This window comes from Ruegeria sp. CDSA077, assembly GCF_059612265.1.
Window position 1 is genome coordinate 57,231 of the sequence record NZ_JBXWQG010000005.1, and the last position, 113,686, is coordinate 170,916.

General features: G+C 56.7%; 113 protein-coding genes and 3 pseudogenes (2 of these 116 only partly in view). 70 read left to right on the forward strand and 46 right to left on the reverse strand.

Going from position 1 to position 113,686, the window contains the following annotated elements; genetic code table 11:
* On the reverse strand, positions 1-345 hold the beginning of the coding sequence (locus AC2FLE_RS12185; protein ID WP_496697320.1) for a PLP-dependent cysteine synthase family protein. Its footprint begins 702 nt before the window's first position; only the first 345 of its 1,047 coding nucleotides appear in the window; it begins with the start codon at positions 343-345; its stop codon lies off the left edge, out of view.
* A gap of 131 nt (positions 346-476) precedes the next feature.
* Here AC2FLE_RS12185 and AC2FLE_RS12190 point away from each other — a divergent pair, with 131 nt between their 5' ends.
* Entirely contained in the window at positions 477-2,012 is a 1,536-nt protein-coding gene (locus AC2FLE_RS12190; protein WP_496697321.1) for a winged helix-turn-helix domain-containing protein, read from the forward strand.
* Between the two features lie 233 nt (positions 2,013-2,245).
* On the opposite strand, the gene AC2FLE_RS12195 is transcribed toward AC2FLE_RS12190, so the two are convergent.
* Positions 2,246-2,956 carry a DUF599 domain-containing protein gene (locus tag AC2FLE_RS12195; protein WP_496697322.1) on the reverse strand — a complete coding sequence of 237 codons (711 nt, stop codon included), beginning with the start codon at positions 2,954-2,956 and terminating at the stop codon, positions 2,246-2,248.
* An 82-nt stretch (positions 2,957-3,038) separates the two neighbouring features.
* On the opposite strand from AC2FLE_RS12195, the gene AC2FLE_RS12200 reads away from it, so the two are divergent.
* The 6 genes from AC2FLE_RS12200 (at position 3,039) to AC2FLE_RS12225 (ending at position 9,246) form a co-directional block, all read left to right on the forward strand.
* A complete protein-coding gene (locus AC2FLE_RS12200; protein ID WP_496697324.1) occupies positions 3,039-4,487 on the forward strand; it encodes an FAD-linked oxidase C-terminal domain-containing protein in 1,449 nt (482 codons plus the stop codon).
* Between the two features lie 21 nt (positions 4,488-4,508).
* The gene (locus AC2FLE_RS12205; protein WP_496697326.1) at positions 4,509-5,609 is read left to right on the forward strand and encodes an FAD-binding protein; all 1,101 of its coding nucleotides are present in this window, start codon (positions 4,509-4,511) and stop codon (positions 5,607-5,609) included.
* Positions 5,610-5,613: 4 nt separating this feature from the next.
* Positions 5,614-6,936, forward strand: a complete 1,323-nt coding sequence (gene glcF / locus AC2FLE_RS12210; protein ID WP_496697328.1) for a glycolate oxidase subunit GlcF — start codon at positions 5,614-5,616, stop codon at positions 6,934-6,936.
* A 116-nt stretch (positions 6,937-7,052) separates the two neighbouring features.
* Positions 7,053-7,844, forward strand: a complete 792-nt coding sequence (locus tag AC2FLE_RS12215) for a trypsin-like serine peptidase (RefSeq protein ID WP_281973552.1) — start codon at positions 7,053-7,055, stop codon at positions 7,842-7,844.
* A gap of 47 nt (positions 7,845-7,891) precedes the next feature.
* Positions 7,892-8,656: a trypsin-like serine peptidase gene (locus tag AC2FLE_RS12220; RefSeq protein WP_496697330.1), complete on the forward strand. Its 765-nt coding sequence runs from the start codon at positions 7,892-7,894 to the stop codon at positions 8,654-8,656.
* A gap of 122 nt (positions 8,657-8,778) precedes the next feature.
* Entirely contained in the window at positions 8,779-9,246 is a 468-nt protein-coding gene (locus AC2FLE_RS12225) for an Hsp20 family protein (RefSeq protein WP_142638359.1), read from the forward strand.
* A gap of 122 nt (positions 9,247-9,368) precedes the next feature.
* On the opposite strand, the gene AC2FLE_RS12230 is transcribed toward AC2FLE_RS12225, so the two are convergent.
* A complete protein-coding gene (locus AC2FLE_RS12230; RefSeq protein ID WP_496697332.1) occupies positions 9,369-10,844 on the reverse strand; it encodes an NAD-dependent succinate-semialdehyde dehydrogenase in 1,476 nt (491 codons plus the stop codon).
* Positions 10,845-11,102: 258 nt separating this feature from the next.
* Between AC2FLE_RS12230 and AC2FLE_RS12235 the strand changes: the two genes are divergently transcribed.
* From AC2FLE_RS12235 to AC2FLE_RS12275, 9 genes are read left to right on the forward strand one after another with little or no spacing between them, the layout of a single operon-like run.
* The gene (locus AC2FLE_RS12235; protein ID WP_271950875.1) at positions 11,103-12,182 is read left to right on the forward strand and encodes a coiled-coil domain-containing protein; all 1,080 of its coding nucleotides are present in this window, start codon (positions 11,103-11,105) and stop codon (positions 12,180-12,182) included.
* Positions 12,183-12,184: 2 nt separating this feature from the next.
* On the forward strand, positions 12,185-12,382 hold the full coding sequence (locus AC2FLE_RS12240) for a hypothetical protein (protein WP_281973554.1): 198 nt from the start codon (positions 12,185-12,187) through the stop codon (positions 12,380-12,382).
* On the forward strand, positions 12,375-12,647 hold the full coding sequence (locus AC2FLE_RS12245; RefSeq protein WP_496697335.1) for a hypothetical protein: 273 nt from the start codon (positions 12,375-12,377) through the stop codon (positions 12,645-12,647). The genes AC2FLE_RS12240 and AC2FLE_RS12245 overlap by 8 nt, the downstream gene beginning before the upstream one ends.
* Entirely contained in the window at positions 12,640-13,764 is a 1,125-nt protein-coding gene (locus AC2FLE_RS12250; RefSeq protein WP_496697337.1) for a hypothetical protein, read from the forward strand. Before AC2FLE_RS12245 ends, AC2FLE_RS12250 begins: the two co-directional genes overlap by 8 nt.
* Before the next feature lie 22 nt (positions 13,765-13,786).
* A complete protein-coding gene (locus tag AC2FLE_RS12255) occupies positions 13,787-15,718 on the forward strand; it encodes an AAA family ATPase (RefSeq protein ID WP_496697339.1) in 1,932 nt (643 codons plus the stop codon).
* Positions 15,715-16,083: a hypothetical protein gene (locus tag AC2FLE_RS12260; protein WP_496697341.1), complete on the forward strand. Its 369-nt coding sequence runs from the start codon at positions 15,715-15,717 to the stop codon at positions 16,081-16,083. The genes AC2FLE_RS12255 and AC2FLE_RS12260 overlap by 4 nt, the downstream gene beginning before the upstream one ends.
* A 55-nt stretch (positions 16,084-16,138) precedes the next feature.
* The gene (locus AC2FLE_RS12265; protein ID WP_496697343.1) at positions 16,139-17,476 is read left to right on the forward strand and encodes a DUF6638 family protein; all 1,338 of its coding nucleotides are present in this window, start codon (positions 16,139-16,141) and stop codon (positions 17,474-17,476) included.
* Between the two features lies 1 nt (position 17,477).
* A complete protein-coding gene (locus AC2FLE_RS12270; RefSeq protein WP_142638342.1) occupies positions 17,478-17,744 on the forward strand; it encodes a hypothetical protein in 267 nt (88 codons plus the stop codon).
* 10 nt (positions 17,745-17,754) lie between these two features.
* Positions 17,755-18,399, forward strand: a complete 645-nt coding sequence (locus AC2FLE_RS12275; protein ID WP_496689870.1) for a DUF1523 family protein — start codon at positions 17,755-17,757, stop codon at positions 18,397-18,399.
* Positions 18,400-18,451: 52 nt separating this feature from the next.
* On the opposite strand, the gene AC2FLE_RS12280 is transcribed toward AC2FLE_RS12275, so the two are convergent.
* From AC2FLE_RS12280 to AC2FLE_RS12305, 6 genes are all read right to left on the reverse strand, one after another.
* Entirely contained in the window at positions 18,452-19,546 is a 1,095-nt protein-coding gene (locus AC2FLE_RS12280) for a flagellar basal body P-ring protein FlgI (RefSeq protein ID WP_496697345.1), read from the reverse strand.
* Complete coding sequence (locus AC2FLE_RS12285) at positions 19,543-20,553, reverse strand: flagellin (protein ID WP_496697346.1); 1,011 nt, start codon at positions 20,551-20,553, stop codon at positions 19,543-19,545. The genes AC2FLE_RS12280 and AC2FLE_RS12285 overlap by 4 nt, the downstream gene beginning before the upstream one ends.
* Positions 20,553-22,004 (reverse strand): flagellar hook-associated protein FlgK, encoded by a 1,452-nt coding sequence (gene flgK, locus AC2FLE_RS12290; protein ID WP_496697347.1) that lies wholly within the window; start codon positions 22,002-22,004, stop codon positions 20,553-20,555. The genes AC2FLE_RS12285 and flgK overlap by 1 nt, the downstream gene beginning before the upstream one ends.
* Positions 22,005-22,037: 33 nt before the next feature.
* Positions 22,038-23,333: a flagellar hook protein FlgE gene (locus tag AC2FLE_RS12295; protein ID WP_271950842.1), complete on the reverse strand. Its 1,296-nt coding sequence runs from the start codon at positions 23,331-23,333 to the stop codon at positions 22,038-22,040.
* 98 nt (positions 23,334-23,431) lie between these two features.
* The gene (locus AC2FLE_RS12300; RefSeq protein WP_496697349.1) at positions 23,432-24,271 is read right to left on the reverse strand and encodes a flagellar motor protein MotB; all 840 of its coding nucleotides are present in this window, start codon (positions 24,269-24,271) and stop codon (positions 23,432-23,434) included.
* An 85-nt stretch (positions 24,272-24,356) separates the two neighbouring features.
* Positions 24,357-25,694 carry a FliI/YscN family ATPase gene (locus tag AC2FLE_RS12305; RefSeq protein ID WP_496697351.1) on the reverse strand — a complete coding sequence of 446 codons (1,338 nt, stop codon included), beginning with the start codon at positions 25,692-25,694 and terminating at the stop codon, positions 24,357-24,359.
* Positions 25,695-25,781: 87 nt separating this feature from the next.
* Between AC2FLE_RS12305 and AC2FLE_RS12310 the strand changes: the two genes are divergently transcribed.
* The 9 genes from AC2FLE_RS12310 to AC2FLE_RS12350 are packed head-to-tail and all read left to right on the forward strand — an operon-like array spanning position 25,782 to position 30,332.
* Positions 25,782-26,168, forward strand: coding sequence for a FlgB family protein (locus tag AC2FLE_RS12310; RefSeq protein WP_496697352.1), 387 nt, complete (start codon positions 25,782-25,784; stop codon positions 26,166-26,168).
* A gap of 13 nt (positions 26,169-26,181) precedes the next feature.
* Positions 26,182-26,568 (forward strand): flagellar basal body rod protein FlgC, encoded by a 387-nt coding sequence (gene flgC / locus AC2FLE_RS12315; protein WP_496697353.1) that lies wholly within the window; start codon positions 26,182-26,184, stop codon positions 26,566-26,568.
* An 11-nt stretch (positions 26,569-26,579) separates the two neighbouring features.
* Positions 26,580-26,870, forward strand: coding sequence for a flagellar hook-basal body complex protein FliE (gene fliE, locus AC2FLE_RS12320; protein ID WP_142638325.1), 291 nt, complete (start codon positions 26,580-26,582; stop codon positions 26,868-26,870).
* 3 nt (positions 26,871-26,873) lie between these two features.
* Positions 26,874-27,146 (forward strand): flagellar biosynthetic protein FliQ, encoded by a 273-nt coding sequence (locus AC2FLE_RS12325; RefSeq protein ID WP_496697355.1) that lies wholly within the window; start codon positions 26,874-26,876, stop codon positions 27,144-27,146.
* Positions 27,146-27,856: a flagellar hook-basal body complex protein gene (locus tag AC2FLE_RS12330; protein ID WP_271950829.1), complete on the forward strand. Its 711-nt coding sequence runs from the start codon at positions 27,146-27,148 to the stop codon at positions 27,854-27,856. Before AC2FLE_RS12325 ends, AC2FLE_RS12330 begins: the two co-directional genes overlap by 1 nt.
* 21 nt (positions 27,857-27,877) lie before the next feature.
* A complete protein-coding gene (gene flgG, locus AC2FLE_RS12335) occupies positions 27,878-28,663 on the forward strand; it encodes a flagellar basal-body rod protein FlgG (RefSeq protein WP_142638319.1) in 786 nt (261 codons plus the stop codon).
* Complete coding sequence (flgA, locus tag AC2FLE_RS12340; RefSeq protein WP_496697358.1) at positions 28,663-29,079, forward strand: flagellar basal body P-ring formation chaperone FlgA; 417 nt, start codon at positions 28,663-28,665, stop codon at positions 29,077-29,079. The genes flgG and flgA overlap by 1 nt, the downstream gene beginning before the upstream one ends.
* A complete protein-coding gene (gene flgH / locus AC2FLE_RS12345; protein WP_496697360.1) occupies positions 29,079-29,810 on the forward strand; it encodes a flagellar basal body L-ring protein FlgH in 732 nt (243 codons plus the stop codon). The genes flgA and flgH overlap by 1 nt, the downstream gene beginning before the upstream one ends.
* A gap of 12 nt (positions 29,811-29,822) precedes the next feature.
* Positions 29,823-30,332, forward strand: coding sequence for a flagellar basal body-associated protein FliL (locus tag AC2FLE_RS12350; RefSeq protein WP_496697362.1), 510 nt, complete (start codon positions 29,823-29,825; stop codon positions 30,330-30,332).
* A gap of 17 nt (positions 30,333-30,349) precedes the next feature.
* Here the strand turns inward: AC2FLE_RS12350 and AC2FLE_RS12355 are convergent, their stop codons facing one another.
* The 7 genes from AC2FLE_RS12355 to AC2FLE_RS12385 form a co-directional block, all read right to left on the reverse strand.
* Entirely contained in the window at positions 30,350-30,736 is a 387-nt protein-coding gene (locus AC2FLE_RS12355) for a hypothetical protein (protein WP_496697364.1), read from the reverse strand.
* The gene (flhB, locus tag AC2FLE_RS12360; RefSeq protein WP_496697365.1) at positions 30,736-31,821 is read right to left on the reverse strand and encodes a flagellar type III secretion system protein FlhB; all 1,086 of its coding nucleotides are present in this window, start codon (positions 31,819-31,821) and stop codon (positions 30,736-30,738) included. The genes AC2FLE_RS12355 and flhB overlap by 1 nt, the downstream gene beginning before the upstream one ends.
* The gene (locus AC2FLE_RS12365) at positions 31,818-32,591 is read right to left on the reverse strand and encodes a flagellar biosynthetic protein FliR (RefSeq protein WP_496697366.1); all 774 of its coding nucleotides are present in this window, start codon (positions 32,589-32,591) and stop codon (positions 31,818-31,820) included. Before AC2FLE_RS12365 ends, flhB begins: the two co-directional genes overlap by 4 nt.
* A complete protein-coding gene (gene flhA / locus AC2FLE_RS12370; protein ID WP_496697489.1) occupies positions 32,588-34,615 on the reverse strand; it encodes a flagellar biosynthesis protein FlhA in 2,028 nt (675 codons plus the stop codon). The genes AC2FLE_RS12365 and flhA overlap by 4 nt, the downstream gene beginning before the upstream one ends.
* A gap of 69 nt (positions 34,616-34,684) precedes the next feature.
* A complete protein-coding gene (locus tag AC2FLE_RS12375; protein ID WP_496697368.1) occupies positions 34,685-35,383 on the reverse strand; it encodes a lytic transglycosylase domain-containing protein in 699 nt (232 codons plus the stop codon).
* A 73-nt stretch (positions 35,384-35,456) separates the two neighbouring features.
* Positions 35,457-35,885, reverse strand: coding sequence for an Lrp/AsnC family transcriptional regulator (locus AC2FLE_RS12380; protein WP_142638301.1), 429 nt, complete (start codon positions 35,883-35,885; stop codon positions 35,457-35,459).
* Positions 35,886-35,940: 55 nt separating this feature from the next.
* Positions 35,941-37,260 carry an MFS transporter gene (locus AC2FLE_RS12385; RefSeq protein ID WP_496697370.1) on the reverse strand — a complete coding sequence of 440 codons (1,320 nt, stop codon included), beginning with the start codon at positions 37,258-37,260 and terminating at the stop codon, positions 35,941-35,943.
* Positions 37,261-37,421: 161 nt separating this feature from the next.
* Here AC2FLE_RS12385 and AC2FLE_RS12390 point away from each other — a divergent pair, with 161 nt between their 5' ends.
* The 7 genes from AC2FLE_RS12390 (at position 37,422) to AC2FLE_RS12420 (ending at position 42,206) form a co-directional block, all read left to right on the forward strand.
* Positions 37,422-38,036, forward strand: coding sequence for a ribonuclease D (locus AC2FLE_RS12390; protein ID WP_496697372.1), 615 nt, complete (start codon positions 37,422-37,424; stop codon positions 38,034-38,036).
* A complete protein-coding gene (locus tag AC2FLE_RS12395) occupies positions 38,033-39,001 on the forward strand; it encodes a KpsF/GutQ family sugar-phosphate isomerase (protein ID WP_281973575.1) in 969 nt (322 codons plus the stop codon). Before AC2FLE_RS12390 ends, AC2FLE_RS12395 begins: the two co-directional genes overlap by 4 nt.
* Before the next feature lie 11 nt (positions 39,002-39,012).
* Positions 39,013-39,612, forward strand: a complete 600-nt coding sequence (locus AC2FLE_RS12400; protein ID WP_496697374.1) for an LPS export ABC transporter periplasmic protein LptC — start codon at positions 39,013-39,015, stop codon at positions 39,610-39,612.
* Positions 39,613-39,654: 42 nt separating this feature from the next.
* On the forward strand, positions 39,655-40,107 hold the full coding sequence (locus AC2FLE_RS12405) for an LptA/OstA family protein (protein ID WP_142638458.1): 453 nt from the start codon (positions 39,655-39,657) through the stop codon (positions 40,105-40,107).
* Entirely contained in the window at positions 40,107-40,865 is a 759-nt protein-coding gene (gene lptB / locus AC2FLE_RS12410) for an LPS export ABC transporter ATP-binding protein (protein ID WP_142638291.1), read from the forward strand. Before AC2FLE_RS12405 ends, lptB begins: the two co-directional genes overlap by 1 nt.
* A gap of 252 nt (positions 40,866-41,117) precedes the next feature.
* On the forward strand, positions 41,118-41,681 hold the full coding sequence (gene hpf / locus AC2FLE_RS12415; protein ID WP_271950796.1) for a ribosome hibernation-promoting factor, HPF/YfiA family: 564 nt from the start codon (positions 41,118-41,120) through the stop codon (positions 41,679-41,681).
* Positions 41,682-41,741: 60 nt separating this feature from the next.
* Positions 41,742-42,206 (forward strand): PTS sugar transporter subunit IIA, encoded by a 465-nt coding sequence (locus AC2FLE_RS12420; RefSeq protein ID WP_142638287.1) that lies wholly within the window; start codon positions 41,742-41,744, stop codon positions 42,204-42,206.
* A 50-nt stretch (positions 42,207-42,256) separates the two neighbouring features.
* Here the strand turns inward: AC2FLE_RS12420 and dalA are convergent, their stop codons facing one another.
* A complete protein-coding gene (gene dalA, locus AC2FLE_RS12425; protein WP_496697377.1) occupies positions 42,257-42,772 on the reverse strand; it encodes a divisome-associated lipoprotein DalA in 516 nt (171 codons plus the stop codon).
* A gap of 168 nt (positions 42,773-42,940) precedes the next feature.
* Here dalA and AC2FLE_RS12430 point away from each other — a divergent pair, with 168 nt between their 5' ends.
* Together AC2FLE_RS12430 and AC2FLE_RS12435 are read left to right on the forward strand one after the other, a co-directional pair.
* Positions 42,941-43,540: a L,D-transpeptidase gene (locus AC2FLE_RS12430; RefSeq protein WP_496697379.1), complete on the forward strand. Its 600-nt coding sequence runs from the start codon at positions 42,941-42,943 to the stop codon at positions 43,538-43,540.
* A 139-nt stretch (positions 43,541-43,679) separates the two neighbouring features.
* Complete coding sequence (locus tag AC2FLE_RS12435; protein ID WP_142638281.1) at positions 43,680-43,862, forward strand: hypothetical protein; 183 nt, start codon at positions 43,680-43,682, stop codon at positions 43,860-43,862.
* Positions 43,863-43,937: 75 nt separating this feature from the next.
* On the opposite strand, the gene hemH is transcribed toward AC2FLE_RS12435, so the two are convergent.
* Complete coding sequence (gene hemH / locus AC2FLE_RS12440) at positions 43,938-44,987, reverse strand: ferrochelatase (RefSeq protein ID WP_496697381.1); 1,050 nt, start codon at positions 44,985-44,987, stop codon at positions 43,938-43,940.
* A gap of 57 nt (positions 44,988-45,044) precedes the next feature.
* The gene (locus AC2FLE_RS12445; RefSeq protein ID WP_496697383.1) at positions 45,045-45,875 is read right to left on the reverse strand and encodes a methyltransferase domain-containing protein; all 831 of its coding nucleotides are present in this window, start codon (positions 45,873-45,875) and stop codon (positions 45,045-45,047) included.
* Between the two features lie 16 nt (positions 45,876-45,891).
* Between AC2FLE_RS12445 and AC2FLE_RS12450 the strand changes: the two genes are divergently transcribed.
* Genes AC2FLE_RS12450 through AC2FLE_RS12465 form a run of 4 tightly spaced genes read left to right on the forward strand, consistent with a single transcriptional unit; the run spans position 45,892 to position 48,201 of the window.
* On the forward strand, positions 45,892-46,620 hold the full coding sequence (locus AC2FLE_RS12450) for a ComF family protein (protein WP_496697385.1): 729 nt from the start codon (positions 45,892-45,894) through the stop codon (positions 46,618-46,620).
* A 37-nt stretch (positions 46,621-46,657) separates the two neighbouring features.
* Positions 46,658-46,915, forward strand: a complete 258-nt coding sequence (grxC, locus tag AC2FLE_RS12455) for a glutaredoxin 3 (protein ID WP_142638273.1) — start codon at positions 46,658-46,660, stop codon at positions 46,913-46,915.
* A complete protein-coding gene (locus AC2FLE_RS12460) occupies positions 46,915-47,745 on the forward strand; it encodes a carbon-nitrogen hydrolase family protein (protein WP_496697387.1) in 831 nt (276 codons plus the stop codon). The genes grxC and AC2FLE_RS12460 overlap by 1 nt, the downstream gene beginning before the upstream one ends.
* A gap of 15 nt (positions 47,746-47,760) precedes the next feature.
* On the forward strand, positions 47,761-48,201 hold the full coding sequence (locus AC2FLE_RS12465) for a MarR family winged helix-turn-helix transcriptional regulator (RefSeq protein ID WP_142638269.1): 441 nt from the start codon (positions 47,761-47,763) through the stop codon (positions 48,199-48,201).
* A 396-nt stretch (positions 48,202-48,597) separates the two neighbouring features.
* Here AC2FLE_RS12465 and ubiG read toward each other — a convergent pair whose 3' ends face one another.
* The gene (gene ubiG / locus AC2FLE_RS12470) at positions 48,598-49,344 is read right to left on the reverse strand and encodes a bifunctional 2-polyprenyl-6-hydroxyphenol methylase/3-demethylubiquinol 3-O-methyltransferase UbiG (RefSeq protein WP_496697389.1); all 747 of its coding nucleotides are present in this window, start codon (positions 49,342-49,344) and stop codon (positions 48,598-48,600) included.
* A gap of 48 nt (positions 49,345-49,392) precedes the next feature.
* Between ubiG and pip the strand changes: the two genes are divergently transcribed.
* From pip to AC2FLE_RS12535, 13 genes are all read left to right on the forward strand, one after another.
* Positions 49,393-50,370 carry a prolyl aminopeptidase gene (pip, locus tag AC2FLE_RS12475; protein ID WP_496697391.1) on the forward strand — a complete coding sequence of 326 codons (978 nt, stop codon included), beginning with the start codon at positions 49,393-49,395 and terminating at the stop codon, positions 50,368-50,370.
* The gene (locus AC2FLE_RS12480; protein ID WP_496697393.1) at positions 50,367-51,188 is read left to right on the forward strand and encodes an ABC transporter substrate-binding protein; all 822 of its coding nucleotides are present in this window, start codon (positions 50,367-50,369) and stop codon (positions 51,186-51,188) included. The genes pip and AC2FLE_RS12480 overlap by 4 nt, the downstream gene beginning before the upstream one ends.
* A 161-nt stretch (positions 51,189-51,349) precedes the next feature.
* Complete coding sequence (gene rimP, locus AC2FLE_RS12485) at positions 51,350-51,940, forward strand: ribosome maturation factor RimP (RefSeq protein ID WP_496697395.1); 591 nt, start codon at positions 51,350-51,352, stop codon at positions 51,938-51,940.
* On the forward strand, positions 51,940-53,553 hold the full coding sequence (gene nusA, locus AC2FLE_RS12490; protein WP_271950779.1) for a transcription termination factor NusA: 1,614 nt from the start codon (positions 51,940-51,942) through the stop codon (positions 53,551-53,553). The genes rimP and nusA overlap by 1 nt, the downstream gene beginning before the upstream one ends.
* A gap of 22 nt (positions 53,554-53,575) precedes the next feature.
* Positions 53,576-54,199 (forward strand): RNA-binding protein, encoded by a 624-nt coding sequence (locus AC2FLE_RS12495; protein ID WP_496697396.1) that lies wholly within the window; start codon positions 53,576-53,578, stop codon positions 54,197-54,199.
* 8 nt (positions 54,200-54,207) lie between these two features.
* Complete coding sequence (infB, locus tag AC2FLE_RS12500; RefSeq protein WP_496692727.1) at positions 54,208-56,685, forward strand: translation initiation factor IF-2; 2,478 nt, start codon at positions 54,208-54,210, stop codon at positions 56,683-56,685.
* A gap of 1,331 nt (positions 56,686-58,016) precedes the next feature.
* Positions 58,017-58,742, forward strand: a complete 726-nt coding sequence (locus tag AC2FLE_RS12505; protein ID WP_496697398.1) for an ester cyclase — start codon at positions 58,017-58,019, stop codon at positions 58,740-58,742.
* Between the two features lie 123 nt (positions 58,743-58,865).
* Entirely contained in the window at positions 58,866-60,104 is a 1,239-nt protein-coding gene (locus AC2FLE_RS12510) for an ABC transporter substrate-binding protein (RefSeq protein WP_496697400.1), read from the forward strand.
* 60 nt (positions 60,105-60,164) lie between these two features.
* Positions 60,165-61,193 (forward strand): carbohydrate ABC transporter permease, encoded by a 1,029-nt coding sequence (locus AC2FLE_RS12515; protein WP_281973841.1) that lies wholly within the window; start codon positions 60,165-60,167, stop codon positions 61,191-61,193.
* Positions 61,193-62,074 carry a carbohydrate ABC transporter permease gene (locus AC2FLE_RS12520; RefSeq protein ID WP_496697402.1) on the forward strand — a complete coding sequence of 294 codons (882 nt, stop codon included), beginning with the start codon at positions 61,193-61,195 and terminating at the stop codon, positions 62,072-62,074. Before AC2FLE_RS12515 ends, AC2FLE_RS12520 begins: the two co-directional genes overlap by 1 nt.
* Before the next feature lie 139 nt (positions 62,075-62,213).
* On the forward strand, positions 62,214-63,215 hold the full coding sequence (locus tag AC2FLE_RS12525; RefSeq protein ID WP_496697404.1) for a nuclear transport factor 2 family protein: 1,002 nt from the start codon (positions 62,214-62,216) through the stop codon (positions 63,213-63,215).
* On the forward strand, positions 63,212-64,363 hold the full coding sequence (locus tag AC2FLE_RS12530; protein WP_496697406.1) for a nuclear transport factor 2 family protein: 1,152 nt from the start codon (positions 63,212-63,214) through the stop codon (positions 64,361-64,363). Before AC2FLE_RS12525 ends, AC2FLE_RS12530 begins: the two co-directional genes overlap by 4 nt.
* Positions 64,356-65,351, forward strand: a complete 996-nt coding sequence (locus tag AC2FLE_RS12535; RefSeq protein ID WP_496697408.1) for a nuclear transport factor 2 family protein — start codon at positions 64,356-64,358, stop codon at positions 65,349-65,351. Before AC2FLE_RS12530 ends, AC2FLE_RS12535 begins: the two co-directional genes overlap by 8 nt.
* Here AC2FLE_RS12535 and AC2FLE_RS12540 read toward each other — a convergent pair whose 3' ends face one another.
* A complete protein-coding gene (locus tag AC2FLE_RS12540; protein WP_281973846.1) occupies positions 65,352-66,377 on the reverse strand; it encodes a LacI family DNA-binding transcriptional regulator in 1,026 nt (341 codons plus the stop codon).
* A 530-nt stretch (positions 66,378-66,907) separates the two neighbouring features.
* Here AC2FLE_RS12540 and AC2FLE_RS12545 point away from each other — a divergent pair.
* The 3 genes from AC2FLE_RS12545 to AC2FLE_RS12555 all read left to right on the forward strand — a co-directional run bounded on the left by AC2FLE_RS12545 (position 66,908) and on the right by AC2FLE_RS12555 (position 69,121).
* The gene (locus AC2FLE_RS12545; RefSeq protein WP_496697411.1) at positions 66,908-67,486 is read left to right on the forward strand and encodes a tyrosine-type recombinase/integrase; all 579 of its coding nucleotides are present in this window, start codon (positions 66,908-66,910) and stop codon (positions 67,484-67,486) included.
* Between the two features lie 562 nt (positions 67,487-68,048).
* On the forward strand, positions 68,049-68,414 hold the full coding sequence (locus AC2FLE_RS12550; protein WP_299893248.1) for a MerR family transcriptional regulator: 366 nt from the start codon (positions 68,049-68,051) through the stop codon (positions 68,412-68,414).
* Positions 68,411-69,121: a transporter substrate-binding domain-containing protein gene (locus AC2FLE_RS12555; RefSeq protein ID WP_299893246.1), complete on the forward strand. Its 711-nt coding sequence runs from the start codon at positions 68,411-68,413 to the stop codon at positions 69,119-69,121. The genes AC2FLE_RS12550 and AC2FLE_RS12555 overlap by 4 nt, the downstream gene beginning before the upstream one ends.
* A gap of 464 nt (positions 69,122-69,585) precedes the next feature.
* Here the strand turns inward: AC2FLE_RS12555 and AC2FLE_RS12560 are convergent, their stop codons facing one another.
* The 4 genes and pseudogenes from AC2FLE_RS12560 to AC2FLE_RS12575 all read right to left on the reverse strand — a co-directional run.
* Positions 69,586-70,182, reverse strand: coding sequence for a hypothetical protein (locus tag AC2FLE_RS12560; protein WP_496697414.1), 597 nt, complete (start codon positions 70,180-70,182; stop codon positions 69,586-69,588).
* Complete coding sequence (locus AC2FLE_RS12565; RefSeq protein WP_496697416.1) at positions 70,175-70,726, reverse strand: hypothetical protein; 552 nt, start codon at positions 70,724-70,726, stop codon at positions 70,175-70,177. The genes AC2FLE_RS12560 and AC2FLE_RS12565 overlap by 8 nt, the downstream gene beginning before the upstream one ends.
* Before the next feature lie 229 nt (positions 70,727-70,955).
* Positions 70,956-71,915, reverse strand: a complete 960-nt coding sequence (locus AC2FLE_RS12570) for an IS110 family RNA-guided transposase (RefSeq protein WP_496697418.1) — start codon at positions 71,913-71,915, stop codon at positions 70,956-70,958.
* Between the two features lie 200 nt (positions 71,916-72,115).
* Positions 72,116-72,646 (reverse strand): annotated as a pseudogene (locus AC2FLE_RS12575) (transposase); the annotation flags it as partial.
* A gap of 94 nt (positions 72,647-72,740) precedes the next feature.
* Here AC2FLE_RS12575 and AC2FLE_RS12580 point away from each other — a divergent pair.
* The 6 genes and pseudogenes from AC2FLE_RS12580 to AC2FLE_RS12605 all read left to right on the forward strand — a co-directional run bounded on the left by AC2FLE_RS12580 (position 72,741) and on the right by AC2FLE_RS12605 (position 80,625).
* On the forward strand, positions 72,741-73,235 hold the full coding sequence (locus AC2FLE_RS12580) for a hypothetical protein (RefSeq protein ID WP_496697493.1): 495 nt from the start codon (positions 72,741-72,743) through the stop codon (positions 73,233-73,235).
* Between the two features lie 132 nt (positions 73,236-73,367).
* Positions 73,368-73,478: pseudogene (locus AC2FLE_RS12585) on the forward strand (transposase); the annotation flags it as partial.
* Between the two features lie 419 nt (positions 73,479-73,897).
* Complete coding sequence (locus tag AC2FLE_RS12590) at positions 73,898-75,880, forward strand: heparinase II/III domain-containing protein (RefSeq protein ID WP_496697419.1); 1,983 nt, start codon at positions 73,898-73,900, stop codon at positions 75,878-75,880.
* Between the two features lie 125 nt (positions 75,881-76,005).
* The gene (locus AC2FLE_RS12595) at positions 76,006-78,807 is read left to right on the forward strand and encodes a xanthine dehydrogenase family protein molybdopterin-binding subunit (RefSeq protein WP_496697420.1); all 2,802 of its coding nucleotides are present in this window, start codon (positions 76,006-76,008) and stop codon (positions 78,805-78,807) included.
* Between the two features lies 1 nt (position 78,808).
* Positions 78,809-79,327: a (2Fe-2S)-binding protein gene (locus tag AC2FLE_RS12600; protein ID WP_496697422.1), complete on the forward strand. Its 519-nt coding sequence runs from the start codon at positions 78,809-78,811 to the stop codon at positions 79,325-79,327.
* Positions 79,328-79,329: 2 nt separating this feature from the next.
* A complete protein-coding gene (locus tag AC2FLE_RS12605) occupies positions 79,330-80,625 on the forward strand; it encodes a c-type cytochrome (protein ID WP_496697424.1) in 1,296 nt (431 codons plus the stop codon).
* A 9-nt stretch (positions 80,626-80,634) separates the two neighbouring features.
* Here the strand turns inward: AC2FLE_RS12605 and AC2FLE_RS12610 are convergent, their stop codons facing one another.
* The 4 genes from AC2FLE_RS12610 to AC2FLE_RS12625 all read right to left on the reverse strand — a co-directional run bounded on the left by AC2FLE_RS12610 (position 80,635) and on the right by AC2FLE_RS12625 (position 86,407).
* Positions 80,635-83,751 carry an efflux RND transporter permease subunit gene (locus AC2FLE_RS12610; protein WP_496697426.1) on the reverse strand — a complete coding sequence of 1,039 codons (3,117 nt, stop codon included), beginning with the start codon at positions 83,749-83,751 and terminating at the stop codon, positions 80,635-80,637.
* An 8-nt stretch (positions 83,752-83,759) separates the two neighbouring features.
* On the reverse strand, positions 83,760-84,860 hold the full coding sequence (locus tag AC2FLE_RS12615; RefSeq protein WP_496697427.1) for an efflux RND transporter periplasmic adaptor subunit: 1,101 nt from the start codon (positions 84,858-84,860) through the stop codon (positions 83,760-83,762).
* Positions 84,861-85,087: 227 nt separating this feature from the next.
* A complete protein-coding gene (locus tag AC2FLE_RS12620; protein ID WP_496697429.1) occupies positions 85,088-85,615 on the reverse strand; it encodes a hypothetical protein in 528 nt (175 codons plus the stop codon).
* A gap of 219 nt (positions 85,616-85,834) precedes the next feature.
* Positions 85,835-86,407 carry a hypothetical protein gene (locus AC2FLE_RS12625; RefSeq protein WP_299893242.1) on the reverse strand — a complete coding sequence of 191 codons (573 nt, stop codon included), beginning with the start codon at positions 86,405-86,407 and terminating at the stop codon, positions 85,835-85,837.
* A gap of 468 nt (positions 86,408-86,875) precedes the next feature.
* Here AC2FLE_RS12625 and AC2FLE_RS12630 point away from each other — a divergent pair, with 468 nt between their 5' ends.
* Complete coding sequence (locus AC2FLE_RS12630) at positions 86,876-87,349, forward strand: hypothetical protein (protein ID WP_496697431.1); 474 nt, start codon at positions 86,876-86,878, stop codon at positions 87,347-87,349.
* Between the two features lie 93 nt (positions 87,350-87,442).
* On the opposite strand, the pseudogene AC2FLE_RS12635 reads toward AC2FLE_RS12630, so the two are convergent.
* The 6 genes and pseudogenes from AC2FLE_RS12635 to AC2FLE_RS12660 form a co-directional block, all read right to left on the reverse strand.
* A pseudogene (locus AC2FLE_RS12635) lies at positions 87,443-87,712 on the reverse strand (integrase core domain-containing protein); the annotation flags it as partial.
* A gap of 708 nt (positions 87,713-88,420) precedes the next feature.
* Positions 88,421-88,996, reverse strand: coding sequence for a dihydrofolate reductase family protein (locus AC2FLE_RS12640; protein ID WP_496697433.1), 576 nt, complete (start codon positions 88,994-88,996; stop codon positions 88,421-88,423).
* 12 nt (positions 88,997-89,008) lie between these two features.
* A complete protein-coding gene (locus tag AC2FLE_RS12645; protein WP_496697435.1) occupies positions 89,009-89,500 on the reverse strand; it encodes an SRPBCC family protein in 492 nt (163 codons plus the stop codon).
* Positions 89,493-89,831 carry an ArsR/SmtB family transcription factor gene (locus tag AC2FLE_RS12650; RefSeq protein WP_496697437.1) on the reverse strand — a complete coding sequence of 113 codons (339 nt, stop codon included), beginning with the start codon at positions 89,829-89,831 and terminating at the stop codon, positions 89,493-89,495. Before AC2FLE_RS12650 ends, AC2FLE_RS12645 begins: the two co-directional genes overlap by 8 nt.
* A gap of 428 nt (positions 89,832-90,259) precedes the next feature.
* Positions 90,260-92,677 carry a DNA topoisomerase (ATP-hydrolyzing) subunit B gene (gene gyrB / locus AC2FLE_RS12655; RefSeq protein ID WP_271950736.1) on the reverse strand — a complete coding sequence of 806 codons (2,418 nt, stop codon included), beginning with the start codon at positions 92,675-92,677 and terminating at the stop codon, positions 90,260-90,262.
* Between the two features lie 101 nt (positions 92,678-92,778).
* Positions 92,779-93,351 carry a TetR/AcrR family transcriptional regulator gene (locus tag AC2FLE_RS12660; RefSeq protein WP_496697438.1) on the reverse strand — a complete coding sequence of 191 codons (573 nt, stop codon included), beginning with the start codon at positions 93,349-93,351 and terminating at the stop codon, positions 92,779-92,781.
* Between the two features lie 99 nt (positions 93,352-93,450).
* Between AC2FLE_RS12660 and AC2FLE_RS12665 the strand changes: the two genes are divergently transcribed.
* On the forward strand, positions 93,451-94,017 hold the full coding sequence (locus tag AC2FLE_RS12665) for a carboxymuconolactone decarboxylase family protein (protein WP_271950739.1): 567 nt from the start codon (positions 93,451-93,453) through the stop codon (positions 94,015-94,017).
* Here AC2FLE_RS12665 and recF read toward each other — a convergent pair.
* From recF to mutM, 6 genes are all read right to left on the reverse strand, one after another.
* Entirely contained in the window at positions 94,014-95,108 is a 1,095-nt protein-coding gene (recF, locus tag AC2FLE_RS12670) for a DNA replication/repair protein RecF (RefSeq protein ID WP_496697440.1), read from the reverse strand. The two genes, AC2FLE_RS12665 and recF, sit on opposite strands and share 4 nt — an antisense overlap.
* A 39-nt stretch (positions 95,109-95,147) precedes the next feature.
* Complete coding sequence (dnaN, locus tag AC2FLE_RS12675) at positions 95,148-96,269, reverse strand: DNA polymerase III subunit beta (RefSeq protein ID WP_271950744.1); 1,122 nt, start codon at positions 96,267-96,269, stop codon at positions 95,148-95,150.
* 227 nt (positions 96,270-96,496) lie between these two features.
* Positions 96,497-97,882, reverse strand: a complete 1,386-nt coding sequence (gene dnaA / locus AC2FLE_RS12680) for a chromosomal replication initiator protein DnaA (RefSeq protein WP_142638224.1) — start codon at positions 97,880-97,882, stop codon at positions 96,497-96,499.
* 549 nt (positions 97,883-98,431) lie between these two features.
* Positions 98,432-98,695: a 30S ribosomal protein S20 gene (rpsT, locus tag AC2FLE_RS12685; RefSeq protein ID WP_281973595.1), complete on the reverse strand. Its 264-nt coding sequence runs from the start codon at positions 98,693-98,695 to the stop codon at positions 98,432-98,434.
* 227 nt (positions 98,696-98,922) lie between these two features.
* The gene (gene acuK, locus AC2FLE_RS12690; protein WP_142638228.1) at positions 98,923-99,699 is read right to left on the reverse strand and encodes an acryloyl-CoA hydratase; all 777 of its coding nucleotides are present in this window, start codon (positions 99,697-99,699) and stop codon (positions 98,923-98,925) included.
* Between the two features lie 65 nt (positions 99,700-99,764).
* Complete coding sequence (gene mutM / locus AC2FLE_RS12695) at positions 99,765-100,616, reverse strand: bifunctional DNA-formamidopyrimidine glycosylase/DNA-(apurinic or apyrimidinic site) lyase (RefSeq protein ID WP_496689846.1); 852 nt, start codon at positions 100,614-100,616, stop codon at positions 99,765-99,767.
* An 86-nt stretch (positions 100,617-100,702) separates the two neighbouring features.
* On the opposite strand from mutM, the gene ubiE reads away from it, so the two are divergent.
* Positions 100,703-101,455 (forward strand): bifunctional demethylmenaquinone methyltransferase/2-methoxy-6-polyprenyl-1,4-benzoquinol methylase UbiE, encoded by a 753-nt coding sequence (ubiE, locus tag AC2FLE_RS12700; protein WP_142638232.1) that lies wholly within the window; start codon positions 100,703-100,705, stop codon positions 101,453-101,455.
* Complete coding sequence (ubiB, locus tag AC2FLE_RS12705; protein WP_282022492.1) at positions 101,455-102,984, forward strand: 2-polyprenylphenol 6-hydroxylase; 1,530 nt, start codon at positions 101,455-101,457, stop codon at positions 102,982-102,984. The genes ubiE and ubiB overlap by 1 nt, the downstream gene beginning before the upstream one ends.
* Before the next feature lie 97 nt (positions 102,985-103,081).
* Here the strand turns inward: ubiB and AC2FLE_RS12710 are convergent, their stop codons facing one another.
* Positions 103,082-104,257, reverse strand: a complete 1,176-nt coding sequence (locus AC2FLE_RS12710; protein ID WP_496697442.1) for an acetyl-CoA C-acyltransferase family protein — start codon at positions 104,255-104,257, stop codon at positions 103,082-103,084.
* A gap of 118 nt (positions 104,258-104,375) precedes the next feature.
* Between AC2FLE_RS12710 and AC2FLE_RS12715 the strand changes: the two genes are divergently transcribed.
* The 5 genes from AC2FLE_RS12715 (at position 104,376) to AC2FLE_RS12735 (ending at position 109,053) form a co-directional block, all read left to right on the forward strand.
* Entirely contained in the window at positions 104,376-104,939 is a 564-nt protein-coding gene (locus AC2FLE_RS12715; protein ID WP_271950762.1) for a helix-turn-helix domain-containing protein, read from the forward strand.
* Between the two features lie 110 nt (positions 104,940-105,049).
* Entirely contained in the window at positions 105,050-106,234 is a 1,185-nt protein-coding gene (locus AC2FLE_RS12720; RefSeq protein ID WP_496697444.1) for a glycine C-acetyltransferase, read from the forward strand.
* A gap of 14 nt (positions 106,235-106,248) precedes the next feature.
* Positions 106,249-107,277, forward strand: coding sequence for an L-threonine 3-dehydrogenase (gene tdh / locus AC2FLE_RS12725; protein ID WP_496697491.1), 1,029 nt, complete (start codon positions 106,249-106,251; stop codon positions 107,275-107,277).
* Positions 107,278-107,340: 63 nt separating this feature from the next.
* On the forward strand, positions 107,341-108,222 hold the full coding sequence (locus AC2FLE_RS12730; RefSeq protein WP_142638241.1) for a tryptophan 2,3-dioxygenase: 882 nt from the start codon (positions 107,341-107,343) through the stop codon (positions 108,220-108,222).
* Positions 108,223-108,225: 3 nt separating this feature from the next.
* Positions 108,226-109,053: an alpha/beta hydrolase gene (locus tag AC2FLE_RS12735; protein WP_142638243.1), complete on the forward strand. Its 828-nt coding sequence runs from the start codon at positions 108,226-108,228 to the stop codon at positions 109,051-109,053.
* 300 nt (positions 109,054-109,353) lie between these two features.
* Here the strand turns inward: AC2FLE_RS12735 and AC2FLE_RS12740 are convergent, their stop codons facing one another.
* The 4 genes from AC2FLE_RS12740 to AC2FLE_RS12755 form a co-directional block, all read right to left on the reverse strand.
* Positions 109,354-110,133, reverse strand: a complete 780-nt coding sequence (locus tag AC2FLE_RS12740) for an IclR family transcriptional regulator (RefSeq protein ID WP_496697447.1) — start codon at positions 110,131-110,133, stop codon at positions 109,354-109,356.
* A gap of 11 nt (positions 110,134-110,144) precedes the next feature.
* Positions 110,145-111,503: a TRAP transporter large permease gene (locus AC2FLE_RS12745; protein WP_496697449.1), complete on the reverse strand. Its 1,359-nt coding sequence runs from the start codon at positions 111,501-111,503 to the stop codon at positions 110,145-110,147.
* Entirely contained in the window at positions 111,503-112,168 is a 666-nt protein-coding gene (locus AC2FLE_RS12750) for a TRAP transporter small permease (protein WP_496689853.1), read from the reverse strand. The genes AC2FLE_RS12745 and AC2FLE_RS12750 overlap by 1 nt, the downstream gene beginning before the upstream one ends.
* A gap of 65 nt (positions 112,169-112,233) precedes the next feature.
* Positions 112,234-113,472, reverse strand: coding sequence for a TRAP transporter substrate-binding protein (locus AC2FLE_RS12755; protein WP_496697451.1), 1,239 nt, complete (start codon positions 113,470-113,472; stop codon positions 112,234-112,236).
* A gap of 109 nt (positions 113,473-113,581) precedes the next feature.
* Here AC2FLE_RS12755 and AC2FLE_RS12760 point away from each other — a divergent pair, with 109 nt between their 5' ends.
* Positions 113,582-113,686 carry the start of a GMC family oxidoreductase gene (locus tag AC2FLE_RS12760; RefSeq protein ID WP_496697453.1) on the forward strand. Its footprint extends 1,491 nt past the window's final position, so the window shows 105 of its 1,596 coding nt (coding positions 1-105); the start codon lies at positions 113,582-113,584; its stop codon lies beyond the right edge, outside the window.

Genomic DNA, 113,686 nt, shown 5'->3' on the forward strand with positions numbered 1-113,686 from the left:
CGGTGTCAGCACCACTTTCGCCCCCAACACCCGCATGAGGCGCCTCCGCTCGACGGAAAAACTGTCCGCCATTACGATCACCAATGGATAGCCCTTTGCAGCACACACCATCGCCAGACCAATCCCGGTGTTGCCGCTGGTTGCCTCAACAACCGTTTGGCCTGGTTTTAGCGCCCCGCTTTTCTCGGCTTCTTCGATAATGCTAAGCGCTAACCTGTCTTTGACAGATGCTGCGGGATTGAAAAACTCGGCTTTGACAAAAAGCTCTACGTGATCGGGTGCCAAATTGTTGATCCGGACTACCGGCGTTTGTCCGATTGTTTCGTTGATATTTGCGTAAATCACTTTCCTAGCCCCTCTTTGAATGGATGATGCTCTGCATTAATGTACTGACTTTGCCCGATGGTTCGCGCACAAGCTTGCAGACAGCTTGTAGAAATGGTGTAGAATACCGCGACTTCTGATAGATTTCTTTCATGAAATTCTGTTTTGGCAATTTCGAGCTGGACCACGCTGCCGCTGAATTGCGGTATTCGGACGGTCAAGGCGTTCATCTTGAACGGCAGGTTTTCCTGTTGCTGAGCTTATTGGTCCAAAACGGCTCGCGCGTGACGACATTGGACGAAATTGTCACCAAAATCTGGAATGGCGCTCCAATTTCAGATGCCGCTATTGCAAGCCGTATCCGATCTGCCCGTGCCGCTTTGGGGGATGACGGGAAAACGCAAAGCATCATCCGCACGATCCGGGGACAGGGCTTTCGGTTCGAATTGCCGGTGACCAAAAAGGTCGACGCAAACCTCGCAGAGACGCTGATCATCAATGAAGGGGTCGCTCCATCCATTGCCGTGTTGCCGTTTCAGGCCTTTGGAGAAACAGATAAGGCTGGGGTGATCGCTCCGGCCCTTGCACATGAATTGATTGTGTCGTTGTCGCTGACAAAGTGGGTGACAGTCATTGCGCGCGCCTCAAGTTTCCAACTCGGTAGCGTTGCAAACACGCAAAGTGTGCGCGAGCAGCTAGATGTAAGATATGTGCTGTCGGGTAGCGTCGAGATTAGCGGACCAAATCTGACCGTGTCGCCGGTGCTTGCTGCTGCGGATTCTGGACAAGTGATCTGGGCTGATCGCTACACTGGCCTGATTGATGACATTTTTTCTATCAAGGCCGATGTCACCAATTCTGTAGTAGCGGCGGTCGAACTCCATGTTCCGCGCCATCAGGCCGCCGAGGCCCGACGGCAGGATATTGAATCCCTCGACGCCTGGAGCTTTTTCCACCTTGGACTAAACCACATTTATCGGTTCACCCAAGAAGACAACGCTTTGTCTGCCAGATATTTCAAAGAAGCTCTTGCCCGTGCGCCCAATTTTGCACGTGCCCATGCCGGGCTTTCTTTCGTTTCTTTCCAGAAGGCGTTTACCGGTTTCGGCGCTGATCGCGGTGTTGCCGCTCAGGATGCCTTATCTGCTGCTGAACGGGCAATGGAACAGGCCCCCGATGACCCGTTTTCCAATTTTGTGCTTGGGCGGAGTTATTGGATTCAGCAAGATTTGGATACTGCGGTGCATTACTTGCAACAGGCTGTTTCGCTAAATCCAAATTATGCGCAGGGTCACTACTCGCTCGGTCTAGTGCAAGCGTTGAACGGCGTCAGTGATAACATTGACCAACGTGCAGATCTGGCGACGCGTCTCAGCCCGCTAGACCCGTTGCTCTATGGAATGCACGGCATGAAAGCATGGGCACGGATCAACAGTTGCCAATGGGAAGAGGCCGCGCATTGGGGGGATCTGTCTGCACGCACACCCGGCGCGCATTTCCTCATCGATATGTTAGCGGCTATGGCCCATCAGGCGAATGGAAACATAGAAGACGGCCGTAGATTTGCTGATTGCGCCCGCAAGCGTCGCCCGGACGCGTCACTAGATCATTTTTTCGCGGCCTTCCCCCTTCCTAAGGGTGAGGCAAGAAACACAACACGTGCAGCGCTTACAGCGTTAGGATTCTAGGATTACGTCAGATATCAGCGCCGTGATTGGTTTTGGTGGGCGACCAAAAAGTAATGAGCGCCGTTACCAACGATAACTAGTCATTGGATTGAGGCGCAGCAATCGGCATTTTGGGCTCAAATCAGCAATTCATTGTGCGTTGATTAAAAAGTTCGTTTCGACCCACACGAAAACCAGCTCGTAACAAGGAAGAACTAAAGGCGACGCAGTAACGCCACAGCCATGGCATTAGATCACGACGGCGTATTGTCTGCCTGTGCCAGTAGGATCGCGCGGGATTGCGAGGCGAATTCGCGTCGGTAAAGCAGGCCTGCAGTGATAACTGTGCCGACGATCAACGCGAGTGGCCCCAGAAACCATGCAAGCAAGGCCAGTGCGAAATAGGTAGAGCGCAGCCCGCGGTTAAAGCTGCGGGCGGCGGTGACACAGATCTCGGCCGATTGCGTGGCGCGGGGATAGGCGATGGGATTTTCGGGCTCATTCGGGACCGCGGCCATCAGTACCGCGCAATAGCCGAACAGACGATGCGCCCAGACATATTTCAGAAAGGCATTGGCCAGCAGCAGCACGACGGCGAGTATCTTGATCTCCCACACCAGGGCTGGAAAGCTGCCGATGGCCAGATCACTGGCGACACCGGCCAGACGCTCGGTATTGCCCAGCAGGGCCAGTCCCCCACCGATGGCAATCATCGTGGTCGAGGCAAAGAAGGTACTGCCTTGCCGCATCGTGGCCACGACCTGCGCGTCAAACATCCTTGGCTGGCGTGTGACCATCTCGCGCATCCAGTCGCGGCGATACTCATCCATCATCAAGGCCACTGACCGCTTCTTTGGCGACGGGTTTTCGATCATCCACCCAAGGCACAGCCAGGCCCCCATCATCAGCGTTATGGCGGCAAAATCCAAAGGGGCAAACAGAGCGGCGCGGTCAATCCAGGTCATGGCCGTGACAGTACTTCCGGAAGTCGGAACTTGCCATACTGACAAATTGGTAATATTATTTTACCAAACCAAGGAGCCTGCCATGGAAATGCCAAAGCCAAGCCCTGATGTCTTGCGTCGCAAAGATGCGGTGGTGGCGCGCCTGTCGGGGGTTCTGCCGGACGACGCGATCATTCATGACCCGGCCGAGACACGCGCCTATGAATGCGATGCTTTGACCGCCTATAGATGCCCGCCGATGCTGGCGGTTTTGCCTTCGACCACGCAGCAGGTCTCGGATATCTTGCGCATTTGCCATGACGAAGGCGTGCCGGTGGTGCCGCGCGGTGCAGGTACGTCGCTGGCCGGGGGGGCGCTGCCAACAGCTGATTGCGTCATACTGGGCGTGGCCCGGATGAACGACGTGCTGGAGGTTGATTATGACAACCGATTCATCAAGGTCCAGACCGGGCGCACCAACCTGAGCGTCACCGGCGCGGTCGAGGAAGAGGATTTCTTTTATGCCCCCGATCCGTCGTCGCAACTGGCTTGTGCGATTGCGGGCAATATCGCGATGAATTCCGGCGGGGCGCATTGCCTGAAATACGGGGTGACCACGAACAACCTGCTGGGTGTGACCCTGGTGATGATGGATGGCAGCGTCGTCGAAATCGGTGGCGCGAATCTGGACGCGGCGGGTCTTGACCTGCTGGGGGTGATCTGCGGGTCCGAAGGGCAACTGGGCGTTGTCACCGAAGCGACCCTGCGCATCCTGCGCAAGCCCGAAGGCGCACGGCCCGTCCTGATGGGGTTTGATGACAATGAAATCGCAGGCCAATGCGTTTCGGACATCATCAAGTCCGGTATCTTGCCTGTTGCGATTGAGTTCATGGATCGCCTGTGCATTCAGGCCTGCGAAAACTTTGCACATGCCGGGTATCCAGAATGCGAAGCATTGTTGATTGTCGAGGTCGAAGGCTCGGAGGCCGAGATCGACAGCCAGCTGGCCAAGATTGTCGAGATTGCAAAACGCCACAATCCGGTCGAGCTGCGCGAGAGCCAGTCGGCGGATGAAAGCGCCCGGATCTGGTTGGGCCGCAAATCGGCCTTTGGCGCCATGGGGCAGATGAACGACTATATGTGTCTGGACGGGACCATCCCGGTATCGGCGCTGCCCGCCGTATTGCGCCGGATTGGTGAGCTGAGCGATGAGTTCGGCCTGCCGGTTGGAAATGTATTCCATGCCGGCGACGGGAACATGCACCCTTTGATCCTGTTTGATGCCAACAAACCCGGCGACCTCGAAAAATGTGAGGCGTTCGGGGCGGAAATCCTGAAACTTTGTGTGGATGAGGGCGGTTGCCTGACCGGCGAGCACGGTGTGGGAATCGAAAAGCGCGATCTGATGCATCATCAATATGCCCCTGCCGATCTTGAGGCGCAGATGGCGGTTAAAGATGTGTTCGATCCAGGATGGTTGCTGAACCCCGCCAAAGTGTTCCCGCTGGACGCCTCCGAATCCCGTCGCGACCCGAAAATGGCTTCAAAATAGGCTCTAACAAAGAGAAATATGATGAAACCCACGTCAGAAACTGAACTGGCCCAGATGGTGGTCGGGTTGACAGGCGCCGTGCGTATCGCCGGCGGTGGCACCCGTGGTATCGCGGGGCCTGACGAAGTGATTGAGACCGGCAGGCTGACCGGCATCACACTGTATGAACCCGGTGCCCTGACGCTGGTTGCGCAGGCCGGGACATCGTTGGCCGAGGTTGAGGCCGCATTAGACGCCGAGGGCCAGCAACTGGCATTTGAACCGATGGACCACCGCGGCTTGCTGGACACCGAAGGCGAGCCGACAATCGGCGGTGTGGTTGCTGCTAACATTTCCGGGCCACGCCGAATTCAGGCGGGAGCATGCCGCGATTTCTTGCTGGGGGTACGATATGTTAATGGCGCCGGGCAGGTGATCAAAAATGGCGGTCGGGTGATGAAGAATGTCACCGGCTATGATCTGGTCAAGCTGATGTGCGGGTCCTGGGGGACTTTGGGCGTGCTGACCGAAGTATCGCTGAAAGTCCTGCCCAAGCCGGACCACACAGCAACCCTGTCAGTGACCGTATCTGATGCAGATGCAGCGATAAAAACGCTGTCCGCAGCGCTTAGATCTCCGTTCGAGGTCACTGGCGCAGCTTATGACCCGGAAGGCGAAAAGGCCTTAATTAGAGTCGAAGGTTTTGCCGATTCCGTCGCTTACAGAACCGAGAGGCTGACATCCGAACTGTCTGGGTTCGGCCAGATCGCAAATGTCGATGAACCGGCAACGCTGTGGACGGCGATCCGCGATGTTCACGCGTTCCGGGGCAAGACTGGCGACGTGTGGCGTCTGTCTGTCACGCCCGGTGACGCCCCGATGATCGCGGCGCGGGCCGAGGCTGAACAGGTGCTCTACGACTGGGGCGGGGGTCTGATCTGGCTGCGCCTTCCTGCGGGAACCGATTTGCGGGCGCGTCTTGGCACCTTCTCGGGTCATGCAACCCTTGTGCGCGGCGATGCGGAAACGGTCAAGCGGCTGGGCCGGTTCCAGCCTGAGAGTGTAGCTATACAGGCTCTAATAAAAGGCATTCGGGCGAAATTTGACCCCCGAGGGCTGTTTAACCCGGGGCTGATGGGGTAGGGTAATGCAGACAGATTTCACCGAAAAACAGTTGCAGGATCCGGCGATCCAGCGATCGAACCAGATCCTGCGCAGCTGTGTTCATTGCGGCTTTTGTACTGCCACCTGCCCGACCTATCAGGTGCTGGGGGATGAGCTCGACAGCCCGCGCGGACGGATCTACCTGATCAAGGACATGCTTGAGAATGAGCGTGTCCCGGATGAAAAAACCGTCAAACATATCGACCGCTGTCTGTCCTGTCTGGCCTGCATGACCACTTGTCCGTCGGGCGTTCATTACATGCATCTGGTCGATCACGCGCGGGTGTATATTGAGCAGAATTACAAACGCCCCCTGACCGATCGTCTTTTGCGTTGGGTTCTGGCGCAGATTCTGCCCTATCCGATGCGGTTTCGCTGGGCCCTGATCGGGGCCAAGCTGGGCCGTCCCTTCCGGTTTCTGATGCCGGATGCGCGGCTGCGGGCGATGCTGGAGATGGCACCAAAACAAATCCCTCCGGTCAGCCGCAACGATGACCCGCAACGCTTTGCCCCTAATGGAGCGTCGAAAAAGCGCGTGGCGCTGATGACAGGCTGCGCCCAAAAGGCGCTGAACACGGATATCAACGACGCCACGATTCGCCTGCTGACCCGGCTGGGCTGCGAAGTCGTTGTGGCCAAAGGCGCGGGATGCTGTGGTGCGCTGACCCATCACATGGGCAAGGTGGCTGACAGCCACAAAGCGGCGGCGGCCAATATACAGGCCTGGACCAGAGAGATCGATAGCCAGGGGCTGGATGCCATCGTCATCAACACCTCGGGTTGTGGTACGACCGTCAAGGATTACGGGCACATGTTCCGAAACGAGGCTTTGGCGGCAGATGCCGCGCGGGTTTCGGCGATTGCCATGGATATCAGCGAATTGCTGGTGCAGCTGGACCTGCCCGGAGGCCAGCACAAGGGCATGACCGTCGCCTATCATGCCGCTTGTTCTTTGCAGCATGGGCAAAAGATCAAAAACCATCCCAAAGATCTGTTGAAGAATGCGGGTTTCACCGTGTTAGAGCCTTCAGACAGCCATCTGTGCTGTGGCAGTGCCGGGACCTATAACCTGATGCAGCCCGAAATCTCGGGTCAGTTAAAGCAACGCAAGGTTCGGACGCTTGAGGCTAAGAACCCCGATGTTATCGCTGCAGGCAATATTGGTTGCATGATGCAGATCGGTTCGGCCACGCAGATACCTATTTTGCATACGGTCGAGCTGTTGGATTGGTCCACAGGCGGGCCGTTGCCGCGTGCGATGCAGCAGGGTCATGAGGTGGGAACGGCCGTGCCGATCCTGCGTTAGCTACCTGATGCAGGGCTGCATCAGATAGAACGGGAAACGTGCCATACTGTCGATGCCCTATTTTCGCCGTACCTGACAGCTATGAACATATGCCGAAAGCAACGCCGGAGAACCGCTTGAGAAACTGGATCAAGGCTTTGGCGCTGGCACTCATACCGATGGCTGCAACGGCGCAGGATAGCGGGCTGAAAAGTCTGGACACCACCGATGCCGGGCGGGCCTGGATGGCTGTCGGGCGCTTGAATATTGACGGCGAAGCATTCTGCACCGCGACGCTGATTGCGCAGAACCAGGTGCTGACGGCAGCGCATTGCCTTTATGATAAGGCCACAGGCCAACGTATTGACCTGTCTAAGGTCGAGTTTCTTGCCGCCTGGCGTCTGGGTCGGGCATCTGCCTATCGTGCGGCGCGCAGGGCGGTGATTCACCCCGATTACTTTTACGACGACGAAACCCCGACCAACCGGATCGGTAGCGATATTGCGCTGATCGAGCTATGGCAGCCAATCCGCAGTACCTCGGTCATTCCATTTGATACCGGCGATCGGCCCGTTCGCGGACAGGAAGTTGGGGTTGTGTCCTATGCGAAGGACCGCGCCGAGGCGCCATCATTGCAGGAGGTCTGCTCGGTCGTGACCGGCGTTTCCGAGGTTCTTGTCCTGTCCTGTGATGTCGAGTTTGGATCCTCCGGCGCCCCGGTATTTGCGTTCGAGGGCGAAAGACCACGGATCGTCTCGGTCGTGGCGGCCAAGGCGGAATTCAATGGCGAGCCTGTGGCCATAGGTACCGCAGTCGAGGTTTCGCTGCCTTTGCTGCGGAGTGAACTGTCCGCCGGGCGCGGATTCAGCGGCTCGGAAACCGGCGATTCGGCAAGCCGTCATATTGGCGCCAGGTTCGTCCGGCCATGATGCGATTTTGGGCAAGCCTGTTTTTATGCCTGGCTATGATGACAACGATGTCCCAGGCGCAAAGTGCAAAACGCAAACTCACCGACCGCGATGACCTATATGGCTGGGAGGCCGTCGGCCGCCTGGATATCGGCGCCGAGGGGTTTTGTACGGGTACGTTGATCGCACAGGATCTGGTACTGACCGCGGCCCATTGCGCCTTGGACAAAAGAACCGGTCAACCCTATGGGCCGGGGCAGGTAACCTTTCGGGCAGGGCTAAGCGACGGAACTGCGTTGGCAGATCGCAAGGTGGTGCAGATCGCGGCACATCCGGATTACACACGTTTCGCTCAACTGTCGCCCGATGCCGTGCGCGTTGATGTCGCGTTGATGCGGCTGGATCAACCGATCCCCTATTCCGTGGCCGATCCCTTTGCGTTGCATAACGGGCGCGTGGCGGGGGATGAGGTCAGTCTTGCATCGTATGGTCGGGGCCGATCGAATGCGATTACGCGGGAACGGTCCTGTAAAATCCTGCAGCGCTATCAGGGCCTGATCACATTCAACTGCGACATTACCTTTGGGTCCTCGGGTTCGGCCCTGTTGGCGCGAAACGGTCCGCGCTGGCAAATACTTTCAGTAGTCTCTGCAGTTGGTACGGATGGTCGGCAGAAAGTGGGATTCGGTATGGAATTGCAGGAAATTGTGGCCGATCTGAAGGCGACTCTGCGCCGGGATGCCCCTAAACCAAAGGCGACAATAAAGCGATTGCAGGTGGGATCAGGCAAGTCGGATACCGGTGCGAAATTCATCAGCTCCGGAGGGGGTTGAACTCGGCCAGAACGTTTCCCATGTCAAATGTATCGGGTCGCCGCAAACGGGGCCTGAGACAATCGAACGCCCGTCCGATCGGAGGGCATTACGTTCATCGCTCAAACATGAGGATACGACATATGCGTACATTTGACTTTGCACCGCTGCACCGCGCCACCGTAGGTTTTGACCAGATCGCTGACATGATGGATCGCGTTCTGACCAATGATGTGGCTCAACCCAGCTATCCGCCCTACAACATCGAAAAAACCGATGTCGACACCTATCGTATCTCGGTTGCTGTTGCCGGTTTTTCCGAGGCCGATCTTTCGGTCGAAGTGAAAGAGAATTCGTTGGTCGTTGCCGGTAAGAAAACTGCGGAAGACAAAGATCGCAGCTATCTGCACCGCGGCATCGCCACCCGCGCGTTCGAGCGCCGTTTTGCCCTTGCCGACCACGTTCGTGTCACCGGTGCCAGCCATGAGAACGGCATGCTGAATATCGATCTCAAGCGCGAGGTGCCCGAAGCCCTGAAAGCCCGCCGGATCGAGATTTCGTCCAGCAAGGCCATCGAAAAGGATGTGGTTGACGCCAAAGCCGTAAACTGAGGTAGTCAGTCACCACGCCGCGGTAATCGTTCCTCTCTGGATTTCCGCACCATGCGCCCCGCGTTCCTCCAGACGCGGGGCGTTGCCTTTACGGCCAGCTGTACAGCGAAGGTTTGGGCGGATCAGACCGACAGGCAGATGTATTTCATCTCCAGATAGTCTTCCATGCCATGATGGCTGCCTTCGCGGCCCAAGCCGGATTGTTTGACGCCGCCGAACGGGCCTAACTCGGTTGAGATGATGCCGGTGTTCACACCAACGATCCCGTATTCCAACGCTTCGGCCACTTTGTAAACGCGGCTGAGATCTTTGGCATAGAAATACGAGGCCAGACCAAAGATCGTGTCATTGGCCATGGCGATCACGTCGTCTTCATCCTCGAACTTGAACAGCGGTGCCAGCGGGCCAAAGGTTTCGTCCTGCGCCACCAGCATGTCCTGCGTCACACCGGTGACAATGGTCGGCTCAAAGAAGGTGCCGCCCAGATCGTGCGGCAGGCCACCGGTCAGGATTTGGCCGCCTTTGTCGGTTACGTCTTTGATGTGTTCTTGCACCTTGGCAACGGCGTCATCATTGATCAGCGGTCCGGTGGTGATGCCTTCGTTCAGGCCGTCGCCGACGTTCAGAGCCTCGACCGCGGCCTTCAACTTGGCAGCAAACGCGTCATAGACACCGGCCTGCACATAGATGCGGTTGGCGCAGACACAGGTCTGGCCGTTATTGCGGAACTTGCACATCATCGCGCCTTCGACGGCGGCATCCAGATCGGCATCGTCAAACACGATGAACGGCGCGTTGCCGCCCAGCTCCATCGAGCATTTCATCACTTGTTCCGAGGCCTGCCGCAGCAGGATGCGCCCCACCTCGGTCGAGCCGGTAAAGGTCAGCTTGCGCACGCCGGGGTTCTCGCAGAACTCCTTGCCGATCTCGCTGGCGCGGGATGAGGGCACGACGTTGAATACACCAGCCGGAATGCCCGCCTGTTCGGCCAATGCGCCCAGAACCAGCGCGGACAAGGGAGTCTCGGCGGCAGGGCGGGCGACAAAGGCACACCCGGCGGCCAGCGCTGGCCCGGCCTTACGGGTGATCATCGCGTTGGGAAAGTTCCACGGCGTGATCGAGGCCGCAACGCCGATGGGCTGTTTCAGCACCATGATGCGTTTGTCGCGCTGATGACCTGGAATAGTCTCGCCATAGATGCGCTTGGCCTCTTCGCCGAAAAACTCGATGAACGAGGCACCATAGCCGATCTCACCCACGGCTTCGGCCAGCGGCTTGCCCTGTTCGGCGGTCAGAATCTTGCCCAGATCCTCGGCGTTTTCCATCATCAGATCGTACCAGCGGCGCAGGATCACGGCGCGTTCCTTGCCGGTCAGCTTGGCCCATTCCTTTTGCGCGGCCTCAGCCTGAGCGATGGCACCTGCAACCTGTGCACGGCTCAGATCGGCGACCTCGGCGATCACATCGCCCCGCGCTGGGTTGGTGACGGAAAACGTCCCATTGTCACCCTCGACCCACTGGCCGCCGATATAGGCCTTGGTCACCAGCAGATCGGGGTTTTTCAGAATGGATTTCAGGTCGGTCGTAGTATCCAGCATGGGTCGGACTCCGGCAGAAAAGGGTTTGCGCGCACCCAAACAGGTGGCGTCGCATTTGTCTATGTCCACTCGGCGGGCAGGATCAATCCAGATTTGATCAAATTCATCGTTGCAGAGTGCAGATATCTCGCCTGCGTGGCCTATCTTTTTCGATGCGAAATTGTAAAAGTCTCGGTGATTTGAGGGCTCAAGGGGATGTAAATGAACATAACATTCCCTATCTTATTGGGTAAATAAAGAAAACAGGGGACAGCAGAGATGTCGAACCAGCAATTCGAAGCGTTGATTGAAGAAACACAGACGAAAGTGCGCGAAAGCCAGTCGCAGATCCAAGGGCTGACCTCGCGGATTGAGGCGGCGCGGGCCAAGATCGGTACGGCCGAGGCGGATATCGATATCGAGAACGCCACTTTGGAAGATGTGCACGCCCATACCGAAGTCATGAACGCCAATATCGCCGAGCTGATCATGGGTCTGGATGACGTCACCAGCGCATTCTCTAAGGATTTTGACGAGATGCGCTCAAAATCCGGGTGGGAGACGTTTGTTGGCATCTTCTCGAAGGGTAAATCTGAATCGATGCGGCAGGAGCGTATGCGCACCGCCAGTATCGACGACAAGCTGCAGGACCTGATCGCCAAATCTGACGTGATCGTGAAACTGCTGGAAGGGCAGCTGTCGGTGCTGGAAGAGCAGCGCGTGAAGGTTGAAAACAACCTGACCGGCACGCTGGACGACCGTGAGGCCACCGTGGCCGAGTTAGAAGCGCTGCGGGCTGAGATTCAGGGCATGGACCCGACGATCATCACGCTGGAGAACAAGATCAGCGTCGAACAAGACGCCGCCGCGCGCACCCAGTTGGAGACCGAACTGGCTGAGCTGAACAAGCAATACAACGCCAAGGTTCAGGAAGAGCAGGTCAAGCTGGCCAAAAGCCAAACGCTTGAGCGCTATATCGAAAAGGGCAAGACCTGGGTCGATTCCCTGCAGAACCAGGCGGCGACGCAGATGGTGCTGATCAACAAGCTGCAGACAGACACGCAACAGCGCGTGGTGCTGTATGACGCCCTGACCAAATCGCTGAAAACCGCGCAGCAGCAGGACGTGGCCCACCGCATCAACGAGATCGGCGTGCAGACCGACCAAGAGGCGCAAACCGCCATGGCCTCGATCGGCACCGCGACCAACCAGAAAATGGCCGACATGCTCGAGGCGCATGAGGACCACATGGTCTTTGCCCGCGACGTGCTGGAGAAAAAGGCCAAGGCGGATGAACGCTTTGCCCGCCGGTTTGCGTCGATTGTCGAGAAGCATGATAAGAATTTGTATGGGGGTTGATCTTGGAACTGCTGGAGTTTTTTACATTTCTGGTGGCTCCAGAGAACTGGTTTTGGTGGATCGTTCTCGGCAGTTTCTGGCTTGTGTTCTCAGTGATGTACGCCGTTCTAGGCGGACCGTTTGGATGGGTGGCCGTCGTTCTTGTGGTCGCCAGCCTTTCTCATTCGGCTCATCGTTTGTGGAACGGAACCGTTGACTGAACAAATTCAACAAAGACCCAAGGTCGTCGGCTTCAGAATACTCTGGTTCGGTATAGCGATGATTTTTTGGCCTATTTTGGCGGCGTTTTTGTCTGGGCTTTTGTTTGCACAGGGCAGCTTTGGAATGTTCATAGCTCGTGTTTCCTACCATTTGGCGTTTTTGCTGGGCACTCCCAGTATGCTGGCGGGCGTCGTGGCCGTAATGTGGGCTCTCGTTCTATTAAGAAATCAGAAGCGTCAATCGCAGGCAAACGTGAATGAGTGACCTTAACCCCACCCAAGACCACGTCGGCCTGGCCGACACTTTCGCCTCGCGCCGCTATTTCCGCAAATTCGAGGTGATCACCGTTCACCTCCTGCGCGTGGCCGCGACGATGGAGGCTGAGGGCGCGATCTCGAAACAAGAGGTGCGGATTGTGTCGCGCTATCTCTCGGGGCTGCTCTACACCTTCCGTGCGCTGTCCATGAAATACCTGCTGGTAGGGCGCGATACGGGGCGGTTCTTTGGCAGCCTCGCCATGGACAAGCGCGACAGCGGGTTTCCGGTGGCGGCTGAGTTGCTGACCATGGCCAATGACGCGCAGCAGGCGCAGGTGCATCTTGCGAATATGCCGTCCGAGGATGAGCTGAAAACCGATATGGTTCGCACCATCATCAGCGACCGGGAGATCCCGACCAAGCTGCAATTCGCGCTGTCCCAAAGGCTCTATTACGAGGAATTGCTGAGGGGTGAGCTGTTCTGGGCCCGTAATGATCCCGAATGTCACTGGATTGGCAATGAGGGCGAACGGCGCAGGTTCCTGATCCACTGGGCCGTCTATGACAGCCAAATAAACCTGCCGGTCATCTACCTGATGGAGTTGGAGGATTCGGGGCGCACGGCCCTGCCCAAAGATCAACGCCGCTGGCCCGAAGTGCAGGCGCATCTGATGGCACAATCCTTGGGTGGGTTGAAACTGGTGACCATTGCCAAAGGCTTTGATCAGGATTTCGACGACCTGCATCCCAAACACCTGCGCCGCATTCATGTGGGGCCAATGTATTCCTCGGCCTTTACCGAGCAATCCGGCCCGCTGCGGCAGGTGCTGGAGGATGCGAAATCCCCTGCGGGTCAGGATTGGGCCTTGGCCTGGACCACTGAAGCGCTGCGAAGCGAGGATGTGATTCAGGAACGCTCAGGCTGGTTCGGGACCGTAGACCGCGAGGTCTTTGCGCTGGACCCATTCGGCGGGCAGGGGGCCGAGACGGGGGCGACGCAAACCGAGCGCTCGATCATTCTGCCCCAGCGCCCGTTCCAGGTACTGGCCGAGCGCAACCCGCCGGGTTTTGCCGACGTGCGCAAGTTCGTCGTCAGCAAGACCGGGCAGGTGTTGAGATATTGAAGACAGTAAAGGCGATTTTGAGATGAGTTTGACGTCAGACCAGATGGAATTGCGCGAAGACGATATTCGCAAGCACTACACCGCGGCCACCGCCTTGCTGAACGGGTTCGAGCACGCGCCGCGGATTGCCAAAGCGGTTGAGGCCGCGGTTGAGAGGTCGCCGGGCGTCTCCACAGGTCGGCGGTTTCGGTCCACCACGCCAGGTTTGGTGACACGGCGGACCGTGCGGGCCGACGGGGTGCATCTGGTGGAACGGATCGAGGCGTCAGATGACGGCGATACGCTGGTTTCACCCCCGCAGGCCACCACACAACAGGCCATTCGCCGCGCGATCGCCATCGCTCTGGCGGTGTCTGAAGCCTATGCCGAACAGACCCCGCTGGCTGATCTCAAACGCGCCAATCTGGCCGGAGACCTGCCTGCAGCGCGAAAAACTGAGTTTTCGGAACTGCTGACGGCCGAGGCGCTGATCACCTCGCACAGTTTCGGCAATGCACTGGCCTATTTGATGTCCTCACATCTGGGCGAGACCACAGTTGATGTCGGGGAAATCGAAGAAGTTCTGACCGACAATGGCCAGCTCGCCCTGCACGGCGCGCTGTGGGAGCTGGACCAAACCCTCGCCAAACACGCGCCCGATGATGCGCATTTGATCGCGGCCACCAGCGCCTATGCCGAGCAGCTGATGGACAAGGCCGCCCTGCGCGCGCAATCCGCAGGACACCTGGCCCCGTTCCAGAACGCCGCCTGGCATATTGAGGCCGACGATCTGACCATTCGGGGTTTTGAGCCGGCGTCAAAAGCGAAATCCACCACCCTCACCATGACGTTCAAAAAACCGAACGAGGTGGTTGGCAACCATATCGCCAAATATCAGGCGATGAAGCTGGCCAAGATGGTGATGGCCTATGATTTCGACCGCCGCCTGAACCCGTTTGCCGAGCTTGGCGGGTTCATCTTTACCTTCATGGGTGACGGCAAACCGGGCACTGGTAAAACCACCCTGATCCAGATGATGGCCGGGCTGATCAACGATTACTGCCAGAACGCGGGCTACCCGTTCCGCTATCAGAACCTGAGCACCGACAATATCGACAGCTATCAGGGCAAATCCGGCCAGAACGCCAAGGCCTTTATCAACACGATCATCGACCCCTCGGTCATCGGTTTTGGCACCATCGACGACATCGACCAGCTGGCGGGCAAACGCGGCGACCGGCAGTCGTCAGCCGGGCAGCTGGAAATCACCGCCGTGCTGATGGAGAGCTTTGCGGGCGCCAATACCGTTGTGCGCGGCAACTGCACCTTTGGCATGTTCTCGAACTACCCCGAGAATGTGGACGACGCCCTGCGTCAGCGGGCCGGCGCGCGGTTCCTGGTGGACGGGCCGCAAACGCGTGAGGACTACATCGACATCCTGCACCTGCTGATGGGCCGCAACCACGACATCCCGCTGGGCGAGCACGAAGCCTATGCCGCGCAGGAAATCAAAAAGGCCGTCGCCGCCAGTTTCGAAAGCCATTCCCGCCCGCATGAGGATGCTCTGCTGCAGGTCTATGACCGGGTTCAGGGACAGATCGGCCAGATGGATACGATTGCCAAGATGGGGGCGTATCTGAAGGCGATCCAACAGGCGGACGAGCGCTTTACCGGCCGCGCGATCAAGAACATCACCGACGCGGTCAAGGTCCGCGCGATGGACTTTGAGTTGCCCGACGAATGGATGGAAAACCCCGACCTGTTCCTGTTCCGCGACTACGACACCAAGAAGGCGATGATCGAGGATCTGCGCCAGCCGATCACGGTGGAAATGGTGATCCAAGAGATCAACCGCTACGCCGACAGCGAGTTCCGCTATGCCGATAAGAGCGACGAGGTCGCCATCGAAAACGCCGTCCGAGAGATGGGCCGGATGGAAGAGGCCAAGCGGCGGTATCTGGAGGGGAAGGTGTGAGCTTTTGGAGCTTTTTCTTACCCTACTTCGTTGCTTTATTAGTACTTTCTCTATTGAGCTATATTTGCGTGTCTCTCTTTTGGCTCAAGCCGCTCGAAAGACTACATATTCTTTTGGCATTGGTAGTCGATGTCGTGATCACGATCTCGCTAATGTCTGTATTGACGGTTATCGCTCTTCTTTATGCAACGGGTTTCGCTGTCTCGGAAACTTGTGGCGACCCCCTCACAAGCGGCTTACCTTGTCCGATTCTGGAAAAATTCGGTTGGTCCGTTTGGGCGATACTTATTTGGATTCCAGTGACTTTTTTTGGTTTGGTACGAAGGCTTAAAGTGGCTTTCGTTGAAAACAGCGCTGCATCATGATGGATTTCTATCTGTCATCAATCGAATGGTTGCCAACTGAACAAAGGCTCGCTTCATGATCCGCCTCATCGAAAAAGGCCTGATGTTTGGCAATCTCGTCCACATCTCCAGCCCGGCTCTGGTCGAGCGGTATAACCGCGCGTTGCAGCATCTGGCGGGCAAGACCACGGAACTGACGGATTTCCATGTCGATATCTCCGGCTACTCGCCAGAGGTGGGGATTGAGCTGGAGGACGAGCTCTACCTCAACCCCAACGGGGTCAACCGGCAGTTCATTCTGCTGACGACCGAGCAGAAACGCGCGCCTTTGCTGAACGTCAAATTCTCGACCTCGCGCGATATTCTGCGGGAATTTATCGAGATGAACGAGGCGCAGCTGTTTGCCCTGACCGCCACCGATGCGGTGGCCGGAGAGCTGGTGAACTCGGTCATCAAACTCAGCACCCCGCGTGACCTGTTCAACATCCAGAAGATCGAGATTGAGGCGGACACTGCTGGCGGCACCCTACGCAAGGCTCAGCAACTGGCGGGCATGGTTGAGCAGTTCAAAACGGAAGAGGATGCCTGGTTCGACGACGTGCTGATCGCCAAGATGATTGAGACGGCCAAGGAAACCGGCGACGTCACCCGCAACCCGGTCCACCTGCGCCACACTGCCTTTGAACAGCGTAATTTCTGGACCGCGCATTTCGGCGGGCTGTATCTGTTTCCAGACATGGATCACCCGGCGGCGATCTGCATGGGCGAAAAGCCCGACGATCTGAACATCAAATACACGTTTGACCCGTCGCAGCGGAACCAGATCGCCAAGTTTCTGGACTATAACGACCTGGTCGAACCCATCGTCAAGGCGCGCGGCGTGGATGCTGCTGCGATCCTGCAGCAAAAGATGGACTTCCTGACCGTCGACGCGGCCGCTGATGCCGGGGTCGATCTGACTGGCCTGAACCGCAGTGATATGCGTCGGCTGGCGCGCACCCACGCGGATCGGTTGCCAGAGGCCTATCATGGGCTGGCGCAGCTATTGCGTTGGGCGACGGATGGCGGGCGGTGGCCCCGGATCACCTCGGATCATTCGGCGTATTTCTATACGCTACGGGCCGCCGATACGCCGAACCGTGATCTGGTGAACATGCTGCTGGCCGAATTGGCCCCACTGGACCCGCGCCAGATGTTCATCTGCCACAAAGAGCTGTTCTATAGCACCTACAAATCCTGGTCCGAGGCCAAGAAGGCCTATGTTGCTGATTTCCTCGCGCGTGAGTATCAGGTGGACAAGGCGGGTGCCCGCGCTGCCCTGTTCGGACATGAGCCGGATATGAGCGGTCGAGACAGGATCAGCGAAACTGTTATCGCCCGCGTTGGGCCCTGGGGCGCATTAGGAAAGGATTGAAATGTTCGGAGCGATGCGCCTGTTTCTGATCCTGCTGGTCATCCAGACCGTGGCCTATTTTGCCCTATCGCTGTATTCACGCAGTGTGCGTCGCCGCAGGCTAGAGCATTGGTGGGACGAAAAGGGCAAAACCGGAGACAAGGCAGCCTTTGTCGCACGGGGGCTGCACGTCTATGACAATTCGTTCCGGCGCAAATTGATCCTGGGTGTCTATGTTGTGCCTTGGGTAGCGATCGGGTCGCTGATCTACATTGTGAACTACATGTGAGAGGTAAAGCATGGCCTATTTGAAATGGGCATTCATTCTGATTTTCTGGGGAACGGTCGCCGTAATCCTTCAGTATTCTCTGCCGCAACGGGATGTGGTTCGGATCGTCAACACCTATGAAGAACGGCAGGACCTGAACGACTGGACCCGGATCTTCTGGTCCGAGCCCGATGATCAGTCGGCCAGTCTGTCGAACCGGGATGTACAGTTCATTCAGGCCGTACGTGCCAATGGCAAACCGATTGTGTATCGCAACGAAGATACCAGCTGGGGTTGGCCGCCCTATTTCAAATTCGACACTGCCAATTTGTATACCGAAGCCAATGACGCGATCTCGGACAAAAACGACCCGGACTGGGTTGCCGTGACGCATTATGGCTGGCGGAATGAGTTCATGTCGATCTTTCCCAACGCTGTCTTTATCAAACATGTCGATGGTCCGGATGCGCGTCTGATCCCTTGGTTCAACATCGTCTTCCTGACGGTCTTCTTTGCGATTGTCTGGGCAATCTGGGTGCGCTGGCGCAGGTTCCGCCAGGCGCGGATCGATCCGATGATCGAGAGTGTCGAGGATGGGTTGTATGCAACCGGCGACGCCATCGGTGAGCATCGCAACCGATTCCGCAAATGGTTGGACAGTTGGAAATCAAAGTGACGTGAATTCCCGGCGGGTCTTGGGGCTGTGCGCCTACCGCCGGGATAGCCCTTCATCGAACGATGAACTCGGCGTGTAATGCTCCGGCCGCTTTGATCGTTTTCAGGATGTCGATCATGTCGCGGGGTGAGACACCCAAAGCGTTTAGCCCTGCGACGACTTCGGACAAGGTCGTGGCCTCGGGAATTTCCGCCAAACCGGTGCCTTCCTCTTCTTCGATACCGGCTACGGTACGCGGAACCACGACGGTTTCGCCTCGTGCGAACGGGTTTGGCTGAACCGCGATAGGGGCCTCTTCGACCGTCAGTGTCAGGTTGCCCTGCGAGACTGCCACGCGTGAGATCCGCACTTCCTGACCCATGACAATCGTGCCCGAACGCTGATCGACTACTACTCGCGCCTTTGTTTCTGGCTCTACTAGGATATTTTCAATGCGCCCAAGCGCATGCGCGGTCGAGATCGCCTGTGTCGCTGCAATATTCAGTTCGACCGTCCCGGAATCGCGCATGATCGCTACGGCTCGGTTGAATTCGGTATTGATTGCCTGCTCGATCCGACCGGCGGTTGTGAAATCCGGTTCACGCAGGGCCAGGCGCATTTGGGTCAGATCGGAAAGCTCAAAGTCGATTTCACGTTCGACCCGTGCCCCGGAGGGGATCACGCCGGATGTCGGAACCCCTTGAGTGACCGAAGCCGCATCGCCTTCGGCAACGGCGCCACCGGCAAGGACCGTCCCCTGCGCCACCGCATAGATCTGACCATCTGCCGCATTCAGCGGTGTCATGATAAGCGTCCCGCCCAGCAAGCTTTTGGAATCGCCGATTGCCGAAACGGTGACGTCGATCTGTCCACCAACCCGCGAAAAGGGGGGTAGGCTGGCCGTCACAAGAACAGCGGCGACGTTCTTGGGGCGAAAATCCTCACCATTCACGTTCACACCAAGCCGTTCCAGAATATTGGACATGATCTCTTCGGTGAACGGAGAATTCCTGAGCCCATCGCCGGTTCCATTCAATCCGACCACAAGACCATAGCCAACAAGGTCATTGCCGCGTACCCCGTCAAAATCGACAAGGTCCTTCAAGCGGACTGCCCCGGCAAAAGACAGGCTCGGAAGCAGGATCAGGAGAATGGCAAGTAATCTCATCTCAGGAAATTCACCAACGATAGGTTCGCGTTGCGAACGGTGACAGAATACAGGCTTTCCAATTGAAATTGGACAGTCTGCAGTTGCGCTGCGGTTTGATACGGGTCCGCGGCGATCAGAGAGTTTCGGCTGTAATCCAGGCTGGTACGCGCCGCCGCGTTGCGCGTGGCGGCTTGTTCAATCCGGGCCTCCGCCGAACCAACATCCGCCCGCAGGTTCACTGTGCCGTCCTGCGTATTGGCAAGCTCGACCCCCAGCTGGGTGAATAGGGACGTACGCAGATCATTGGGCAGTCCCAGATTATCGTCCGAAACCAGAGCGGCGACGGCGATGTCCCGCAACGCGGCTTTGAGCGTCGGATCGGTCGCAGTGATCGGAATAGAGACACTTTCATTCTCCGAAATGCTCATCGGTGCCAGAGTTGTGTCTGCACCCTGATAGATAACCGCATCGAAACCCGCAGGATCATTGAACCAGTCTTCCGCAGCTTGTGTGATGTCCGTGAGTGTTGTCAGCCCCGTCAACTCAGCCTCTAACGCGGTCAACAAGGTATCCGCAGATGCCAGAGGCGACACATCAGTATCCACGCCGGAAAACAGGCTTCGGCCACCCGCACGGGTGTTCAATGCCGACATGACCGTATCCAGCTCATTTCTGGCCTGGACAGAGGCATGCTCATGCGTGACCGCCTGATTGGAGGTCCCATATGCCAGTAAGGATGACGTCAGGCGCCCCACCGCGTCGTTGACCGTCGTCAGGCTAAGCTGCATGGCGTCGGTGAACAGACCGGCTTCGGCTGTGGCTACCTGAAAGGCATCCAGGCGCGACAGGTTGCGATCCATATCCAGAAGATAGGAATAATCCCCGTCCAGATGGCCGGAGACATCCTGCACTTTGCCTGAAGACATCTCATAAGACAGGGTTTCGATCTGATTTTTGATATCAGTCGCCCGCGATTTCAGGGTCAATCCGCGCGCGAGGTCGCCCATAGAGGTTACATTCATCATCACAGCCTCAACAACGTGTCCATAAGTTCATCGACGACCGAAACCAGTCTGGCATTTGCCGCATAGGCCTGTTCGATTTGCATCAGCCGCTGCAGCTCTTGGTCGGTATCGACGCCCTGTTCGGCCTCAATGGCCGTCATTTCCAGATTGGAGCTGTTTGCAAACACCCGCCGCCCGTCGGCCACATGGGCGTCCGAGCCAACCCGTGACAACAGCGCCTCGGAGATGTCGGCGGCGCGCATGTTTCCGGCCCCGAAAACCGAGCCTGCAACAGGGCGCTCGTCGTTCAGAATTGAGCTGAAGGCGCGCAGTTGGCTGGCATCTCCGGCGCTGCCGGGTGTGGCCGCACCCAGCCCGGCCCGTAGTTTCCAGCTGTCTCCTCCGGCGTCCGGGTCAACGATTGCATTCAGACTGATGCGAGAGGCCAATCCCGTCACCGATGCCGGATCAAACCGGCTGCCATCATCGGTGAAAACGCCCGGATCAGTGGCCAGCGCGGTCGGATCCAGCCCCGGCGTTTCGAACCTTTCGATAAGATCGCGCGCAACAGCATCCAGATCGACCTGAGCCTCAACCGCGATTTCATCCCGAATCTGGAATTGGGCCATCAAGGCACCGCCGCGAATTTGGGCAAAATCGCCACTGGTGCGGACAGGCTTTCCGTTCAGCTCAAGCCCGGACAACAACCCGTTAGCCAGGGTCATATGGGGCTTGGTGTCGCCGGTTGTCGAAAAGGAGAACTCGGCCGCAGTGTTTTCCAGCAATATCAAGCCGCCATCAGAATAAAGCGAGACTTGATCATTGTCCCTTTGAATCACATTTACAGGAACCAGTTCGTTGACCTGATCAATCAGGACCTGTCGTTGATCCAGTAGCCCACCAATATCGGCGCCGGAATACTTAATGGCCGGGATCTTGGCATTCAGCTCTTCGATGTCCTTCAGAGTCTGATTCAGGGTATCGACCTGTTTGCCAATGGTCCGGTCAGCTTCGGACCGCATCTGCCGTAACTCTTCCGATGCTGCGTTCAGACCGCGTGCCAGATCCTGAGCCGTGCGCGCGACCTGGTCCAGTCGTTCACTGGAATCCGGCAGGCTTGCCGCTGTTAACAGGCTGCTGTCGAAATCAGCCAGCCGAACCGAAAGCGATGCGGGATCATCGGCGGACCCTACCAAAGATTCCAACCTTGTGTGAAAGTCCGAAATGGCGGTGTGAAAGGCCAGATCGGCATCCGTGGCCCGACGGTTGGACATGAGGACGGGATCCTGATGACGAATGACACCTACGGTACGCACGCCGTGACCGGAAATCGTGTTGGTTGCCAGTTCCAGAGACCTGCGCGCGTAGCCGGGCGTCAATGCGTTTGCGATATTTTCGGACACAACCGCCGCACCGCGACTGGCGGCGGTCAGGCCGCCCAACGCGTTGTTCAATGCTGTGGACATATTCATTCTGCAGGTCCCTTTCCTGAATCAAAACCCTGATCAGCGTTTGATATTGGTTGTTTCCTGAAGCATCTCATCCACCGTTTGGATAACCTTTGCGCTGGAAGAGTAAGCCCGCTGTGTCTGGATCATCGAGGTCAGCTCGGTCGCCACATCGGTAGTGGATTCTTCTCGTGCGAAAGAAACCAGGTCGCCGGTTGGCCCGTCCCCCGCATTCCATAGAAAGAACGTCCCGCTTTCCCTGGATGGTGCATAGGTCTGACTGTCCAGCGCGGTCAGTCCATTTGGGTTCGGAACATCCGCCAATGGGATCTGGTACATGCGTCGGCTGACGCCGGTATCGTAGAACGCATAAACATACCCGTTTTCGTCAACCTGAACGCTGGTCATGGTGCCGACCGCCGAACCGTCGCGCGTGATCGAAACTGGTGCAAATGTATCGGACAGTTGCGTGATTCCGTCGGCATCCCCGATTTCCCCTATATTGATCTCCATTGGGCCGCCGGCCACGTTCACCACAACGCTGCCGGTTGCTGGGTCATATGCACCGCCGGTGACCGCAGTTACGCTGGCCAGCGTGCCACCCGCAGTTCGGCTATCGGTGAAGGTCAGGGTGTATTCACCGATAATGGTGCCGCCCGAGGCTGAATCGCGCATGATCATCGTCCATTCGTTACTGCTGCCGGTGGCCGGCACTGTAGGGACGAGTTCGATATCAACGCTTTCGGATTTTCCCAGATTGTCGAAATATTCAACGGACAAGGGTTGCATGTCGCCAGGGGAACCCGCATCCGTAGCGGTCGCGGGCAGGTTCATGCGCAGATTCATCTGCGTCGTGGGCGCGCCTGACAGTTGATTAACACTGAGCTGAATGGGTTCAAGCGCAGCTGGAGTGTCACGCGGAACCGCAGGGATGGTTCCATCCGCATTCGCACGCCAACCCAGCAGAACAAGCCCTGATTCGGTGACCAGATATCCTTCTTCATTGGTGCGGAACGACCCTGTCGTGGTCAGCAACATCTCATTCGAACCGGCCGCGATCTGAGAACTTGGTCGTACAGGCATCATGCCGCGCCCACGCACCGCAAGGTCGGTGGAGTTGTTGGTTGTCACCAGCGAACCGCGCTGGTCGATCAGGCGTTGGCTGGTGGTGCGAACGCCCCCAGCGGAATAGCTGCCGCCCTGGCCGGAGGTGACCATAGAATGGAAATCAGTTTCCACCCGTTTATACCCGAAGGTTGACGAATTCGCGATATTGTCCGAGATCGTCGCCAGCCGGTTTGCGTTGGCCTTCAATGCGGCCACGCCAGCGTTCAGCGAAGAGGAAATTGTCATTGGCACGCCCTTCTGTTGCGTCAAATCTTGATGCAACAGCTAACGCGCTGGGCCTTAACAGCGCGCTAACAGGTAAAATGCCGTCTATCCTTTTATTCTCAGGTGCCGCGCAGAAAGATGATCTCGATCCTGTTGTTGCGTGCGGCCATCGGGTTTTCATCCGACAATTTTCGGTCGGCATGGCCGGTTACGCGGTCCAACCTGAGCGGCGCAACACCCTTGTCTTGCAGCATTTGGCGGACTTGCTGAGCGCGCGAGGTAGACAAATCCCAGGCCGGGTTTTTGGCCAGAACCACCGGCGAGGAACCGACATGCCCTCCGACCGCCATGTCATTTGTCACCAGATCAGAGGATCGGGCCACCAACAATGTCAGAGCACGCAGCATATTGGTTGGTTGGTTCGTCCCTGATTCGAACAGAGGTTGATCCTTGGTGGCAAAGAGTTCGACCACCAGACCCTCATCCGTCACGCGGGTGACGATATGTTTGAGGACCTTGTCGGACACCATGCTTTCGCCGGTTCGCCCCATAAGCTCTGATTCCAGTGAGGAAAAGTCTTCGACCGTTTCTTTTCCGCCGCCGTCCGAGCTGACGCCAACCGATCCACGCGCTTGTCGCGCGGGCGTCGGGCTGCGTTTGCTGGCGCCGGTCCCGTCCATGACCAGAGTTTCCTCAGAGAACATGTTATTGCCGCCAAAGGCCCCATCGCCGCCACCCGAAACCGGGTTTATGGGAATGGTCGGCGAGAAATAATCCGCAAGCCCTTTGCGTTGTTGTTCCGTTGTTGCATTCAGCAGCCACATCAACATGAAGAACGCCATCATGGCTGTGACAAAATCGGCATATGCGACTTTCCACGCGCCACCATGGTGACCATCGCCACCTGACACACGTTTCTTCTTGATGATGATTGGCGCCACATTGGATTGCGCACCCATCTCCACCACCTTTTTATCACCCAGTTACAGGGGTAGCCGGGCAGGTCTTAAGGTGGGCTTAACACTTAAAACTGTCTTGAATTCCTCACTGCGGTAATGCTGCCCCGGCACGGCGCAGAATCAGTTGCAGGTGGTTGAAACTGTTGCTGATTCCGTCCGGCTCGGCCTTGCCGAAAAAGGCATCAAGCTCGTCATGAACCCGGACTGCCTGATCCAATAACGGGTCTGCCCCCTCGGCATAAAGCCCGGCTTTGATCATAACCTCGGATTGCTCGTAACTACCAACCAGCCTGCGGGTTTCCGAGATCATCCGGTTTTCCGCCTCGGAGGCAGCTCCCGGCAGGCTGCGTGAAACTGACCGGCTAAGGTCAATGGCGGGGAAACGGCCGCGCTCGGCGATTTCGCGGCTCAGGACGATATGCCCGTCCAGAACGCCACGCAGAATGTCCGCTATCGGTTCATCCATGTCCGAGCCCGCAACCAGAACGCTGAAAACTGCTGTGATATCACCCTGATCAGCCGTGCCCGGCCCGGTTCGTTCGCAAAGACCAGCGATCAAGGGCGTGACCGAAGGTGGGAACCCGCGCAAAGTGGGGGCCTCACCCATCGCAACAGCGATTTCGCGGTGCGCCTCGGCAAAGCGGGTGACCGAGTCAGCCAGAAACAGGACGTTCAGCCCCTGATCCCGCAGGAATTCCGCGACTGAAAGTGCCGACCATGCACAGCGCCTGCGGGCCAGCGCAGACTGATCCGAGGTTGCCGCCACAACCACAGATCGTGCCAACCCCTTGGATCCAAGCGCATGTTCAACGAACTCATTGACTTCACGACCCCGTTCGCCGACCAGAGCGACCACAACCGCGTCTGCCTGCATCGACCGCGCCAGCGTGGCCAACAGGGTCGACTTGCCGACCCCTGACCCGGCGAACAGGCCGATACGCTGCCCCTGCACCACAGGCAACATGGTGTTCATGATGCTCAGCCCGGTTTCCATCCGCGCGCCAAGCGGTTTGCGGGCAACGGCAGGTGGAGGGCTTTGCAGGATGTCTCGTTCCTGAGTGCCCGACAGCAACGGCTTGCCGTCCAGCGGTTTGCCGAAGGGATCAATGACCCGGCCCAGCCAGTGCAGTCCGGGGGAAAATGCCGGTGTCTGATTTAGAATCACCCGATCACCCAAGCAAACCCCATCGGGTGCAGCGGCGGGTAACATGTGGATCAGATCCGATTCGACATGCAGAACTTCACCCGCCAGATCAGGGCCGCTGCGCCGCCGCAGGGTCAGGTTGTCGCCGATGCGGGCAACGTACTCCAACCCCTCTATTTCTATGACGCCGCGCCCAACACTGGCCACGCGGCCCATATGGCGCATGGCAGACAGACGGTCGAATTCGCATTTCAGAAGCATCGGGTCGAGATTGGTCATCGTGGGTTCTCCAACGGGTTTCTGAAAACGGTTTCTAAAGGAATCGGGGTTAAGCCTTGATTGAAATTGATCGAGGGAGAAGCCCCGATGTTCTCTGACCTGAACGTCTTTAAGACAGCGTACGCAATGGCAACCCATGCCGGGCAACGGCAGTCTGTCATTGCGCGAAACATGGCAAATGCGGATACGCCGGGTTATCAGCCCCGCGATATCGAGACCTTTCAGATAGCTTTCGAAAATTCCGGGCGTGAGGTTGCGATGACCGCCACGCGGGCCGGGCATCTGAACGGCGCCGCCGCAGCCCAACCCTGGGCCGAGTTCGATGCCGCGCCCTCGGGCGATCCCAACGGAAATGGTGTTTCTCTTGAGGAAGAAATGCTCAAAGCGGTCGAGGTCAAGCGTCAACATGATCGCGCGCTGGCGATCTATAAATCCTCGATTGGCATGCTGCGCACCAGCCTTGGTCGCGGGTGAGGAGGGCTGAGAGATGAGCGATTTTTCCCATTCCCTTTCCGCCTCGGCCAGCGCCCTGCGCGCGCAGGCGGCCCGTTTGCGGCACGTCTCCGAAAACATCTCGAATGCGGATACGCCGGGATATCGGCGCAAAACCGTGCCGTTTGAAGCGGTCAGCAAAGACGGCGCGCAAATGGTCGAGACCGGGCGCGTTAAGCTTGATCGCCGCGACCTGGCCCGCATCTATGACCCGGGCCACGCTTTGGCCGATGAGACCGGCCATTATCGCGGGTCCAACGTTGATCTGATGATCGAAATCGCTGACGCGCGCGAAGCGCAGCGCAGCTACGAAGCCAATCTCAAGATGTTCGACCAGACACGACAAATGTCGTCGAGCCTTATGGAACTTCTCAGAAAATAAAGGACACCAGAATGGATATCCGATCCCTGACCGCCGCGCAGAGCTATGCCGTAGCGCGGCCCGCTACGCAGCCCGACCCCGACCTTGCCGGAATGGCACAGGGGTTGCGCTCAACCTTTCAGGACTTTGCCGCAACATTGAAACAGTCCGAGCAGATGTCCGGCGCGGCGATGACCGGCCAAGCCGATCCGCACGCGCTGGTTCAGGCGTTGGCGCAGACCGAACTGGCCGTCGAAACCGCCGTCATCGTGCGCAACAAAGTGGTCGAGGCCTATCAGGAAATCCTGCGGATGCCGGTCTGATCGATGCTCAGCGAAGGTCTCTATTATGACATCGTCCGCCAGGCATTGTGGGTTGCGGTGATCACATCCGTCCCGATCCTGGCGGTGGCACTGGTCTCGGGTCTGGTTGTGGGTCTGTTCCAGGCGCTGACCTCGGTGCAGGAAATGACGCTGACCTTCGTGCCAAAGCTGGTCGCCATCGTGATCGTTTTCTGGATTTCGATGGGGTTCATGACCCAGACGCTGGTGACGTTCTTCACCTCAACCCTCATCCCACTGATCGCCGGAGGCCGCTGATGGATACCTCATATACCACCTTGTCCCGCCAATCGGGGCTGATGAATGAAATGCGGTTGGTGGCGAATAATATCGCCAATGCCAATACCACGGGCTACCGCCAGCAGGGCTTGGTGTTTTCCGAGTTCGTGAAAGCCTCGCCGGGCAATCCGTCCTTGTCCATGGCGCGGGCAGAGGCACGCAATACCTCGTTGCAACAAGGCGTTCTGACCGAAACCGGCGGGCAATTTGATTTCGCCATCGAAGGCGACGGGTTTTTCATGATCGAAACCCCCAGCGGCAACCGGCTGACACGGGCGGGTGCGTTTTCACCCAGTGCCGAGGGTGATCTGGTTACCATGGATGGGTACCGGGTTCTGGACAGCAACGGCGCCCCTGTTTTCATTCCGCCGGATGCCGCGTCGATTGATGTCGGCAGCGACGGCACGCTTAGTATCGAAGGGCAAGTTCTGGGACAGATCGGCGTCTACCGCGTTGCTGATCCCACGAGCCTGGTGCGCGAGGGCAGCACGCAATTTCGGTCAGATGCAGCGATTGAACCCGTGGAGGAGCCGGTCATTGTGCACCGATTCCTCGAAGGATCGAACGTGAACGCGATCGAACAGGTCACCCGGATGATCGAAATCCAGCGCGCTTATGAGTTGGGGCAGAGCTTTCTTGAAACCGAAGACGAACGTGTGCGTGGGGCGCTTAAGGCGCTGATGCGCTGATTTGATAACGGAGGAATTGATATGCGGGCACTGAAAATCGCAGCGACAGGCATGACCGCTCAGCAGATGCGGGTTGAGACGATCTCGAACAACCTGGCGAATATGAATACCACAGGCTACAACGCGCGCCGCGCCGAGTTTGCAGACCTGCACTATCAACAAATGGCGCGCGCTGGGACGGTGAATGCCAATGACGGCACCGTCTTGCCCACAGGTATACAACTGGGTCTGGGGGTGCGCCCGGCTGCGGTCACCGTGCAGCTGGCACAGGGTGCGTTGGCGGCCACTGGCAGCGATTTGGATGTCGCAATCGAAGGGCGCGGCTATCTTGAGGTGACGTTGCCCAGCGGTCAGTCTGGCTTTACCCGTGACGGCAGCCTGAAACGCTCGGCCGAAGGGTTGATCGTCACTTCAGATGGCTTCGCTGTCGCGCCAGAGATCACAATCCCAGACGATGCAAGGTCGATCTCGATCAATGCATCGGGTGAGGTTTACGCCTATTTCGATGATACCGCCGAAGGACAGTTGCTGGGTGAATTCACCCTGGCCAGTTTTTCCAATGCCAAGGGGCTGGAGGCGATCGGCAGCAACCTGTTCAAAGAAACCGAAGCCTCGGGCGCGCCTGTCATCGGCACTCCGGGTGAGGGTGGGATGGGCACCCTGCGGCAGGGATATCTCGAGGACAGCTCGGTCGATGCGGTGCGCGAAGTCACTGAACTGATCGAGGCCCAGCGGGGGTATGAGATGAACGCCAAAGTCATCTCGGCCGTCGATCAGATGATGGGCGCTACAACGCAGGTACGGTGATGCGTGCCCTGTTCATAGCGCTGATGACGATCAGCCCGCTTTGCGCCCTGGCTGAAATTGTGGTGCCGATCCGGACCATCCGCGCCAAAGAGGTGATCTCGGCTGCCGATCTTGAGATCAAAGATCAGGTTGTCCCTGGAGCGGTTACAAACCCCGATGATCTGATCGGTCAGGAAACGCGCATCGCGCTCTACCCCGGACGTCCGGTGCGCGCTGCCGATGTTGGACCGCCCGCATTGGTGGACCGCAATGATCTGGTGGTTCTGGTCTTTGACCGCCAGCCCCTTTCGATCACAGCCGAGGGCCGTGCCCTTGGGCGTGGGGCTGTCGGTGATCGTATTCGCGTCATGAATCTGTCGTCCCGCACTACCGTCGTTGGCTTTATCCGACCAGACGGTCAAATCGAGGTAAAATGATGTCCGGAAAACTAAAATTGTTGATGATGGCAAGTCTGGCTCTGACCGCCTGCGGCCGCATAGATCATTTGGGAAAGCCACCAAGTTTCACACCCGCGGACGAATCTGCTGAACATGTCGCCATGCTGTGGCCGGGTTTACCGTTGCACACGCAGCCGCAACGCAATGTGGATCGGTCATCGCTGTGGAGCGGGGGGCAGCAATCGCTTTTGGGTGATCAGCGCGCGATCAAAAAGGGCGATATCCTGACAGTTGTGATCGAGCTGGACGAGAAAGCCGAGATTTCCAACGATACGAACCGCTCGCGCAGCGGGTCCGAAAGCCTTGAGGTTCCCGACCTGTTCGGCCTGCCGCAGCGCGCATTGGAACGGCTGCCCGATGGGGCGACGCTGGACGAAGCTGTCGGGATCGACTCATCCTCGGTCAGTAAAGGCAAGGGCTCGGTCAAGCGTAAGGAAAAGCTGACACTCAGAGTCGCCGCAACCGTCATCGACGCCTTGCCGAATGGTGTGTTGGCCATATCGGGCTCGCAGGAGCTGCGCGTGAATTTCGAACTCCGAGAGCTATTGGTCACGGGATATGTGAGGCCACAGGATATCTCGCGGAAAAATGAAATCACCTATGACAAGATTGCTTCGGCGCGCGTATCTTATGGTGGCCGCGGTCAGATCATGGATGTGCAGCAGCCCCGTTACGGCCAGCAGGTCCTTGATACAGTTTTGCCGTTCTGAGGTCGTATAACAATGAAAAATCTAATTCCTATATTGTTTCTGCTTGTTGGCCTAGGCGGTGGAATTGGTGCGGGAATTGCCATGTCTCCTTCTGAAAAAACCAAAGATGGTGACATGGATAAATCCGCTGCCGCCGAACCCAAGAAAGCCAAGGAGAAGGCCACTAAGACCAAGTCGGACAAAAAGGATACGTCCAGCAAGTATGAATATCTGAAGATGACGAAACAGTTTGTGATCCCGGTCGTGAAGTCCGACCGGATTGCCGCATTAGTCACAATGTCGCTGAGCCTGGAAACCAAACCCGGCGTTGCTGAAACGATTTATGAGTTTGAGCCAAAGTTGAGGGATGGGTTTCTGCAGGTTCTGTTCGATCACGCAAATACCGGTGGTTTCAACGGCAACTTTACGGAATCCGACAATCTGGATTTGGTCCGAAAGGCTTTGCTGCAGGTCGCCAAGAAGGATTTGGGTGATGACGTGCTGCAAGTCCTGATCATGAGTGTTAACCGTCAGGATACTTGAAGCCTGTTTCGGCCCGCTTATTGCCGCGATCGCTTTTTCATAAGCATGTCTCGGCGGGCCTTTTGTTCTTCTTCAATCAGCTGTCCTAGGGCCTGTTTGCGTCCGAACGCTTTCCGCAAGGCATGCATCTTGGTTAGCTTTTGCGCTCGGACGCGCGCGAGGTCTGTATTGAGTTTTCGTCGGGTTGCCTCTTCCCATCCACGCCACAGAACATCAGTGCCGGTGACCTGATATCCATCAGCTTGACCGCTGTTTTGTCGGGTCTGCTGAAGCTGTGCATCCAATCGACTCAGTTTTTGCAAAATCTCGGCCTCGGCTTCGACATATGGGCGCAAGGTCTGTTGCTCTTTTTGGAAGGTCGCGTCGGATAAACGCTCCAGATCGGCAAGTCCGGTAAACCGCATCAGATTTTGTCCTTCGCACGTTTGCGCATGGCTTCAGCAAAGCGAATGGCCGCTGCGACCGGGCGATAGTGTTCGGGGGCGATCTCATTCCCGATTTCGACGGTCGCATGGAGCGCCCGCGCGGTGGGGGGATCCGAGTGGATCGGAACCCCGGCCTCGGCCGCCGAGGCGCGGATGGCGGCTGCAATCTGGTCGACGCCTTTCGCCACGCAGATCGGTGCCGACCCGGCCGTCCGCTGCCATTTGAGAGCAACCGCATAATGGGTCGGGTTCACGATGACCACATCCGCGGTTGGGACATCGGCCATCATCTGATTTGTCGCAATTTCCTGCGCGCGCTGGCGGCGCTGTTGTTTGACATGCGGGTCGCCTTCGGCGTCTTTGGTCTCGTCCTGAATTTCTTTGCGGGACATCCGGTTTTTGCGCATATGTTCGGAGTATTGCCACATATAGTCGACGACTCCGATGGCCAGTGCGATGGTGACGACGATGAAGAGGAACCGGAATAAAAGATTCATCATCAAGACGATCGACGATTGCGGCGGCGCAGCGCTGGCGGTCAGAATCTCGGGCAGGTTGGCGCGCAGAAACATTAACAGGCAGACGCAGTAAATCAGCAGCTTCGCAAAGCTTTTGGCAAATTCGAACAGACCGCCGCGCCCGAATTTGTTCTTGGCGTTGGAGAGGATCGAAATTCGAGACAGCTTGGGCTGCAGCTTGCTGGGGGCAAAAACCAGGGCCTTTTGGGCGATCAGGCTTAGCAAAACCGCAGTGGCGGGAAGAACAAATATCGTTGCCATTGAGATTGCGGCCTTGCCCAGCATCCCACCCACCAGGCCGTCGGCCGGGCCAGCCGTCAACATGGTGCTGATCTTATCGGATTGGTCGATCAGGACGACAAACAAGGTGCCCAGATGCTGAACGCCCATTTGGCCTGCAAAAAGCAAACCGATCAGCAGCCCGACATAAGCGGCGACAACAGACAGGTCGTTTGATTTGGCGACCTCACCCTTTTCCCGTGCTTTCAGAAGCTTTTGCGGCGTCGGGTCGTATGACTTGTCGCTGTCGTCGTCTGATGCACTCATCTCGGATCTCTCAGCGGGTTCTGCATGAAGTCAAACAGGGCATCGGACCAGACCGACAGGATCAGAGGCGCACCGGCGAACAGCAGGAACAGCCCCGCAAATGTGATGGCCGGGGCGCCGACAAATGCCACCATCAGCTGTGGCATGGCGCGGTTGATGACACCAAGCGCAAGGTTGTAGATCAAAGAGGCAATCACAAAAGGCATCGCCAGGGCGAATGCCAGGCTGAAACTGTACGAGACCCGTTCCACGCCCCATTGGGACAAATCCGGAGCTGCGGGCATGGCGCCGGTGGGAAACAGATCGTAGCTGTGGATCAAGAACTCTGCCAAACGGATGTGCAGGCCAAGTAGTACAGCAAGGGCCAACCCGGCCAGCGTCAGCAGATAGCCCATGGCCGGAACCGGATCAGCCGCTGCCCCGCCCAGAATTTGCGAGAGTGACGTTGCCTGTGCGGCGATGGACCCTGCCGTCTGCAGGGTCAGAACAAAGATGCGCAGCGCCATCCCCAGCGCCATTCCGACAAGAATTTCGGTGGTGATCAGCTGGACCATGGACAGGAATTCGGGATTGAATTCCTTTGTCGGCACTGCCGGTGCCACGATCAACGTAAAGGCAACGGCAGTGCCAAGTTTGACACGGGTGGGGATGCTGCGTTCTCCGAATGCAGGCATCAAGGATACCATTGCCGAAACGCGCAGGAAAACACCGAAGAAATGCCAGGCCCCAGAGCCCAGGTGCGGCAAGAGTTCGGGTGGGAGGGCGATCATGCGGGTACCGTGCCTACAAGTGCGGGCCGCGCCTCGAGCCCGATTTCCTCAAATGACAAAACCGGATTGGACACGCCGCGCGCATGCATGATCGTACGCAGCAGCCTGCGGCGCCGGGTCGAGGTCACGACCGCAGGAAAGATACCATGGTCGGCGGAATGCGAGACACTGTCCACCACGCCGTCCGCAAGCTTGTTGAACAGGTTCGGCGGCAGGGCGACATCCAGCCCGGCATTGGGCGCATCGACCTGATAGGTGGCAAATGTGTCTTCCCATTCCGGTGCCAGCTGGATCAGCGGGATCGACCCGTCTTCGCGTTTCATGTCGGCCACAAGCTGGAACCCAAGCCGCTGTCGCACCAGTTCGCAAATCCCTTCGGGTTGCGTGGTGGTCAGGCGCGCCTCGGCGATGCTTTCGAGGATAAGCGCCAGATTGCGGATCGAAACCCGTTCGTCCAGCAACAGGCGCAGGACTGCGTGAAGTGTGTCGATTGGAACCTTGTCGGGGATCAACTCGTCCAGCATTTTCCGGTTTGCCTCGGCCCGGACCGGGTCGCTGAGCCGGGCCATTTCTGATAGCAGCCTGCGTAGCGCCTTCAGCGTCAACAGACGCGAGAAGTTCTGTTTGATGATTTCCAGCAGATGTGTTGCCAGTATTTCCGGGGGCGAGACAATCGTCGCGCCGCTCATAGCTGCGGCCTCTTGATCTTTGGGCAGGATCCAACGCGCAGGGGCACCATAGACGGGTTCGGTGACATCCCTGCCCTCGGGCAAAAGATCGTGCCCGTCCTGAACCAGCGCCAGAATCAGATCGGGGTTCAGGGCACCACGGGCCTGTTCCACCCCATGTACCTTGATGACATATGTCCCCATCGGTAGCTCGGCCCGATCGGTCAGACGGATATCGGGCAGGATCAATCCAAAGGTCGAGGCGACATAGGTCCGCATATTCGCAATGCGTGCATCCAGTCCGGTGCCCTGGTTCAGGACCATGCTGACCAGATCCGGTGCGAATTCCAGGTGAACATCATCGAGGTCGAGAATATCGCCAATCGCTTGTGACACCGCTGTGTCCGTCTCATCCGTCGCAGTTTGAACCTGGGTCTCTTGCTTTTGCTGTTTTCGGTGCACCGCATAGGCGGCATAGCCCAAAACGCAGGCCCCCAGAATAAAGGGCAGAAATGGCAGGCCGGGAACCAGCGCGAAAAGCACCATCAACCCGGCAACAGTGCCAAGGGCGGCCGGGTGGCGCCCCAGTTGCGATAAGATGGCGGTGTCAGTTGCGCCCTGTGTTCCACCACGCGCCAGAAGCAAAGCGGAGGCAATCGAGATGATCACAGCCGGTATCTGCGAGACCAAACCATCGCCAACCGTCAGGATGGCGTAGGTTTCGAACGCCGATGACACCGGCATCCCATGCACGATCACGCCCATGACCAGACCCATGACCAGATTCAGCAGGGTGATCAAAAGCCCGGCAACCGCGTCGCCTTTGACAAATTTCGACGCCCCGTCGAGCGAGCCGAAAAAGGTGGTTTCCTGTTGTTCCCGTTCGCGCCGCTCCTTGGCCTCTTGATGGTCGATCGCGCCCGCGGACATATCACTGTCGATGGCCAACTGTTTCCCGGGCATCCCATCCAGGGCAAATCGCGCACCAACTTCGGCCATGCGGGCCGCGCCTTTGTTGATGACCATAAAGTTCACGATCAACAGGACGCCGAACACGACAAGGCCCAGGAATATGCTACCGCCCATGACGAAGCTTGCGAATCCCTCGATCACATCGCCGGCGGCATTGGGGCCGGTATGCCCCTGACCGATAATCAGCTTGGTCGATGAGACGTTCAACGACAGCCGGAGCATCAAAGACCCCAGAAGGATGGTCGGGAAGGAAGAGAAATCCAGCGGCCGCTCGATAAACAGGGTCAGCGTGAAAATCAGGATCGCCAGGGCGAAGGACGTGGCCAATCCGACATCCAGAACCCAGGACGGCATGGGCAGGATCATCATCACGATGACGGTCATCAACGCAAGCGCCAGCAATACAGTCGGAGAAAACAGGGAGCGGACGTCAAGTCTGGGCACGTAATTCTCCTAGTTGAAGGCGATGAAGGCTGTTTGGGTGTCCGCAGCTGGCATCAAAGAGCCCATCGCACTCGTCGGAAACTGGGTGATTTGCAGCGGGAACAGCGGTGCGGCGGGTTGTGTGAAGGGATCACGCGACATGCGGGTAGTTTGCACCGCCGTGCCCGGGTCAAGCTGAGCATGAACAATCTGGTAGCGGCTGGAATAGGTCTTGGCCAAAGCCGGGGTTCGCGAGTGATAGGCCCCCGCCGCTGCCGGCCACGACCCAAGTTCGGAATATAGTTGTTTCAGAAACCGGGCCGCGTAATTGGCGTTTGTCTCGGGATCGAACATGGCATCAATCGACTGAAAGGCCTGCCCGTGCCAGCGATAGTTGATTTGAAAGCACCCGATATCGAAGCTGCGTTTTCCGGCTTGGAAAATATCCGCGACATAGGCATTAGCCTCCTGCTCAGATTGGAACCAATGGCCGCGCCCTTCGACATTGATTGCCCATGGCCAAGGCTCAAGTCGGCCTTTGATCGCGCGGCCAGTTTCAACCCGCGTTATGGCACGCAAAACATCAAGCGGTATGTCTTGGGCGAGGGCCGCGCGGCGGGCGGCCTGATCACATGTCTGAGACATCCGGGCCTCCGCGCCCGCAAAGCTCTGACGCGCTGCCAGAAGCAACGCAACACATGCTATGACAATGAATAGGCGATTTGGCATTCTGCCGGTCCGGGATTCTGATCAATCCGGGCCACGCTAGCCTTGCCTTGGTTTACAGAGGGTTATCAGTCAATCAGATTCGATCAATCCGCCGGCCAAAAACAACGCTCGTATTGGTGCGCAGAACACCGGGGATTCGTGCCAGATCATCAACGAGAATATCCAGATCCTCGATCCTTGGCGCGTCGGCGGTCAACAGCAGGTCAAAGTCACCGTTGATCGAAAGACAGAGTTTAACCTCGGGATAGGCCTCGAGCCGCTTGATGATGCGGGTGGTTTCCTTCTGTTGGACCTCGAGCAGAACGACAACCTGGACGCGGGGGGCATCTTCGGGGCTGTTCAGGATCACGGAATAGCCGGCAATGATGCCGCGTTCTTCCATCCGGCTGATGCGTTCATGCACGGTTGTCCGGGCAACGCCCAGTTTCGCCGCAATTTTTGTGGTCGACTCGCGGGCATTATGTTGCAGGACTGAGATGATGCGGCGGTCAAGCTGATCCATTGGCGCTCCGGTGCGGGTCTGGTTTTTCCGGTTTAGGGCAAAACGGCAGCAGGGCTCAAGGCTCACGCGGGATACGGGGGTGCAGGTCGTCTATTATGACGGGATGAGCATGCGGTGGCGGGCCGGCCATGTGCGGGTGGTCACGCGGCAGGTCAGGATGGTCGTGGATCACCGAATGCAGATCAGAACGCGGCCAAAGGGTGACCGCACCGATAATACCCAGAAAGGACATCGCCGCCATAAAGCTCAGGGCGGTTGTGGCCCCAAACAGGGTCATCAGCCCGCCTGCCAGAGGATACAGCACCAGCCAACAGCAATGAGACAGCGTGAATTGGGCCGCAAAGACGGCGGGGCGGTCTTCGGGATGGGCCGAGCGGGTCAGCAGGCGGCCAGACGGCGTCAGCGTGGTGGAATAGCCAAAGCCAGCTAGGGCCCACAAAACGATCAACAGACCCAAAGACAGCGGGGTTGTCGCAAATATCGCGGCGGCCCCGGCCATGGTGGTGCAGCACAGAAGGGCGCCGGCCAACATGACCTTTCGATCCTCGATCCGGTCCAGCATCCGGGGCAGGATAAAAGCGGCAAGCATAGAGCCGCCACCAAAACCGGCCAGCGCAGCGGCAACGGCGCTTTCCGACAGCCCCAGATCTGATCGCACGATGACCACAGTGTTGACGATCACCATTGAGCTGAGTGCCGCCGCGCTCCAACTCAGGGCAAGAAGGCCCCGCAGCCGGGGTGTGTTCAAATAGATGCGTATGCCACGTGTTGTCCGTTCGTATATCCCGCGCGGCTTACTTGGTTTGGGTGATGGCAAAGCCACCGACACCACCAGCAGCGCCGAAGCGACAAATCCCAGGGCGGTGCCCCAGAACAGGCTGTTGAAGCTGACCAACAACAACAGGGCCGCGGCGAATACGGGGCTTAGCAGGCTCTCCAGATCACATGCCATCCGCGATAGGGACAGGGCGCGGGTGTATTCGCGCTCATCTGTCAGTACATCGGGGATTGTAGCCTGAAATGCAGGGGTAAATCCGGCCGAGGCAGATTGCAGCACGAAAATCAGGACATAGACCTGCCAGACCTCGGTCACAAAAGGCAGACACAGCGCGACAGCCGCACGGATCAGGTCAAGCACCACCAACATCTTGCGCCGGTCCAGCCGCTCGGCAAGCGCGGCCGCCAATGGCGCGACCGTGACATAGGCCACCATTTTGATGGTCATCGCGGTGCCCAACACCAGCCCGGCCGCATCCCCTGCCAGTTCAAAGGCCAACAGACCCAGCGCGACCGTGGCCAGCCCAGTGCCCGTCAGGGCAACGATCTGCGCGGCCAACAGGTGGCGATAGGTCCGGTTTCTCAGAACGCCTAACATTGATTGATATCTGCCGCAGTCTAAAGGCTCTGTCACCCCAAACCTTCGTTTAGGTCTTGACCAACTGCGACAGCGACAACCGGCTGGCGTACAGGGATGGCGTTGAGTTTAGGGAATAAAGCGCCTATCTCGGTGGCGATACCGCGCAAAGGAATACTCGGGTGGCTAACTATTTGTACAAAAACGACCTGCCGGACGGGTTGGATATGGGGCCGGTGGTGGCCATTGACTGTGAAACCATGGGTCTAAACCCGCATCGCGACCGCCTCTGCGTGATCCAGATGTCGGGCGGCGATGGCAATTCGCATATCGTTCAGGTCGAAAAGGGCCAGACCGAGGCACCGAACTTGCGTGCCATGCTGGAAAACCCGGATGTGCTGAAACTGTTCCATTTTGGTCGTTTCGACATTGCCGCGATGTATCACGCCTTTGGTGCGTTAGCCGCGCCAGTCTATTGCACCAAGATCGCCAGCCGTCTGGTGCGCACCTATACCGACCGGCACGGGCTGAAAAACCTGTGCAGTGAGCTGATCGGCGTCGATATTTCGAAACAACAACAGATGAGCGACTGGGGCGCCGAAACGTTGAGCGAGGCGCAGCTGGACTATGCCGCCTCGGATGTTCTGTATCTGCACCGCCTGCGGGAGGAGTTGAACAAGCGCCTGGCGCGAGAGGGCCGGACCGAGATGGCGCAGGCCTGTTTTGACTTCTTGCCTATGCGTGCGAAACTCGATCTCGCCGGATGGCCAGAAACGGATATTTTTGCGCACTCATGACTGATACCGAAGCATTTCTGAGAACCGCCCGTCAGGTGGTGACAGACGAGGCCCGCGCGCTGGAGGTACTGGCCGACGGTCTGGATGAACATTTTGCCCAAGCGGTTCAGCTGATTTTGCAGGCCTCGGGCCGCATCATCATCAGCGGCATCGGCAAGTCGGGTCATATCGGGCACAAGATCGCGGCCACGCTGGCCAGCACCGGTACACCGGCCTATTTCGTGCACCCGGCCGAGGCCAGCCATGGCGATCTGGGCATGGTTTCAAAAGGCGATGTGGTTCTGGCCATCTCGAATTCGGGCGAAGCGCCAGAGCTTGCCAACCTGCTGGCTTTTACCCGCCGCTTTGGCATTCCACTGATTGGCCTGTCCAGCAAGCCGGAAAGCACGCTGATGAAACAGGCAGACGTGCATCTTTTGATCCCTTCACTGGGCGAGGCCTGCGGCTATGGCATGGTGCCTTCGATCTCCACGACGTTGACTTTGGCCATGGGCGACGCGCTAGCGATAGCGTTGATGAAGTATCGCAACTTCAAACCCGAAGATTTCCGTGCCTTTCATCCCGGTGGAAAACTAGGTGCACAGCTGAGCACGGTGCAGGATCTGATGCACAAGGGCGATGCGTTGCCGCTGGTTTCGGTCGGAACACCCATGAGCGATGCGCTGATCGAGATCAGCCGCAAGGGCTTTGGCGTTGCCGGGGTTACCGATCCGCAAGGTCAGGTGGTGGGCATCATCACCGATGGCGACCTGCGGCGTCATATGGAGGGCTTGCTGGGCAAAACGGCCGAGCAGGTGATGACGCAGAACCCAACAACCATCCCGCCCGGCGCGTTGGCCGAAGAGGCGGTGGCCATCATGAATGACCGCAAGATCACCTCTTTGTTTGTGGTCGAAGAGGGCAGTGATCGCCAGGCCTTGGGCGTGCTACATATCCACGATTGCCTGCGCGTTGGTTTGGGGTAGAGGGGCGTTCGATGGACGGACATTCCCGGATGGTGCAATTTCTGAAGGTGTTGCTGCCTTTGGCAGCCATTGTGCTGCTGTCGACGGTTTTCCTGCTGTCACGCAGCATCGAAACCAGCGTGTCCGTTCCGTTTACCCAAAAAGACATAGATGAACGTCTGGCTGACCAAGTGGTGACCCAACCCCATTATCTTGGAACAACCAGAAAAGGCGAGGAAGTTCAAATTCAGGCGGCCCAAGCGACCCAGGGGCGCGAAGGGTCATTGCCCACGACTGCCGAATTTAGAGGGCGGTTGGGATTGTTGAATGGCGGCATCATAACGATGGATTCAAATTCCGGTATGATCCGCCCGGACAAGAATTCCGCAACGTTTGTTGGGGATGTCCTGATAACGACGACGGACGGAATTCAGGTCAGAACTGATCTTCTGAATACCTCTCTGGATGAAATCCGCGGCGACACTCCGGGTCAGGTCGATGGCACCGGCATCATCGGTGATTTTTCCGCGGGACGGATGACATTTGGAACCGAAAAAAAGGATGGGCCGGTCCATATTCTTTTTACAGATGGTGTTAAGCTGGTATACGAGCCTGAAAAAACAGAAAGATAAGCCGTGATTGATTTGCGATTTGCTGTTGTTAGTTTTGCGCTGATGGTCGGTGCCTTTTCGGCGTCGGCACAGGAAACGCAGGTCGCCTTCGGGTCAGCCAAGGCGGATCCAAGCCAGCCGGTCGAGGTCACCTCGGAATCCCTAAACGTCAATCAAGAAGACGGCACGGCCGAGTTTATCGGTAACGTCCTGATCGTGCAGGGTGAGATGCGCCTGACCGCCGAGCGGGTCCTGGTCATCTACAACGCTGACAGGTCCGGAATCGAGCGGATGGAGGCGACAAATGATGTGGTTCTTGTCAGCCCGCCTGATGCAGCCGAAGGCGACTGGGCCGAATACACAATCGACTCGGGCGAAATCGTGATGCGCGGAAATGTGCTTTTGACGCAAGGCCCCAGCGTTATCAGCGGCGATCAGATGAATGCCAATCTGACGACCGGAACGGCAAAGATGACTGGCCGCGTCAAAACCATTCTGAATCCGGATAGCAACTGATGGAGCGTCCGAATTTGTCTGTGGCCGAAGGCGGTTCCGGCCTCAGGATCGAGAAACTTCGGAAATCATACCGTAAGAAGACCGTGATACGCGAAGTCTCGATGACGTTGGGCCGGTCCGAGGTGGTTGCCTTGTTGGGTCCGAACGGATCAGGCAAGACCACAACGTTCTATTCGGTCGCCGGGCTTGTCTTTCCCGAAGCTGGCACTGTGACCATTGACGGCCAAAACGTGACGACCCTACCGATGTATAGGCGCGCGCGGCTTGGGATCGGATATCTGCCACAAGAGATGTCGATTTTCCGCGGGATGAGTGTCGAGGACAACATTGCCGCCGTTCTGGACATCACCGTGAAGCACAGCCATCGCAGGAAAGAGCGGCTGGAAGAGCTGTTGTCCGATTTTTCGATCGAACATCTGCGCCGCGCCCCGGCATTGGCATTGTCCGGTGGCGAGCGTCGCCGTGTCGAAATTGCCCGTTGTCTTGCGGCTGATCCGAAATATCTGTTGCTGGACGAGCCGTTTGCAGGCGTGGACCCGATCAGCGTCGGCGATATCCGCCATCTGGTAGCGGACCTGAAAAAGCGCGGCATCGGCGTGCTGATCACTGACCATAACGTGCGCGAAACGCTGGAAATTGTGGACCGGGCCTATATCCTGCATGATGGTCAGGTGCTGATGTCGGGCACGCCGGATGAAGTCGTCGAGAACGAAAATGTCCGCCGGGTCTATTTGGGCGAAAACTTCCGTATTTCATAGGCTTGCGCGGAATTGCGCCCAGCGCATGGCTGAAATCACGTATATACACGCCTGTTTTGATTGACTCTGCCGCCGTCTCTTGCCTCAATTGGGTTATGGCATTTCTTCAGTTCCAGTCGGGATCGCGGTGCACCTTTGCTAAGGGGTACGTTTCTCAGCAACTGCGGAATATGCCGATATCCCCCACCCGATAAAAACACGTGCGCTGCGTAACGCAGCGTCAAAATGGGTGTGAATTGTGAAGGAGATCACATGCGTTACCAAATTAGCGGAAAACAGATCGACATCGGCGAGGCACTGCAGACCCATGTGCAGACCGAGCTAGGGGAGGTTGTTGGAAAATATGCCCAGCGCCCGACCGACGCCAATGTCGTCTTTTCCCGTTCTGCGCATGAGTATGTTTGCGAAGCCACCGTGCATCTTTCGACCGGCCTGACTGCGCAGGCCAAGGCCCACGCTATCGAAATCTACGCAGCATTCGAGGCCTGCTGTGACAAGATGGAAACGCAGTTGCGCCGGTATAAGCGCCGCCTCAAGGACCATCACAAGGACCGATCCGAGCCGGTTGAACTCTTTGGTGCTTCCTCTTATATCCTCGCCTCTGACGAATCAGAGTCGGCTGATGAACCTGAAACGCTGCAGCCGATGATCGTGGCTGAGATGGAAACCAAGATCCCATCGTTGAGTGTTGGTGAAGCCGTAATGCAGATGGAACTAGCCGGCGCCCCGGTGCTGGTGTTCCGGAATGAAAACAAGGACGGATTGAATGTCGTGTATCGCCGTGAGGACGGCAACATTGGCTGGATTGATCCGTAACAGGCAAGAATAGCAAGGCAAGCCCCTGTGCAAGCAGGGGCAAGGCCATGGAGCGTGATCATGGAGCTTTCGAGCATACTGAAGCCCGAGGCGGTACGTGTATTGTCCGCCGCTTCCAGCAAGAAGCGGTTGTTTCAGGAAATCGGCGATGTTGCCGAGGGGGCCCTTGGTCTTGACGCGCAGGTTGTTGTGGATGGCCTGCTCGAGCGGGAGAGCCTTGGCCCAACAGGCGTTGGTCATGGAGTCGCCCTGCCACATGCGCGGCTGGGTGATCTGGCCGAAGTGGCTGGCGTTTTCGTAATGCTGGAAAAGCCGATTGATTTCGGTGCGGTAGATCGCCAGCCGGTTGATGTCGCTTTTGCGTTGTTTGCCCCGGAAGAGGCAGGTGTGGACCACCTAAAGGCGCTTGCGCTGGTGTCCAGAACGCTGCGCAATACGTCGGTTTGCGCAAAGCTGCGCGCCAATCCTGATCCGGTCAAGCTCTATGCAATTCTGACCGAGGCGCAGTCGGTCCAGGCGGCTTAACTGCCCCAAAGGCAATAAAAAAGCCCCCAGTTTTCGGGGGCTTTTGCGTTTTAACCGCCGGTTCCCATTTCCAGGGTCCACCAGATTTTCCCGCCGTTCTCCTGGTGCCAGGCAAAGCCCATCTGAGTAGCTTTGGCATCCATGATGACATTTCGCGGTCCGGGTTCCTGCATCCAGGCGGCCAGCGTTTCAGTCTCGGTCTCATAGGTTTCCGAGATCGCCTCGCCGAGGAAGGTGCCGTAATAGCCGACGCGCGTCGCCCGATCCAACGGCGAAGATCCGTCCGAGCCAAAGTGCCAGGGCCGATTCTGTCGCGCCATATCCTTGGAATGGGTGGCGGCCGCGGCATTGAGCTGAGCATTCAGTTGTACCGGCTGAAGGCCCGATGCCTGGCGGAGGGCGTTAACCGAATCCAACATCCGGAATTGCAGCTTTTCTGGATTGCCACGGATCTTGTACACCGTTGGCAGGGGGCGCCCATCTGCCCCATAGGTTGGGGATCCACCCGGCGTACAGGCGGCCAGTGCAATAAAGCTAGCAAGCAGTAATGAAATGATGCGCGTCATGATCGACCTGATTATTGTGTTGCCATACGGCATAGCGTGACAGAAGGCTGTGGGCAAACGCACAATGGCTTTGTTCTGCGTGATTCTGCCGGTTTCAATTGCGACTGAAGCATTCTGGCAATAAAATGCACAGGATTTTTAGATTTTCTGTCAAAAGGACCTCCGGTCATGGTCAAGAAAAGCATTACTCATACAACCCGACGTGGATTCGTTGCAGGTGTTTCCGCCCTTGTCGCCTCTCCGGCGATTGCTCAGTACACGGCAGGGGACCCTTTGCGCCCTGCTGCGGAACCAGAACCCGCGGTGCGCCGGAATATCTCTGGCTTCAGAGCTCTGGACTGGCAGCCCTATTTTTCGAATACGAAAAACGGAGCTATCCTTGTCGATACTGTGTCGCGCGCGCTGCACTACTGGTCGGACGATCAATCGGTGTACAAACTATACCCGTCGTCGGTTCCCCTGACCGAAGAGCTGACGCGCCGCGGCCGGACCAGCGTGATCCGCAAGGTCGAAGGCCCAAGCTGGTCGCCAACACCTTCGATGAAGAAAAGAAATCCGGAATGGCCAGACTATATCCCGCCGGGTCCGGATAACCCATTGGGAACACATGCTTTATATCTAAGCTGGAAATATTACCGAATTCACGGAACCCATGATACGCGCAAAATCGGGCGTCGATCTTCGAATGGGTGCATCGGTCTTTTCAACAACGATATTGCCGAACTGTTCTCAATGGCCAAGGTTGGCACGCAAGTGTTGCTAATTTGACGACATTTCCGCGCAGGTACCCGCTTGTGACGCAACTTCCATTTGCATTCCAGTTGGATAGCTGATTAGAAAAAAACACGAGGTAAGTCTTGAGTGCATGGTTTCACTATACGGAACCGTGCGTATCCTGGAGGTTAATATGAAGAAACTCGTTCTCGCCGCTGCACTGACTGCTGCTGCTTCGACCGCTTATGCAGGCAACCTGGAAGAGCCGGTTGTTGAAGCACCTGTTGTTGTTGAAGAAACTCAGGGTTCGTCAAACGGCATCATCCTGCCGCTGATCCTGTTGGTTGTTGTTGCCGCAGCTGTTGCAGCAAGCTAATTCGACAAGCGATATCTAAAGAAAAGGCGGTGGAGCTTTCCACCGCCTTTTTTTGCGCCTAGTCGACTGGGTGGCTTAGTCCAGCCAACCCTTCAAATTATCCTCGATCACCTTGCCCAGGGCCGCTATGTGCGATTCGTCATCGTTCAGGCATGGGATATAGGTAAAGCTTTCGCCGCCCGCGTCCTCGAAACTCTCTTTGATCTCTTCGTTGATCTCTTCCAGCGTTTCGATGCAATCGGAGGAAAACGCTGGTGCGATAACGGCGATCTTCTTCTTACCCTGTTTTGCCAGCTCGGCCACATGGTCGACCGTATATGGCTTGAGCCATTCTTCCGGGCCGAATCGTGACTGGAAGGTCGATACAAGCTGGTCGTCCGACCAGCCCAACCTTTCTTTCAGCAACCGAGTCGTTTTTGCGCATTGGCAGTGATAGGGGTCGCCTTGTTGCAGGTAGCGTTCCGGCATGCCGTGGTAGGAACAGACCAGTACGTCCGGTTTGTCCACCATCGCGGCATAGGCCTTTTTAACCGAGCCCGCCAATGCGTCGATATAGGCGGGTTCGTCAAAATAGGCGGGCACGGTACGGCTGGCGGGTTGCCACGTCTCATCCATCAGAGCGCGGAAAAACTGGTCATTGGCCGTGGCGGTCGTGGCGCCTGCGTATTGTGGGTACAGTGGAAAGAACAGAACCCGGTCGCAGCCTGCCGCGACCATTTCCCGGACTTTTGATTTTGTCGATGGGTTGCCGTAGCGCATGCAGAATTCCACCATGACCTTGTCGCCATAGCGTGCCTGCATCGCGTCACGCAATTTGGCGGTCTGGCCCTTGGTAATCGTCATCAGCGGGCTTTCGCCCTTGTCGTGGTTCCAGATCGACTTGTACGCCTCACCCGAGCTGAAGGGCCGTTTGGTCAGGATGATCCCCTGCAGGATTGGCTGCCATTTCCACTTGGGATAGTCGATCACGCGCTGGTCCGACAGAAACTCGTTCAAATAACGGCGCATGGGCCAATAGCTGTAATCGTCGGGGGTGCCGAGATTGGCCAGCAGGATGCCGACGCGGCCCGTTTTGACTTTGGGGTGATCCGCCGGGGCATGATCGGGGCGTGTGGCGTCAAACATGTTTCACTTCCTGAGATGTCTTTGCTTCGGGCTGAGATAACCGGAATTCCGCATTCGTCAATCGGACAGTTTGCCTTCGCTTGCGCCCAGAGCATCCGCAAGCCGCATCTGGGCCGAGCCCGGACGCAGCGGTTTTGGCTGGCTTTCATCGGGCGACCAGCCGGTTAGGCAGACCAGCTCGAATGTCGCCTTGAGGCGTTTTTGATCAGTGCTGAAATGATTGGCATAGATGTCTTGCGCCCGGGCAAAGACCTGCCGGTTTGTGGGGTGTTTCATGCGGTTTTGCAGGCTGTTGGTTTCACCCATTGCCCGCAGGTCATGCATCAGGTGGGTCAGATCGCGATATTCCGCCGTCAGCCGCGCGGTATCAGCAACCGGCAGGGCCAGTCCGGCGCGTTGCAGCAACCCGCCCAGATCGCGCAGCTCGGCCATAGGCGCGATGCGGGGGCTGAGGCCGCCCGAGACCTCAACCTCGGCCTGCCCAAGTGCGGCGCGCAGTTCCTGCAGGGTTTCACCGCCCAGACAGATCACCAGCAACAGCCCATCAGGCTTCAGCGCGCGGTGACACTGGATCAACTGCCCAACCGGATCATTGGCCCAGTGCAAAGCCATGGCATGGATCACCAGATCATGGGCACCGGGGGTCAGGTCCAGCACCTCGTTATCCGGGATGATCCGCGCCATTGGCAACACATCCTGCCAGACTTGCGCAAAAGGGGTCACGATCGCCGGGTCCGTAAAGCTTTTATTAACCAAGGCGAGCCGATCCTGAACCTCGTCAACTGCGGCGCGGTGCAAGAACAAGGCATCTTCCCGTGCGCGGGACCGACGCCGTGCAAGGATTGCGCGGTCGAACAGTGAGGGTGCGTTGGAATCAGGCAGTTTCATAGGGCGCAACTATCGCATGTGGCAGCGGATTCAAACCGCTGTCCAGATGATCTATCCCCCGCGCTGTCTGGGATGCGGTGATTTGACCGAGGCGGATTTCGGCCTCTGTGGCTCCTGTTGGCGTGAAACGCCCTTTATCGGTGGCGCTGTATGTGAAAGCTGCGGCGTGCCCTTGCCGGGTGAGGCTGATGGCCACCGAATCGAATGTGATGACTGTATGAAAACGCCGCGCCCCTGGCGCGATGGGCGGTCTGCGCTTTTGTATGATGGCAAGGCGCGATCCCTGATTCTGGCTCTGAAACATGGGGACCGGCCCGAGCTTGCACGCCCTGCGGCGCGCTGGATGGCCCTGGCGGGTCGGGATTTGTTTCGCGAGGACATGCTGATCGTGCCGGTACCGCTGCATTGGTCCCGGTTGCTGAAACGCAGGTACAACCAATCCGCCCTGTTAGCGCAGCATCTGGGGCGGCAAACCGGGTTGGAGGCCTGTCCGGACCTTCTGGTCCGACGGACAAGAACGCCGGTTTTGGATGGAAAAACAGCCGCACAGCGCATGGAAACGCTGGAGAATGCGATTGCAGCGCATCCCAGGCGGCTTCGGCAGATGCAGGGGCGCGATATTCTGCTGGTCGATGATGTCATGACATCAGGCGCAACATTGACCTCATGTGCACGTGTCTGTCGTGCATCCGGGGCAAATCATATTTTTGTGTTGACCCTAGCGCGCGTTGCCAAGGATAGCTAACTCGCCCAGGATTGTGCGAAACCCAAAGGTACGGAATATGAAATCGGTAGAAATATATACCTCGCCGCTCTGTGGCTTCTGTCACGCTGCAAAACGGCTGTTGAATCAGAAGGGCGTCGAGTTTCAGGAAGTCGATGTGCTGAGGAACCCAAAACGCAAACCTGAAATGATCCAGCGCGCCGGTGGCAAGCGCACCGTACCCCAGATCTTTATCGGATCGCAGCATGTGGGTGGATGCGACGACCTGTATGAGCTGGAACGTCAGGGCAAGCTGGACGGTTTGCTGGCGGCCTGATGAAGAGCGCCCTGCTTCAGATCACCTCGTCGGATGATCCGGCTGAAAACCTGAAAATGGTGCGCGCCCTGATGTCCGAAGCGGCAGGGCAGGGTGCACGGTTCGTTCTGACGCCCGAGGTGACGAATTGCGTGTCCACCTCGTCCACACAGCAGCGGGAAATCCTGCAATACGAAGAAGAAGACCTGACACTTGCGGGGCTGCGCGAGCAGGCCGCGAGCCTGGGGATCTGGTTTTTGATCGGCTCGTTGGCGATCAAAACACATGATGCGGATGGTCGGTTTGCCAATCGGTCTTTCATGATTGATCCTCAGGGGCAGATCGTGGCGCGGTATGACAAGATTCATATGTTCGACGTGCAGGTGTCCGAGGCCGAGACGTTTCGCGAGTCCAAAAACTACCGTCCCGGCACACGGGCGGTCATAGCCGAGACAGATTTCGGCAAGGTGGGTCTGAGTATATGTTATGATATCCGCTTCCCCCAACTGTACGCATCTCTGGCGCAGGCTGGAGCGCGCATTCTGACGGTTCCAGCCGCTTTTTCACCTGTCACGGGTGAGGCCCATTGGAAATCGCTGTTGCGGGCGCGGGCGATTGAAAACGGATGCTGGGTGTTGGCCCCGGCGCAGACCGGTGAACACCCTAAAACAAGGGGAAAGACCCGCAAAACCTACGGTCACAGCATGGTCGTCGCCCCATGGGGAGAGGTCGTCATCGACGCAGGGACCGATCAGGGCATTCACTTTTTCAATTTGGATGATAGTTCTGTTACAGAAGCACGAAGCCGCGTGCCTTCGCTGACACATGTCCGTCCCTTTGACGGCCCCTGATCCAGAATCTGGACTATGACAAACGATACCAATGCCCTCGCGGTCACGCTGTTCAGCGAGATCCTGACCGCAGACCAGTTATTGCGGAACCGGCTCAGCCGGGTGCTGCCCAGGGGCATGGAAATTTCGCATTTCTCGGTTTTGAACCATCTTGTCTTTGTCGGCAACGAACGCAGCCCGGCACAGCTAGCCGATACGTTTCACGTGACCCGAGGTGCCATGACCAATACCTTGGCCAAGCTGGAATGGGCCGGATATATCCACATCCGCCCCGACTGGGACGACGCCCGCCGCAAGATGGTCGCCATCAGCCCCGCTGGGCGGAGTGCTCGGGATCAGGCGATCTCCTCCATTGCGCCGCTGATCAACCGCGTGGTCGGAGAGCTGGGGCTGGAGCGGGTCCGCAGCACCCTGCCCGTACTGCGGGATTTGCGGTTGCAGTTGGAAGGGGAGTAGGGGCGGGAAACGATGTTCTGCGCCAGTACTGGAATTTTGAAGGCGCGAGACGACTTTCTCTAGTCCTTAGGCTCATAGCTGTTGCGAATAGGGCAACCCTTAACTTTCAGAAGAGAGTAAACCCCAAAGTTCCTCCATAGGAATTCGCACGCTAGGCACATCACCATAAACATTGGTTTCATCAACATGATGACAAGAGTTGCCAATACAAACCCGGTAATTGGTATCGCTATTCCGGTGATCTCTCTAATCGCAAGCATCAACACGCTAATCGCAACGAGCGCAATAAACATGCACGCTAGGCCCAACACGCTTCCAATAAACGGGTTTCGATCATAGAGCGGAAGAAACCACTTATTTGTCCAGTTACTTATTATTTTCATCGTAGTGTAGAATTTACCCCGGCTTCACGCTCGCCGTCACATAATTCACGCTCAAATCCCGGGCCGAGATCGACCAGCTCCACAGGATCGGGTTGAATACGAAACCCTTGCGGTCCACCGGGTCCAACCCGGCTTGACGCAACAGGTCGAACAACTCGTCAGGGGTGATGAACTTGTTCCACTCATGCGTGCCGCGCGGCAGCCAGCGCATGATCACCTCGGCACCAAAGATGGCCATCGCATAGGATTTCGGGTTGCGGTTGATGGTCGAACAAATCTCAAGTCCGCCGGGTTTCAGCAAATCCCGCGTGGATGTCAGAAAGCTGAGCGGGTCGGCCACATGTTCGACCACCTCCATGTTCAGAATCACATCAAACTGCTCACCTGCGGCGGCCATAGCCTCGGCAGTGGTGTGGCGATAGTCGATCCCAAGCCCCGATTGCTCGGCATGGATGCGGGCGACGGGCAGGTTGCCCTCGGCGGCATCGGCGCCCACGACCTCGGCGCCAAGGCGAGCCATGGGTTCGCTCAGCAAGCCTCCTCCACATCCGATATCCAGCAGGCGCAGGCCCTCGAACGGGCGCGGGGCCTTCAGATCACGGTCAAATTCGCCTGCGATTTGCTGTGTGATATAATCCAGACGACAGGGGTTCAGCATATGCAGGGGCTTGAATTTCCCATGCGGGTCCCACCATTCGGCGGCCATCGCCTCGAATTTTGCGATCTCGGACGGGTCTACCGTGTTCGGATGCGCTTGCATTCCTGTCTCCGTATGCTCTTTTACGTTTAAGGACTATATAGGGCCATAATGGACAAGTACCCGGACCAAAAGCGCGCAGTGCAATATCTTTACCCGCCGATCGACCCGTTCGATCAGCGCATGGTTGATGTGGGCGATGGTCACCTTATCTATATGGAACAATGCGGCAATCCGGATGGCCTGCCGGTAGTCGTGTTGCACGGAGGTCCGGGTGGCGGATGCAGCCCCGCAATGCGGCGCTATTTCGATCCGGACGTCTTTCGGGTGATTCTGTTTGATCAGAGAGGCTGTGGACGCTCGCGCCCGCACGCGTCGGTCACAGACAACACAACCTGGCATCTGGTGGCCGATATCGAACGGCTGCGCACCCTGTTGAACATCAGTGATTGGGCCGTTTTCGGTGGAAGCTGGGGCGCAACCCTGGCGTTGATCTATGCGCAGGCGCATCCCGACCGGGTGAATAGGCTGATATTGCGCGGCGTGTTTCTGGCAACGCAGGCCGAGCTGGACTGGTTCTATGGTGGTGGCGCGGGCAAGTTCTGGCCCGAGCAATGGTCCAAGTTCACCGCTCTGCTCTCCGAGACAGAGCTTTCCGATGCGATTGGGGCCTATAACAAACGCCTGTTCTCAGGGGATCGGGCGACTGAGGTTCTGTACGGACGGGCCTGGTCCGCCTGGGAAAATGCGCTGGCGTCAATCCATTCGAACGGATCCACCGGAGAAAGCCCGGGTGAGTATGCGCGCGCCTTTGCCCGGCTTGAGAATCACTATTTCATCAATCGGGCTTTCCTTGATCAGGACGGGCAGATTCTGGAGCAGATGGATCGGATCGCTCATATTCCCGGCCATATCGTTCAGGGCCGCTATGACATGATCTGCCCACCGCATTCTGCCTGGAACCTGGCCGAGCGCTGGCCGAATGTCGAGCTGAAGATGGTGCGTCAGGCGGGCCATGCCCTGTCTGAACCCGGCATCAGTGCCGAACTGGTCCGCATTATGAACCGCGTGGCCGAGGGGGTAGCATGACCCGCATTGACCGCCGCGCGTTGTTTGCATCAGGTGCCGCTGCGGCGCTGTTGGCCGCAACAGGTGTGTCACTGGCGAATACGCCCAAGCCGGGCGGAACCCTGCGGCTTGCGGTGCCGCGTGACGACAGTCTTGAACAGGTTACACGGGGGGCGGTGTTTGACACGCTGACCGAAATCGCACCGGACGGTACCTTGCGAGGTGAGCTGGCAACAGGATGGCAGACCGATACGGATGCCCGGATCTGGACGTTTGATCTGCGCGATGATGCGGTGTTCCACGACGGCGTAGCATTGGATATCGCTGATGTGATGGCGGTTTTGGCCGAAGTCGGGCGCGCCGAAGCGCTGGCCCCTAACCGGCTGCACCTTGAACTGGCCAAACCTAATCCCGGCCTGCCTTTCCTGCTGGCCGAAAGTCAATTTGTCATCCCGCGGGCTGGTCAGAGCGTCAAACCGCTGCAGATCGCCAATGGCACCGGATGCTACCGTGTCGAACGGGCTGAGGATGATCGCCACTTTCTGGGCCGCAAAGTCGTTGACCATTATAAGAGCACTCAGGCCGGCTGGGCGGATGCTTTTGAGATTATCGTCATTCCTGATGCCCGCGTCCGGGCCGAAGCATTGCGGGATGGCTATGTGGATATTGCTGCCCTGCCATCATCCGAAGGCTTGAATGGACTGCGCGGTCTGCGCCTTCACCCCAGCGAATCGGATATTGCGCTGGCTGCTGCTGCTCATGTTGGTATGCCCCAGCAGATCGGCGGCGCGCGCGCGCTGGACGACGGACGCATCGCTGAACGGTGGTGGTTGGCGTAAATTCCGGTCAGGGTTCCTGCCGGGGGTTGCAGACTCGGGAAACCCTGCGTATATGCAGTTGCAACAGCGGCGTGTCAGACTTCTGGTCTGGGGCTCCACCGGGAATTTCGACGGGCCGCGCGCCCGTTTTTTTGTGCCCGACTGACAGGGTAGAGTAGCTGATGACAAACGAACTGATAGCCAAAGCTGCCATCGATCGGAGACTGGCCGAGATCATCACCCCAGTGATCGAAGATCTGGGGTATGAGCTGGTCCGTATCCGCCTGATGAGCGGCAAGCAGACCACCTTGCAGATCATGGCCGACAAGCCCGATGGTGGCATCGAAGTGGATGATTGCGCCGAGATATCGAACGCAGTCAGTGCCACGTTGGATGTCGAAGATCCGATCCTTGACGCCTATGCGCTGGAAGTGTCCAGCCCCGGCATCGACCGGCCTCTGACACGTCTCAAGGATTTTGAGATGTTCGAGGGCTATGAGGCAAAGATTGAAACCGCCGAACTGATCGACGGCCGTCGCCGCTTCAAAGGTGAGCTGGCCGGGACCGAAGGTGATGAGGTGTTGATCAATATCTCCGAGGGAGATGAGACGATCACCATCGGCTTGCAGTTTGACTGGCTAAGCGATGCCAAGCTGGTCCTGACCGATGATCTGATCAAAGAGATGCTGCGCCAGCGCAAGGACGCCGGTGCCCTGAACGAAAACGCTTTCGACGAGATTGAGACCGAAGGGTCCGAAGAGGAGACGAACTGATGGCAATCACCTCAGCCAACCAGCTGGAGCTGCTGCAGACCGCCGAGGCCGTGGCCCGCGAAAAGATGATCGACCCCGGTCTGGTTGTCGAAGCGATGGAAGAATCGCTCGCCCGTGCCGCCAAAAGCCGCTACGGCGCCGAGATGGATATCCGCGTCAGCATCGACCGCAAGACCGGCAAGGCGACCTTTACCCGTGTCCGCACCGTGGTTGAGGATGAGGAGCTTGAGAACTATCAGGCCGAGATGACCGTCGAGCAGGCCAAGCAATACATGGAAGCGCCGGAAGTCGGTAGCGTCTATGTCGAAGAAGTGCCTCCAGTCGAAATGGGCCGGATCGCGGCGCAATCCGCCAAGCAGGTGATTCTGCAGAAGGTCCGCGAAGCCGAGCGCGATCGCCAGTACGAAGACTTCAAGGATCGCGCAGGTACCATCATCAACGGAGCGGTCAAGCGCGAAGAGTTTGGCAATGTCATCGTCGATCTGGGCGGTGCCGAGGCTGTTCTGCGCCGCAACGACAAGATTGGCCGCGAAAGCTATCGCCCCAATGACCGTGTGCGCGCCTATATCAAGGAAGTTCGCCGCGAGGTTCGTGGCCACCAGATCTTCCTGTCGCGCACCGCGCCTGAATTCATGGCTGAACTGTTCAAGATGGAAGTGCCGGAAATCTATGACGGCATAATCGAGGTCAAAGCTGTTGCGCGTGATCCCGGATCGCGCGCCAAGATCGCTGTCATTTCCTATGACGGCTCGATCGACCCTGTCGGTGCCTGCGTTGGTATGCGCGGCAGCCGTGTGCAGGCCGTCGTGAATGAGCTGCAGGGCGAAAAGATCGACATCATTCCATGGAACGAAGATCAGCCCACCTTCCTGGTGAACGCGCTGCAGCCTGCCGAGGTGTCCAAGGTTGTTCTGGATGAAGAAGCGGGCAAGATCGAAGTTGTGGTTCCCGAAGAACAGCTGAGCCTTGCCATTGGCCGTCGCGGTCAGAATGTGCGTTTGGCCAGCCAGCTTACCAATCTGGACATTGATATCATGACCGAGGCCGAAGAATCGGCGCGCCGTCAGAAAGAATTCGAAGCCCGCACCAGCCTGTTCATGGAAAGCCTGGATCTGGACGAGTTCTTTGCGCAGCTGCTGGTCTCGGAAGGGTTTACCAACTTGGAAGAAGTCGCTTATGTCGAGCTCGACGAGCTGTTGGTCATTGACGGCGTCGACGATGGCACCGCGCAGGAACTGCAGACCCGTGCGCGTGAACACTTGGAAGCACAGGCCAAAGCGGCGCTGGATGCAGCGCGTGAGCTGGGTGTCGAGGACAGCCTTATTGAATTCGAAGGTCTGACACCCCAGATGGTAGAGGCGCTGGCCAAGGACGACGTGAAAACGTTGGAAGATTTTGCCACCTGCGCTGACTGGGAACTGGCTGGTGGTTGGACCACAGTTGATGGTGAGCGTATCAAGGATGACGGCGTTCTGGAGCCTTTTGGCATAACGCTGGAAGAGGCGCAGGATCTGGTCATGACCGCACGCATCATGTTGGGCTGGGTTGATCCTGCCGAACTGGAGCAGGCTGAAGAAGACGGCGTAGCGGCCGACGAGGAAGCCGAGGCCTGATCGCAGGCTTCGGGTGGCGCACATGGGTCGCGGTGGCGTCCATAAGGATCGGTCTGACGGACCCGAACGCAAGTGCATTGCCACTGGCGAGGTTCAGCCTAGATATGGGCTGATCCGCTTTGTGGTCGGGCCAGACGGTCAGGTCTTTCCTGATGTCGCGGCAAAACTGCCGGGGCGCGGTGTTTATGTCTCGGCCGACCGCAGCGCGTTGGACAAAGCCATCGGCAAGAAATTGTTCGCGCGGGGGTTCAAGGCGCAGGTCACTGTGTCAAAGGATCTGGCCGATGAGGTTGAAAATCAGATTGCGCGGCGCGTGATCGAGCTTTTGAGCCTCGCGCGCAAGTCCGGTGATGCGGTTGCTGGCTATGAAAAGGTCAAGGCAATGCTGGACCGGGATGAGGCCCAGGTATTGCTTCAGGCGTCCGATGGATCGGGGCGCGGCAAGTCGAAACTCAGCACGCCGCACTTTGGGAAATACATCGGCTGGTTGACCGCAGACGAACTTGGGGCGGCATTTGGGCGCCAAACCGTGATTCATGCGGCCTTGGCCTCTGGCGGACTCGCCAAACGTGTTGTAGAGGAAGCGCAGCGCCTGCATGGCTTGCGCGAAACGGATGACGGCGGCAAGGGCCGCGCGGAAGGGTAAGAAGCTTTATGAGCGATAGTGACGGCAAAAAGACATTGGGTCTTCGTGGCGGGGCGCGCCCCGGAAATGTGAAACAGAGTTTCAGCCACGGACGTACCAAGAATGTCGTGGTGGAAACCAAACGCAAACGCGTGGTGGTCCCCAAGCCGGGTGCGGCCAAAACCGGTGGTGGAGCTACGCCATCAGGTGATCCGTCGCGTCGTCCAGCCGGGATTTCCGACGTGGAAATGGCGCGCCGGATGAAGGCGCTGCAGGCTGCCAAGGCGCGTGAGGTCGAAGAGGCCGCCGAGCGTCAGGCCGCTGAAAAAGCGCGCGAGGAAGAGCGTGCCCGTCGCCGTGCGGAACTAGAGGCCAAAGAGCGCGAACAGCGCGAGGCCGAAGAACGCGCGCGCGCCAAGGCCGAAGAGGAAGAACGCAAGCGCAAAGAGGCTGAAGATGCCGCTAAGCGTGTCGCGGCGACCCCGACTCCTGAAGAGCCAAAAGCCGCCCGCAGCCCGGCCAGCAAGCCTGCGCCCGCAGCAACGCCACGCAAGCAGGATCGCGAGCGTGAACAGCGCGGCACGCGCACCAAGGGCCGTGACGATAACCGCCGTTCAGGCAAGCTGACTCTGGGTCAGGCGACCGGTGGTGAAGGCAACCGCCAGCGTTCGATGGCAGCCATGAAGCGTAAGCAAGAGCGCGCGCGTCAGAAAGCCATGGGCGGCGCGGTCGAGCGGGAAAAGGTTATCCGTGACGTACAGCTGCCCGAGGCGATTGTCGTGTCCGAGCTGGCCAACCGTATGGCCGAGCGTGTAGCGGACGTTGTCAAATCGCTGATGAACATGGGCATGATGGTCACGCAGAACCAGACCATTGACGCTGATACTGCGGAACTGATCATCGAAGAATTTGGCCACAAGGTCACGCGCGTCTCGGCCTCTGACGTCGAGGACGTCATCAAAGAGATCGAAGACAGCGAAGGCGATCTGCAGTCGCGTCCGCCGGTCATTACCATCATGGGTCACGTTGACCACGGTAAGACCTCGTTGCTGGACGCGATCCGCGACGCTCGCGTTGTGGCGGGTGAGGCCGGGGGTATTACCCAGCATATTGGCGCTTATCAGGTGAAAACCGATGGCGGCACAACGCTGTCTTTCCTGGATACGCCGGGCCACGCGGCCTTTACCTCGATGCGTTCGCGCGGGGCACAGGTCACGGATATCGTGGTTCTGGTTGTTGCTGCGGATGACGCGGTGATGCCGCAGACGATCGAGGCGATCAACCACGCCAAAGCGGCGGGTGTCCCGATGATCGTTGCGATCAACAAGGTCGACAAGCCGGATGCGAACCCGGACAAGGTTCGCACCGATCTGCTGCAGCACGAAGTCATCGTTGAGAAAATGTCGGGTGAGGTTCAGGACGTCGAAGTGTCCGCCATCACCGGTCAGGGTCTGGACGAGCTGCTGGAAGCCATCGCGTTGCAATCCGAAATTCTTGAGCTGAAAGCCAACCCGAATCGCGCCGCCCAGGGTGCCGTGATCGAGGCGCAGCTGGATGTGGGCCGTGGACCTGTTGCTACCGTTCTGGTTCAAACCGGTACATTGCGTCAGGGCGATATCTTTGTTGTGGGTGAGCAATACGGTAAAGTCCGTGCACTGATCAACGACAAGGGCGAGCGCGTCAAAGAAGCTGGCCCCTCGGTTCCGGTTGAGGTTCTGGGTCTGAACGGCACGCCCGAGGCCGGGGACGTTCTGAACGTCACCGAGACCGAAGCGCAGGCGCGTGAAATCGCCGCCTACCGTGAGCAAGCCGCCAAGGACAAACGCGCCGCCGCCGGTGCCGCGACCACCCTTGAACAGCTGATGCAGAAGGCCAAGGAAGACGAAAACGTCACTGAGCTGCCAATCCTGATGAAAGCGGACGTGCAAGGTTCTGCCGAAGCCATCGTTCAGGCGATGGAAAAGATCGGCAATGACGAAGTACGTGTACGCGTGCTGCACTCGGGCGTTGGTGCAATCACCGAAACCGATGTCGGCCTGGCCGAAGCATCCGGCGCCCCGATCCTGGGCTTCAACGTGCGTGCCAATGCCTCGGCGCGGAACACGGCGAATCAAAAGGGCGTGGAAATCCGCTACTACTCGGTGATCTACGATCTGGTCGACGACGTGAAAGCCGCCGCATCAGGCCTGTTGAGCGCCGAGATCCGCGAAAAGTTCATCGGTTATGCCGAGATCCGCGAAGTCTTCAAGGTTACAGGCGTTGGCAAGGTTGCTGGCTGTCTGGTTACAGAAGGCGTGGCGCGTCGTTCCGCAGGTGTCCGCCTGCTGCGCGACAACGTGGTGATCCACGAAGGCACGCTGAAGACGCTGAAGCGCTTCAAAGACGAAGTGGCCGAGGTTCAGTCGGGTCAGGAATGCGGTATGGCATTCGAGAACTATGACGATATCCGCGCCGGAGACGTCATCGAAATCTTCGAGCGCGAAGAGGTCACCCGGACACTGGATTGATCCGGACAGAACTGAAATTCGGAAAACAGCGGCTCTAACGGGCCGCTGTTTTTCTTTTGGAGAGCTGACGTGAGCCTTTGACTTTATGCGCGAGTTTTTCTGAGGTTAATCATCAAGTCGCACGGGGTAGCCTTGGTTCAAGAGGCAATGGCATTCGCGTGTTTTCAGAGAGCTTAAACTGAACGGGCCGCTTAGTATTGCCTTGGATAACGGACACGCGTCCGCGAACGCGATCATCCCTCACCAAGTCGGTGACGGCCAGTTTAACCAAATCGCATCCGCGAAGCTTGCTATTAATCGCCACATTGAACAGCGCAAGATCGCGTAGGTAGCCCGCTAGTTTGAGCTGCGCACGGATCGTCCTGACCTGTTTCGGCAAGAGCGGTCTTTTCTGACCGAGAATCCGGCCTTTGTTTCAAGCTTTGCGGTTCGGGGTGACAGCGGGAAGCTGGACTCTTTGTATGTTTTGCCCTCCGATTCCCCCCACGCCCAGACATCTGCACCGCGCTGACGTTGTAATCTTACAAGCGGAGTGAATGCCTGCTCTCGGAAGTCTGCGGAGAACACCATTTCTGCCGATGCATTCGGCGGCAGTGAGCCCTTCCTGTGAGTTCACTGTTCTTGCTGCGAGCGCACGCAGCGCAGATTTTTCTGCTGTTGCTGAATTTAGGCGGTCGCAACGCGGCGAGAAAACCGGCCGTTCAAACATATTGCAGCAAATCTGGAATCATCAATTCATAGGTCGCGGACAATGTAGAAGATCGGCATTCGCGACCCGAGGTCCACCTTAGTGAGCATCGCGAAAGCAGGGAAAGCGCCACAACGGGATCCGAAAATTTGATGCGGTTATTCTCTCAGCCTAGTTCAAAGTGGAAATTAGAAGCTAGTATCATGCGTGAAGTCGTGGCGCATGCTCTTCCCTATCGTCCACCAAAGCTGACGGGAGTCCCTTTCAGGTAAGGTTGGCGTTGATACCATTTTCGGGGTGTTCTTTTGGGATAGAGTGAAAGCGGTAATTTGTAGAAAAAAGGGCACCAATGGATCGACGTGAGAGCGCATTAGACGCAGCCAAGAAGACAGTCTTGTCGCATCAGCGGCACATAGACACTGCACCGAAGTTTGCGCTTGCTGAAGGGCTTTCGGTCGAAACCAGCGCGAATTGCAGTTTTCAGTTCACTGCACCGTTCCGGGAATGCGTCGGCGCCGAAGATGCCGACAAGAATTTTTGGGGCCCATTGCGAAGTTCGTTTTCTCCCCTTCAACGCAGACCGGACATATTTTTTGCAGGCTACAATCACCTGAGCGATGAACCTGGCGTTTGGGTCGCTTCTATGGGGCACCTTCTTGGTCTGTTCGATCAGCCGTTTCTCGGAATGCGTCCGACCCGACAGTCAACAATGCTCAGATACGCAGAATTCAGCCTGGTTGTGGACGGCAAGATAACCGAAACAACGATGTTCCTAGATGTGCTGAATCTGATGGCGCAGGTGCGGGCCGAAGCACTTCCGCCGTCGACCGCCGCGACGATGGTGACGCCCGGGCCGCGCACGCATGACGGCCTGCTTTTCAACAGCCAACCTTCGAGCGAAGGCGAAAAGACTTTGAAGCTGTTTCTCAGGATGATCGACCGTTTGCTGGCGGAAGATGTTCACACAACAAACACGGATCTGTCGTTGGATTGGAAGGAAGACATGATCTGGTGGGGGCCAGGCGGCATCGGTGCACCCTACACACAGGAACGCTATCTTGAGCAGCATTGCGTTCCCTTCGAAGAAGGCTTGAAGTGGGGCGACTTTTTCGGTCACCGAACGGAGTTCGCAGAAGGCCACTATGGTGGATTCTTCGGTTGGCCCACATTTGATGTGACCTCGCTTGGGGGATATATCGGGCTTGCCCCGAAGTCCGAGAAGAAGGCGACGATGCGCGTTGTCGACCTCTATCGGCGGGAGGGTGACAAAATCGCTGAAAATTGGAACTTCATTGATCATCTGCACTTTCTTGAACAATTAGGTGTCGATCTTATTGCGCGACAACGCCTGCTGACCGGATTGGATTGAGGTTTTGATATTTTAAGAGAATCGAGTATAGTCGACATCGCATACGTATGCGATGTCGAGCGACCAAACTGCTCGTATCTGCTTCTAAGCTGACCCAACGAGGTCGAACCCAGGGAGAAAAACATGTCTATCATCACTCGTCTGGCAGTTACTTCAACTGCGCTTGGAATGACGGTCGGGGCTGCGTTCGCTGATTGTCCGGTTACCAGCGGAAGCGTCAGAATCCTTGCCAACGACTTTCCAGCGCTGCATGCGGTTGTCGATAACGCCGAAGCGTGCGTCGGAGAGGGGGCGGAATTCTCGAAGAACCACTCGACCAAGCACAATGAAATACAGGTTGCAGCGCTCACGGCCAATCCGGCTGAGTATACGACTAAAATCGTAGCGAACTCGTCCATCGTTCCTTTGTTGAATGATGGGCTGATACGCCCGCTGGATGATCTCGTCGCCAAGCACGGTCAGAATTTGCAACCAAACCAGCTAATTCGTGTTGATGGTAAGATCATGGCGATTGCCTTCATGGCCAATGCACAGCATCTGATCGTGCGCCAGGACATTCTTGACCAGGTCGGCAAAGGGGTGCCGACATCCTACGAAGAGGTGCTTGATGTTGCCGAAGCCATCCGCGCGGCTGGCATCATGGAATACCCTTTCGCAATGCTGACCAAATCGGATTGGAACCTCGGCGAAGAGGTCGTGAACATGTATCTCGGTCACGGCGGCGAATTTTTCAAGCCCGGCACGGCTGAGGTGTCCATCAACAACGAAGCAGGCGTCGCGACGCTGAACATGCTGAAATCGCTGATGGAATATTCCAACCCTGACTTCCTGACCTACAATACTGGCGCAGTCGTGCCGCTTTGGGAATCGGGCGAGTTAGCAATTGCTGTCATCTGGGGATCGTCGGTGGGTGGTCTGCTCGACGACGAGGGTTCTAGACCTGAAATCGTTGCGGCGACGATGCCTGCCGGTGCGATGACTGTTGCGGGCGGTTCGACGCCAGCGTCATCGCTCTGGTGGGACGGTTTCACCATCGCCGCGAATATCAGCGATGAAGATGCTGAAGCTACTTTCATTGCGATGGTCAATGGCATCTCTGATGACATGGTCATGGCTAATAACGACAAGGCCGTTTGGTTGATGGAAAGCTACAAACCTGGCGTCGCTGCTGAGGGCGTCGCGGCCGTCGCAGGTGCCGGTGCCGAGCCTTATCCGATGCTGCCCTACATGGGGCTTCTGCATTCGGCATTTTTCCAAGAGGTGCCAGACTTCCTGCAGGGCAACGAAAGCGCTGAACAAACCCTAGCTGACATCGAGGCGGCTTATACCGCTGCTGCAAAGGAACAAGGGTTCCTCAAGTAAACACTCAAATAGTGCGCGGCGCTCTTTCTGCGCCGCGCACAACTTTGTCGGGTTTTCGCTATGCCGCACGGAACTTTTGCACGATTTATCTGGCCATCATTCCTGGCAATGATCCTGTTCATTGCCCTGCCGATCGTGTCGGTAGCGATGCAGTCGTTCTTTGTTGAACATGAACAGGTCATGCGTGAGGTCGAGAATTGCGGGCCCTTCACATGTACCACGATTCTACAAGTCGATCTGGAAGCAACCGACGCGTTGAAGGTCGACGCACCTCTCGGGCGTTATAACGGCTTGGGAACCTACACAAACCGTGGGCATCTGGCCTTTGACGAAGTGAGCGGGATCTGGTCAGCATCTGAATCTTTCGGGGGATTCATCTCGGGGGTTTACAACCTGCCGTTCTACAAGGCGCTTTTCTTCACGCTTGCCTATACCTTCGTCGTCACACCGTTGGTGATCGTCTTTGGTCTATTGATAGCTCTGGGTGTGAACCGCCTTCCAAAAGTCACCAAGGGGCCGACAATCTTTGCCTCGCTCTTGCCGATGATCGTGACACCTCTGATCGGGGGCTTGATCCTTTTTTGGATGGTAGACGCAGACGGCATCATCGGGGCTACGCTGCAGATCATCTTTGACGATCCTGATCTTAGCCTGAAAGCTTCGGCACCGCTCACCTGGATCATGCTGATGGTCTACGGCGTCTGGCATTCGACGCCCTTTGCCTTCGTTGTGTTCTACGCGGGGTTACAGACGGTTCCCACGGATACTCTCGAAGCTGCGAAGATCGACGGGGCAAGCAGGTTTCAACAGGTCCGCTATGTCATCGTTCCCTACATGATGCCGCTTCTGGTCTTCATCACCTTGATGCAACTGATGGACAATTTCCGCGTCCTTGAACCCATCGTGTCCTTCTCGGCCGAAGCCAAGGCCAGATCGCTCAGTTGGATCATCTACAACGACCTTTCGGGGCAGGATAAACTCTTCGGCTCGGCCGCAGCGACTTCGATGCTAACAATCCTCGGCGTTGCCATCCTGCTGACACCAGTGCTGATCAAGACCTGGCGGGACTTTAACCGGAGGGCGGTGTGATGGCGTCAGCGGCTAACAAATCACCGCGTCTGCTGACGTGGTTCGCGACCTCGATGATCATCTTCTGGCTGATGATCGCGATCGGGCCGTTTGTCTGGACGGTCTGGGGATCTTTCAAGGTACAGGGCGATTTCTTTTCCAAGGCCGATTGGCGGAACGCGATCTACGGCGTTTACACACTTGCAGAAACCGGCAGCAACTTCACTGGCAATGGCTATCACGGTGCCTGGATCCAAGAAGAATTCTGGCGAAATGTATTGAACACGACTGTTGTCGTTGTTTGCACCGTCATTATTTCACTGACCCTAGGAACTTTGGGCGGATATGCCTTGGCGCGTTCCGGATATCGTTACGCATTCTGGCTTTTGATCGCAGCACTCGTGTTTCGGGCCATGCCGCATATCACGCTGGTCTCAGGCTACCTACTGCCATTCTTCGAATGGAACCTGTGGGGACGACTCTCGACCACAATCGTCGTACTGGTCGCAATTAATCAGCCGTTTACGCTTTGGATGTTGCACTCGTTCTTCCTGAACATCCCGAAGGATATGGACGAAAGCGCTATGGTCGATGGCTGCACCCGGTTCCAGGCGTTCTGGCATGTGATAATTCCGGTCATGTGGCCGGGCGTCATTACGACCGGGCTATTTTCTTTCCTTCTGGCCTATAATGACTTTGCAATTACCTCGATGCTTCTGAGTTCGGAAAACCAGACGATGGTGCCCAAAATCGCAAGCTTCCTTACCCAGATACGCGAACAGGGCAACGTGATGTTTGCCGTTTCGGCGGTGGTGAGCGCCATGGTGCCTCTGTTCTTCCTGGTTTTGTTCTTCCAACGCCAAATCGTTAGCGGGTTGACCGCCGGCGCGGTGAAAGGGTGAGGCGTTGGACCGTCTGACACTCGCCTCCGCTCCGCTGATTTTCACATGGTATCTGGGAGATCGTCTTCAAACCTAGGGTGTGTCGCGCCGTTAACGCAACGCCGCAACCCAACCGTCACCTCTAGATCAAGGAAGATCCATGTCAGTAGACCTGCAATCCGCCAAGTCGCTTGTTCAAGCGTACTTCACCGCCCGTGACAAAGGCGCCCCCGGGGCCGAAACCGCTGCTGCTTGCGCAGAGTACCTGTCCCCTGAGCACACCTACCGCGGTATGCGCCCGTTTTACGATGTCGAAGGGCCCGAAGCATTGGCCGACACCGTCTGGACACCGCTGAAGAATGCCATGTCCGCCATCCAGCGGCGCCCCGATATCTTTTTCGCCAGTCATGCCGATCTTGACCCGGGTGCCGGCACCTGGGTTGTTGAAATGGGCAATTTCCTGTGCGATTTCACGGACGACTGGCTGGGCATGTCCGCCACCGGAAAAACCACCTATCTGCCCTACGCGACGATGTCTCGGGTCCAGGACGGAGCCATTGTCGAAACGGTAGAGTTTCTGGATATTCTCGCCGTCTTGAGCCAGGCAGGCCGGTACCCACTGGCGAAACACCAGACCGGGGGCATGATGATGTCGCCGGGACCAATGACCCACGACGGGCTTCTGCATGACCCCCAGCCCGGGGACCTGACCCAGAACACCTATGATCTGACCCACGCCATGCTGACCGATCTGGCGCTGAGCTATACGTCGCCCGGCGATCATCTGGTCCGGTTCTGGAACGCGGACATGAACTGGTTCGGCCCGGCCGGCATCGGAGCCAGCCTCTCTATTCCCGGCTACCAACGCGGACACACCCTGCCTTTCGAAGCAAAGCAAGACGTGGTGAAGATCCACGACTGGGAACTTGCACTGGCCGAAGGCAACATTGCCGCCTTCATGTGGTGGCCTTGCCTGACCCTTCGCAACACCGGCGATTACCTCGGCGCGCCTGCCAATGACGTGGCTGCCGAAATGCGCGTCGTGGACCTTTATCGCCGCGACGGCGACAAGCTCGCCGAGAACTGGATATTCATCGACATCCTGCATTTCCTTGCCGAACAGGGCGTTGATCTTTTGGCCAAAACTGGAGAGACCGAATGACCCAATTCATGCCCGATCGCTCGAAATCGCATCATCCGGCCGCCGCCTTGTCGCGGGGTCACATGCCCACGTCGTTCGACATATCTCTCAAGAACTACACCAAGGGCGGGGCGCACCGCATCCCGCCCTATCTCGGGCCGTCGCAATCGCTTGGCGGGTTCGATCCCGAGTACCGCAACATCGTCGACTATATCGTCCGCATCACCTATCGCATCTGGGAAACCGAGGCCCGTGAAGTCGAATATATCGAAGCGTGTTACTCCGACGATAGCCTTGTCTATGACGACTATGGTCTGCAGCACGGCAACGCCAAGATCGTCGGCGACACGCACCACACGACCGGCGCAATCCCCGACATTATCCTTAACGCGGAAGAGGTGATCTGGGCTGGCGATGACACTATCGGATTTCACACTTCACACCTGACGCGCATCAAGGGCAAGAACACCGGACCGAGCAAATACGGCGACCCGACCGGAGCTGAGGTCGACGTCATGGTCATTGCCAACTGTGTGGCACTTGGCAACGACATTTTTCTTGAGCACGTGCTTTACAACACGTCCGCCATGCTCAAGCAGTTGGGCCTTGATCTTTGGGAAGAGGCGGACAGGCTGGCCGCCGATCCTTTCCCCGGCTGGCCGCGCAGCGCCGAAACTTGGGCCGATCTGCGCTCCGGTGTGCGTCCTGAGCGCCCGTTGAGCGTTGGCGAACCTGTTGAGGGGTTCGACCCCGATGCTTTTGCCAGAGCCATCCACGACAGCCTTTGGAATGGCGATGGGGCGGCACTGGATGAATGCTATGCCGCCGATGTGTCATTCGAAGGGGCAACCGATCGCAAGTTTTTCGGGCGGGACGCTTATCGCGCCTACATCGCCGAATTGCGTGAAGCCTTCCCTGACATGAAACACCATGTCGACGAGGTCTACTGGATGGGCAACGATGACGATGGTTATCTGATCTCGACCCGTTGGAGCGCCGATGCCACCCATACCGGCGGCATTCTCTACCGAGACCCCACGGGGCAGAAATGCCAGATCTGGGGCATCACGCAACAGCGCGTCAAGAATGGCGTGGTTCAGCAGGAATGGCAGCTTTTCAACGAGTTGGACCTGATGATCCAGATCGCCATGGCCCGCCGCGATGGCTGATTATCAGGACGCCAAGGCGCTTGTCCGCTCCGCCAATGCGGCTATTGATGCGGCAGGCACGGAAAGTGTTTCCGAGGCGATGACACCTCATTTCGCCGCCAATCTTGCGTGGCGCGGCATGTACCCGTTTCATGAGCAGATCAGTCCGGAACGCGTTGCTGACGTCTTCTGGCGGCCGTTGAAACAGGCCATGGGGCCATTGCAACGGCGGCCGGACATTTTCTTTGCCGGACGGAACGAACTTGACGGGTTTTCCTCGGTCTGGGTTGTCGAAATGGGGCATCTGATGGGCACATGGGATCAGTCCTGGATCGGGCTCGCACCCTCCCGCAAGCTTTCGTTTCTGCGCTATTGCGAGTTTCACCGCGTTGAGAAGGAAAAGATCGTCGAAACCGCCTGCTACGTTGATATCCTGAACCTTTTGGCGCAATCGGGACGTCATCCAAGCGCGGGCACAACCGGATCGGTCCTGTTGACGCCTGGACCTGCGACGCATGATGGCCTTTTGTACGATGCGCATTCGGAAACCGAAGGCCGGGCGAGTGTCGGTCTGATCTCTGACATGGTCACCGATTTGCGCGCGAACAAAGTTGGCTCGCCCGAAGAGCACATGACCCGTTTCTGGACGCCCAATATGTGCTGGTTCGGCCCCGGCGGCATCGGCGCCAGCGCATTCTTCGATGGTTATCGGCGCGGCCACTCAGGACCGTTCGAGGAGGGTCTGGAATACGTTCGCCACACCGAACATGTCGCGCGTTTGGGCGAGGGCAACTACGGCGGGTTTTTCGGCTATCCCAGCCTATCCCTACGGTCGAAGGGTGGGTTTCTTAGTCTACCGCCTGGCGAAGTCGAAGCCGACATGCGGATCGTGGATCTCTACCGCCGCGATGGCGAAAAACTGGCCGAGAACTGGATCTTCATCGACATCCCACATTTCTTGGCCATGCAAGGAGTGGACATTCTGGCAGAGCTTGGGCGCGAAAGCTGATCAGGTTCTGTTTGCCACGGTGCCGCGCTCGACCAGTTCTGGCACGATGCTCACGTTACCTGCTGTGTCGTTTCCGGCTATCGCAGCTAGCATCAGCGAGACGGATTGGTCGATCATCCGGTTGATCGGCTGGCGCAATGTCGTCAGATCATACTCAGGCAATGCCGCCATTGGAATGTCGTCAAAGCCGACAATCGACACGTCTTGCGGCACCGTGAGTTTCAACTCGCTGCGAATTACGCCGAGTGCTTCGATCGCCATGTAGTCGTTGGCGATGAAGATCGCATCTGGCCGCTTTGACGCTGGTCTGTCCAAAAGTTTGAGGGCAGCAGAGCGCGTCTCAGCCAGATCAAAATGCCCGGCAGCATGATCAAACAGGCTGTGTCCCTGATCCGACAGCTCTTGCTCAAATCCCAATTGGCGGTCGCGCCCGGTCGAAGATTCCGCCCAACCGGACAGCAACGCAATCTTCTGGTGCCCAGTTTCAATGAGATAGCGCGCTGCCAAGCGTCCGCCCAGGACATTGTCTGACGACACGCAAGACACACCTTCCTCAGCCTTTATCCGGTTGAACATAACGACTGAGATACCTTGATCCTGGCAATGCTTGCAAAGCGACGAAGACAGTTCGACCGATGCGGTGATAATCCCGTCAACCTTGTATTCCAGCAATTCGGATACCGTCTCTTCGACCCCGACTGCGGTTTCCGGCATCATGAAAACCATCGCGTGATAGCCGTTCTTCTGCAATTCGATACAGAGCTTTTCCAGTGCCAGCGCATAGAATTGATTGTCCAGATAGCTGAACAGCAAGGCGATGATCTTCGAGCGCCCAGTGATCATCGACCGGGCAAGAGCGTTTGGCCTATAGCCCAACTCCTTGGCCGCATCGAAGATTCTCTTCTTCGCTTCCGCCGATACGCCGGACTGAGTGGGTACACGAGAGAAGGCGCGGCTCACGGCTGATTGCGACACGCCCGCCCGTTTGGCGACGTCGACCGAAGTTACTGAATTCTTCCTGGCCATGTTCCAGATGCCCCGAATTTTTTGTTCCATTTGCCCCGTAATCAACGGAGAATCCGAGGATATTTTCTGCGTGGGCCGGAAGGCTTTCCACGATCCTATCTCTACCGAATGACCCAGGTCAATTGACGGATAGGCAGTATGTTTTGAAGCCTTCAACCCGTCTCGACGTCCGCTCATTTCAGTCGTTCTAAGCGGCAGAGGTTTCGTTTCGTCTTGACGCTGCACATCCTCAAACCATTGGGTGTCCTGCAGACATGACATTCTGCGGCGACCGTATCCGCGACACACGCTGCTGCATTGCCTGTCATCGCCATGGCGGCCAAGGCCCGTCTTCAACATCCACAATGTCGGCTTATGCGTTTCTAGGCCATCGGCGCAGTTCGCCCTTGGACCTCCAAGCCGCCGAAAGCGCTCGCAGAAGATGCCCATTTGAGTGGCTGCCCTAAACGGGCGATCAGCCCTGCTTGCACAATCGCCCAGTCAGCACGGTGCTGATGACGGGGCGTGGAGGGAGGATCGGAGGGCAAATCATGCCAAGAGTCCAACTTCCCGCAGTTACCCCCATGTGCAAAGCCTGGAACAAAGGGCGCATCATCGGACAGAAACGTCCACTGCTGCCAAAACAGGTTTGGGCGATCCGTGCTCGATTCGAGCTTGCAGGCAATCTGCGCGACCTGACTTTGTTCAACGTCGCCATCGACAGCAAGCTTCGAGGCTGTGATCTGGTCAAGCTAACCGTGCCTGATCTTATCAAAAACCATCGCGTCCGGGAACGTGTTTCGGTGATCCAGAGCAAAACCAAGCGACCCGTTCAATTTGAACTGTCGGAAAACACGCGAAAAACCGTTCTGGCCTGGGTCAGAACTCCAGAGATGCTTGCTTGCCTGTTCATGTTTCCAAGCCGGTTTCACGACCGACCACACATCTCGACGCGTCAGTACGCACGGCTTATTCGCGACTGTGTGAAGGCGATCGGGCTGGAGCCGAGTGGATACGGTTTACACTCGCTCCGCCGCACAAAGGCGGCCGAGATCTATCGTAAGACGGGCAACCTTCGCGCGGCGCAACTGCTCCTTGACCACACCAAAGTCGACAGCACGATGCGTTAACTTGGTGTCGAATTGGAAGATGCTCTGAGCATAGCCGAGCGCATCGACATATGACCTACCTTGGCGAGCGGTTCTGCCGTTCGCCATCTCATAACGCGATAAACGGCGACTTCGGCGATATGAGTTGCAAAACAGCGATAGCCATGCCGCAGATGCGAGGTATTTCTGCGCCAGCAATAGCTGCGACTGCACAAGTCCGGTTTGTCCGCATCTTTCATATTGGCGTAGCGTGCGGCGAAAGATCGGTCTTGGGTCAGGCACAATCGGGGGCCCTGAACGACCGGTCTGGCGACATCCGCTGCGACACAACGATGAACGTGCCGCGCGTGCGAACGAATGCTGCATCAGCGAAGCCCGATAAGTGAACGACCGGAAAGTCCCGCTAGGCCGACCTTGATGCCGTCTGAACCGACCCGATGACCAACTGAAACCGTTAGATGACCGGTTCGAGCCCATTAGCAACGGTTGCTGCACGATGCACGAAGGTCAGCTTTTCAAAGATCGCTATTGACTTAGAGTTACTCTAACCCGCTACCCAATGGTGAGAGGAGCACTTGCGAAGATGAGAATTGCTGAAGCTGTGGAAGCCTGTGGGCTATCCGCACATACGATAAGATTCTACGAGAAATCGGGAATGCTGCCAGAGATCGAACGTGGTGCCGATGGGCACCGTCGGTTCACACCTCGTTTGATCGAGTGGCTGACTCTGCTCTACTGGCTGCGCGAAACTGGCATGTCACTTAAGCAAATGCGTCGGTTCACGACTCTTGCCAAAGCAGGCGATGCCGGTATCGAAGAACGCCGCCAAATCCTGTTGGATCACGCGGCAACGCTGAAGGCAAAACGCGCAACGCTCGAAAAATGCGAAAGCATCCTTGCCATCAAGATCGCCAGCTATGGCCCGGACAACAAGGAGGATGACCCATGAAGTTTGCCTACCTGATCGAACCGCCATTCAACTATGTCGATGCTTCAGGCTGCGTCACGGGTTGCGATGTTGAACTCGCCCGGTATGTGTTTGCGGAAATTGGCATTGCAGATTTTGAACCGGTAGAAACGGAATTTGCAGAACTTTTACCCGGTGTCGCAGATGGCCGATGGCGCATGACGACGGGCCTATTTGGAACTGATGAGCGCAGGAAGAGCGCATTGTTCAGCCGCCCGATCTGGGCGCTACCCGACGGGCTGCTGGTTGCTAGGGGCAATCAGTTAGGTTTGGGCGGTTATCAATCGATTGCCGACAACTCTGAGGTCCGGATAGCGGTTATCCGCGACCAGTTTCAGCATCGTTCGGCGGTCGAATTTGGCGTCAGTGCAGACCGGATTGTGATTTTCGAAACCTATACCGAAGCCGCTCAAGCTGTTCGCCAAGCCACTGTCGACGCCTACGCTAGCGTCGGTCGAGCGCATGGCGGCTTTATCGAGCAGAACCCGGAATGGGGGCTGGAACTGATCCTTGTGCCAAATTCGGAAAAACCTCCTGCGTTTGGGTCATTCGCTTTTGGTTTGAACGACACAGAGCTTCTGAATGAAGTCGATGCAGCTCTTTCGCGATTCCTCGGGACCGATGCCCACCGGAAGATGGTCGCTTCTTTTGGTTTCTCTACTGCCGAAGTTGATATGGTGGCTGTCTGAAACGTCGAAAGCTGACTTTGGCCGCGGCACGCAAAGTCCTGCCCTTGCGCATCGATACTGCCCAAATACCTTGAAACGAGCCCAGGGGCCCCAGTGCTGCCCGATGCGCGAATGGTGGCTTTTGAGAGGCTTCTACAAAAGTTGCTTGACCTCCATCGCAATGTTGCAAGCTAACAGTTCAGCAACGAACAATAGAAGGGTGTTGTGTCTCGACCGTTTGCGAAAAGCCACTTTTGCTGTGGCACTACACCCACAATGTGTGAAACACATTCTTCACCAGACCTATGCCGGCAAGCTCCCAGTCCGCCATCTTGCTGACCACCTGATGGGTCCCATCTTCAAAACCTTGCAGATGAAAGATCAGGGGATGTCCATTCCATCAGAAATCAACTCAACCGATGCTGCCTTACGAAAACTTTGCGACAGAGCCGGAGAACACTGCCCAGCCGAACCCACCTTTGAAGTCATTTTGGGTCATTTGGATTTAGGATGTAATCTAAAGGGTTACCTGTGGCCAAATTTGCGACGTCTCCAAGACAGATAAAACAGTCGTCAATTACGATGTATGCCTGATCAATCTCGGTGATTTCCTCGCCCTCGATAAGTTTGTACCCGAACATGAAATCGTCACCTGATGCCCTTGGGTTTGTCAGTTCGACGATCAATGAAACGGGATTGCCATTTTGCTGGCCAACAAGAGCGGCGTTTGGTGGATCAGAAGCAAAGCTATCGTCTCCCTCGCTCCAGATTTTTACCAGATGTTCACTTGGGATGGCTGCGGCGGCCCGGTGCGGCCGATCCGTGAACATAATGAGGTTCTTGTCGGCCCCCACCAGCGTGAGCACACCGTCGGACATCGCGGCCTTGTCGCTGTGCTGTACAAGGAGAACGCTTTCCGCAGTCGTAAAGTCTTGGGGTGACTCTGCCACGACTGCGGTTGCAAAGCCAACTGAAGTAATCGCGATGGAAAAAGGCGTGATGTACTGATTCATTTTTGATCCTCGAAAAAGCATCTTTGGTGCGGCGTAAATACCTTGTTTTGCGGCAGAAAACCTAGTCATTCGTGTCCGCCCAATTCAGCTCGCCGGACGGCGCCGGAATTCCGACAGCTGTGTCAATGGTGGATAATGTCGACGCGACGTTGAAGCCCAAATAGCTCAAATCTATCACAACATAAGGGTTTTTGATTGTTCCGTGAGCATCGCCTTTGATGACCTTGTATTGATAACTCATCGCACCATCGCTAAGCGCTGGGTCTGTTATCTCGACAATCAAGGAAACGGGTTTCCCATCTTCGGTTTCGCCGACCAGTGCGGCATTCGGCGGATCGGCGGCAAAACTATCGTCCCCTTCTCCCCATCTCGTTACAAGCTCAGACACCGGTATTGTGGATGCAGCCCGATGAGGTCGATCAGTAAACACGACGATGCTGTTGTCCGCGCCCTCCAGTGTAAGTGTTGTGCCTGCAAACGTCGCCATATCTGCATGCTGAACAAACAAAAAGCTTTCAGGTGCAGTCTTGTCCTCTGATGTTTGCGCCAAGCCCGCGGTCGCGATCATACCTGTCATCATTGCTGTTCCGAGAATTCTTGCTGTCGTTATCATCTCATACTCCCTAAGCGGCTTGCTGCATCTGGGTAAATTCAAGCAGACCATTACACGAAGAACATGGTTCTTAAGACATGTTCGCTCTTTTTAAGTTCGCGTGCGCCATCACGCGTTTCAAGAGACATGGAACAGTCTTAACCAAACAACCACAAAGTGAAATCGAAATCATGTGAAACCGGCTGAGTGATCTTTCAATTCTCGCCGTTAAGCCTAGCAACTGTATTTCTCAGGGGGTCTGAGCCGACCAGTTTTGCTCAGATTTGAGGAGTGCGTTTGCGATTGTGACGAGCTTTCTAGCGACTGCTGTGATGATGACTTTGTGTGGCTTGCCCGCGTCACGCAAACGATCTGCGAAGATCTTGAGATGCGGATTGTGATGACTCGCGACGAGAGCCGCCTGGAACATGACGTGTCGTACCTGTCGCCGTCCGCCACCAATGGCGCGCTTGCCGCGCATCGCACCGCTGTCGTGAGCAATGGGAGCCAGGCCCGTGAGCGCAGCAGCTTGTTCTCCCGAGAGTTGGCCCAGTTCTGGCATTTCCGCGATCAGCATAGTGCTGGTAACGGGGCCGATCCCAGGGACAGAACGCAAGATACCAGCGGTTTGTGCAAGGCCCTGATCTGCGGCGATCGTCTGCGCAATCTGGTCTTCCAATTTACCGATCTGTCGATCCAACAGCGCCCTCAGCTCAGCATCAACTTCAGTGAATATCCCATCCGTTCCCAACTTCTCATGCGCCTTGATCTGCGCCAGAAGTCTCTTGCGCGTCTCGACAAGCTGCGCACGCTTTGATGCCAAGGCTCTGAGAAGGCGCAATTTCCCATGTGGCAGTTCGCGCCCTGCGTCTGGTCGAAATGCCATGAACCGCGCAATGAGTTCCGCGTCGATCTGATCCGTCTTGGCGCGTGTGCCACGGCTGGCGGCGAAGGCTTTGATCTGAGCTGGCGGTAACTGCCGGGTCGCAATACCGGCTGCATCCAGCGCGGTCCACAGACGCCATTCCTGCCCTCCAGTCGCCTCGAAACAAACAAGCGCGTGCGTTGATTGTGCCAGACCAACAAACTGCGCGTGGCCCTCATCGCTGTTCGGAAGCCGCAACCTACGAATGCCCGGGAGACAATGAACGTCAAGCCAATCGCGGCTGACGTCTATGCCGATGATCTGCTCGTGTGATACTTTGTTCATACCCTCTTCCTTCTGCTCCGCGGTCCAGACCGGCCGCATTCAACTGTTCGAGACGATGAAGAGAGACGGTGCTGGCTCGCTAGGAAACGTGGTCATGCCACAAGGCTCAGACGCCATACACCGCCCCGTCAGTAACCTCGGCAAAGGTGGCTGACGGGCGTTAAGTTAGCAAACTCGAGATACAGAAGGCTCAGGATCCACAGCCAGTGGATAACGGATGCTGCGGGGGCGATGGCGGAGAGGAATACCTTGAAGCAGCGGTAATAACTTGTCTCCAGGTGTATCCAACCCTTGAGCCTGCCAAACATGATTTCATTACGATTGCGTCTTTTGTATCGGCGCTTGTCCTACTTCACGGCAGTCTTGCGTTGCTTTCGCACTGGCGACCCAGGCGCGTATCCCTTTGTTTTTCAAAACATCTCGGAACCATCCTGCACAATAGCCGCGCTCCCGAGCAGCCAGTCCACATTTGGTTTGCTACTGAGCGGTTCCCGGGCATCAAAGCAATCGATCACTTGCCCCGCTGTTAAAAACGGCTGAGCGGCCGCCCTTGGCTGTCGCAGATAGCATGCAGTTTGGTATTCATGCCCCACTTGGCTCGACCAATCAGGCGGTCAGGCACCCCCCGTTCTGACGACCATGTTGTTCGCTGTGCGGGGCGCCTTCAGATGGGTCGCATCAATCGTACTTTTATTCTCTTCACCGTGCTCGGCCGATAAACCTGACATCATGCCTCTCGATGAATCTTTCTTAACTTGCAACCATAGGGCAATTGGTACCATAAAGTTCTGGCCGGAGATTGTTGCGGCCAGAAGAGCGACCTTGTTGAAGGAGAATATTGTGAAGTTCGACTTACTCAAAAAGGGATTTTTTGCAGGCCTTGTTGCTTGTGCCTCTGTAGCTGCCGCGGAAGAACCTAAGAGTTGGCTCTTTTTGGAAGTCGCTGCAAATGCGACACTCGACAATGGTAAGTTGGTGCTTGAAGGCATTGATGATCAAGTTGTTTTGTTCACGGATCGCCCTTATCGCGACACTATGGCTGCGCCTGTACAGTCGATCGTAGAGAACTGGGACAAAGGCGAAAACAGTTTTGCGGCTGACCCTCCCAATGCGGCCTTGACTGGGCTGAGCGATGGTAAACAGGTTGGATTGATCGTCACACTAAGCAATCCGAAACTGGAGGACGGCAACCTACAGTTTGACTATCAGACTGTGAACGGAATTGATGCCAGCAAGCTGGAATCCGTGTCGCTTGTGATCGACAATGCTTTGAAGTATCCCATGGATTGCATTATGGATGCTCCAAATTGCAGATGGTAGTGCATCAACCTCCGAAAGTTGGCTTTTTGTTCTAACGCTTCGTCGATGTCTGAGTTACTCCTCGAAAATCGGACTGACTGACTTTAGCTGCGATTTGTTGTCTGTTGATCTTCGACGAAGAGGAGATCAGAGATGTTGAAACGGAAGAACCATTCGCCTGAGTTCAAGGCCAAAGTTGCACTTGAGGCATTGAAGAGCAAGCGGACGGTTCCTGAGCTGGCAAACCAGTTTGGCGTTCATCCGCGATGATCCACGGCTGAAAGCGGGCCCTGCTTGAAGGCGCGTCTGGCGTGTTGGAGCGTGGCGGTAAGAAAGCCGCTGAGATTGACAAAGAGCAGGTAAAAGAGCCGCACGCCAAGATCAGGGAGCCGGCCATGGCCAACGGTTTTTGTCACCAAAGCTCAAAACGTGAATCGGCAAGTGAGGCGGAGGAAGGTTGAGCCATGCAATCCCGACCTGCCGATTGGCAAGCGGTGCAACTTGCTGTTGATCCCACGGTCATCTTTCTTCTACCAACTTAGATCAGTAGGAACAGAGAGTAGCCTAAACTACGCGGAATCTTGTCCAAACATTGGGAGTAGCTTAGGAAACGTCGCTTCGACTGGAACATTTTTGACGCTGATGGTCCCTCAATCATCGTTGGGATAAAGGACGCATTCTTAATGATCATGATCTCGGCCATCTGCAAGGGGTTGTCGCAGCTATTAACTTTCATTGCAGCCTCGGTCCTGATTGCTTTTTTCACCAATGACGCTTTGTCCGAGACGGTCGTGCCGACAATTATGCTCTCTGATGATGTTGTTGAACGCATTGAAAAATTGAGAAAAACAGATGCGGTTGTCGCCTCGAACTATGAAGCATTACTTGCGGCCGCTGAGGCTTACTTGGACAGCGCTACGATTGTAGACGCGCTCAAAACTAACGATTCCGTGTTGCAGAATGGGTTTGTCGGGTTTGACCAGAAGCCGGTTGAGCGCCTGACGACTTTGGGCATGGCGTGGCGACTAACCCGCGACAAGCGATTTGCTGAACGAACCAAACTGGAACTTTTGCAACTCGCAGATCTGGAGACATGGCATCCTGAGCATTTTTTGGGATTGAGCAGAGTGACCTTGGCGGTTGCGCTTGGCTACAATTGGATCAGTGAAACACTTGATGAAAACGAACACTCGGCCATCAGGTCCGCCCTTATCGGCAAAGCGTTGAACGAGGCCACTGGGATCTATGAGCTGGACAAAGCTAACTTCGACAAGGGGTGGGTTGTCCCGCAACGTTGGGTGCATCCGACACCGGTTCCAAACACTTTGCCCGATGGCACCGCAACTGCAGATATCACCTGGCCTGTTGCATCGTTTAACTGGAATATCATCTGCAATACCGGAATGATCGTTGCAGCCCTTGCGGTTTCTGAAGCTGAACCTGAGCTTGCGGACCAGATTATCGAAAATGCTCAGGCCTCTCTCCGAAATGGGTTTGCCATGTTTGCGCCGGACGGAGCGTGGCCAGAAGGTCCAATGTATGGCGCATTGTCCGCGCGCGATGCGGCCATAGCGATCACGTCTTTGGAATCGGTACTCGGGCATGATTTTGACTTGTCCAGAACAGACGGATTGGCAAATTTTGGCGACTATCTCACCCATGTAACGGCCCCGAGCGGCATGTTGTTCAACTACGGCGACAGCGATACAAACACTGACCTGGTCGCCCTGACCTGGCTCGCGTCGCATTTCAACCGGCCCGATTACAATCAGCGCACGCCCAATTCCAAACCCTCGTCACACATTGCGCTGGATTTGATCTGGCGACAGGGCTCCGAGGCTAGGCTCGTCGACGGTCGGCAAAACTCGTTCTGGTTCGGCGGGCTTGGTCTGGTGACGATGCGATCTGCATGGGATGACCCAAAAGCAACCTTTGTGGGCTTCAAATCCGGCCCTTTGCGCAGTCACCACAACAACCTTGATGCAGGCACATTTGTTCTTGAAGCAAATGGCGTGAGATGGGCAACCGATCTTGGGATTGGCAACTACCATCTGCCCGGATATTTCACGAACAAACGCTTTGACTATTACCGCACTGCTACGATTGGTCAGAACACGCTGGTTTTTGGTTCAGAAAATCAGAAAACGACAGGGCGCGCTCAGATCGAAGAGTTCGGGCAGTTCTCTGATTTCACCTTTGCAATCGCGGATCTTTCAGAGCCTTATGGCCGGCCCATCGGCGCCGTAAAACGTGGCATTGCGCTGATCAATGAAGCGTCGGTTTTGGTACAGGACGAAATCCAACGAGGTCACGCAGACCCGGTTTCCTGGACCATGCATACCGAAGCAAAGGTCAGTATCGACGGGCAAACTGCGATCCTGCAAAAAGATGGGCAGGAACTACGGGCACATATTCTTTCACCGCCTGAGGCGGTGTTTTCAATGCGTTCGGCAAACCCATGCGACACGCCATACAGCTCGGATTGTGCCGATCAGAACCCCAATGCCGGTGTTAGCAGATTGATGATCGATGTGCAGGCTCAAGACTCGGGCGCATTGCAAACGATCGCTGTTCTGTTTGAGAACGCCACAGGCAATGCTGACAACACGGTAGTTCCATTGAGCGAATGGCGGTTGAAGGCCACGTTGTCGAATAATGCCCGATAGGGCCAGACCCTTAATCCGGGTCCCGTAATTTTTTTGGCGGTTTTCTGGTGGTTTAATGTCGTTTCACTTCAAATAACATATTGACCGCTTATGGTGGTCATAAGGCAGCTTAGGGCAGATCGACCATGACTCAGTCACCGCATTTCTGGACCCGCAGGCGTCTGTTAATAACGGCGGGCATGGTGGGTGCGTCCGAAGCGCTCAAACCCACGATGACCTATGCATTCTCACCCGGGGAACCTTCGCCGATTGAGCCCGGTTGGAGCGGACCGGACGGAACCGATATCAATTATCGCATTGATGGGTATGCCAAAGTTACCGGGGCCAAGCTTTATGCAAGCGACGTGCGTGGCACAGATTTAGACGGCTGGCCGGATGATATGAGCTATGCTACGCTCGTTTTGTCGCCGCAGGCTGACAAGGTTTTCAAAGGGTTGGACTTGTCCGGGCTGGGTGACCAGATGCAACCGGACCGGGTTGTTACCGCTGATGATCTGGACAAGGCTGGACTGGCCGCAACCGGGTTCTTCAATACTGACCTGTTCTGCAAGCCCGGAACTGTGCCGCTGTATTTGGGGCAACCCGTTGCGTTGCTGATCTACGATGACCTCGCAACCTTTCAGCGCGCACAGCATTTTCTGGTGGGCAATGATGCCATTTTTGCCTTAGGCGACACGCGGCCTCCTGCCGAAGAAACCCCATATGGTGCGTATCGCTTTACCCGCATTGCAGGCGACAGCCCTTACGGGCCGGACGTATACTCGCCCCTGCTGGACGGGTGGGTCGGACCGCGCCGGTTGCGCGACACCGAAGCCCCGGTCTGGGCCAAGGCTGATGCGATAGGTACCGCCCCCGAGCAGGCGAGTTTCTATGGCAACCAGATCAGAGCCGATCTTAAGGACGGTAAATCCGGCAAGCTATATTCCCAAGATTTTCAAACCCAGTCGATCGATCATGTCTTCATGGAACCCGAGGCCGGGCTGGCAACCTATCAAGCAGCGGACAAGAAATTGTCCCTGATGCTTGGGGTCCAGTCGCCACAAGCTATTCTGACGGCCGTTGGCAATCTGGTGCAATCCGCCAAACCACCGCACAAGGTGGGCGAGGTCGATGGCCACTTTTCGTCGATGGGGGGCGGTTTTGGCGGAAAAGATCACACCATTCTGCCGCTGTATGTTGCGCTTGCCGGGCTGTTCTCGCCGGGTCGCACGACGCGCCTGGCGCTGAACCGCTTTCAACAATTCCAGCTAGGATTAAAGCGTCACGCCTTCGAGATCAAAAACCAACTGGCCGTTGATCCTGAAACCGGCCAGTTCCAGGCTTATGTGTGCGATCTTGTCTGTAACGGCGGCGGGCGCGCCAATTTCTCGACCGTTGTGGCCCATGTTGGGGCGACCAACGCGACCTCAATCTACTACGTTCCCAAAAGCGACGTCACGGCGACGGCCACGAAATCCATTGCCGTCCCTGCTGGGTCGATGCGCGGTTTTGGAACTCTGCAGACGATGACCGCGATGGAATGCCTGGTCGACGAAGTGGCCATTGATCTGGGAAAAGACCCGTTCGAGCTGCGCCGCCAGAACGCTCTGCGCACCGGGTATTTGAACCTGACCGGCAACGCCGCCAGTGGCGCGGCGCGATCCGTCGAAGTCCTTGACCGGCTGGAACAAAGTGCGCTCTGGCAGAGCCGTGCTCAAGACAAAAGCGCATATGAATCTGCCAATCCGGGCAAGACCTATGGCGTTGGGGTCGCGTGCGTGATGAAGGATTACGGAGGCGGCGGCGATGCAACCCGCGCATCCGTCACCTTGTCGCCCGAGGGTAGGATCACGCTGCACAGCGACGGGGTGGAAATGGGCACTGGCCTGTCAACTGCCTCGGCCCGGCGCGTCGGGGATTACATGGGGCGAAATGCCGATAAGGTCGAGATGTTCGTGCAGGGGGCCTGGGACGCGCTAAAGCTGGAAACCTCAGGCAATGCCTGGGCGATCACTCAGGCCGACCAGGACAAGGCGGCGAAGAACCCGCGCTGGGTGCCCTTGATCGGATCACCTACGGGCGCGTCTGTCGGGGCCAGCGTCAACAGCCACGGGCCAGCGCAGGCGGCGTATGTCATCATGCGATACGGCCTCTGGCCCGCCGCCCTTTCGATCTGGAGCGAGGGTCCGTTGTCCGGCGAGGCCGCAGGCGAATTCCTGACATTTGACAAGATGCGCTGGGTCGATGGCAAACTGACCGGCGCAGGAATGGAGCCCCTGACACTGGAACAGCTCGCATCCCGTGCGCACCGTGATGGCCTGGTGACCGGGGCCATGGTGCATGGCTTCAACCGCTGGTCCTGGACCACAGCGACGTTCCCGATCAAAGGTGAATCCGAGACGCTGGCGATTGACGCTTTGGCCATCCGGCAAGGCGGCGAGGATTGGACATTGATTGACCGGACCGAGGTCAATTTCCCTTCGACCGAGTTTGAAAAGGTTGGCGTCAACTATTACGCCGCCTGTGGCGCCGTGGTGGGTTTAGCTGTCGACAAGGTCAGCGGAGACGTCAAAGTCGAGGCCGTCCATCAGGTCTTGGAATGCGGTCGCCCAATCGTTCCCGAACTGGTGTCGGGCATTTCGCAGGGCGGGATCGCCATGGGTATTGGATACGCTCTGTACGAAGATCTGCCGCTTTACGACGGCGGACCCGGCGACGGAACTTGGAACCTGAACCGGTATCACATCCCAAAGGCTGCTCAGGTCCCGGTGTGGAAAACAACGCTCGAAGTGTTGGACCCGATCAGTGATACAGACCCGCCAAAGGGCATGGGTGAGGTTGTGATGATCCCTGTCGTCCCTGCCATTCTGAACGGCATTAACAACGCGGTCGGCGCGCGGGTGAACTCTCTGCCCGCCACGCCGGACAAGATCAGAGAGGCGTTGTGAAATGGCCCGGTTAACAATGAAAGTGAACGGCAAGGACGTTGGTCCGCACGATGTGCCCGATGACCTGCCGATGGTAAGCTATCTGAACGATGTGCTGGGCCTGACCGGTACGAAGTTCAGCTGTGGCATCGGCGTCTGCCATGCGTGCGTTGTGATAGTCGAGGAACCAGACGGCACCGTTACCACGCGGCGCACTTGCATTGCGGGGGCAACGTCCTTTGCCGATAGCTCAGTCACAACGGTCGAGGGGCATGCCTCCGACGGCAAACTGTCACCTGTACAGCAGGCCTTTGTCGACAATTTCGCTTTTCAGTGCGGGTATTGCACGCCGGGGTTTGTCAACGCGGGCACCGCACTGATCGCACAGCTACGCGCGAACCCGGTTGCCAAAGATCAGGTCGAGCAGGCCGTCCACACAGGATTGGGTGACCACGTCTGCAGGTGCAGCGGTTATGTCCGATACTTTGAGGCAATGCGTGATCTGATCCTGTCGGACGCCACTCTGACCAAAGAGGAATAGGTATGGGACGCGTTCTGAAAGCACTTGCAACTCTTGGAGCGTTAGGCGGCCTGGGATATCTTGCATTCGCATACTTCTGGGGTGTCCCGACGGTGGAACAGCGCCCGTTGGCCACGGATCAGGCCAGCATCGACGCAGGAGAGTATCTGACAACTCTGGGCGATTGCGTGTCCTGCCACACCGCGGAAACCGGTGCATCCTTCGCAGGGGGCCGGTTTCTGGAAACACCATTTGGCGGCGGGATTTATTCGGCGAATATCACCCCTTCAGCCCAAGGGATCGGCGATATGACATCCGTCGAATTCTATCAGGTGCTGGCATTCGGTGCGGATAACATCTGGGCCCCGATCTACCCGGCCATGCCCTACACCTCGTACCATCTGGTTACCCGCGACGACAGCGATGCCATCTTTGCTTATCTCATGAGCCTTGATCCGGTCGACGCGGCGGTTCCGGAAAACACATTGCCATTCCCTTTCAACATCCGCTTGTCTTTGTTCGGCTGGAACGCATTGTTCGCCGACCGGCATCCGTTTGAACCCGATCCATCGCGGAGTGATGTTTGGAACCGGGGCGCGTATCTGGTCAACGGTCTGGGACATTGCGGTGAGTGCCACTCGCCCCGCAATGCCTTGGGCGCGCTTGAGAATGATAGGGCGCTAAGCGGCGCGCAGCTGACTGATTTTGAGGCACCCGACATCACCACAGCCGGACTGGCCCGGCAAGGTTGGACGCACGCCGATCTGACCTCATTTTTTGCGACAGGGACCGGGCCACAGGGAACAGCGTTCGGAGAGATGCATCTGGCGATCAAGAACTCGCTCAGCAAAGCTGAACCCGGGGACCGATCGGCCATCGCCATCTATCTGCTGAATCTGGATACAGCGCCGCCCGAAACGGGAAGCACTGATGATGGCGGACAATCCGAAGCAACCTCTGGTGTCGCCCAATTATCCCATATCTATGATGCGGCCCGGGGCAGATCGCTATACCTCAGCAACTGCTCCTTGTGCCATGGGGGCGAGGGCCAGGGCATTCCCGGGGTAATGCCTGCACTGTCCGGAAACAGCACCGTATCCCAGGCTGACGCGGTGAACTTGGTATTGGTCATCGATCAAGGGTTGGAGGCAACCGGCACAGGTTCGGATTTCGGCCCAATGCCCTCGTTTGGTGGGCGGCTCAGCGTCGTAGAGATGACCGACCTAGTAAATTACCTGCGCGTGGAATTCGGCAATACGGGCCTGCCAACGGTAGAAGCGGCATCCGTTCAAACAATACTTAATGAATCCCGGCAGTAGGTTGCGCAGTTAGCGCGTCCGAAGCGAAACCAGATATTCTTTTGCAGACTGAAACGCTGCATACAGCACTGGGATCATCAAAAGACCAAGTGTGCTGTCGACCACCATACCAAACAGAACGGGATAACCGATGGACACCCGAGCCGCTGCGCCTGCGCCGCTGGACAGGACCAGAGGCAGCACACCGACGATGAAACAAAGGCCGGTCATTGTGACAGGGCGGAACCGGATTTCGGCGGCCTTCAGGGCGGCATCGCGGATGCTGACCCCGGATTGTCTCTGCTGATTGGCGAACTCGACAACCATGATGGCTTTCTTTGCTGCCAGTCCGATCAGCAAGACCATACCGATCTGAGCAAAAATGTTACTGGTGAGAAACGGAAAATACGCAATGGGAATAAGCGCGCCCAACAGTGCAAAGACGGTCGAGGTAATGATCGAAAGCGGCAAGATCCAGCTTTCATACAGGACTGCCAGAAACAGAAAGGCCAGAATCAAGGCCGACAGCATGATGTAGGGCACCATGCCCTGGGATTTAACTTCTTGCTGGGTCACACCGGACCAATCGATCCGAAACCCATCGGGCAGCGTTTTATCCGCGATCTCTTGCATGGCTTTGATGCCCGCGCCCGAGCTGACACCGTTTGCCAATTGCGCGCTGACAGAGGCTGCTGTGAACAGGTTGTACCGGGGGATCGCATCCGGGGCGAGCACGGGCTCGCTGGTCACGAAGTTGCGCAATGGCAGCGACTCACCTGCGGTGTTTTTGACGTAGATATTATCGACGTCATCCAGTGTTTGCCGGAACTGTGCATCGGCTGAGATGACGACCCAATAGACGCGTTCGGACAGGATGAAATTGTCAACGAAATACGTGCTGAGGTTGGCTTGCAGCGCTGTGAAGATGTCTGAAACGCTCACGCCAAGCGCTTCCGCGCGATCCCGGTCGACCGACAGGCGATACTGCGGGGTTTGACCCGAAAAGCTGCCATGTGCGCGGGCAAACTCTGGTGCCGCGTTTAGGGCCGTGACAAACGCATTCATCACTGAATCCAGTTGCTCCCCGTCGCCCTTTTCCAGATCCAGCAGCTCGACCGAAATGCCCCCTGTCGATCCGAGACCATGGATAGTCGGGAACGGAAACACATAGCTTTCCGCCTCAGGCAGAGTTGCCAGCTGTTGATCCAGATCCCGCATGATCGCTTCCCAATGCAGATCCGGGCTTGTGCGTTCATCCCATGGCTTCAGCGTGACAATCGCCATTCCGGCATTCGAACGGGTTCCTGCCAGCATACTGGCACCGGAGACAGTGGTAACGGTGTCCACTCCGGGGGCCTTTTCGATGACCTCACCTGCCTTGGACATGAACGCCTGAGTACGCTGAAGCGATGCCCCATCCGGCAGTGCCATAGCCGCCAGCAAGACGCCGTTGTCCTCTTGAGGGATCAAACCGGTTGGCACGGTCTTGAAGAGATACAGGGTGGCTCCGACACAGGCGACGAACACCAGTAGCGAGACTATGATGTACCGCAACATCAGCGAAACAAGCCGCATATACTGTCGCCTGATCCATGCGACAGCTGCAGGCACAAAACCCAAAGGACCAATCGGTTTCATGCCTGACTTTAGAACCATGGCGCAGAGCACCGGGGCCAATGTCAGCGCATTCACCGCAGACAGCACGAATGCGAAGATGATCGTCGCGGCGAACTGGTAATAGATCGTTCCGGTCACGCCGGGGAAAAAGCACACCGGCACAAAGACCGCGGCAAGCACAAAGGTGGTTGCGATGATCGGCCGGTTGACTTGCGACATCGCTTTGAGCGTGGCCTTGCGCGGATCAAGGCCGTCTTCAGTTACAATCCGTTCGGCATTTTCAATGATGATGATGGCGTCATCGACCACGAGGGTGATGGCCAACACCAATGCAAACAATGTGATCATGTTCGCGCTGAACCCAATCGCATAGATCAGTGCGACCGCACCCAACAGCGAAACTGGGATTGCAATTGCGGGCACAATAGTCGCCCGGAAACTGGCCAGGAAAAGGAACGTAACCGCGATCACCAATCCGGCGGTAAGCGCCAGCGTTTTAAGGATATCCTCGATCGATACGCGAACGGCATCCGTCACGTCATAGGTAATTTCATATGAGACACCTTCGGGAAACTTCCTGGATAGCTCGCCCATTAGGGTATGGATACTATCCGAAATCTCCAAAGCGTTGGCGGTGCTTTCCTGATGCACCGCAATCGCTGCAGTATCCTCGCCATTCAGCTGCGAGGACCCGGCATAGGTGGCAGATCCAAGCTCGATCCGTGCCACATCCTCCAATCGGGTGACCGATCCGTCATCGCCTGTTGCCAGGATGATCCGGCCGAATTCTTCGGCATCCCGCAACAGACCCTCGGCCCGCAGTTTGAACTGAAAATCGGTGCGCGCATCGCCAAAAGGTGGCGCGCCAACCTGTCCGGCGGCCGCAACAACGTTCTGGCTTTCAATCGCATCGGCAATCTCTGACGCGGTGATATTCAGCGCGGCCATACGAACCGGGTTGATCCAGATCCGCATGCTGTATTCCAGTTGCCCGAACTGCGAGACCCCGCCCACCCCTTTCAAACGTTGCAAAGGATCATGCAGGAAATCAGCCGCGTAATTGCTCAGATACAGCTCATCCCGCGATCCGTCCGGCGAGGTCAGGTTGATCACAAGGATCATATTACCGGATTGTTTGGTAACCTCGATCCCCTGCTGTTGCACAACCGATGGCAGTTCCGCGCTTGCCAGGGCGATACGGTTTTGCACTTCGACCGCCGCAACATTGGGATCGGTTCCCAGCTCGAAGGACACGCTCAGCACATAGCTGCCGTCATTCGAGCTTTTGGACTGCATGTACAGCATGCCGTCGATCCCGTTCACCCGCTCCTCGATGGGCGTGGCCACAGATTCCTGAATAACCTGCGCATCTGCGCCCGGATAATTTGCGGATACATAGATCTGCGGTGGTGTGATGTTTGGATATTCCGAGATTGGCATCAGCCGGACACAGACCGCGCCAAAAAGAACCATCAGGATTGAAATCACGGCAGCAAAATGCGGACGATTGATGAAATAGTGAGAGATCAAGCCCTTACCTAACTCTGACTATCGACCGGTTTTACGACCAACCCATCATGTATCTTCTGCAATCCCTGCACAACGACCCGATCCCCATCTTTCAGGCCAGAGTTCACTTGGGTTCTGGTCGCGGTTTGGGTGCCGATCTCAATATTTGTGCGATGAACCGTGTTTTTGTCATCCACGGAAAACACGAAATAACCCTGCTTGTCGAACTGCACCGCATTGCGCGGCACGGTCAGAACCTTGGCATCGTCCGAGCCACTGAGCGCAACGATGACAAGCTGACCGGGAATAAGAAGCCCGTCCGGATTGGCGAACGTTGCCCTCAGCTCGATTGTATCCGTGTCCTGACTGACGCTGTCACCCACATAGGTTACCTTGCCTTCGGTTCCAAAAGTCTGACCATCGGCAAGGGTGATCTGCGTCGCCAGTTTGATGCCCTGCGCAGTGATCGACCCGTTGCGGCGTTCGCGCAGCAAAACAGGTTCACTGACGAAAAAACTTACCAGAATGGGATCAACGCTGGTGACCGTCGCAAGAACACCACTGTCAGTGTCGACAATGTTGCCCGCATCAACCGAAGACAACCCGATCCGCCCGTCCAGGGGGCTGGCGATTTCGGTGTAGTCCAGATCAATTTGCGCGATCTTCAGCGCGGCCTGAGCCTCATCAACACCCGCCTGACTTTCAGCATAGGTGGCCAAGGCAGTATCCAGAACTGATTGGGCGATATCGCCTTTGTCAAACAAGGTCTGCTGTCGATCCAGCGCGGCCTTGTCGCTTTGTGCGCTGGCCTGAGCGCTTTTCAAAGCGGCTTTAGCACTTTCGACACTTGCGGCGTATTTCCTCTTTTCGATCCTGAACAGAACGTCACCTTTTTTGACCGTTCCACCTTCGGTAAAGTTGACCTCTTGCAGAACGCCTGCGACTCTCGCCTGCAGGTCGACGCTCTGGTCTGCAATGACGCGCCCTACAAACTCATCCTGTTTCTGCAATTCCTGTTTCGCCGCTTTAGCAACCACAACACTGGGGGGCGGCGGGTCCGATTGAGCGACGACAGGGCTCGCCAGTACAAGCACAGCTAGCGTGCTAAGAAATATGGCAATGGAATTCATCAAGCGCTCGGCGGTTTGGTCGGGGGTGCTTAAGCACTATCCACATCCGAGTTCGGTGGCGCAACGTAAATCTGTCAACTCGCCTGCCTGAAGAGGCCGCCAATTACCTCAACAATTTCCAAATACGCTTCATGCAACTTTTTGGGGAAAGCTATAACGGCCCAAGCGTCCCGAACTCGAGCTCACCTCGCCAGAACTAGCCTCACGAGGTGAACCGGATCTATCCGCTATTTCGGGTCGTTTGGGTTAATCATGTACGGTATGGGATCACCTGTCGCAAACTCAACCAAATCGGAATAGCAGACAAGGCAGTCATCAATCACGATGTATGCCTGGTCAATCTCGGTGATTTCCTCGCCCTCGATAAGTTTGTACCCGAACTCAAAATCCTCACCTGATGCCCTTGGGTTCGTCAATTCAACGATCAATGAAACGGGATTGCCGTCTTGCTGGCCCACCAAAGCAGCGTTTGGAGGATCGGCAGCGAAGCTATCGTCTCCCTCGCTCCAGATTTTGACAAGATGTTCACTTGGGATAGCTGCGGCGGCCCGGTGCGGCCGATCCGTGAACATAATGAGGTTCTTGTCAGCCCCCACCAGCGTGAGCACACCGTCGGACATCGCGGCCTTGTCGCTGTGCTGTACAAGGAGAACGCTTTCCGCAGACGTAAAGTCTTGGGATGAGTCCGCGATTGCTGCGGTTCCAAAGCCAACTGTGGCAATCGCGATGGAAAAAAGTTTGATGTTCTGATTCATTTTTTGATCCTAGATAAAAGCATCCTGAGAACAGAGTGTTTGCTTTGGTTTGCGTAAGAAGGTCTATTGTCTCCTGAGTTACGATAGGTGATATCGTTCAAACTGTTCATTAGAATCCTCCGATCGCTGATTGCGCGACAGCCAACTGGCTTTAACGAATTCTTCATCTGCGTATGAAATTTTTCGTTAAAAACCGGTTAGCCTGCTCTAAGGGGCAGGCTAGTTGCCGGTTACCTCAGCCCCATCAGTATCAATCGTAACTGCTGTTGAAATTTGGCTGCTGCCCGTTGCACCGGCGCCCACCATATCATTCGCGAACCCTTGGGCCCAGAGAGTCCAAGTAGAACCGTCTATCACCACGTAGGGGTTTTCGATTGAAGTTTGTTCGTCACCTTTGATGACCTTGTATTGATAACTCATCGCACCATCGCTAAGCGCTGGGTCTGTTATCTCGACAATCAAGGAAACGGGTTTCCCATCTTCGGTTTCGCCGACCAGTGCGGCATTCGGCGGATCGGCGGCAAAACTATCGTCCCCTTCTCCCCATCTCGTTACAAGCTCAGACACCGGTATTGTGGATGCAGCCCGATGAGGTCGATCAGTAAACACGACGATGCTGTTGTCCGCGCCCTCCAGTGTAAGTGTTGTGCCTGCAAACGTCGCCATATCTGCATGCTGAACAAACAAAAAGCTTTCAGGTGCAGTCTTGTCCTCTGATGTTTGCGCCAAGCCCGCGGTCGCGATCATACCTGTCATCATTGCTGTTCCGAGAATTCTTGCTGTCGTTATCATCTCATACTCCCTAAGCGGCTTGCTGCATCTGGGTAAATTCAAGCAGACCATTACACGAAGAACATGGTTCTTAAGACATGTTCGCTCTTTTTAAGTTCGCGTGCGCCATCACGCGTTTCAAGAGACATGGAACAGTCTTAACCAAACAACCACAAAGTGAAATCGAAATCATGTGAAACCGGCTGAGTGATCTTTCAATTCTCGTCAGTAAATCAGCGCACGGCGTCAAACATCTCGTTTCTTCGCCCAACTTCGGGTATTAGTTTACATTTCTGGGGCGAATTAATCACTCTTAACGAAACGCAAAGATTGAAGCCGAGTCAGATTGCATAATATCGTCTGGTTACACATGGGAAACTGCGTTTTAGCGGAGTTGCTGCATGTATGTCGCCCTTCTGCATTAGAACGACGTCAATTCTGAATGACGACGACGATGAAACAATGGAATCTTCACGCGGGAGCAAAAACTTGAAGAAAGAACTATTCTCTACAGCGCTAATAGGGATTCTATTGGCAACTTTGGCTATGGCCGAAGATACAGATAAGAAAACCTACCTATTTGTTGAATCCGCAAACAAAGCTGAACTCGCAGATGGAAAACTTGTTCTGTACGGTGTCGATGATGAAGTGTCGGTGTTTTCTGACCGACCCTACCGGAGCGCAGGCGTCATAACACGCGACCACTTCTTTGATGTCTGGAGCACTGGCCAAAACAGTTTTGACGCAAACCCACCAAACGCCGCGTTGTCAGGTGAGGTTGATGGCAAATCCCAAGTGGTAATCATCGAAATCTCGTCACCTGAGGTCACTGTCGACAAAGTTTCATACAGCTACAATTTAATCCAGGGGGATGAGATTCCATCACTGGATAATGTGGTAATGTTCATCGACAGTTGGTCTTGGCGCGAACCTTACACCGGTCCAGATGGTAGTTTGCCATAAAGAAGAGCCAGTCGAAGATTGTTTGAAATTCCGCCACCCAAACATAATTTGCGCTGCGTGTAACCTGGACGAACCCGCGGGACACTTTTCGGGTTATTGTAGATTGTCTCTAAGAGCTTCGTAAGGTGTCTGGCCGTTGTGCGCGACATGTGGCCCTGCGAAGTTGTAAAACCGCTCCCATTCATCGAGTTTGGCATCGAGATCTACGTCGCCTTTATAATTGAGAAGCTGATAGAATTCTTGTTGATCGGACCGGTGAGATCGCTCCGCTTTCCCGTTGAGTTGTGGCGTTCCATGTTTGATGTAGGCGTGTCGAATGCCCTTATCTTCGACATGCCAATGAAATTTGGCTTGGAATTCGTGACTTGCTCTGAAAGAAGACATTCGTGCATGCGCAGCGAAGTGTCGCTTTGTCCGCATAGCTGCTGTCTAAGACAAAAACACTGCATCTTAGATTAAAAATCCGCTTCCTGTGCATTGCTGCCGTCACTGAGTCCTAGTGCTGCGCTAGCAGCGAAGGTCTGCTTGGTGGCCGACTCCACCAACTCTGATCCTTGGAGGAACGTCTGTTTTATCCGAGGTAGGATGACGGTGGAATATTCGTATAGGGATGGGTGCCGTCATTTGTCGCGTTTGGCATCAACCCTGCTTCTTGAAAATACTCGTGATTGCCCTTGAGCTGGCACCAACACGATGACCATGCTTTATGACAGATCAGGCACATTAATAAGGTAGACGAAAACCATACCAGAACGTTTTGAGCGCCACCGTCAAGCTTGGACACAAGAAGAAATTCAAAAATTGCACCTACTGGTGTCAAAGGGCATGGGCTTGAAAGCCATAGCCAAAGCTCTCACACGCTCTGAGGAATCGACCAAGAGCAGAGCGAAACTTGACAAGATAAAGATCAAGAAAGCACGTTGATCTTGGTGCACTTAGTGTACTTCTGTCGTTCTTTGCAGCCGCGACCAATGGCTTCTTTGGGCTGCGAACAATCAATTGAGCTGAGCGTATAGCATGGTGGCAACGAGCCCAGTTTCACGGCTGCTATGTGGAGATAGAGTGATCACTTTAGGGCCGGTAGAACTGCATCGTTGCACCATTTCCGCAGTGTTCAAATCTAGTGAGCTCTAGTTGGCATGATGGGCTGCCGTTCTGGAAAAGACGCTTTCCGCTACCGACAACCACAGGGAAAACCAACAAGCGGAACTCGTCGATAAGACTATGGGCCAGAAGCGTTTGTATCAGCCGGGCACTGCCATGCACCTGTAAAAGAGGCCCATCCCTCGCCTTCAAAGCCGAGATTTCGCCGATAACGTCAACGTTGATCGGGTGCGAGTTTTCCCAGCGCAAACTGTCAGGCTGCGAAGTAACGACGTATTTCCTGGCGCCATTCATTCGGTCTGAAAGAGCGGACTTTGGTGCACCCGGCCAATGGTCCGTGAAGATGTCGTAGGTGTTGCGACCAAAAACCATGTCATATGGTTCGGACATGGCGTGACGCTCGACTTTGTCCATCACGCCGTCCCAATAAGGGGCAGCCCAGCCTGCATTTACAAACCCATCAGACGGGTCTTCGTCTGGCATACTCGGGGATTGCATCACGCCATCGAGCGTCACGAATGTCAGAATGGCAAGCTGTCGCATGCGTCCTACCTGTCAGCTAACTTCTCTTGCAGAAAGATACTCAGCGAGCTTGTCAAAGGCCTGATTCCAGCCACCGGCACCTGCTGTGCCCGCCTCAACACCGATGTGGACCATGGTCATCAAAGTTTTGCCATTCGCTTCAGAGAGTTCAATAATGATCTCGGTGATGTCAGGAAAGTCATCAGGCATGCCCATCGCCTGAGGTGTGATAAGGGTGCCATCCTCATCACACATACTCTCCGTATAGACGAGGCGATGCGGACGGGTGACTTCTTTGTACACACCCGTGAACCACATTTTCATGGGTCGCTCGGCGGACGTCATTTCCATGCAAACCTTACGAGTGCCGCCAACAACCACGTCCATTTCGGCTACTGGAACCGACATGCCACGGGGTCCATACCATGCACTAAACAGGGCCGGGTCAGTCCACATGTCCCAGATGGTGCCAATCGGGGCGTCAAATTCTCGCTCGATCTTTATCCATTTCTTCTCGTCATTCATCTGGTGTTTCCTTCATTCCATTCAGAATTCTTTCCATTGCGTCGAACCGAGCTTCCCAGATGAAACGGTATTGGTCGGTCCAGCTTGCAACGGCCTCCAGCGGTTTTGTGTCCAAAGCACAAGGGCGGAACTGAGCATCCTTGCCACGTAAGACTAAGCCAGCAGCCTCCAGTACCCGGATATGTTTGGAAATCGCGGGCAAGGTCGCATCGAAGGGTTCTGCAAGCTCGTTCACAGTCGCTGTGCCTTTGGCCAATCGGGCCAGAATCGCGCGCCTCGTCGGGTGGGCCAGTGCGGAAAAAGCTGCATCAAGTTGTTCATCACCTGTCATGGTGACATATTATACCATATTGTTAATTAATCAACTGGTATAATAGGGTTCTGCAAATACGTGTTCGCATTCGCCGCTTTTGCGCGGCTTACCTGTAAATCAGACCAAGGTAGTTGCCAGCGCCTATGCCTGCTCGCCTCCCTGCTTGCGGATCGACCAAGCCCGCATTGGGCTGACAACCGTCATTGCTTGCGATGGTGCCTATGGCGGCTTCGTCCCGCATCTCGGAAACTGCAAAGTCTAGTTTTGAAAGTCTGCTTCAAGCTGGAAGCGGCCATCCGAAAACCTTCCCCGGCAATACGGCGATGGCGCGAAACAAGCAAAGAATGAGACCCGAAGATATGGAACCTCGAACTAAGAAAGTTGAAGGTTAATGCGCCCAGAGTTTTGGGCCAAAAATGCAAATCTTTGGGCGCACATACAAAAATTCAGAAGTCCAGGTTTTCGACGCTCAGAGCATTTTTCTGTATGAATTCACGGCGCGGTTCCACGACATCACCCATCAATTTAGTAAACAGGTCATCAGCTTCGAGCATATCATTCACCCGTACCTGCAACAGCGTCCTTGCATCCGGGTCCAACGTGGTTTCCCACAGCTGATCTGGGTTCATCTCGCCCAGTCCCTTATAGCGCTGCAGGGACAGGCCCTTTTCACCCTCTTCCAGAATGGCACGCAACAGGTCCAGCGGACCGTGGATGGCCTGCGACCGGTCGCGGCGGATCAGGGTTGCGGATGTGTTATAGATCTCCTGCAGGCTTTGGGTAAAACTGCCGGTCTTGCGCGCTTCGCCCGAGCGCAGCATCGGGCCATCCAGCGTACGCACCTCTTCAACGCCGCGCAGGATACGAGCCAGGCGGATGCCGTGATCCTGCGTGATCCGACCCTGCCAGCCACGTTCGTATTCCAATGCGATCAGGTCAAGACGGGCTGCGACCTTGTCGGCCACGCCTTGCAGATCGGCATCAACCGCACCGGGGACAAAGGCACCGGCCACGGCGGCCTGTTCCAGAATGTGACGCGGATAGTGCGTCGGGAATGCATCCAGAACGCGTTTCAGCTGGCGCGCTTCGTCAACCACGCGCGCCAAGTCCTGGCCGGTCAATTCCTCGCCCGAACCCAGTTTCAGCACCGCACCCTCGACGCCCTGATTGATCAGGTAGTCATCCAATGCCGCCTGATCTTTCAGATACACCTCGGACTTACCGCGCGCGACCTTATAAAGCGGCGGCTGCGCGATATACAGGTATCCGCCCTCGATCAGCTCTGGCATCTGCCGGAAGAAGAAGGTCAACAACAGCGTCCGGATATGTGCGCCATCCACATCCGCATCCGTCATGATAACGATCTTGTGGTAGCGCAGCTTTTCGATATTGAACTCATCGCGGCCAATGCCCGTGCCCAGCGCCATTACCAGATTACCGATTTCCTGGCTCGACAGCATCCGGTCGAACCGTGCGCGCTCCACGTTCAGGATTTTCCCACGCAGCGGCAACACGGCCTGTGTCAAACGATCCCGACCCGTCTGAGCCGAGCCACCAGCCGAGTCCCCCTCGACCAGGAAAACTTCGGTCTTTGACGGGTCCTTCTCGGAACAATCCTTCAGCTTGCCAGCCAGATAGTTCACATCCATCGCCGTTTTGCGGCGGGTCAGTTCACGGGCTTTTCGTGCGGCTTCACGGGCCAGAGCAGCCTCGATGATTTTGCCCACGATGATTTTGGCTTCATTTGGGTTTTCCTCAAACCATTCAGCCAGCTTCTCGTTCACCATCCCTTCGACCGCAGGGCGGACCTCGGAACTGACCAGCTTGTCTTTGGTCTGTGAGGAAAACTTTGGATCCGGTACTTTGACCGACAACACGCAGGTCAGGCCCTCGCGCGCGTCATCGCCGGTAAAGCTGACCTTTTCCCTTTTCGCAATGCCGCTAGATTGGGCATAGTTGTTGATCGTGCGGGTCAGCGCACCCCGGAAACCCGCAATATGAGTACCGCCATCGCGCTGAGGTATGTTGTTGGTAAAGGGAAGAACCGACTCGTGATAGCTGTCATTCCACCACATCGCGATTTCGACACCGATATCGTCCCGCTCACCCTTGATATAGATCGGCTCGGGCATGGCAGACGACTTTGACCGGTCGAGGTATTTGACGAATTCCTTCACGCCGCCCTCATAAAACAGCTCGGTTTCCAGCCGTTCTGCGGGGCGTTCGTCGACCAGGATGATCCGCACACCCGAATTCAGGAAGGCAAGCTCGCGCAGGCGCTTTTCCAGCGTCTCGAACGAGTATTCGAGGTTCGAGAACGTATCAGTCGAGGCCAGAAAGCGCACCTCGGTCCCCGTACGGTCACCACATTCGCCGACCACTTTCAGATGCTCGACGGTTTCGCCCCCTTCGAACCGGGCAACATGTTCTTTGCCCTTGCGCCAGACGCGCAGTTCCAACCAGTTGGACAGCGCATTCACAACCGAAACGCCCACGCCGTGCAGACCACCAGACACTTTGTACGAGTTGCTGTCGAACTTACCGCCCGCATGCAGCTGAGTCATGATGACCTCGGCGGCGGACACGCCTTCTTCGGGATGGATATCCACCGGAATCCCGCGACCGTTGTCGCTGACTGAGACGCTGGAATCGGCGTGAATTTTCACTGTCACATGGTCGGCATGACCGGCCAGAGCTTCGTCAATTCCGTTGTCGACAACCTCATACACCATATGGTGCAGACCCGAGCCGTCATCGGTGTCGCCGATATACATGCCTGGGCGCTTTCGAACTGCCTCTAAGCCTTTGAGAACCTTGATTGAATCCGCGCCGTATTCTTGCGGTGCCTGTGCGTCTTCGGACATGCCGTTAGTACCTATATTATTTTGGTAACTTATACGTTCTCTGGTGGGGAATGTCACGCGATCCCCCAATATTTTGTGCCAGAGTTTGGATTTTCAGCCGATCAAAGCTGATCGAGGTCTGCGGCGATATCTGCGGCGATTTCCTTGGCGTTGACGTCGCTGCGTTCAGCGGACAATCGCAGGCCCAACAGGTCGGATTGATAGCGCGCCGCAAGCCGCTCTGGATCGTGGTCAGGACCGATCTCTCGGGCCTGTTGCGCCTGTCTAAACAGCGTTGCAAAACATTGCTTCATCTCAGCCATATGCCGGCTGGCTTTCTGCGCTAGCTGGTGATCCCTGGCCTGCAATTCGGCAAAGGTCTTGGCGAGCATACAGGCCTGCACCGGCGTTTGGCTGGAATCGATCACAATCTGCGGCTGCGTCTTTAACGCGGCCAGCGGCCCGATGTCTTCTGCCAGCGCTGTCAGCCGCGCTACACCGTCCTGCGTGTAACGTTCCAGCGCCAGCGCATAAAGCGCGTCTTTCGACCCAAAGGCCGCATAGAAACTGCCCGGTTTCAACTTCAGCTCGCGCTCCAGATCCTTCAACGACGTCCCGGCCCAGCCATGGCGCCAGAATATGTCGCGGGCCTGCGCGATCAGCGCGTCTCGGTCATAGGTAGGTTTGCGGGGCATCGACATCACCAATTCTTGAACGGTCACTCAAATATATACTTGAGTGATCACTCAAGAAAGACTATTTCCAACTCAGACATCAAAAAATGGAGCATCCACATGGCCGATTTCCCATCCCACGACCTGACCACCGCGCCCGAAGCATCCAAACCTTTGCTGGAAAAATCTCAGGCCGCGTTTGGCCGCCTGCCCGGCCTGCATAAGGTGATGGCCGAAAGCCCGCAGCATCTGGAAGGCTATCAGGTTCTGCACGGTCTCTTCATGCAGACCGATTTCGACAATGACGAAAAAACCGTCGTCTGGCAGACCATCAATGTCGAGAACGAGTGCCACTATTGCGTGCCGGCCCATACCGGCATCGCCAAGATGATGAAGGTGTCGGATGACATCACTGATGCCTTGCGCAACGAAACCGCGCTGCCCAATGCCAAGCTCGAGGCTCTGCGGACGTTCACTTTGCAAATGATGCAGTCCCGCGGCAATCCGACCGATGCGCAGCTGCAAGCCTTCTTTGACGCCGGGTATTCGCACCGTGCCGTGTTGGATGTGGTGCTGGGCCTGGCGCAAAAAACCATGTCGAACTACGTCAATCACATGGCACAAACCCCAGTTGACGAAGTAATGCGCGGCTTCTTGTGGGAACGTAAGGTCAGCGAACCGGCCTAATCGACGATCGAGCCCTCATCACCTTCGGTGACAACCAAGGTCTGGGCCCGGTCCCCCAATTCTGCAAACAGTTCAGGCCCGGTCCCCGTCATCCAGGCCTGAGCCCCCAACGCGCAAATCTCTTCATAAAGCGCGGCGCGGCGCCCGGCATCCAGATGGGCGGCAACCTCATCCAGCAACACAATCGGCGGCGCCCCGACCAACCCGGCCAGTGCCCGCGCGTTGGACAGGATCAGGGACACAAGCAGCGCCTTTTGCTCACCGGTTGAACAATCTTTGGCCGGAACGCCTTTGGCGGCAAAGACGCCATACAGATCCGACCGGTGCGGCCCGACCAGCGTCCGCCCCGCCGCAAGATCGCGAAAGCGGCTTTCATTCAACGCTTCGCACAGGTCCTCCGCCGTTTCCGGCATGGCGCCTTCGGTTTGAACCAGTTCAAGATCAGCCGACGGAAAGGCCGTTTCAGCCTGGTCCTGTGCAGCACGCAGATGATTCAGCGCGGCCACTCGTGCCAAATGAATACGATGCCCAGTCTCGGCCATCTGCCCTTCCAGCGCCGCGTACCAATGGGCATCACGCACCTGCTCTTTCAGCAGCCGGTTTCGTTCGCGCATGGATTTTTCATAAATCAGGGATGCTTCGGCATGGGAGGGATCAAAGCTCAGCGCGATGCGATCGAGAAATCGCCGCCGCCCCTCGGCGCCTTCAATCCACAGCCGGTCCATCGACGGGATCAGCCAGACGACCCGCGCCAGTTTACCCAGATCAATCTGACTGGCGGATTTGCCATCAATCCGAACCTGCCGCGCCGTGCCGCCTTCGGACCATGTCTCGATCTCGTAATGCTGTCCCTGCGCTTGCAGCAGACCGGATAGCTTCCAGCCCAGCGCCTCGGGCCGCCGCGTCATCTCGGCAGCACTGGCCCGCCGCATGCCACGGCCGGGTGAAAACATCGAAACAGCTTCAAGGATATTGGTCTTACCCGCGCCGTTGGGTCCGTGAATGGCAACCGGACGGCCATCCAGCGACAAACGCGCCAGTTTGTGAGAGCGAAAATGCGAGACCGTCAGTTCGGTCAGGGCCAAGGTCATGACCCCTCTCTTTCCTCAGCGATCAGCCCCCAAAGCCGATCAGACACGCATCGGCATGACCACATAGACCGCGCTCAGGTCATTGCCTTCGCGCATCAGGGTCGGATCACCAGCGGAGTTGAACAGGAACACCGCGTTTTCGCGATCTACCTGAGAAGCAATTTCCAGCAGGTATTTTGCGTTGAAACCGATCTCGAGCCGTTCATCTGAATATGCGACGGCCAATTCTTCCTCGGCTGCACCGCTGTCCGGTGCATTGACCGAAAGAACCAACTTATCCGTGTCCAGCTGTAGCTTGACCGCGCGCGAACGTTCCGACGAGACCGTCGCAACCCGGTCGACGGCCTGCGCAAACTCAGCCGCATCCACTTCCAGTTGCCGCGTGTTGCCCTGCGGGATGACCCGTGTGTAGTCGGGGAATGTGCCGTCGATCACCTTCGAGGTCAGCGTGATATCCGGCGTTGCGAAACGCACCTTGGTTTCGCTGACGGAAACGGCGATATCCATCTCGTCATCGTCCAACAGCTTGCGCATCTCACCCACGGTTTTGCGCGGCACGATCACGCCGGGCATATCCGCAGCCCCATCCGGAAGGTCTGCGTCAATGCGCGCCAGACGGTGACCATCGGTGGCCACACAGCGCAGCACCTTGCCGCCTTCGGAGCCATCTGAAACATGCATATAGACGCCATTCAGATAGTACCGCGTCTCTTCGGTTGAGATGGCGAATTTCGATTTGTCGAACAAACGGCGCAGCAATGCTGCCGAAGCCGTAAAGTTCGACTGGTATTCCGATGATGCCATAACTGGGAAATCTTCTTTCGGCAGAGTCGCCAGAGAGAAGTTCGATCGCCCGGCTTCAACCGTCAGACGACCTGCCGCACTGTCGGCGGTCAGGGTGACCAGCGCGCCATCGGGCAGTTTGCGCACAATCTCGTGCAGGGTTGTGGCGGCAACCGTGGTGGCGCCGGCCTTTTCCACCTGCGCAGGGGCCTTGTCGACCACTTCGATATCCAGATCGGTGGCGCGGAACATGGCCTGATCGCCTTCGGCCTCGATCAGAACATTAGCAAGTATAGGGATCGTGTTGCGTCGTTCGACGACGGATTGGGCCTGGGAAACGGCCTTGAGAAGGGTGCCGCGTTCGATGCTGATCTTCATACCCTTAATTCCTCTGACTTGCGTGCCGAAAATGGGCGGGACTGGCACGTTAGCGCCTCCGCCCCGAGGCACAAGGATTTTTTATGGATTTCTGAGTCGGTTTGCCCGCAGGGTCAAGAGGCGCGTGACCCTGCGGTCACAGTTCATAGCCAACCGTGGACTATTGCGCACAAAAAAACGCCCCGGCCATCAAGATCCGGGGCGCCTGTTTAATGCCTAGAAGATACTCAGGCTTCCAGCGCGCGACGCAGCATTTCCACGTCTTCGGCGATTTGGCCATCGGTTGTCTTCAGTTCTTCGATGCGTTTGACGCCATGCATGACCGTGGTGTGATCGCGTCCGCCAAACCGACGGCCAATCTCGGGCAAAGAGCGGCTGGTCAGCTGTTTGCACAGATACATCGCCACCTGACGCGGGCGCGCATAGGAGCGCAAACGCTTGGGGCCTATAATGTCGCTAAGGCGGATATTGTAATATTCTGACACTTTGCGCTGAATCTCTTCGACGGTAATCTTGCGTTCTGACGCGCGCAGCACGTCCGCCAGGCAATCCTGCGTCAGCTCCATGTCGATCTCTCGCCCGACAAGCGAGGCAAAGGCAAACAGCCGGGTCAAGGCCCCTTCCAAAACACGCACATTGGTCGAGATGCGATGGGCCAAGAATTCCAGTACCCCATCTACGATAGTCACGTCAGGATAGGTGCGGCTGTATTGCTGAACCTTGGTTTGCAGGATGCCCAGACGCAGTTCGTAATCGGTGGGATGCAGATCGACGACCAGACCACATTGCAGGCGTGATTTCACACGGTCCTCCAGGTCCTTGATCTCGCCCGGGGCGCGGTCGGCCGAGATGATGATCTGTTTGTTCTGGTCTACCAGCGCGTTGAAGGTGTGAAAGAACTCTTCCTGAGTCGAATCCTTTCCAGCGATAAACTGGACGTCATCAACCATCAACACATCGACCGAACGGAACAGGTGTTTGAAGTCCATCATCCGGCGTTCCCGCAGCGCCTGCACAAAGCGGTACATGAATTGTTCCGCCGATAGGTACAGAACATTCAATTCGGGATGTTTGGTCTTTAGTTCCCAGGCGATGGCATGCATCAGGTGGGTTTTACCCAGGCCGACACCGCCATACAGAACCAGCGGGTTAAAAGTCACGGGGCCACCTTCGGACACACGACGCGCGGCGGCATGGGCCAGCTCGTTGGGCTTGCCGACAACAAAGCTGTCAAACGTGAAACGAGAATCCAACGGCGCCGCCTGCAGGGATTCCAACGCATCATTTGCGGTCGCGGATAAAGTCTGCGTTTGCGCTTCCTGAACGCGGGCAGGCGCAGTTGCCACGTCGTTCGAAGGACGTACCGGAGAGTTCGCTGCCACTCGGAACGCAAGGCGCTGTACAGATTCTCCGGCGGTGTTCATCTCATACAGGATAAGATCCGCAAAATTCTGGCTCACATAATTGCCCATAAAGTTCGTCGGAACCGAGAACACCGCTACACCGTCCTGCAGCTCTTGGAATTCAAGAGGCTCGATCCAGGTGGTATAGTTGTTCTTTCCGATCGCCTTGAGCAGTTTGTTACGCAGTAGTCCCCATTTCTCTTGTGTCATTAAGCGCCTCACGCATCCCATTCTTTATTGGCCTGTCGGCCTTATTACTAAGCCCCGGTCGCCCGGATCACGATGTCACTCGCAAAAGGATACCCTGCGCCAAACCGCAGAAGTTTGGCGGGTTTGTCCCTGAAAGTCAGCACAATCCAAACTCGTGACATCCAGCACCTGAATATCCCGAAAAGCGGCCTGCGCTTCGCAATCTTATCTTTAGACAGGGCTCGGATCCTCGGTTACCCCAAGACCCTCAGCAGATCAGCAAACCGGTTTATCCGGATGCCAACATTCGTTCCTCGACCGCTCTGATGCCCGTCAGTACAATCGTAGGAACAGCCTGTCCCCCCAAGCGAGTGAATCGCTGTATCAGTGGTAACAAGAGGCCGACGTCTGCGGCAACGAAACTCTGATATTGACTCGGGTCTTTGTGCGAAAGAATCTCTCGGCAACGTGAAGACGCGGTATTCTGGCAACAGCAAAAGGGCGCCGCGATATGCGACGCCCTTCGGAATAGTTCAGCCATGCTTACGTGACCCTAGGTCACATAAAGACTCAGCCCAGCGATTTAACGCGGGCCGACAGACGGGACATTTTGCGGGAGGCTGTGTTCTTGTGGAAGACGCCTTTGGTGACGCCGCGCATCAGTTCGGGCTGAGCTGCGCGCAGAGCAGCAGTTGCTGCGTCCTTGTCACCGGATGCGATTGCTTCTTCTACTTTGCGCAGATAGGTGCGGATACGCGAACGACGCGCTTTGTTAACGGCGAAACGCTTTTCGTTCTGACGAGCGCGTTTTTTTGCCTGGGGCGAATTTGCCATGTGTCTCTGACCTTTGTTCGGTACGTTTATGTAGTAAGCGCGCCACGGATATCCGCACCGGATCAGAATCACGAGTGTGAGTCGGGCCAAGCGGGCCGCACGCGCATGTATAGCGGCGGTGCATAGACAAGTTTTGAGGCTTTGCCAAGCCGATTCTGTACTGCTGAACCGCGGGCAAGAAAAAGGCGGGCTCAGCCCGCCAGTTCGATACATATTTCGTGGCCGGTTTACTTGTCCCGGAATTGAGCCGAGCGTTTTTCCAGAAAGGCTGCCATGCCTTCTTTCTGGTCCTCGGTGGCGAACATCGAATGGAACACCCGGCGCTCGAACAACATACCTTCGCTCAACGGCACTTCATAGCTGCGGTTGACCGCCTCTTTTGCCGCCATCGTCGACAGTTGCGATTTCTCGGCAATTTTCTGGGCCACGCCAATGGCTTCTTCGATCAACTTCTTAGCCGGTACAATCCGGCTGACAAGACCAGAACGTTCAGCCTCTTCCGCGTCCATGAAGCGACCAGTCAGATTCATGTCCATCGATTTTGATTTGCCGACGAACCGGGTCAGACGTTGACTGCCGCCCAGCCCAGCAATAACGCCCAGATTGATTTCAGGCTGGCCAAATTTGGCAGTATCGGCGGCAATGATGAAATCGCACAGCATCGCCAATTCACAGCCACCGCCCAGCGCATAACCCGCAACTGCGGCAATGATAGGTTTGCGGATGGCCGAGATACGATCGTTGGCCTCGGCAAACAGGTTGACAGTGAAGACGTCAACAAAGCTCATCTCGGACATTTCCTTGATGTCCGCACCTGCGGCAAAGGCCTTGTCCGAGCCGGTGATGACGACGCAGCGTACCTTGTCGTTTCCATCCGCCTCTTCCAACGCGGTGCACAATTCACCCAGCAACTGAGTGTTCAGCGCATTCATCGCATCGGGGCGGTTGAGTTTGATGAGGGCGACGTGGTCTTCGATTTCGACGATGATCGTCTCAAAAGCCATGAGTTAAAGCTTCCGGTTGTTCCGTTCAGGTACGATTCCTTACCACGCGAAAAACTTGGATCAAGCTATCTTTGGCATTGCACACAATAGAAGGATGAGCGACCGGACTGGGTGATTCTCTTGATTTCTGCCCCGCACCCCCCTGTCCGGCAGGGCGCACCCTCGCGCCCGTAGACATCAAAGCTGTGCTGAAAATATCCAAGTTCTCCATCGGCTTGCCGGAAATCCCGCAGCGACGATCCACCTGCCTCGATCGCCTCCTGCAGCACTTGACGAATGATCGGAACCAACCCGGCAACGCGGGTTGAAGAAATCTGTCCCGCTTTGCGACGTGGCGACACTCGACCCCGATACAGCGCTTCGCAGACGTAGATATTGCCCAGTCCTGCAACGATTCCCTGATCCAACAGCGCTGATTTGACCGGTGTGTTCTTGCCTTTGAACGCTTCGATCAGATGCTGTTCATGAAAATCATTGCCCAAAGGCTCCGGTCCCAGGACCGATAACAGCTTATTATGCTCGGCGGTTGCCGTAGGTAGCAGGTCCATCGCACCAAACCGACGTGGGTCATTGAAGGTGATCCGGGCACCATTGGCCATGTGAAACACCACATGGTCATGTTTCTCGGGCATGGGATGGGTATGCGCAAATTGACCCAGCGGATCACCCGAGACCGTCATTCGCCCGGACATGCCCAGATGAATCAGTAACGTTTCGCCACTGCTAAGATCAGCTAGAATGTACTTGGACCGCCGCCGCAACCGATCGACCCGCTGGCCGGTCAGCCGTTCGGCCATCCGGTCAGGAAACGGCCAGCGCAAATCGGGGCGATTTACATCCGCCTGTTCGATCACGATACCTTCCATCGCCGGGGACAGGCCGCGTCTTACTGTCTCGACCTCGGGCAATTCGGGCATTTCCTGGCTCCTATTCCAAAGGGCCGCATTGTGCCCGGTTCTTATGGCCCTATAACAGAGGCGAAATTCGACAAACGGCAAGGCAAATGTCCGACAACAGCGACAAGACCACTCATTTCGGGTTCGAAACCGTGCGCGAGGCCGACAAGGCCGGGCGCGTGCAGGGCGTGTTCAACTCGGTCGCCTCAAAATACGATGTGATGAACGATGTCATGTCGATGGGCATTCACCGGATCTGGAAAGACGCAATGATGGACTGGCTGGCCCCACGCCCCGGTCAGCGCCTGCTGGACGTTGCGGGCGGCACCGGCGATATCTCGTTCCGGTTCCTGAAACGCGCAGGCCGTGGCCATGCCACCGTTCTGGACCTGACCGAGCCGATGCTGATCGAAGGCCGACAGCGGGCCGAGGCGGATCAGATGTCGGACAGTCTGAATTGGGTGGTGGGCGATGCGATGGCCCTGCCGTTCGAGGATAACACCTTTGACGTCTACACGATCTCCTTCGGCATCCGAAACGTGACTCGCCCGCAAGAGGCATTGAACGAGGCCTACCGCGTATTGAAACCCGGCGGCCGCCTGATGGTTTTGGAGTTCAGCCAGTTGCCCAATGACGGGCTGCAGAAACTCTATGACCTCTATAGTTTCAATGTCATCCCGCGCATGGGGAAACTGATCGCCAATGATTATGACAGCTATCAGTATCTGGTCGAATCGATCCGTAATTTCCCGGATCAGGATACTTTCCTGAACATGGTCCGCACCGCCGGGTTCGACAACGCGAAATACCGTAACCTGACCATGGGCATTGCCGCGCTGCATTCCGGCTGGAAAATCTGATGCGCGGCCCTCACAATATCATCCGCTTGATCCGGACCGGCGCGACGCTGGAACGGACGGGTGCCATGAATGTCGTCCTGGACGCGTTCGAAGCACCACGTGCCCTGCGAGTTCTGGCCCACACCCTGGGCAAACCCTTTCAATGGCTGGGTTACAAAGGCGATCCGTCGATGCCCCCAGCCACCCGTGCCCTCACCGCCCTGGGACCTGCTTATATAAAATTCGGTCAGGTTCTGTCCACGCGGCCCGACGTGGTTGGAGACGAACTGGCAGAACAGCTACGCGTGCTGCAGGACAAACTGCCCCCGTTCTCCAAGGCCGAGGCCATGGCCGAGGTCGAGAAAGAGCTTGGTCAACCCGTCGTCGAGATATTCGATGAGTTTAGCGAACCGATTGCGGCCGCCTCAATCGCCCAGGTCCATAAGGCCAAGTTGGTCAGCACAGGCGAGGATGTCGCCGTCAAGGTTTTGCGGCCGGGGATCGAACGTGCCTTCCGCAAGGATGTTGATGCGTTCTATTTCGCTGCCCGAATCGTGCAACTCTTCGCCCCCGGCGCGCGCCGCCTGCGCCCGATGGAAGTGATCGAACATTTCGACGGCGTCGTGCGTGGCGAACTGGACTTACGTCTGGAAAGCTCGGCTGCCTCGGAATATGCCGCTAACACCAAGGACGATGCCGGATTCTGGTTGCCCCCCGTGGTCTGGTCCCTGTCGGCGCGTCGGGTAATGACACTCAGCTGGGCAGATGGCATCCCGCTGGGCGACAATGGCGCACTGGATGCAGCCGGTCATGACCGCCGCGATCTGGCCGAACGCGTGCTGCGCCTGTTCCTTCTCCACGCTCTGCGCGACGGCTATTTCCACGCTGACATGCACCAGGGTAACCTGAAGGTCGCGGCAAATAGCGATATCATTGCCTATGACTATGGCATCATGGGCCATATCGACGAATACACGCGCCGGGTCTATGCCGAGATTCTCTTTGGCTTTATCCGCCGCGACTACAAGCGCGTGGCCGAGGTGCATTTCGAGGCCGGATATGTCCCTGCCAATCAGGATGTCGATGAATTCGCCCGTGCCCTGCGCGCGGTTGGAGAGCCGATCTTTGGTATGAACGCCACCCATATCTCAATGGGACGGTTGCTCAGCTATCTGTTCGAAGTCACTGAACGCTTCGGCATGGAAACCCGTACCGAGCTGATCCTGCTTCAGCGTACAATGGTTGTGGTCGAAGGCGTCGCGCGTTCACTCGACCCGCAAATGAACATCTGGGAAGTCGCCCGGCCCGTGGTCGAAGACTACATCAAACAATCCATCGGCCCCCGCGCCGCACTTCGCGATCTTGGCAAAACAGCAATGGTTCTGGCCCGGTTTGGTCCGCGGCTTCCAGCACTGGTGGAAAACGCATTGATTTCCCAAACCCAAAAGGATGAGCCGACCCGGTCGCGCCTATGGTCCGTTGCCTTGCCCGCCACCATTGGTGCCGCTACCGGCGCGGCGCTCGTCCTATTGCTGACAAGCTTCAGCTAAACCCAATCCCGCCCGCCTCATCCGGCCAAAAATACCTTCGGGGGAATTGCGCCACAGGCGCGATGAGGGCCAGACAGCCCCCCTGCTTGGTTCGGTTTCAGAGCAGCTCAAAGGCAATGGCGATGCCCTGACCGCCACCGATGCACATGGTGACCAAACCCTTGGACCCGCCCGTGCGCTCCAGCTCATATAGGGCTTTCAGCGTTATAATCGCACCGGTTGCACCCACCGGATGGCCCAGCGCAATCGCCCCGCCATTCGGATTTACCTTGGCGGCATCCAAGCCCAGCTCTTTGTTCACGGCCAACGCTTGCGCGGCAAAAGCTTCGTTGCTTTCGATCACATCGAAATCACCCAGCGTCAGGCCCGTCCGCGCCATCAGGTTCTGCACCGCAGGAACCGGACCAATGCCCATCACCTCGGGGCGTACGCCTGCGTGGCCATAGCCCAGAATGCGTGCCTTGGGTTTCAAGCCGGCCTTCTCGGCCGCCTCCGCCGAGGCCAGTACCATCGCCGCCGCACCATCGTTGATGCCCGACGCGTTGCCTGCCGTCACCCGGCCATCCTTGCGGAAGGCAGGACGCAGCCCGGCCAGCGCCTCGGCGGATGTCTGTTTGGGATGCTCGTCGACCATGAAATCGACCATGTCGCGCTTGACCTTGACCTGAACCGGCGTGATCTGGCTTTGGAAATACCCCGCCTCCAGCGCAGCCGCCGCACGGGTTTGGCTGGCCATCGCGAATTCATCCATCTGCTCACGGGTGATCTGGTGCTCATCAGCAACGTTTTCGGCCGTAATGCCCATATGGCCAGTGCCAAACGGGCAGTTCAACGCACCCAGCATCATATCCATCGAGGCGACATCGCCCATCTTTGCACCCCAACGGGCCTGTGGCACGATATAGGGGCTGCGCGACATGCTTTCGGCGCCACCAGCCACCGCGAATTCAGCATCGCCCAGCATCAGGGACTGTACGGCCGATACAATCGCCTGCGCACCGGACCCGCACAGGCGGTTCACGTTCATCGCGGGCGTCTCAACCGGAATACCGGCCTGTTTGGCCGCGGCGCGTGACAGGTACATGTCGCGTGGTTCGGTATTAATGACATGACCAAACACCACATTGCCGATTTGCTCGGGCGCAACTCCAGATCGCTCCATCGCCGCTTCAGTCACAACGGTCGCCAGATCAATCGGCGCAGTTGAAGCCAAGGCGCCACCAAATGTGCCAATCGCGGTGCGCGCACCATCAAGAATGACGATATCTTTCATGTCTCTTCTCCTCGTGGATTTGCGGGCACTATGCATCCAGCCATTGGAACTGTCCCATAGGACGTACCGTCACAAGCGGAATTGACATGAGGCCACCAAACGCGCATGAGATTCCGTCATGACGGAAAATTCAGACGATATCCTGACGCGCCTGCCCGCCCGCCTGAAAGAGGCCCGCCGCGCCAAAGGCCTGTCGCTGGAAGCTGTGGCCAATCTCAGCGGCGTGTCCCGATCCATGGTCAGCCAGATCGAACGCGGTGAAAGCAGCCCGACGATCTCGACCCTGTGGAACCTGACCCGCGCCCTGCAGGTGGACTTCGCTGGCCTGCTGGAAGAGGCCAATAACGCCGATCAGATCGAAACCCTGCGCAGCGACGAAGTGCCCAGCATCGACAATATGGGCCAGAATTGCCGCATCCGTATCCTCTCCCCGCCCGAAGAGGCCGGTGGCCACGAGGTCTACGATATCCGCTTTGACAGTGATGGCGCGCTGAACAGCCAACCACACGCCCGCGGCGCGCATGAACAGTTGACGGTACTTGAAGGTGCGGTGCGCGTCACCTCGGGCAGTGCCGTCAGCGAACTGAACCAGGGCGACACCGCGCGATACGCGGCCGACGTTCTGCATTCAATTACTGCCAAGAAGCCAGCAAGGGTGTTCCTGATCGTCAAAAACGCCTGACACCGGCGCATTTCCGCCTTTACGGAAATTTTTCCTTCATACTGTAATTCCCCTATTTGGGAATTTCATCCGTTATGTTAGACATGCGACTCAGTTGAACGGAGATCGCCATGTCAGATGCATTCCTGTCCCATGTCACCGACACCCTCGTGCAGATCGAAGCGGAGGGTCTGTACAAGCGTGAACGAATGATCACCTCGCCCCAGGGCGGCGAGATTACTGTGGGCGACAGGCAGGTCATCAATCTGTGCGCCAACAATTATCTGGGTCTGGCCGATCATCCGGCACTGATCGCCGCCGCCAAAGATGCGATGGAGCCCAAAGGGTTCGGCATGGCCTCGGTCCGGTTTATTTGTGGCACACAGGACATTCACCGTGAGCTGGAACAGAAGCTGGCACAATTCCTGAATAAGGACGATGCGATCCTGTTTGCCGCCTGTTTTGATGCCAATGGAGGGCTGTTTGAGCCTTTGTTAGGGCCTGAAGACGCCATCATCTCGGACAGTCTGAACCATGCCTCAATCATCGACGGGGTACGGTTGTGCAAGGCCAAACGTTATCGTTATCTGAACAACGACATGAACGATCTGGAGGCCTGGCTGAAGCAGGCACGCGAGGACGGCGCGCGACACATCATGATCGCGACAGACGGTGTGTTTTCGATGGATGGCTATCTGGCTAACTTGCCGAAAATCCGCGAACTGGCGGACAAATATGACGCCATTGTCATGGTCGATGACTGCCATGCCACCGGATTCATGGGTCCGAACGGGGCCGGTACACCGGATCATTTCGGTGTCGACGTGGACATTCTGACGGGAACCTTGGGCAAGGCACTTGGGGGGGCTATCGGCGGTTACATCGCCGGGCCGCAGCCAGTGATCGACCTGCTGCGGCAGCGGGCGCGGCCCTATCTGTTCTCAAATTCGCTGCCGCCTTCAATCGTTGCTGCCGGGATCGAAGCCATCCGTCTGGTCGAAGAGGGCGACATGCTGCGCGCGCAACTGTTCGGCAACGCCAAGTATTGGCGCGCGGGATTGGAAAAGTTGGGTTTTGACCTTCTACCGGGCGAACACCCGATCATCCCGGTAATGCTGGGCGAAGCACAACTGGCGCAGGACATGGCCGCAAAGCTGTTTGACGAAGGCGTTTATGTTTCGGGTTTTTTCTTCCCCGTCGTCCCGCGCGGTAAGGCACGGATCAGAACGCAGATGAATGCGACGCTGACAAAGGATGAGCTGGACCGTGCGCTGGCCGCCTTTGGCAAGGTCGGCAAAGAGCTGGGGATTATCTGATGCGACCCAATACGATGAAAGCGCTGGAAAAATCCAAGCCCGAGGAGGGGCTGTGGATGGTGCAGGCCCCGGTGCCCGAGATCGGCCCTGATGAAGTGCTGATCCGCATCAACAAGACCGGCATCTGCGGCACCGATATCCACATCTGGAACTGGGACGACTGGGCCGCCGCCACGGTGCCCACCCCGATGATCACCGGCCATGAATTTGCCGGTGAAATCGTTGAGATCGGGCGCAACGTGACCGGGCTTGAGATCGGCCAGCGCTGCTCCGGCGAGGGGCACCTGATCACAACCGACAGCCGCCAAAGCCGCGCTGGCAAGTTCCATCTGGATCCCGGCACGCGCGGAATCGGCGTCAACGAACAGGGTGCCTTTGCGCAATACCTGAAACTACCTGCCTTCAACGTGGTACCCCTGCCCGATGACGTTCCCGACGAAATCGGAGCCATTCTCGACCCGTTGGGGAATGCTGTGCACACTGCACTCAGCTTTGATCTGCTGGGTGAGGATGTGCTGATCACCGGTGCAGGCCCCATCGGCATCATGGCCGCCGCCGTGGCCCGCCATGCAGGCGCGCGGCATGTGGTGATCACCGATATCAATCCGGACCGCTTGACGCTGGCTGCGCATGTTGTGCCAACATTGCGCCCTGTCGATGTGACCAAGGAAGATTTGCAGGACGTGATCGTCGAACTGGGCATGCAGCAGGGTTTTGACGTCGGGCTAGAGATGTCAGGTTCACAAATTGCACTGGACCAGATGGTCGAGGCACTGGTGATGGGCGGCAAGATCGCTCTGCTGGGCATCCCACCTGGAAAATCCCCCGTGGACTGGTCCCGCATCGTATTCAAGGCCATCACCATCAAAGGTGTCTATGGGCGCGAGATGTTCGAGACCTGGTATAAGATGATTGCCATGTTACAGAACGGTTTGGATGTCAGCCGAGTGATCACGCACCGTTTCAAGGTTGATGAATTTGCCAAGGGCTTTGGCGAGATGAAATCAGGTCGATCCGGCAAGGTTGTTCTGGATTGGACCTAACCCTCTGGCGTTAAACGGCTTCACCCCCTAAACAGGAGGGAACTCAGGTGTTTGGAGGCGCAGATGAGCGACAAGGACAACCGGTATCTTGAACGCGGGATCGAGGACACTCTGGTCACGGATTTCGCCGAAACCCACCGCAAGAGCTATGGCGACTTCCTGCAGCTCAAAACCCTACTGAATCTGCAAAAGACGTTTCAGGATCCCGCGCAACCAGATGAGATGCTGTTCATTATCATCCATCAGGTCAGCGAGCTGTGGCTGAAGCTGATGCATCACCAGCTGGTCGAAGTGCGCCGCTTTCTGCAAGAGGACGAATTTGGCCCGGCAATGAAGAATCTCGACCGGGTCAAAGCAATCCAGCGGCAGTTGATTTCCGCGTGGGAAACGCTTCTGACCATGACCCCCGCCGATTACATGACCTTTAGGCAAGCACTTGGCAGCTCCTCGGGATTTCAAAGCTATGGCTATCGTCAGATTGAATTCATTCTGGGCAACAAGGATGCCTCGACCCTGAAGGTTCACCAGCATGATCCCGAAGTCATGGAATTATTGGATGCCGCACTGACCAAGCCTTCGCTTTATGACGAAGTGCTGCACATGCTGGCCCGGCAAGGGTTTGACGTGCCTGATGACCTGCTGAACCGTGACTTTGCACAACCCTATTCCGGCGACCCGCGCGTGGTGAAAATCTGGGCTCAGGTGTTTCACAATACCGATCAGTATTGGGACCTCTATGCGCTGGCCGAAAAGCTGATGGACGTTGAATCCCTGTTCCAGCGCTGGCGGTTTGACCATGTCACCGCGGTCGAGCGAGTTATTGGCAACCAGCCAGGTACAGGCGGGTCTAGCGGTGTGTCGTTCCTGCGCAAAGCGCTGGACTTGCGGTTCTTTCACGATCTCTACGATGTGCGCACCGAATTGATGTATAGCGGGCAGGAGTAGGCGATGCTGTATCGTGGTTTCACTCAGACAGAGCTGGAGCAGGAGTATTCTCCCAGTTCGATGGTTGGCGGCGATCTGACACCCTATCTTGAGAGCTACGCCGCGCTGAGTGCGCAGAACCGCGCCCGGATGGAATGCCGGGAAAACCTGCCCTTCGGCGAAACATCTGAACAGGTGCTCGACTTCTTTCCTGCGTCGACGGCCAACGCTCCGCTGCATGTCTTTATTCACGGAGGTTACTGGCAGGCGCTCAGTCAGCGTGAGTCGGCGATGATGGCCCCTACACTGGTGGAAAACGGGCAAGCCTTTGCAACGCTGAACTATACGCTCGCACCTGAGGCCCGACTGGATCAGATGATCAAAGAGTGCCGCGATGCCCTGCTTTGGCTGGGATCACAGGCGACGGCCCTTGGGTTCGATCCGGCGCAAATCACCTTGTCGGGGCACAGCGCCGGGGCACATCTGGCGGCCATGATGATGGCGACTTCAGCCGATGCGCTAGCCCGCGCCGGCTTGCGGGTACGAGAGGTGATTCTGATCAGCGGCGTCTATGATCTTGAACCGATCAGCCTGACGCCGGTGAATGACCCGCTGCAACTGACCCCGGTCGAAATACACGATCTCTCACCCATCCTGCACCTGCCCGCCCCCGGTCCGCGTTACCATGTAACCGTCGCCGAGCGCGACACACCCGAATTCATTCGTCAAAGCCGGGACTATGCGGAATTGCTGCGTAAAGGCGGGCATTCTGTCAGTTTTGATCTGCAGAAAGGGATGCAGCATTTCGACATCATCATGCACGCAAGCACGTTCCTGCCGGCTCCTCGGTAATCATAGGTGTTGGGCGAAAGAATATTCTGACCTTTGCGTCATGCACTGAGCAAGTCGCCATATCCCTGCATTTGTGGCGGTACACGCAAGTGCCCGATTTGCGCCCAGAGTGACAGATGCTGTACTAGCTAGGAATGGCAGCGGTGCGCTAATGTCGACTCTGCAAAGTTGAACGAACGGAGTACACGGAACTTTTATCGCGCTCTCATCCATTCTGGTGCAGAATTCTCCAAACCGGTCGATGATCGAATTCGCAGCTGGTGAAAAAAATCACGCTTTGACTGTCATCTGAAGCATTAGTCACTCGCTCAAAAGAGCCGAAAGCTGCTTCGCTCCCTTCTGAAGTATGCCCAGAAACGACATCAGACTGTTGACGTCATGACGTTGTGTCGGCGCGTGAACCGAAAGCGTGCCTACCAATCGGCCTTGTCCATCCTGAACGGGTACTGCTAGGGCAGTCATTCCGGTCATGAACTCCTCGTCATCGGTGGAATAACTATTCTCGGAGATACGTTGGATCTCCGATCGCAATGCCTTGGGATCGGTCAGCGAGCGTTCGGTTTGTGGTTGTAGATGTCCTGCCGAAAGAAACCCATCCAGCTTTCCTTGCCGTAGTGTGGACAGGTACATCTTGCCGCTGGCCGTGCAATGGAAAGGCACCTGTGTCCCGACCGGCAGTTGAATTCGTAGGGGCCACTTCGTTTCCACCCGGTCGAGATAGATCATGCCCTCGCGGTCTGGAATGGCGAGATTACATGTCTCGCCAACAGTTTCAGCCACACTGCGCAAGATCGCCAGTCGCGCAGTGCGCAAATGCTCGGACGACATGGTGTTGACCGATAGCAGTCGCAGCCGGTGTCCCGGGCCATACGATCTGCCATCGAGATCCCGCTGCAGAAACCCTTCGGCTTCTGCGGTTTGCAGCAGACGGTGAATTGTTGGCTTGGCCAGACCTAATGCCTCAATCAGATCCGATGGTTTTACGGAAACGCCACGCCGCGCCACCTCCTCGAGGATCAGCAGGAGGCGGAGGTTGGTCGGTATTTGAGTTTCTTTTTCTTGTGTTTCCGTCTCGGCCATCCTGCAACAGTCTAGCTATTTGGCAGCAGTATCAAGGCCAGATCGGGCACAAGCGACACTAAAATCCAAACCGAAAGAAGCGCCACCAGATAGGGTACCGTATACCGAAGCAACCGGAAATAGGGTACTCCTGTTACTCCTGAAGCCACATAGAGGTTCAGCCCATAAGGTGGTGTGATGAATCCAATGGACGCCCCCACAAGGAAGATCACCGAGAAATGGATTGGATCAATCCCAACCGAGGCCGCGATTGGCGCAAGAATTGGAGCGAGAATTATGGTTACAGGTAGGCTTTCCAGAACCATACCCGAGAAGAAGACAATCACCATCGACGTGAATAGAACCGCATAGTACCCACCCATCGAGGTTACAAAATCTCCAATGGTTTGTTGCGCGCCGAGCAATGACAAGATCTGTTGCATCACAACTGATATCGCGATCAGCGGCGCAAGGATGCCGGTGATCTGGGCCGAGCGGATGACGATCGAGGGGATCTCGGGGATCGTAAAGCCTTCGACCACGAACATTTCGGTGTAACTCTTCTCGGTTGGCGATATGTCGTTTCTGGCCCCCATAATCCGGTTGATCGGATAGCTGACCAAACCAGCGAGCACACAGAAGCCAACCGTCACGCCCGCGGCTTCTGTCGGTGAAAATTTGCCTGTGTAGATGCCCCACAGCACCAGCCCAATGGCGAAAAATCCAAGCCAGGCGCCAAATGCCGTTTTCAGTACCCGGTTGAGCTGCAAAGGGATCAGATGGCCCCATCCGTTCATGCGGCAAATGATCCAGCACGCGAATTGCATACCAAAGACCATGAGCGCGCCCGGAAGAATGCCCGCCACGAACAACTCGGAAATAGGAAGGTTCATCAAGAAGCCATAGACGATGAAGATAATGGAAGGCGGGATAATGATCCCTACAGTACCCCCTGCCGCAGCGGTCGCCGCGCTGAACCGTTCGTCATAGCCACCTTTGACCATCTCGGGGTGCAGCATCGAACCAATTGTGGCTGTCGTCGCCGAGTTTGATCCCGAAATCGCCGCGAATAACCCGCAGGCACCAAGCGATGCCATCGCCAACCCACCACGTATCCAGCCCAGACAGGCATAGGCGAAATCGCTGAGCCTTCGGGCAATACCAGACTTGTTGATCAGGTCTCCGGTCAGGATAAAGAGCGGCATCGCGAGCAGGGCAAAGCCTTTGTTGAACACGTTCAACAGTTCGGCCCCCATATTGTCCAGCGTCAAGCCAAGGACGAATGAGCAGCCGATCACCCAATAGCCGATGACCAAAAACACCGGCACGCCCAGCATGAACAGAAAGGTAACCCCAAGTGAGATCAGTGTAACCAAAGTTCCGTCTGTCATCAGTCTGCTCCGATCACGGCCTGCTTGATCAGCGGCTCACCTGTTTTCCAGTTTTGCAGATCGTCGGTGAGGTTCTGAAACACACGCCCGATCATCAAAAAGAACGAAAGAGGCGCGGCCAGCAAAAACCACCACTGCATGATATTGTCCGTGCCGAGAACGATCTGAAAATTTGACGCCGATAACGCAACCAGTCGCGTGGTCGTCACGATGACGATCACGGCAAAGATGAACCACAACACCGCATCAAGGATCAAACAGGCCAACTGCCCGCCTCGGGGCATTGCGGTGCGGAACTCATTGAAACTCAGATGCGTCCGTAGGCGAACATTGTACGTGGCCCCGAACCACGCCATCACCATAAACAACAAGGGAGGGATAGTGGTGGACCACGGTTCTTGATCGTTGAACACGAATCGGTCGATCACGCCCCAGAAAATGATCAACGCAATGGCGAGGTAAGAATATACCATCACCGACCGCTCCAGATGGCGCTCGATAAACGGCACTGTCCGATAGATCAGCATGATCACGAATCCGCCCATGGCTGAAACAACCGCGCCCAACACCCATGCGGCGTCCGATTCCAGCGCTGATTGAATCTCGAACGAATCCTGGCTGAGAAAGGCACTGAAGATCGCGCCTGTGTCTGCCCAAAACGACATGTACCCCGTCCTCCCAGTCGGTGTGTATTAGAACCGGCCCGCTTGGGGCCGGTTCGTCTTTTGTATCAGGCTTCGCCTTTCCACCAACGGCGCGGTTCTACGTTTTCCGGCAGGGTGTCTGCCGGAAGCTCACGCGCGATGTCGTAGATTTCCTGATAGGTATCGATGCCACCGGCCCATTTGTTCAAACGCTCACGCCACTGCGCCCAAGGTTCGGGGTTGTAGTTCGGGGCGCACATCTCTTCGGCCAGTCTGATCTGATCATCTGGCAGGAATGCCGGACGTACTCCATTTTCGGCGAAGATAGTATCAGGCAGCTGCGGTTCCGAGAAACCGACGGTGTTCAGCAAAGCCGCTTCATTGGCACCTTGAATCAAAGCCTGCGTAAAGTAGGAAGACTCCATCACAGCATCCTGAAGCTCCCCGCCCAGACTGTCGAACACTTTGGCTGACATTGAGGTATGTTCAGTGCCGCAGAAGAATTTCAGGTTGACTGACTGCGACACCACTGGAGCCATGTTGGCATATGCGACGGCCGATGCCCACGTTTCAGCCCCGTCGATCAGACCAGTCTTCAACGCATCCAGAGTTTCTTCCCATGCAACCGGTACCGGATTCAGGTTCAACAGCTGCATCGCAATGCGTCCCAGCTGTGTACCCGTCACACGGTTCTTTGTGCCGAACAGCTCTTCCAGTTTGGTGACGGTCGGCTTGTCGGCAAAGGTCGAACCCATTTGCAGGCCGCGCAATTCACAGTGGGTAAACAGGAACTTCAGGCCGTGCCGTTTCTCAAGCGGATCACGCAGAATGCGCTGGCTCGCCGGGCTGTAGAAGAAGTGATACTGCGCTGCCCGGCTGGGGAACATGTAAGCATAGTCCAGCACGTTGAGATACGGCGCGCCTCCAGCCGAGTTCTGGGTCGAGGCCGCGTAAATATCAACAATGCCCTGCTGAGTTTTTTCAACGCAGCTCAGCTGCCCGCAGATCTGGTTGTCGCCAATGAACTCGATCCGAATTTCACCGTCCGTGCGCTCTTCCAGATCGCGTGCAAACTCGATCGCGCCGGCGCGTTCGATCAGCAGATTGCGGGTGTTAAAGCCCGATGCGCCGAATTTAAGCGTGTGCTTTGGCTCTTTCGAGAAGCGCTTTTCATAGGTTGATTCGGCTGCCTGCGCCAGATTCGCCAGGCTCATCGCGCCACCGAACCCACCTGCCGCCAGCAGTGTCGAACTCATGCCATAGCGCCCGGCCACACGAAAAAAATCTCGCCGGGAAATGCCACTTAGTTTCTTACCGATCTCCATTGCCTACCTCCCTGATCGCAATTAATGAGACGTTTTGTATCAAAAAAGGCTAGTATATTTCTCGCATCTTGCATAGAGTTTTTTTCAGTCGCGTCGGGAGGAGACAGTTATGGAAGTCGATTATGCGGTAGTCGGAGCAGGATCTTCGGGCTGTGTCATTGCCAACCGTTTGAGTGCTGATCCCAATACGACCGTCGCATTGCTGGAGGCTGGC

Bases quoted from the DNA above. Each gene is read 5' to 3' on its own strand.
- AC2FLE_RS12740 (WP_496697447.1), bottom strand. From the start codon at position 110,133: ATGGCCGAGACGGAAACACAAGAAAAAGAAACTCAAATACCGACCAAC.
- infB (WP_496692727.1), top strand. From the start codon at position 54,208: ATGAGCGATAGTGACGGCAAAAAGACATTGGGTCTTCGTGGCGGGGCG.
- AC2FLE_RS12235 (WP_271950875.1), top strand. From the start codon at position 11,103: ATGTCGAACCAGCAATTCGAAGCGTTGATTGAAGAAACACAGACGAAA.
- AC2FLE_RS12385 (WP_496697370.1), bottom strand. From the start codon at position 37,260: ATGTTAGGCGTTCTGAGAAACCGGACCTATCGCCACCTGTTGGCCGCG.
- AC2FLE_RS12595 (WP_496697420.1), top strand. From the start codon at position 76,006: ATGACTCAGTCACCGCATTTCTGGACCCGCAGGCGTCTGTTAATAACG.
- AC2FLE_RS12250 (WP_496697337.1), top strand. From the start codon at position 12,640: ATGAGTGACCTTAACCCCACCCAAGACCACGTCGGCCTGGCCGACACT.
- AC2FLE_RS12420 (WP_142638287.1), top strand. From the start codon at position 41,742: ATGGAGCTTTCGAGCATACTGAAGCCCGAGGCGGTACGTGTATTGTCC.
- AC2FLE_RS12350 (WP_496697362.1), top strand. From the start codon at position 29,823: ATGAAAAATCTAATTCCTATATTGTTTCTGCTTGTTGGCCTAGGCGGT.
- AC2FLE_RS12430 (WP_496697379.1), top strand. From the start codon at position 42,941: ATGGTCAAGAAAAGCATTACTCATACAACCCGACGTGGATTCGTTGCA.
- flgH (WP_496697360.1), top strand. From the start codon at position 29,079: ATGTCCGGAAAACTAAAATTGTTGATGATGGCAAGTCTGGCTCTGACC.
- AC2FLE_RS12755 (WP_496697451.1), bottom strand. From the start codon at position 113,472: ATGGAGATCGGTAAGAAACTAAGTGGCATTTCCCGGCGAGATTTTTTT.
- AC2FLE_RS12535 (WP_496697408.1), top strand. From the start codon at position 64,356: ATGGCTGATTATCAGGACGCCAAGGCGCTTGTCCGCTCCGCCAATGCG.
- AC2FLE_RS12300 (WP_496697349.1), bottom strand. From the start codon at position 24,271: ATGGGTGCGCAATCCAATGTGGCGCCAATCATCATCAAGAAGAAACGT.
- AC2FLE_RS12450 (WP_496697385.1), top strand. From the start codon at position 45,892: ATGTGGCAGCGGATTCAAACCGCTGTCCAGATGATCTATCCCCCGCGC.
- AC2FLE_RS12270 (WP_142638342.1), top strand. From the start codon at position 17,478: ATGTTCGGAGCGATGCGCCTGTTTCTGATCCTGCTGGTCATCCAGACC.
- AC2FLE_RS12550 (WP_299893248.1), top strand. From the start codon at position 68,049: ATGAGAATTGCTGAAGCTGTGGAAGCCTGTGGGCTATCCGCACATACG.
- AC2FLE_RS12555 (WP_299893246.1), top strand. From the start codon at position 68,411: ATGAAGTTTGCCTACCTGATCGAACCGCCATTCAACTATGTCGATGCT.
- hemH (WP_496697381.1), bottom strand. From the start codon at position 44,987: ATGTTTGACGCCACACGCCCCGATCATGCCCCGGCGGATCACCCCAAA.
- AC2FLE_RS12710 (WP_496697442.1), bottom strand. From the start codon at position 104,257: ATGAAAGATATCGTCATTCTTGATGGTGCGCGCACCGCGATTGGCACA.
- AC2FLE_RS12265 (WP_496697343.1), top strand. From the start codon at position 16,139: ATGATCCGCCTCATCGAAAAAGGCCTGATGTTTGGCAATCTCGTCCAC.
- dnaN (WP_271950744.1), bottom strand. From the start codon at position 96,269: ATGAAGATCAGCATCGAACGCGGCACCCTTCTCAAGGCCGTTTCCCAG.
- AC2FLE_RS12275 (WP_496689870.1), top strand. From the start codon at position 17,755: ATGGCCTATTTGAAATGGGCATTCATTCTGATTTTCTGGGGAACGGTC.
- acuK (WP_142638228.1), bottom strand. From the start codon at position 99,699: ATGGCTTTTGAGACGATCATCGTCGAAATCGAAGACCACGTCGCCCTC.
- AC2FLE_RS12645 (WP_496697435.1), bottom strand. From the start codon at position 89,500: ATGAATGACGAGAAGAAATGGATAAAGATCGAGCGAGAATTTGACGCC.
- AC2FLE_RS12305 (WP_496697351.1), bottom strand. From the start codon at position 25,694: ATGACCAATCTCGACCCGATGCTTCTGAAATGCGAATTCGACCGTCTG.
- lptB (WP_142638291.1), top strand. From the start codon at position 40,107: ATGGAGCGTCCGAATTTGTCTGTGGCCGAAGGCGGTTCCGGCCTCAGG.
- AC2FLE_RS12460 (WP_496697387.1), top strand. From the start codon at position 46,915: ATGAAGAGCGCCCTGCTTCAGATCACCTCGTCGGATGATCCGGCTGAA.
- AC2FLE_RS12380 (WP_142638301.1), bottom strand. From the start codon at position 35,885: ATGGATCAGCTTGACCGCCGCATCATCTCAGTCCTGCAACATAATGCC.
- AC2FLE_RS12560 (WP_496697414.1), bottom strand. From the start codon at position 70,182: ATGACTAGGTTTTCTGCCGCAAAACAAGGTATTTACGCCGCACCAAAG.
- pip (WP_496697391.1), top strand. From the start codon at position 49,393: ATGGACAAGTACCCGGACCAAAAGCGCGCAGTGCAATATCTTTACCCG.
- glcF (WP_496697328.1), top strand. From the start codon at position 5,614: ATGCAGACAGATTTCACCGAAAAACAGTTGCAGGATCCGGCGATCCAG.
- mutM (WP_496689846.1), bottom strand. From the start codon at position 100,616: ATGCCCGAATTGCCCGAGGTCGAGACAGTAAGACGCGGCCTGTCCCCG.
- AC2FLE_RS12545 (WP_496697411.1), top strand. From the start codon at position 66,908: ATGCCAAGAGTCCAACTTCCCGCAGTTACCCCCATGTGCAAAGCCTGG.
- dalA (WP_496697377.1), bottom strand. From the start codon at position 42,772: ATGACGCGCATCATTTCATTACTGCTTGCTAGCTTTATTGCACTGGCC.
- flgG (WP_142638319.1), top strand. From the start codon at position 27,878: ATGCGGGCACTGAAAATCGCAGCGACAGGCATGACCGCTCAGCAGATG.
- AC2FLE_RS12365 (WP_496697366.1), bottom strand. From the start codon at position 32,591: ATGATCGCCCTCCCACCCGAACTCTTGCCGCACCTGGGCTCTGGGGCC.
- AC2FLE_RS12715 (WP_271950762.1), top strand. From the start codon at position 104,376: ATGACGGAAAATTCAGACGATATCCTGACGCGCCTGCCCGCCCGCCTG.
- AC2FLE_RS12730 (WP_142638241.1), top strand. From the start codon at position 107,341: ATGAGCGACAAGGACAACCGGTATCTTGAACGCGGGATCGAGGACACT.
- AC2FLE_RS12325 (WP_496697355.1), top strand. From the start codon at position 26,874: ATGCTCAGCGAAGGTCTCTATTATGACATCGTCCGCCAGGCATTGTGG.
- AC2FLE_RS12205 (WP_496697326.1), top strand. From the start codon at position 4,509: ATGAAACCCACGTCAGAAACTGAACTGGCCCAGATGGTGGTCGGGTTG.
- flgC (WP_496697353.1), top strand. From the start codon at position 26,182: ATGAGCGATTTTTCCCATTCCCTTTCCGCCTCGGCCAGCGCCCTGCGC.
- ubiG (WP_496697389.1), bottom strand. From the start codon at position 49,344: ATGCAAGCGCATCCGAACACGGTAGACCCGTCCGAGATCGCAAAATTC.
- AC2FLE_RS12515 (WP_281973841.1), top strand. From the start codon at position 60,165: ATGCCGCACGGAACTTTTGCACGATTTATCTGGCCATCATTCCTGGCA.
- AC2FLE_RS12280 (WP_496697345.1), bottom strand. From the start codon at position 19,546: ATGAGATTACTTGCCATTCTCCTGATCCTGCTTCCGAGCCTGTCTTTT.
- AC2FLE_RS12480 (WP_496697393.1), top strand. From the start codon at position 50,367: ATGACCCGCATTGACCGCCGCGCGTTGTTTGCATCAGGTGCCGCTGCG.
- ubiE (WP_142638232.1), top strand. From the start codon at position 100,703: ATGTCCGACAACAGCGACAAGACCACTCATTTCGGGTTCGAAACCGTG.
- AC2FLE_RS12395 (WP_281973575.1), top strand. From the start codon at position 38,033: ATGACTGATACCGAAGCATTTCTGAGAACCGCCCGTCAGGTGGTGACA.
- AC2FLE_RS12285 (WP_496697346.1), bottom strand. From the start codon at position 20,553: ATGATGAATGTAACCTCTATGGGCGACCTCGCGCGCGGATTGACCCTG.
- AC2FLE_RS12735 (WP_142638243.1), top strand. From the start codon at position 108,226: ATGCTGTATCGTGGTTTCACTCAGACAGAGCTGGAGCAGGAGTATTCT.
- AC2FLE_RS12570 (WP_496697418.1), bottom strand. From the start codon at position 71,915: ATGAACAAAGTATCACACGAGCAGATCATCGGCATAGACGTCAGCCGC.
- AC2FLE_RS12615 (WP_496697427.1), bottom strand. From the start codon at position 84,860: ATGAATTCCATTGCCATATTTCTTAGCACGCTAGCTGTGCTTGTACTG.
- AC2FLE_RS12660 (WP_496697438.1), bottom strand. From the start codon at position 93,351: ATGCCCCGCAAACCTACCTATGACCGAGACGCGCTGATCGCGCAGGCC.
- AC2FLE_RS12540 (WP_281973846.1), bottom strand. From the start codon at position 66,377: ATGGCCAGGAAGAATTCAGTAACTTCGGTCGACGTCGCCAAACGGGCG.
- fliE (WP_142638325.1), top strand. From the start codon at position 26,580: ATGGATATCCGATCCCTGACCGCCGCGCAGAGCTATGCCGTAGCGCGG.
- flgK (WP_496697347.1), bottom strand. From the start codon at position 22,004: ATGAATATGTCCACAGCATTGAACAACGCGTTGGGCGGCCTGACCGCC.
- AC2FLE_RS12605 (WP_496697424.1), top strand. From the start codon at position 79,330: ATGGGACGCGTTCTGAAAGCACTTGCAACTCTTGGAGCGTTAGGCGGC.
- AC2FLE_RS12665 (WP_271950739.1), top strand. From the start codon at position 93,451: ATGGCCGATTTCCCATCCCACGACCTGACCACCGCGCCCGAAGCATCC.
- rpsT (WP_281973595.1), bottom strand. From the start codon at position 98,695: ATGGCAAATTCGCCCCAGGCAAAAAAACGCGCTCGTCAGAACGAAAAG.
- AC2FLE_RS12495 (WP_496697396.1), top strand. From the start codon at position 53,576: ATGGGTCGCGGTGGCGTCCATAAGGATCGGTCTGACGGACCCGAACGC.
- AC2FLE_RS12405 (WP_142638458.1), top strand. From the start codon at position 39,655: ATGGTCGGTGCCTTTTCGGCGTCGGCACAGGAAACGCAGGTCGCCTTC.
- AC2FLE_RS12435 (WP_142638281.1), top strand. From the start codon at position 43,680: ATGAAGAAACTCGTTCTCGCCGCTGCACTGACTGCTGCTGCTTCGACC.
- AC2FLE_RS12220 (WP_496697330.1), top strand. From the start codon at position 7,892: ATGTCCCAGGCGCAAAGTGCAAAACGCAAACTCACCGACCGCGATGAC.
- AC2FLE_RS12565 (WP_496697416.1), bottom strand. From the start codon at position 70,726: ATGATAACGACAGCAAGAATTCTCGGAACAGCAATGATGACAGGTATG.
- AC2FLE_RS12200 (WP_496697324.1), top strand. From the start codon at position 3,039: ATGGAAATGCCAAAGCCAAGCCCTGATGTCTTGCGTCGCAAAGATGCG.
- AC2FLE_RS12400 (WP_496697374.1), top strand. From the start codon at position 39,013: ATGGACGGACATTCCCGGATGGTGCAATTTCTGAAGGTGTTGCTGCCT.
- AC2FLE_RS12745 (WP_496697449.1), bottom strand. From the start codon at position 111,503: ATGACAGACGGAACTTTGGTTACACTGATCTCACTTGGGGTTACCTTT.
- AC2FLE_RS12375 (WP_496697368.1), bottom strand. From the start codon at position 35,383: ATGCCAAATCGCCTATTCATTGTCATAGCATGTGTTGCGTTGCTTCTG.
- AC2FLE_RS12465 (WP_142638269.1), top strand. From the start codon at position 47,761: ATGACAAACGATACCAATGCCCTCGCGGTCACGCTGTTCAGCGAGATC.
- AC2FLE_RS12225 (WP_142638359.1), top strand. From the start codon at position 8,779: ATGCGTACATTTGACTTTGCACCGCTGCACCGCGCCACCGTAGGTTTT.
- AC2FLE_RS12295 (WP_271950842.1), bottom strand. From the start codon at position 23,333: ATGACAATTTCCTCTTCGCTGAACGCTGGCGTGGCCGCATTGAAGGCC.
- gyrB (WP_271950736.1), bottom strand. From the start codon at position 92,677: ATGTCCGAAGACGCACAGGCACCGCAAGAATACGGCGCGGATTCAATC.
- grxC (WP_142638273.1), top strand. From the start codon at position 46,658: ATGAAATCGGTAGAAATATATACCTCGCCGCTCTGTGGCTTCTGTCAC.
- AC2FLE_RS12330 (WP_271950829.1), top strand. From the start codon at position 27,146: ATGGATACCTCATATACCACCTTGTCCCGCCAATCGGGGCTGATGAAT.
- AC2FLE_RS12525 (WP_496697404.1), top strand. From the start codon at position 62,214: ATGTCAGTAGACCTGCAATCCGCCAAGTCGCTTGTTCAAGCGTACTTC.
- AC2FLE_RS12505 (WP_496697398.1), top strand. From the start codon at position 58,017: ATGGGGCACCTTCTTGGTCTGTTCGATCAGCCGTTTCTCGGAATGCGT.
- tdh (WP_496697491.1), top strand. From the start codon at position 106,249: ATGAAAGCGCTGGAAAAATCCAAGCCCGAGGAGGGGCTGTGGATGGTG.
- flgA (WP_496697358.1), top strand. From the start codon at position 28,663: ATGCGTGCCCTGTTCATAGCGCTGATGACGATCAGCCCGCTTTGCGCC.
- AC2FLE_RS12530 (WP_496697406.1), top strand. From the start codon at position 63,212: ATGACCCAATTCATGCCCGATCGCTCGAAATCGCATCATCCGGCCGCC.
- ubiB (WP_282022492.1), top strand. From the start codon at position 101,455: ATGCGCGGCCCTCACAATATCATCCGCTTGATCCGGACCGGCGCGACG.
- nusA (WP_271950779.1), top strand. From the start codon at position 51,940: ATGGCAATCACCTCAGCCAACCAGCTGGAGCTGCTGCAGACCGCCGAG.
- flhA (WP_496697489.1), bottom strand. From the start codon at position 34,615: ATGACCGTCATCGTGATGATGATCCTGCCCATGCCGTCCTGGGTTCTG.
- recF (WP_496697440.1), bottom strand. From the start codon at position 95,108: ATGACCTTGGCCCTGACCGAACTGACGGTCTCGCATTTTCGCTCTCAC.
- AC2FLE_RS12255 (WP_496697339.1), top strand. From the start codon at position 13,787: ATGAGTTTGACGTCAGACCAGATGGAATTGCGCGAAGACGATATTCGC.
- AC2FLE_RS12510 (WP_496697400.1), top strand. From the start codon at position 58,866: ATGTCTATCATCACTCGTCTGGCAGTTACTTCAACTGCGCTTGGAATG.
- AC2FLE_RS12445 (WP_496697383.1), bottom strand. From the start codon at position 45,875: ATGAAACTGCCTGATTCCAACGCACCCTCACTGTTCGACCGCGCAATC.
- AC2FLE_RS12750 (WP_496689853.1), bottom strand. From the start codon at position 112,168: ATGTCGTTTTGGGCAGACACAGGCGCGATCTTCAGTGCCTTTCTCAGC.
- hpf (WP_271950796.1), top strand. From the start codon at position 41,118: ATGCGTTACCAAATTAGCGGAAAACAGATCGACATCGGCGAGGCACTG.
- AC2FLE_RS12520 (WP_496697402.1), top strand. From the start codon at position 61,193: ATGGCGTCAGCGGCTAACAAATCACCGCGTCTGCTGACGTGGTTCGCG.
- AC2FLE_RS12650 (WP_496697437.1), bottom strand. From the start codon at position 89,831: ATGACAGGTGATGAACAACTTGATGCAGCTTTTTCCGCACTGGCCCAC.
- AC2FLE_RS12195 (WP_496697322.1), bottom strand. From the start codon at position 2,956: ATGACCTGGATTGACCGCGCCGCTCTGTTTGCCCCTTTGGATTTTGCC.
- AC2FLE_RS12590 (WP_496697419.1), top strand. From the start codon at position 73,898: ATGATCATGATCTCGGCCATCTGCAAGGGGTTGTCGCAGCTATTAACT.
- AC2FLE_RS12190 (WP_496697321.1), top strand. From the start codon at position 477: ATGAAATTCTGTTTTGGCAATTTCGAGCTGGACCACGCTGCCGCTGAA.
- AC2FLE_RS12230 (WP_496697332.1), bottom strand. From the start codon at position 10,844: ATGCTGGATACTACGACCGACCTGAAATCCATTCTGAAAAACCCCGAT.
- AC2FLE_RS12600 (WP_496697422.1), top strand. From the start codon at position 78,809: ATGGCCCGGTTAACAATGAAAGTGAACGGCAAGGACGTTGGTCCGCAC.
- AC2FLE_RS12310 (WP_496697352.1), top strand. From the start codon at position 25,782: ATGTTCTCTGACCTGAACGTCTTTAAGACAGCGTACGCAATGGCAACC.
- flhB (WP_496697365.1), bottom strand. From the start codon at position 31,821: ATGAGTGCATCAGACGACGACAGCGACAAGTCATACGACCCGACGCCG.
- rimP (WP_496697395.1), top strand. From the start codon at position 51,350: ATGACAAACGAACTGATAGCCAAAGCTGCCATCGATCGGAGACTGGCC.
- AC2FLE_RS12720 (WP_496697444.1), top strand. From the start codon at position 105,050: ATGTCAGATGCATTCCTGTCCCATGTCACCGACACCCTCGTGCAGATC.
- AC2FLE_RS12625 (WP_299893242.1), bottom strand. From the start codon at position 86,407: ATGATAACGACAGCAAGAATTCTCGGAACAGCAATGATGACAGGTATG.
- dnaA (WP_142638224.1), bottom strand. From the start codon at position 97,882: ATGACACAAGAGAAATGGGGACTACTGCGTAACAAACTGCTCAAGGCG.
- AC2FLE_RS12355 (WP_496697364.1), bottom strand. From the start codon at position 30,736: ATGCGGTTTACCGGACTTGCCGATCTGGAGCGTTTATCCGACGCGACC.
- AC2FLE_RS12620 (WP_496697429.1), bottom strand. From the start codon at position 85,615: ATGAATCAGAACATCAAACTTTTTTCCATCGCGATTGCCACAGTTGGC.
- AC2FLE_RS12640 (WP_496697433.1), bottom strand. From the start codon at position 88,996: ATGCGACAGCTTGCCATTCTGACATTCGTGACGCTCGATGGCGTGATG.